Origin of the sequence: Pararhodobacter marinus (assembly GCF_003122215.1) — a bacterium.
Taxonomy (GTDB): Bacteria; Pseudomonadota; Alphaproteobacteria; order Rhodobacterales; family Rhodobacteraceae; genus Pararhodobacter; species Pararhodobacter marinus.
Window position 1 is genome coordinate 112,260 of record NZ_QEYD01000007.1, and the last position, 111,061, is coordinate 223,320.

Here is a 111,061-nt window from a genome sequence, read left to right on the forward strand (position 1 = left end):
GCGCAGGCTGGCAAAAGCGCGGGCCACCCGGCGCCGTGTCGAGCGCGGCTGGATCACCTCGTCGATGAAGCCCTTTTCCGCGGCGACGAACGGATTCGCGAAGCGGTCCTCGTAATCCTTTGTGCGCGCGGCGATCTTGTCCTTGTCGGCCAGCTCGCTGCGATAGAGGATCTCGACCGCGCCCTTGGCGCCCATCACCGCGATCTCGGCGGTGGGCCAGGCATAGTTGAAATCGCCGCGCAGATGCTTCGACGCCATCACGTCATAAGCGCCACCATAGGCCTTGCGGGTGATGACCGTGACCTTGGGCACCGTCGCCTCGCCATAGGCAAAGAGCAGCTTCGCGCCGTGCTTGATGACGCCGCCATATTCCTGCCCCGTCCCCGGCAGGAAGCCCGGCACGTCGACGAAGGTCAGGATCGGGATTTCGAACGCATCGCAGAAGCGCACGAAGCGCGCGGCCTTGCGCGAGCTGTCGATATCCAGGCAGCCCGCCAGCACCATCGGCTGGTTCGCGACCACGCCTACGGTCTGGCCTTCGATCCGGACGAAGCCGGTGATGATGTTCTTCGCGAAATCCTGCTGGATCTCGTAGAAATCGCCCTCGTCCGCGACCTTGTGGATCAGTTCCTTCATGTCGTAGGGCGTGTTGGGATTGTCGGGGATCAGCGTATCGAGACTGTCCTCGACCCGGCCCGGCTCGTCGAAAAAGGGACGCACCGGGGGTTTCTCGCGGTTGTTGAGCGGCAGGAAATCGACCAGCCGGCGGACCTCGATCAGGGCTTCGACATCGTTCTCGAAGGCCCCGTCCGCGACCGAGGATTTCTTCGTATGGGTCGAGGCGCCGCCCAGTTCCTCGGCGGTGACGATCTCGTTGGTGACGGTCTTCACCACGTCGGGGCCGGTCACGAACATATAGGACGAATCGCGCACCATGAAGATGAAGTCGGTCATCGCCGGCGAATAGACCGCCCCGCCCGCGCAGGGCCCCATGATGACGGAAATCTGCGGCACCACGCCCGAGGCCATGATGTTGCGCTGGAACACGTCGGCATAGCCCGCGAGCGAGGCCACGCCTTCCTGGATGCGGGCACCGCCCGAATCGTTCAACCCGATCACCGGCGCGCCGTTCTGGATCGCCATGTCCATGATCTTGCAGATCTTCTGCGCATGGGTTTCCGACAGCGACCCGCCGAAGACGGTGAAGTCCTGGCTGAACACATAGACCATGCGGCCGTTGATCGTGCCCCAGCCGGTCACCACGCCGTCGCCATAGGGGCGATCCTGCTCCATCCCGAAATCGGTGCAGCGATGGGCGACGAAGGTGTCGAATTCCTCGAATGAGCCTTCGTCGAGCAGCAATTCCAGACGCTCGCGGGCGGTCAGCTTGCCTTTGGCATGCTGTGCATCGATGCGCCGCTGCCCGCCTCCCAGTCGTGCTTGCGCGCGGCGGGTTTCGAGTTCTTGCAGGATATCTTTCATCGGCGCCTCCTCGGATCTGGCGGCAATCTACGGCTGCAGGCGCAGCAAAGAAAGCAAAAACGAGAAAATTTGCAAAGCTATTGCCAAGGTCACGCTGCGAATTGCGAATTCGCAAATTCACGCTTCCTGCCGGGGGTTTCCGCCCGTTGGCGGGGGCAGAGGCACGAAAGCGCACCGGGCTATCTGGACACTCTCTGCGCGCAACTCTACACTTGTAAAATGAATGGTATGACACCCCGGTTTCTGGACCGTAAAACCCCCCCGCATCTGGCCACGCTGATCCTGATTTCCGGGGTCTCGGCGCTGTCGATGAACGTGTTCCTGCCCTCGCTGCCGAACATGTCCGAGTATTTCAACGCCGATTATCGCGTGATGCAATTGTCGGTCTCGGTCTATCTGGGTTTCAGCGCGCTGCTGCAGATCCTGATCGGCCCGCTGTCGGACCGCTTCGGCCGTCGCAATATCCTCTTGGGATCGCTGGCGATTTTCGTCATTGCCTCGATCGGAACGCTGGTTGCGCCCAATGCCACGACGTTCCTGATCTTCCGCATGTTGCAGGCCTCGGTCGCGACCGGCATGGCGCTGAGCCGGGCGATCGTGCGCGACATGGTGGACGAGGAACGTGCGGCCTCGATGATCGCCTATGTCACGCTGGGCATGTCGATCGTGCCGATGATCGGCCCGGTGATCGGCGGCGCCCTGGACGAGGTCTTCGGCTGGAAGGCCAGTTTCGCGCTGCTGACGATCCTGGGCATCGCCGTTCTGTGGCTGGTCTATACCGATCTGGGCGAAACAATGGAGCGCAAGCCCACGAGCTTCCGCGCGCAGATCGCCGATTATCCCGAATTGCTGACCTCGCCGCGGTTCTGGGGCTATGTCCTGTCCACCGCCTTCGCGTCGGGCGTGTTCTTCGCGTATCTGGGCGGCGCGCCCTTCGTGGGAACGGTGTTGTACGGGCTGGAGCCCAGCGAACTGGGCCTGTTCTTCAGCGCGGCGGGGCTGGGCTACGGGCTGGGCAATTACCTGTCGGGCCGGTTCTCGATGCGGGCCGGCGTGAACCGGATGATCATCTACGGCAACGTCATGATGGGCTTCGGGATGGTGCTGCAAATCCTGGCCGTCGCAACCGGCATCGGCGGGGCGGTCGGGTTCTTCTCGCCCTTCCTGGTGATCGGCATCGGCAACGGGCTGATCCTGCCCAATTCCAATGCCGGGATGCTGTCGGTGCGGCCCGCGCTGGCAGGGACGGCGGCGGGCCTGGGCGGGGCCTTCATGATCGGCGGCGGGGCGCTTCTGTCGGCGCTGGCCGGCGCCTGGCTGACCGAGGAAACGGGCGCCTGGCCGCTCATTGCGATCATGACCGCCTCGACGCTGGGATCCTTCCTGTCGATCCTGCTGGTGATCCGGCGGGCGAAGCAGCTGGGCCTGTAGGCCCCAGGGCGGGGCGATCCAAGGAACCCTTGGCAGCGAGAGTTTGCAAAGCTAGTCTTCGGACTTGCAAACCCTTCCTGCGAGGCGGAATCATGGCGGTCCAGAAACTCTATGCCGGGGCGAAGCTGCGGGAGATCCGCGTGCGGATGGAGCTGACGCAGAAGGAATTCGCGGCCCGGCTCGGCGTGTCGCTGCCCTATCTCAACCAGATGGAGAACAACAACCGCCCGGTTTCGACCGCCGTGGTGCTGGCGCTGGCGCGGGAATTCGGCACCGATGTCACCGAATTGTCGACTGGCGACAGCGAGCGCATGGTCACCGATCTGCGCGAGGCTCTGGCCGATCCGGTCTTTCCCGCCCCCGCCCCCAGCGCGGCGGACCTGCGGTTGGTCGCATCGAACGCGCCGGGCGTGGCGCGCGCGCTTCTGGCGCTGCACCGTGCTTACCGGCAGACGCATGAGCGGCTCGCCTCGCTGGACGAGGCTCTGGGGCGCGAGGACCGCGTTCTCCGGGCCTCGCCCTGGGAGGAGGTGCGCGACTTCTTCCATTATTGCGACAATTACCTCGACGCGGTGGATCGCGCGGCCGAGCATTTCGCCAGCGGTCCCGACACGCTGGACACGAAGATCGCCCGCCTGCTCGAGCGGCGCGGCGTGGTGATGCAGGCGACCGACGCGCCGGTCTTGCGCAGCTATGATCCGCAGCGCCGGATCCTGAAACTGTCGGACAAGGCCAGCAGCGCCACGCGGCGCTTCCAGATGCTGCACCAGCTGGCGCTGCTGACGCAGAACGACCTGCTGGAGGCGACGCTGGATCTGGCCCGGTTCCAGTCCGACGAGGCGCGCAGCATCGCCAAGATCGGGCTGGCCAATTACTTTGCCGGTGCCGCGCTGTTGCCCTATCGCGCCTTTCTCTCTGCGGCGCAGGAAAGCCGTCACGACCTGGAAATCCTCGCCGACCGTTTCGGCGCCTCGATCGAACAGGTGGCGCACCGGCTTTCGACCCTGCAGCGTCCGGGCGCCAAAGGCGTGCCCTTCTGGTTCGTGCGGGTGGACCAGGCGGGCACGATCACCAAGCGGCACTCGGCCACGCGGCTGCAATTCGCGCGCTATGGCGGCGCTTGCCCGTTGTGGAACGTGCACCGCGCCTTCGAGACGCCGGGCCGGTTCCTGCGCCAGCTGGCCGAGACGCCCGACGGCGTGCGGTATTTTTCGCTGGCGCGCGATGTGTCGAAACCCGGCGGCTCGTTCCGGGCGCCGGTGCGTCGCTATGCGATCGGGCTGGGCTGCGAGATCCGCCATGCCGAGGCGCTGACCTATGCCGACGACATGGACCTGACCAATCCGCAGGCTTTCGAGCCGATCGGCATTTCCTGCCGGATCTGCGCGCGGCCAGATTGTCACCAGCGCTCGGTTCCGCCGCTGGAACAGGAGCTGCGTGTCGATCACGACACGCGCGGCATCCTGCCTTACGGAATCGCCGGCCCTTCGCTGAGCTGAGACCCGGAACGAAACAGGCCGCCCCGGACAGAGGCGGCCTTGGGTGTCTCAACCCTTGTAGACTTGTCAGACGGCTGCGCGCAGCATCGCGGCGATTTCGTCCTTCAGGGCGAGCCGCTTCTTGCGAAGCTCGGTTTCGTGGTCGTCCGACATCGGTTCGACCTGGGTCTCGGCGCGGTGAATCTGGTCGTTCACCCGCTGATACTCTTCGGCGATCTTCGCGAAATGCGCGTCGCTGCCCTTGAGCGCCTGAATCTTGTCGGCATCGGCGGGAAACTCCTCGGCCAGTCCGTGGGGCGTGTTCGACATCGTGCTCTCCGTCTTGCTGTCCCCAACAGATTAGCGCGCACGATTCCTGCCGCCTTTGATCTGGATCACAAGCTGAGTGCGTGATGCAGGATTACCGGCACGACGATCTCTTCCTCGTCTTCCAGATGCCGGTCGAGAAAGGTCTCGAACGGTGTCAGCGCCTCGTCCAGTCGCGCCGCCGTCTCGCGCGGGGGTTCGTTCCTGCTGATCGCCTGCAGCACGGCATTGGTGCTGTCGGCCAGCCCGCGGATATGCGCGTCCAGCAGGTGGTGATCGGCGTCAAGCAGGTCGAATCCACGCTCCAGCCGCGGCTCTGCGCGGGCCAGCATCGGAAAATAATGATGATCCTCGATCTGGTGATGGCCGTGGAGATCGTTGAGCAGGCCACCGGCAATCTGGATCAGCGCGCGGGGATCGGGTTCGGCGTCACGCTCGACAATCGCACGCGCCCGGGACTGCAGCATCGGCAGCATCTGCCGGAAGGCCAGATGCCGCTCCAGCCAGAACCGTGTGAGCCCGTCGAAATTGGGGTGCCCCTGCCAGCTTTCGCGCGGGTAATCGGCCACCAGAACGCGCAGCGCATCGGGCAGCGCCGCGCGGTGTTCGAGGTCTTCGAAATCGCTCACTTCGTTCCTTTCCGGACGCTTTCAGCGCCGCGCCGGGCGCCAGCCGGCAGCCCGGGCCTGTTCCTCGGTGCAAAACCAGCGCTCGCCGCGCGTGGTGTCGATTCTTGTGCGCGCGTAATCGCGCTGCCCGGGCAGATGATAGATCTGCCCGCTGGACGAGATATTCCCCTTGATCGCGCAATCCACCCGGGGCGGCGTTTCCGGCGCCCCGTCCGCCTGCCCGCCCGTGCGCCGTGTGGCGCGATAATCGGCAGGACGGGTGACATAGCGGCCGCCATGCTGCCAGACCCCGCGCCCGGCACTATGCGCCGCGCGTTCATCGCGGATATAGGCGCGGGAATAGCGGCGATAGGCCAGCGCGGCCCCGTCGCGGACCATTTCCGCTCCCAGATCGCCCTGCCCTGCCCGGCATCGCGCGACGAGCCGGTCATATCGGTCCTGAACATCGCCGGCGCAGATGACCTCGCGCCCGGCGATCAGGGCAACCATGCGGTCCCGCGACCATGCCCCGCAGGCCCAGTCTTCGCCCGGCCCTTCGCAGCGCTGGTCGAGTTCGGGGGCGTCGATGCCTTCGATCCGCACGGTCGTGCCGGCGACATCCAGCGTGTCGCCGTCGATGACCCGCGCAGCGCCCCGCACATCCGCCTGCGCAGTGCCGGCGAGAATGAGGACGAAAAGTGAACAAATCCTTAACATGCCCCGGATGTAGCCGCAGCCGGAAGGCGGGGCAAGGAAAGGATTTGTTAACGCTTAACGCTGGGCGGTGGCCCAGTCCGGATTGATCCAGGGCTCAAGATTTGACGCCGGAAGCGGGTCTTTGCCCAAGATATGGTCGGCCATCTTCTCGCCCGTCATGATCGACGGGCCGTTCAGGTTCCCGTTCGTGATGCGCGGAAAGACCGAGCTGTCGGCCACGCGCAGCCCTTCGACGCCGATCACCCGGCCCTGTCCGTCGACCACGGCGTCAGGGTCGTCGCGCCGTCCCATCCGGGCGGTGCCGCAGGGGTGATAGGCCGATTCGGCATGTTCCCGGATGAAGGCGTCGAGCTCGTCATCCGACTGCACCGCGGCACCCGGCTGGATCTCGTGCTTGACGAATTTTGCCATCGCGGGCTGGGCGATGATCTCGCGCGTCAGACGGATCGCGGTGCGGAACTCGGTCCAGTCGTCGGGATGGCTCATGTAGTTGAAGCGGATCACCGGGTTGTCGGCGGGATCGGTCGAGCGCAGCCGCACCGTGCCGCGCGATTTCGAGCGCATCGGCCCGACATGGGTCTGGAAACCATGCCCCTCGGCCACTGCCTGCCCGTCATAGCGCACCGCGATGGGCAGGAAATGGTACTGGATATCGGGATAGTCGATCCCCGCCGCCGAACGGATGAAGCCGCAGCTTTCGAACTGGTTCGACGCGCCCGGCCCGGTCTTGGACAACAGCCATTTGGCGCCGACATAGGCCTTGCCCCAGAGGTTCCAGTAGCGAAACAGGCTGATCGGGTCGATCGTGGCGAATTGGAGGTACAGCTCCAGATGGTCCTGCAGGTTCGATCCGACGCCGGGGCGGTCGGCGATGACCTTGATCCCGTGTTCGCGCAGGTGCTGCGCGGGGCCGATGCCCGACAGCATCAGGATCTTCGGCGTGTTGAGCGACGACGCCGCCAGCACCACCTCACGCCCCGCGGTCAGGATGCGCCCGTCGCTCATCACCACGCCGGTGGCGCGACCGTCCTCGATATGCACCCGCGCGGCCAGACCACGCTCGATGCGCACGCGCCCGGTGCGGATCGCGGGTTTCAGATAGGCCTTGGCAGCAGACCAGCGCTGGCCGTTCCAGATCGTCGCCTCCATGGCGCCGAAGCCTTCCTGCTGCTGGCCATTGTAGTCGCGCGTGACGGGGTAGCCCGCCTGCTGGCCTGCCTCGATGAAGGCATTGAAAAGCGGGTTCTCGCGTGCGCCCCGGCTGACATGCAGCGGGCCGTCATGCCCGCGCCAATCCTCGCCGCCGCCGGCATCGGACCCGCCATGCCAGCTTTCCATGCGCTTGAAATAGGGCAGGACGTCAGAGAATCCCCAGCCCTCGGCGCCCTGCTCTTCCCAATGGTCGTAATCCTTGGCGTGGCCACGCACATAGACCATGCCGTTGATCGAGGACGAGCCGCCGATCACCTTGCCGCGCGGGGTGACGAGGCGCCGCCCGCCCAGCCCCGGCTCGGGTTCCGAGGACATGCCCCAGTCGTAGCGCTTCATGTTCATCGGATAGGACAGCGCGCCGGGCATGTTGATGAACGGCCCCGCATCCGACCCGCCATATTCGATCACCACGACCGAATGCCCGGCCTCGGCCAGCCGGTAGGCCACGGCCGACCCGCCCGAGCCTGCCCCCACGATGATGTAATCGGCATTCATGGCGGGCCTCAATACGGGGCGTCGACGGGGTTCACCCCGACATAGACGGATTTAATCTCGGTATAATGCTCGAGCGCGGCGTGCCCGTTCTCGCGCCCCACGCCCGACAGTTTCGAGCCGCCGAACGGCGCCTCGACGGGCGTGAGGTTATAGGCGTTGATCCAGCAGGTACCCGCCTGCAGCTTGGCCGCCACGCGGTGCGCGCGGGCCAGATCGGCGGTGAAGACGCCCGCCGCCAGCCCGAACTCGGTCGCGTTGGCGCGGGCGATGACCTCGTCCTCGGTTTCGAAATCCAGAACCGCCATGACGGGGCCGAAGATTTCTTCCCGCGCGATGACCATGGCATCGGTCACATCCGCGAAGACCGTCGGCTGCACGAAATTGCCCGGCCCCTCGATCCGCGAACCGCCGGTAATCAGCCGCGCGCCCTCGGCCTTGCCCTGCGCGATATAGCCCATCACCTTGCCCAGCTGATCGGCGGTGATCATCGGGCCCATCTGCGTGGCCTCAATCATGGGTTCGCCGATGACGATGGCATCGGTGCGCTCCTTCAGGCGGGACAGGAAACGCTCTTTCAGGCCCTTCTGCACAAAGACCCGCGTCCCGTTCGAGCAGATCTGCCCGGTGGAATAGAAATTCCCCAGCATCGCCGCACCGATCGCATCTTCCAGACTGGCATCGTCGAAGATGACCAGGGGCGACTTGCCGCCCAGTTCCATCGTGACGTGGCGGATGCCCTCGGCGGCGGCGGCATAGACCTTGCGGCCTGTAGGCACCGAGCCGGTGAGCGAGACCTTGGCGACACGGCTGTCGGTGACCAGCGATGCGCCGACCCCGCCGCGACCCTGCACGACGTTGAACAGGCCTTTGGGCGCGCCCGCTTCGATCAGGATCTCGGCCAGTTTCAGCGCGCAAAGCGGCGTCACATCCGAGGGTTTGAAGACCATCGCGTTGCCGAAAGCCAGCGCCGGAGCGGCCTTCCAACAGGCGATCTGGGTGGGATAGTTCCACGCGCCGATGCCGACGCAGACGCCCAGCGGCTCGCGCGTGGTATAGACGAAGTCGCCGCCGCCGACGGGGATTGTCTGGCCCGTCACGGTGGCCACGAATCCGGCGAAATACTCCAGCGCATCGGCGCCCGACGTCGCATCCGCGACCAGCGTTTCCTGCAGCGGCTTGCCGGTATCCAGCGTTTCCAGTTCGCTGAGTTCGCGGTTGCGGGCCCGGATAATATCGGCGGCCTTGTGCAGCACGCGCCCGCGCTCGACCGGACGCAAGGCGGCCCATTCGACCTGCGCGCGCTGCGCGGCGTCAAGCGCACGGTCGATCAGCGCGGGCGTCGCTTCGTGCAGGGTCGCGATCACCTCGCCCGTCGCGGCATAGCGGCATTCGATGGGCGCGCCGGACGTATCCTCGACATAAGCGCCGTCGATGAAATGGCTGGCTTCGGGCTGCGCGCGCATCAGCGCCCCCCCTTCAGCGCAAGGGCAAGATAGTCTTCGACCCGTGCCACGGCGGCGGGGCCGTCGGGCGTGTCGGGACCCAGCGCGGCATGCAGATACGCGCCGTCGATCATCTCGGCCAGCGAGCGCGCGACCTGCGGCGCGTCCTGTGCCAGAAGCGGGCGCAGGGCATGGGTCAGGTTCGACACGATTCGCCGCTGATAGACGTTGAGCAGGCGCCGCACCTCGGGCTGGGTCTGCGCCAGAACGTAGAAATTCAGCCAGGCCGCAACGACCTCGCGGCGGAAATTGCTGCCGGTGAAGGACACGCGAATGATCGCCTTGACCCGGGCCTCGGGGCTTTCGGCGGCGATCAGCGCGCCGCGGATCTCGGCCCCGTAAGTGGTCAGCACATGGCGCATCGCGGCCAGGAACATCGCCTCTTTCGAGCCGAAATAGTGATGCGCCAGCGCCGAGGACATCCCCGCGCGCTTGGCGATCCGGCTGACCGTCACCTCCAGTGAGCCGACATTCCCGATCTCGGCGATTGTGGCCTTGATCAGCGAGGCGCGTCGTATAGGCTCCATCCCAATCTTGGGCATCGTTCATCCCTTCCACCCGGTCCGGACCTTGCCCGAAACCGCAAACTTTGTTGATTCCGTGCTAGACCATGGTTTATTGATCAGTCAATCAACAAAAAGACCTGACAGGAGAGACCCATGTCCATGTCCCGACTGAGCCTGACCACTGCTGCGCTGACCCTTGCCGCCGCGCCGGCCTTTGCCGATTGCGGCACCGTGCGTTTTTCGGATGTCGGCTGGACCGACATCACCGCGACCACGGCCGTCACCACGACGATCCTGGACGCGCTGGGATACGAGACCGAAACGCTGGTCCTGTCGGTGCCGGTGACCTACACCTCGATGGCCAATGGCGATATCGACGTGTTCCTCGGCAACTGGATGCCGACGATGGAGGCGGACATCGCGCCCTATCGTGATGCCGGCACCGTCGACACCGTGCGCATGAACCTGGCGGGCGCCAAGTACACGCTGGCCACCAATGCCGCCGGCGCGGCGCTGGGGATCACCAGCTTCGGCGACATCGCCGAGCATGCCGACGCGCTCGGCAGCCGCATCTACGGCATCGAGCCGGGCAATGACGGCAACCGCCTGATCCTCGACATGATCGAGGCGGACGCGTTCGACCTGCAGGGCTTCGAGGTCGTCGAAAGCTCGGAACAGGGGATGCTGTCGCAGGTGCAGCGCTCGGACCGCCGCGACGAGCCGGTCGTGTTCCTGGGCTGGGAACCGCACCCGATGAACGCCAATTTCGACCTGACCTATCTGGAAGGCGGCGACGATTATTTCGGCCCCAATTTCGGCGGCGCCGAGGTCTATACCAACACCCGCGCGGGCTATGTCGAGGAATGCGCCAATGTCGGCGCGCTGCTCAACAATCTCGAGTTCACGCTGGCGATGGAAAACGAGATCATGGGCGCGATCCTCAATGACGGCACGGCGCCGGAAGAGGCCGCGCGCGCCTGGCTTGCCGCCAATCCCGAGGTGCTCGAGCCGTGGCTGAACGGCGTGATGACCGTCGATGGCGGCGATGCGATGAGTGCCGTCACCGAAGCGCTCGAAGGTTAACCCGTCTCCCCGGCCCGCCCCCCAGCGGGCCGGGGTTTCCTTTTCAACGGGACCAAGATGTCAGATCCGATTTCCGACGCCGTCACCGGGGCGAAAATTCCCGTGGGGCGCGTCGTCGCCGATGCCTTCACCTGGGTTCAGGACAATTTCTGGCCCTTCTTCGACGCCGTCGAACTGGGCCTGCGCAGCGTCATCGACACGCTGGCAAGCGGCCTGATGACGCCGCATCCGCTGATCATCGTGGCGATCTTCGCCGCCATCGCCTTTCTTCTGCAACGCAACTGGATTGCCGTCGCGCTGGTCGCGGGCTGCGCGCTGTTCGCGTGGAACCAGGGCTATTGGGAAGAAACGATGGAGACGCTGACGCTGGTGCTGGGGTCGTGCGCGGTCTGCATGGCGATCGGCGTGCCGCTGGGTATCTTCAGCGCGCATCACCCGCGCTTCTATCGGGGCCTGACGCCGGTTCTGGACCTGATGCAGACGCTGCCCACCTTCGTCTACCTGATCCCGGTTCTGGTGCTGTTCGGGCTGGGCATGGTGCCGGGCCTTGTGGCGACGGTGATCTTTGCCATGCCCGCCGCGATCCGCCTGACCGAGCTGGGCATCCGCTCGACCCCGACCGCGCTGTCCGAGGCCGCGACATCCTTTGGCGCGACGACGATGCAGCGGATCTTCAAGGTCGAACTGCCCTATGCCTTCCCGCAGATCATGGCGGGGCTCAACCAGACGATCATGCTGTCGCTGTCGATGGTGGTCATCGCGGGCCTTGTCGGCGCGCCGGGGCTGGGCGTGCCCGTCGTGCGCGCGCTGAACACGGTGAACGCGGCTTTGGGCTTTGAATCGGGGGCGGTGATCGTCGCCGTCGCCATCATGCTGGACCGGATGCTGCGCGTAGAGGTGAAATCGTGACCGAGACCGATCAGACCCAGACCGCTTCGCCCCATGCGACACAGGCCGGGACCGAGGCTCAGAGCCCGCGGACGGCCGTCAGCTTTCAGCATGTCTCGATCGTGTTCGGCGACAATCCGTGGCGCGCGATCCCGCTGATGGAGACCGGCCAGTCCCGCGCCGATATCCAGAAGGAAACCGGACAGGTGCTGGGCGTGCACGATTGCACGCTCGACGTGGCCGAGGGTGAGATCCTCGTGCTGATGGGCCTGTCGGGCTCGGGCAAGTCGACGCTTCTGCGCGCGGTGAACGGGCTCAATCCCATCGTGCAGGGCGATGTGCTGATACGCTCGGGCGATGAGATGGTGTCGGTGCCGAAAGCCTCGAAAGGAGCGCTGCGCAAGCTGAGGACCAACATCGTCGCGATGGTATTCCAGCAATTCGGCCTGCTGCCCTGGCGCAGCGTGCGCGAGAATGTCGGGCTGGGCCTGGAACTGGCGGGCATGGGCCGGACCAAGCGGGCCAAGCGCGTGGACGAACAGCTGGAGCTGGTGGGCCTGTCGCAATGGGCGACGCGCAAGGTGGGCGAATTGTCGGGCGGGATGCAGCAGCGCGTGGGGCTGGCCCGCGCCTTTGCCACCGATGCGCCGATCCTGCTGATGGACGAGCCCTTCTCGGCGCTCGACCCGCTCATTCGCACGCGGCTGCAGGACGAGCTTCTGGACCTGCAACAGCGACTGAAGCGTACCATCGTCTTCGTCAGCCACGACCTGGACGAGGCCTTCAAGCTGGGCAACCGCATCGCCATCATGGAGGGCGGGCGCATCATCCAATGCGGCACCCCGTCCGAGATCTACACAAACCCGGCCAACGAATATGTGGCGGATTTCGTCGCGCACATGAACCCGTTGGGCGTGCTGACCGCGCGTGATGCGATGGTCGACGCGCCCCGCCCTGCACCTGCCGGCGTGGCGTTGCAGGCCGACACCCCGCTTCGAGAGGCCATGCTGCGGCTGGCCGACGCGCGCGGCCGCATCCTGCTGACGGACAACGGGCATGTCATCGGCATGTTGACCGATGCCAGCGCGGTGGCGGCACTGGTCGCACAGCGCGGCAAGGAAGGGATGGCGAAAGAGGACGCCTGAGATGCGCCCTGAGGCCTACTCGGCCGCGCGGGGCGCGGCCGCCACCATCGACCAGTACATCCGCCCGTCCGCGCCGACGGCCGCCCCATAGCCCGCGTCGCGGGCATCGCGCGACAGCATGTTCACGCGGTGCTCGGGGCTGTCCATCCAGCCCCGGATGATGCCCCCGGTATCGCGGTAGCCCACCCCGGTGTTTTCGACCGCCATGGCATAGGGATAATCCTCGCGCCGCAGGCGGCGGCCCAGCCCGGCCCACCAGCTTCCGCGATGCGACAGACGCTCGCGCTCGGCCATGCGGCAGGCCTGGATCTGTGCGGCATCGCCCAGCCTTGTGTCCATGGCCAGCGCGGGCAGGCCCTGGGTCCCGCGCTCGGCATTGGTGCGCACCAGAAGCTCGCCCCTGAGAGCGCCCAGATCGGCGGGCATCGCGCAGGCCAAAGCGGCGCCCGCAAGGAACGCCATGCAAAGGGAAGCGGTCAACGCCAGAAGGCTTTTCGTCGTCATGGAACGACGCTCTCACTTTTCTCGCGCAGGCGCAATTGATGCTCGCGCAGCGCGATGAAGATCACCGCCGCGACGACCATCACGCCGCCCGCCACCACATAGGGATCGACCGGCTCGCCGAAGAAAATCGCCCCCAGTGCCACCGCCCAGACCAGTTGCAGCGCCGTGACCGGCTGCGTGACCGTGATCGGCGCCGCAACGAAGGCCATCGTCATCAGGAAATGCGCCCCTGTCGCCACGCTGGCGATCAGGAAAAGCAGGCCAAGCTGCTCCCAGCTGACCGGCACCCAGACCGCAAGGGCAAAGGGCGCCAGCCCGATTGTCACCGTCAGCGACAGCATCCCCACCACGATCGACGGCGGCGCGAGCGCGCTCAGCGGCTTGGCCATCAGGTACGAGATCCCGAAACCCAGCGAGGTCGCCAGCATTGCGAAATGGCCCAGATCCAGCGCGCGCATGCCCGGCCGCAGGATCACCATGGCCCCGGCAATGGCGACGATGATGGCCATGATCCGGCGCAGCTTCAGCCCTTCGCCCAGAAACAGCGCGGCGCCGATGGTGATCCAGATCGGGTTCAGATAGCCCATGGCCGAGACCTCGGCCAAGGGAATGCGCGTCATCGCGAAGAACCACAACAGGACCGCAAGGCTGTGTACCACCCCGCGCCAGCCAAAGGCCCACCAGACCCGCGACGGCAGCGAAATCCGCCGCAGCGTTCCGATTGCCGGCAAGACGAAGATCAGCCCCAGCGCATAGCGCAGGAAGGCCGATTGCGCGGCAGGGATCGTTCCGCCCAGCACCTTCACGCCCGCCGTCAGCGCGACGAAGCACAGGCCCGCGCCCAGCATGTAGAGAACGCCGGCAACGGGTCTCTGGTCGCGCGGCTCGGGCAAGCCATTCGCTGCGGGCGCGGGATCGGGGCGGGTATTTAACGCGTTCATGAATACAACCCTTGCCCCCGTTGGTGCCGCGGCGCAAGAGGCACGGCGATCACAACGGCCAGATCAGCGGCACCAGCAGGCACACCGTGGCCGCCATCAGCACGTTGAGCGGCACGCCCACCTTCAGGAAGTCGCTGAAGCGGTAGCCGCCCGGCCCGTAGACCAGCGTGTTGGTCTGGTAGCCGATGGGAGTCGCGAAGGCCGCCGAGGCCGCGAACATCACCGCCACGACCAGCGGGCGCGGATCGACCCCCATCGACTGTGCCAGCCCGATGGCCACCGGCGTGACGATCACCGCCACCGCATTGTTCGACACCAGCTCGGTCAGGATACCGGCGATGGCATAGACGGCCAGCAACAGCGCCCAATGCGGCAGCCCCTGAAGAAAGGGCGCCACGGCATCGACCAGAAGCTGCACCGCGCCCGAAGCTTCAAGCCCGGCGCCCACGATCAGCATCCCGAAGATCAGCGCCAGCAGCCGCCCCTCGATGAAGGCAAAGGCTTCGTCGGCATCGATGCAGCGCGTCAGCAACACGATCACCACGCCGAACAGGGCCAGCATCTGGATCGAGGCCACGCCCAGCGCCGACAGCCCCACCACGCCCGCCAGCACGCCGATCACGATGGGCGCGTGGCTGCGGCGGAAGGCGCGCTCGGACGGCTGGCTCACATCGACCATGTCCATGTCGGCGGCAAGGCGGCGGATATCCTCCATCGCGCCTTCCAGAAGCAGCGTATCGCCCACCTGCACGACCAGATCGTCGAGCTGACGGCCGATATTCTGACTCCGGCGATGCACGGCCAGCGGATAGACGCCATAGCGGCGGCGCAGGCGCATCTGGCCCAGCGACCGGCCGATCATGCGGCAGCCCGGGGTGATCAGCACTTCCACCGTCGAGGTCCGCACCGAACTGAGCTGGTCCACCACCCGCAGCTCGGGATTGTGCTGCAGGCCCAGCACTTCGGACATCTGCGTGCGCAAGACCACGCGGTCGCCCGCTTCCAGCACCACGTCCCCCAGCGCCCGGCGCAACGAGGCATCGCCGCGCAGCACGTCGATCACCCGCGCGCCGCCGCGGCGGAACACGTCCGCATCTTCCAGCCGGGTTCCGATCAGCGACGACCCCTCGGGCAGCGCCACCTCGGTGAAGAATTTCATCGGCGCCCGGTCGCCCAGGATCGCCGCCATCGAATCGCGCTCGGGCAACAGCCAGCGTCCCACCAGCGCCAGATAGCTGACCCCGACCACCGCCACGGCCAGCCCGACCAGCGACATCTCGAAAATCCCGAACGGGGCGAGCCCCGCGCTTTGCGCGACGCCGTCGACCAGAAGGTTGGTCGAGGTCCCGACCAGCGTGATCGTGCCGCCGAAGATCGAGAAATAGCTCAGCGGCATCAGCAGTTTCGACGGCGCGACCTTCATCGCCTTGGCCAGCTGCATGAAGATCGGGATCATCACCACGACGATGGGCGTGTTGTTGACGAAGGCCGACATTGCCAGGACCGTCAGCGTCAGGATCAGCAGCGTCGCGCGCGGGCGCTCGGCGGCATGGCTGACCGCGATCTGCGACAGGAAATCCAGCGCCCCCGTGCGTACCAGCCCGCCGACGATCAGGAACATCGCGGCGATGGTCCAGGGCGCGGGGTTGGAAAAGACGGCCAGCGCGCTCGCCTCGGGCACGATGCCCAGCGCCAGCATCAGCGCGGCGCCCGACAGCGCCACCACCTCGACAGGGTAGCGTTCGCGCACGAACATCACCAGCATGCCGGCGACGATGAGGATGGCCATCACGGGCGCGGCCGAGGCCGGCACTTCAAGTCCGAACATGCATTCCCTCTGCCCGCTTCGCGGTGCCGCCCGGCAAAACCCGCGCGCCCTGTTCTGTCACGATGGCGCCTTCTCTCTGCCCGCGGGAACCGCCGGCCCCGACGGGGCCAGCCGCCCGCCCTGCCGCACCATGCTCACGCTCAGCGCCTTGCCGGTGCGGTCGTCGGTCTCGACGAACACCCCCGACACGGTGGCCTCGCCCAAAGCCGGCTCGAACCGCCCGCGCGCCATGCCGGTGATGAAACGGCGCAACGGCTCGTCCTTCTGCATGCCGATGACGCTGTCGTAATCGCCCGACATGCCGGCATCGGTCAGATAGGCGGTGCCGCCGTTGAGGATCTGCGCGTCGCCCGTGGGCACATGCGTATGCGTCCCCACCACAAGGCTCGCCCGCCCGTCGCACCAATGGCCCAGCGCCATCTTCTCGGACGTGGCCTCGGCATGGACATCGACCACGATGGCCTGCACGCGCCCGCCCAGCGGATGCGCCCTGAGCACCGGCTCGATGGCGCTGAACGGATCGTCGAAGGGGCGCTTCATGAAGACCTGCCCCATCACCTGCGCCACCAGCACCGCGCGCCCGTCGCGCAGGGTGAAGACCCGCGCGCCGCCGCCCGGCGCCACTTTCGAGAAATTGACCGCCCGGATCAGCCGCGGTTCGCTGTCGATATGGCTCAGCATCGCCTTCTGATCGAAGGCATGGTCGCCCAGAGTCACCACATCGGCGCCGGCCTCGAACAGGCCCACGGCGTGATCGGGCGACAGCCCCATCCCCGAGGTCGCGTTCTCGCCGTTGACCACCACGAAATCGAGGTTCCAGTCCCGCCGCAGCGCCGGCAGCCGCTCGGCCACCGCCTTGCGTCCGGACCGCCCCATCACATCGCCCAGAAAGAGTATTCGCATGCCCGTTTCCTACGCCGCGCCGCGCCGCGAGGAAAGAGGATTCGCCAGCCATCGGTGCCGCGCGCCCGCGGCGTGACCGCCGCGTCACGGCGCCGCCCCGCCCCTGCCTCAGGCATGAGCATCTTTGTTCCGGAAATATCCTCGGGGGTGAATTGGCCGCAGGCCAAGAGGGGGCAGACAGCCCCCTGCTCCGCGCCGGTCTTCAGCACCGACTCGGGGCAGCAGGCTCAGCCCAGCAGACTCATCCAGCCCCAGGCCGTCAGCATGCACAGCCCGGTGGCGATCAGCACCGACGAGGCCGCGACCCGCTTCGCGCGGCCATACATGTTGGCGAAGAGGTAGGCATTGACCCCCGGCGCCATCGCCGCCGTCAGCACGGCCGAGCGGAACGGCCCCTCGCCCAGATCCAGCCCGCGACCCAGCGCCCATGTGACGACCGGATGCAGCACCAGCGATACCGCCACGACATAGGCGATGAGCCGCAGATCGCCCTCGGGGCGGTAGCGGTAGAGCACGCCGCCCAGCCCGAACAACGCGGCGGGAAGGCCCGCGCGCGAGATCATCTCGACCGCTTCGGTCACCACGCCCGGCAGCGACAGCCCGCTGAGGTTCAGCGCAGCCCCCAGCGCGATGCCGATCACCAGCGGGTTGTGCCACAGCCCGTTCAGGGCCTTGAGCGCGGTGCGCCCCACCCCGGCGCCGCGCGCCCGCACCCCCTCCATCGCGGTGATGCCGATCAGGTAGCAGGTCGGCGCATGCAGCGCGATGATGGCGTAATTGGGCGCCAGCGCGTCGGCGCCGTAGGCGCGCTCGGTGATCGGCACGCCCAGCAGCATCGAATTCGAGAACAGCCCGACGAAGCCCACGGCGACCGCGTCCTCCCAGTCGCGCCCGAACAGGAAACGCGCACCCAGAAGCCCGGCCAGAAATCCCGTGACCGCGCCGCCATAGAAGCTGACCAGCAACCGCCAGTCGAAGGCCGCGCCCAGATCCAGCCGCGTCAGCGCCAAGAACAGCAGCATCGGAATGGCGAAGCTCTGGGCGAATTTCATGATGCCTTCGACGGCATCCTCGCCGATCCAGCGCCGCCATGTCGCCAGATAGCCCGCGCCCACGACCAGAAAGACGGGCAGGATGACCTGGACCAGCGCCTGCATCTCAGGCCCGGCCGTGCGGGATGTCAGGCATCACAGCGCCAGTTCCAGCACCATGCCGTCAAAGGCCGCCTGCACATGGTCGGGCGTTTCCGATTCGATGGTCGCGTGGTCGATATCGACATGCATGTTGGTCAGCACCGCCCGCCGGGGCGCCGCGCGGGCGATCCAGTCAAGCGTCATCTCGACATGGGCATGGGTCGGGTGCGGCTTGTAGCGCAGCGCATCGACGATCCAGCAATCAAGCCCCCGAAGCTGCGCCCAGGCGGGTTCGGGGATGCGCACCACGTCGGGCAGATAGGCCAGCCCGCCGATGCGGAAGCCCAGCGCGTCGATGCTGCCGTGATCGACCTCGAACGGGGTCAGCGTGAGCGCGCCGCCGGCGCCGTCGATCGTGACATCGCCATGGATCGTGTTGAGGTCCAGGATCGGCGGATAGGGCGAGCCTGCGGGCTGCACGAAGGCATAGCCGAAACGCGACAGAAGCGCGTCCTGCGTGGAGGGGTCAGCCCAGACCTGCAACCGTTTGCGGGTATTGAAGACGATCATCCGCAGATCGTCGATCCCGTGCACATGATCGGCATGGGCATGGGTATAGACGACCGCGTCCAGCTCACCCACGCCCGCGTCCAGAAGCTGCGAGCGCATGTCGGGCGACGTGTCGATCAGCACCCGCGTGGTGCCGCCCTTCCCCACCCGCTCGACCAGCAGCGAGCAGCGGCGGCGGCGGTTCTTGGGATTCGCGGGATCGCAGGCGCCCCATTCGCCGCCCAGCCGGGGCACGCCGCCCGACGAGCCGCAGCCAAGGATCGTCGCGCGCAGGATGTCGGTCATGACAGATGGGCCTTGGTAAAGAGCCGGTCGAAATTCTCGACCGTCTGGCGGGCGAAATCGGCGTAATCCATCCCCCAGACCGAGGCGATGGCCTGCGCGGTGAGCGCGGTATAGCCCGGCTCATTGCGCTTGCCGCGATGGGGCGGCGGCGCCAGATAGGGCGCGTCGGTCTCGACAAGGATCCGATCCACCGGCGCGCTGGCGAAGATCTCGCGCAGCGCCTCGGATTTCTTGAACGCGGCGATGCCCGAGGCAGACAGGTAAAAACCCAGATCCAGCGCGGCGGCGGCCAGTTCCGGCCCCGACGAAAAGCAATGCATGACGCAGGAATAGGCGCCCGCGCGGTGCTCCTCGGCCAGGATGCGCGCCATATCCTCGTCCGCGTCGCGGGCATGGATGATCAGCGGCAGCTCGGTCTGGCGCGCGGCCTCGATATGCACGCGCAGGCTTTCCTGCTGGATCGGCGCGCTTTCGGGCGTGTAATGGTAATCGAGCCCGGTTTCGCCGATGCCCACGAATTTCGGGTTCTCGGCCAGCTTCAGCAGGTGCTCGAGCGTCGCCAGCGGCTCCTTGTCGGCCGACATCGGATGCGTGCCGGCAGCGTAGAAGACCCCCGGATAGGTTTCGGCCAGCGCGCGCACGCGCGGCTCATTGGCGAGCCTGGTGCAGATTGTCACCATGCGCGTAACCCCCGCTTCGGCGGCGCGGGCGACGATATCGTCGCGCTCCCCGTCGAAATCGGCGAAGTCCAGATGGGTGTGGCTGTCGACAAGCGTCGGGGGCAGGGTCGCGGTCATGAGGCCTTTGGCAGTTCATCCAGGCGCTGTCTGCGCGGCGGATTCCAGTCGCAGGAACATATCGAGCACCAGCGCGCCGGGGTCAAGGTTGACCGCCCGTCCGCCCCGCGCCCGGGCGCCCAGCTCGCCCGCCAGCTCCGCCCAGTGGCGGGCGGCGCGGGGGTCGGGCGACAGGCGCTCGGCCAGCCGCGCCTCGCCGGGGGCGGCTTCGGTCAGCGGCTGCCGCGTGGCGCCCGCCCGCGCCAGCCGGGCCAGCGCAAGGTCGATCAGCCGGACGGTCAGGTCGAAGCGCGGCTCGGCTTCGCGCCCTCCCAGCGAATTGCACAATTTCAACACGTCGGGCCGGGAAAGGCGCGGTAGTCCGGACAGAATTTCCACAATCTCGGCATAGAGCGCCAGACCGCCGCCATTCGCGACGCGCAGGGCCTCGCCCACCGACCCGCCCGACAATTCGGCCAGAGCGGCGGCGGCGGCGCTGTCGCCCGGCTCGCCGGTCGCCTGTTCCAGTGCGCGCGCCATGTCGTCCGCGCCCAGCGGCACCAGCCGCAATTCGCGGCAGCGCGAGCGGATCGTCGGCAACAGCCGCGAAGGCTGGTGCGAGATCAGGATCAGCACCGCGCCGGCGGGCGGCTCTTCCAGAAGCTTCAACAGCGCGTTCGCGGCGTTGGGGTTCATCTCGTCGGCGCTGTCGACGATCACCACGCGCCGCCCGCCCTCGGTCGAGGACAGGCCGAAGAAGTCGCGCAGCTTGCGCACTTCGTCCACGGTGATCTGCGTTTTCAGCTTGCCCGACTTCTCGTCCGCGACCCGCCGGATCGGCAACAACCCGGGCTCGGAGCCCGCGGCGACGCGATGCGCGACCGGGTGGTCGGGATCCACTGCCAGCGTCTCGGGCGCGCCGAACAGGCCGCCGCCCGCCTCGGTCGCCAGAAGGAACTTCGCCATCCGCCAGGCGAGCGTCGCCTTGCCGACGCCGCGCGGCCCGGTCAGCAGCCAGCCATGGTGCAGCCGGTCCTGCGCGAAGGCGTCGAGAAACAGGCGCTCGGCCCGCTCCTGCCCGAACAGCCGCGCGGTTTCCCGCGGGTGGGGGGCACCGGCGATGCGGTCGGCTTCGGGCGCGTCGCTCATGCCAGCGCCCGGTCCACCGTCGCGCGGATCTCGGCCGCGACCGCGTCCATCGCGCGCGCGCCGTCGATCACCCGAAAGCGCGGCGCGAATTCGTCGGCCAGCGACAGGAAGCCCGCGCGCATCTTCTGCTGAAGCTCCAGCCCGAAATCCTCGAACCGCTCTTCGGTCCCGCGCCGCCCCTTGGCGCGCGACAGGCCGATTTCCGGATCCATGTCGATCAGGATCGTCAGATCCGGCTCGCGACCGATCATCAGCGCGTGCAACTGGTCGACGACCGGCCGAAGATCGCCGCGCGACAGGCCCTGATACATCCGCGTACTGTCGGCGAAACGGTCGCAGATCACCACCTTGCCTGCTTTCAGCGCGGGGTCGATCGTGCGTTCCAGATGGTCGCGACGCGCGGCGGTGAACAGCAGGATCTCGGTTTCCGCTGACCAGCGGTCGGGATCGCCTTCCAGCACCAGACGGCGGATTTCCTCGGCCCCCGGCGAGCCGCCGGGTTCGCGCGTCAGGACCACGTCGCGCCCGGCTTCGCGCAGCCCTTCGGCCAGAAGCCGGGCCTGCGTCGACTTGCCCGAACCGTCGATTCCCTCGAAGGTGATGAACAGACCGCGCCCCGGCACCGCCGCCGTCGTCCCGCTCACGGGGTGACCAGACCCAGCTGTCCGCCCAGGACCATCGCCGCCGTGCGCATGCGCGGCACGATCCCGCCCTCGGGCACCGAGGCCCCGGCCACCAGCGGCAGGGTGAAGGGTTCGGGCAGGCCCGGCACCTCGACGATCAGGCGGCCGATTTCGGCGCCCTGTTCGACCGGCGCCGCGAGCGGGCCTTCATATTCGACGCGCGCCTGCGGCTCGCCCTGGCTGATCGCGGGCATGAGCACCGACAGGTCCCGCGCCGCGACCATCGGCACGCTGTCCTGAGCGCCCAGCCAGACCTCGGCCAGGGCGACCTCCTGCCCCTGTTCCAGCACGTCGCGTTCGACGAATTGCCGGAAGGCCCAGGTGATGATGCGCTCGGATTCCTCCACGCGCTCGACCGTGGAGTTGAGCCCCGAGAAGACAAAGATCACCCGGCGGTCGCCCTGATGCGCGGAACCGACCAGCGAATAGCCCGCTTCCTCGGTATGGCCGGTCTTGAAGCCGTCCATCCCCACCCCCGCCGACAGAAGCGGCACGCGGTTGGGCTGGGTGATGTCGTTCCAGGTGAACTCGGCCTCGCCCAGATAGTGGTACAGATCGGGATGTTCGGTGATGATGTAATTGGCCAGAACGGCCAGATCGTGCAGGCTCATGCGGTGGCGCGGATCGGGCCAGCCCGAGGCATTGGCGACCGTGGTCTGCGTCATGCCGATCGATTCGGCCCAGTCCTGCGCCATCTGCGCGAACGCGTCTTCCGAGCCGCCCAGCCCTTCGGCGATGACCACCGCCGCGTCGTTGCCCGACACCACGGCCAGCCCCCGGATCAGGTCTTCGGTCGTCGGACGGTCGCGGGTTTCCAGAAACATCGACGAGCCGCCCATGTTGTGCGCGCGCTCGGACACGTTCCAGGTCGTGTCCATGGCCACCCGGCCCTCGGCGATGGCGTCATAGAGCATGGCCAGCGTCACCAGCTTCGACATCGAGGCGGGCGGCAGCGGAATATCGGCGTTCTGCTGCGCCAGCACCTGCCCCGAGCCGACATCGAGAATGTAGTAATTCGGCGCCCGGCCCCCATAGGGCGACTGGGCAAGACTGGCCGTGGCGCTGACCACGACAAGAGCGCAGGCAATGAGCAGGCGCTTCAAGGGCATGGAGGTCTCCTTCTGGCGGGTTCCGGCGGGCAGGACGCACGGGAACCGCAGGCGGCCCCGTTCGCGCGCTACATTAGCGCCATTTGATGACGGGTTTCAAATCCGCTCAGCGCACAACTGCGTAAGCATCGGCAAAGCCCATCTCGCGCACCCGCGACAGGAACGCGGCCCGTTCGGAGGTGGTCGCGGCGGGACCGACGACGACGCGCCAGAACTGGTTGTCCCCGGCAGCGCCCCGGCGGATCTCGGAATTGAGCCCGGCGGCCTGCATCGAAGCGCGCGCGTTGATCGCGTTCTGCTCGACGCTGAAGATGCCGATCTGCACATAGGGCCGGTCGATGCGCGGCGCGGGCTGCGTCACCTGCTCGGGCAGGGGCGCGGTTCCGGTGGCATGAAGCGGAGCGGTCGCGGCGGCGGCCTGCGCGTCGCCCAGTTCCGGCAATGCGGTCGTTTCGGGTTCGGGGTCGCTGCGGCGGAACCGGTCCAGGAAGGATCGGCGCCGCGGTTCGGGCTCTGCGGCGGGCGCGGGCACCGGGGTCGGTGCTGCGGCGGGTGCTGCGGCGGGTGCGTCAAGCGCGGACTGCGCGATCGGCGCTTCCGCCGGCGCGCCGGACTCGTCGCGGCCGAAAAGACGGCTGAGGAACCCGCGCCGCTCGGGCTCGGGCGCTTCAACGCTGGTGATCTGCACCTGCCCCTGCGGCGCGCCCACAGGCATGGCGGGCCCGGTTTCCGCATCCGCCGTGGCGACCGGCGCGATGGCCAGCGTTTCGGTGGCGGCGGTCACGGGTTCGTCCTGCGGCGCCGGGTCGATCTCCATCTCGACACGCTGCAGGCGCAGGGCCGTCACCTCGATCTCAGTGGGCGCGCCGGCCAGAATGCCCAGCGCCCCCGCCGCCTCGGACGAGACCTGAAAGCGCGGCCCGGGATTGTCGCGTTCGCGCCGGAACAGCGCCCCGATCACCGACTCGCCGGTCCGGGTGTTGCGGATCACCACGCGTTCGGGGTCCTGCGCGGCCGGATGCGCGACCCAGACACCGCCCAGCGAGGGGCGACCGTCCCACAGCCCGCTTTCCTGCATCCGGAAGACTTCCGGCGCCTCGACATCGCGTTCGATCACGCGCTCGCCCGGCCCCTGCGTGGATTGCGGCGCGCTCATCAGGGTGGGCGTGCCCTCGGCCCCCTGCGAGGTCTGGCAGCCGCCCAGCGCCAGCATCGCCGCAATCGGCAGCGCTGTCAGGGCGGATCCTGCACTCCGTCGCGGAAAAGCGATGGAAACCTTGTTCATCAAACTGCCCTCGTGCCCCGGCATGTCGCGCGCCCATCGGCGCCGCTGTCGGCCAGATGCACGCCCGCACACGTCATTTGCCCGTCCGTTTCGCAAGTCAGGCGGGCTTGTTTTTTCGCAAGAATAGCGACAACCCGCCGTCAAGGAAAGCATTTTGCCGCGCGCGCGAACAGGCGCGGCATCAACATGCCGACACCGCCCGCGCAGGCCCCTTCAGGACGGATCGCGCCAGCGGTTCACCATCGGATAGCGGCGGTCCAGGTAAAAGCTGCGCGTGGTCAGTCGCGCGCCGGGCGCCGACTGGTAGCGTTTCCACTCGCTGATATAGAGCAACCGCTCGATCTTGCGCACCGTGTCGCGGTCATGGCCCTCGGCCACCAGCGTCTCGATCGAGGCCTCGCGATCCACCAGCCCTTCGAGGATCGAATCCAACACCGGATAGGGCGGGAGGCTGTCTTCATCCTTCTGGTCCTCGCGCAGTTCGGCCGAGGGCGGCTTGTCGATGACGCGCGGCGGGATCACCTCGCCCGCGGGCGCCAGCATCCAGTCGCGGTGATTGAGATTGCGCCAGCGACAGGTCTCGAAGACGCGGGTCTTGTAGAGATCCTTGATGGGGTTGTAGCCGCCGTTCATGTCGCCGTAGATCGTGGCATAGCCCACCGCGACCTCGGATTTGTTGCCGGTGGTCAGCAGCATGGCGCCTGTCTTGTTGGAAATCGCCATCAACAGCACGCCGCGCAGGCGCGACTGGATGTTTTCCTCGGTCACGTCGGGCGCGTAGCCCTCGAAAACCGGCGCCAGCGCCTCGGTCACCGCCGCGCGCGGTCCGCCAATAGACACCGTGTCCAGCCTGGTGCCCAGCCGCCGCGCGACATCCGCCGCGTCCTCCAGAGAATGGGCCGAGGTATATTCCGAAGGCAACATCACGCAATGCACGTTCTCGGGGCCCAGCGCATCCGAGGCGATGGTCGCCACCAGCGCCGAATCGATCCCGCCCGACAGGCCCAGCAAGACCTTGGAAAAACCCGATTTGAGCAGGTAATCGCGCGTGCCCGTCACCATCGCGTGGTAATCGCGCTCCCAGTCATCGGGCAGCGGCGTCTTCTCGCCCGGCTCGGCGCGCCAGCCGTCCTCGGTCTCGGTGAAATCGACATGCACGATCCGGTCGACGAAGCCCGGCACCAGATGCGTCAGATGCCCGCCGGGATTGAGCACGAAGGACGTGCCGTCGAAGACCTGATCGTCCTGCCCGCCCACCATGTTCAGATAGACCAGCGGCAGCCCTGTCTCGACCACGCGCTGGACCATCAGCCCCATGCGCGTGTCGTGGCGCGCGCGCGAATAGGGCGAGCCGTTGGGCACCAGCAGGATCTCGGCGCCGCTTTCGGCCTGCGCCTCGGCCACGTCCTCGTGCCAGGCGTCCTCGCAGATGGGCGTGCCGATGCGCAAGGGGCCGACGCGGTAGGGGCCGGAAATATCGGCGGGGGTGAACAGCCGCTTCTCGTCGAAGACCAGGTCGTTGGGCAGGTGATGCTTCTTCACCACCGCCGCGATGCGCCCGCCCTCCAGCACGAAATACACGTTGTAAAGCTTGCCGCCCTCGATCAGCGGCCCGCCGATGCCGATCGCCGGCCCCTCGGCGCAATCGGCAGCGAGCCGCGCGATCTCGGCTTCGGCGGCGCGCGCGAAGGCCGGTTTCATCACCAGATCCTGCGTCTGGTAGCCGGTGATGAACATCTCGGGGAAGGCCACCATGTCGGCGCCCGCATCGCGTGCCTGCGCCCAGGCCTCGCGCGCCTGCGCGGCATTGTCGGCCAGCGCGCCCACGACCGGGTTCAGCTGGGCAAGGGTCAGGCGGAAGCTCTGGGTCATGACAAATCCGTCTTTCTGCACGCGCGATACATAGCAGGCCCAGCCGCAAGGGAAAGGGCGCGCCGCCTCGTGCGTCCCGCTCTTTCATTCTGCCCCAAATACTCATCCGCCCGCGCCACGGGCGCGGCGCTTCAGGTCCGGATCACGTAATCCTTCAGCATCGTCTCGGTCACTTCCCAGATGCCTGACAGGCCCGGCCGGATCACCACGCTGTCGCCCGCGCGCATCTCGATCACCGTGCCGTCGTCGCAGGTCAGGACCGAGCGGCCGGAATGAACGCGGATATATTCCCATTCCTCGTAGGCAAAGCGCCAGGCGCCCGGCGTCGATTGCCACATGCCGCAATACAGCCCGTCGCGATCCTCGAAATCCCAGCTCGTATGGACCGGATCGCCCGACACCACCTTGTCGGGATCGGGGCGGCTGACGACGGGTTCGACATCGTCGGTGCTCAGGTAGAAGGCAAGATCTTGGGCGGACATGACAGGTCTCCGAAGGCGCCGGGACCGTCCGGGCGCCGCTTCTGCGCGCCGAGAATGCCGTCACGTCGCAGCCCGCGCAAGACGCCGCGTCGCGGCTGGCGCCCGCCTGCGGGCGCGCCTAACGTGGCGGCAATTACGGAGGAAAATCATGCGCTCACTCGACGATCTGGACCTGACCTTCACCACGCTCACGGTGGATGACGACGGCATCGCCACGCTGACCCTGAACCGCCCCGAGAAGCGCAACGCGCTCAACGCGGCGACGGTGGACGAGTTGATCGACATCTTCAGCGTCGTGCCGCGCGCGGGCGTGCGTGCGGTGGTCCTGAAAGCCGCGGGGACGCATTTCTGCGCCGGCCTCGATCTGGTCGAGCATCACACCGAGGACCGCCGCCCCGAGGATTTCATGCATGTCTGCCTGCGGTGGCACGAAGCCTTCAACAAGATGGAATATGGCGGCGTGCCGGTGATCGCCGCGCTCAAGGGCGCGGTGGTCGGCGGCGGGCTGGAACTGGCCTCGTCGGCGCATATCCGGGTGGCCGATGCCAGCACCTATTTCGCCCTGCCCGAGGGCCAACGCGGCCTGTTCACCGGCGGCGGCGCGACGATCCGGGTGGCCGATCTGGTCGGCAAGGCGCGGATGATCGACATGATGCTGACGGGCCGCGTCTATCAGGGCGAGGAAGCGATCCGTTTGGGCCTTGCGCAATATCTCGTCGAGGACAGCGAGGCCAAGGCCTATGAACTCGCGCGCGCCGCGGCCTCGAACCCGCCGCTGTCGAATTTCGCCATCTGCTCGGCCATCAGCCATATGCAGAACATGTCGGGCCTCGATGCCGCCTATGCCGAGGCCGTCGTGGCGGGGATCGTCAACACCCAGCCCGCCAGCCGTGGCCGTCTGGCCGCTTTCGCCGACAAATCGGCCGCGCGGGTGCGCCCCAACGAGTGACGCGCCGCTAGGCCCGTCCCTGCGCAGGCGGGCAAAGCGCGCGGGTGGGCGGGTGGGAGCGCGCTTTGCCCGCCTGCCCCCGCCACCGATGCGCGCCCCCGCTTCGGGGCTTTGGCCTCTCCCCGGCGCGTGGTAAGACGCGGACATGAGCGACGCGCCCTTTCACAGCCTGCAAACCGAGCGATTGCGCCCGCGCGTGCAACGTCCCGCGCGCCGCGCGATGTGGGGGACGCTGGGCCTCGTGGCGCTGCTCCTGGCGCTGGGGCTGGGCAGTTTCGCCTATCAGCGCCTGCATCGCGCCGCGCTCGAAGAGCTCACCGATCAGGGCCGCAGCACGCTGCGCCTTGCCGTGGCTGCGCTCAATGGCGAGCTGCGCCGCTACGACCGGCTGCCGGGTCTTCTGGCCCAGCAAGAGGTGATCCGCGAGCTTCTGGGCCGTCCGCGCGAGGCCGAGCGGGTTCACGCCGCGAACACCTATCTCGCCACCACCGCGCGGATGATGGAAACCTCGGACATCTATGTCATGGACCTGAGCGGCACGACGCTCGCCGCCTCGAACCATGCCCAGCCGCTCAGCTTCGTGGGCGGCAATTTCGCTTTCCGGCCCTATTTCCTCGATGCGCTGGCGAACGGTCAGGGCCGCTTCTACGGGCTTGGCACCACGTCCCAGGTGCGCGGCTATTATTTCGGGGCGCCGGTCCTCATGGATGACGAACCGGCGGGCGTGCTGGCGATCAAGATCGACCTGCACCCGATCGAGGAAAGCTGGCGCGGCTCGGGCACCGAGGTGATCGTCACCGATCCCGAAGGCATCGTCTTCATGTCGACGACGCCCGACTGGACCTTCGGCGCGACCCTGCCGCTGACCGCCGAACGCCTCGCGCGGACGCGCGCGACAAGGCGTTATGCCGACCGCCCGCTGGCGGAACTGCCGATCCGGGCCGCGACCGGCCCCGACGGCCAGCCGCTCTGGCGCATCAGCCGCGCGGGCGGCGCGACCGAGTACCGCGTGATCCGTGAAGACATGCCCGATGCGGGCTGGAGCGTGCAGGTCCTGGTCGATACCTCGCCCGCGCGCCAGCAGGCGCTGACGCGTCTGGCGCTGGGCGCGCTTCTGGCGGGGTTCGCGATGCTGGCGCTGGTGATCGTCTGGCAGCGCCGCGCCGCCCTGCGCGAACGCATGGCCCTGCAGGACGCGGCGCAGGCGCAACTGGAACGCCGGGTGGTCGAGCGCACCGCCGAACTGGCCGCCGTCAACAGCCAGCTGGCCGAGGAAGTGGCCGAGCGGACCGCGACCGAGGAGCGGCTGCGCGCCACGCAGGCCGATCTGGTGCAGGCGGGCAAGCTGGCCGCGCTGGGCCAGATGTCGGCGGCGCTGAGCCATGAATTCAACCAGCCCCTGGGCGCCGCGCAGAACTATGCCGAGAACGCGCAGGCCTATATCGCGCGCGGGCGCATCGACGAGGCCGCGTCGAATATCGACCGGATCCTCGGGCTTGTCGGCCGAATGAGCGAATTGTCCAAGCATCTGCGCAATTTCGCCCGCAAGCCCAATGCGCAGCTTTCTGACGTGCCGCTGGCCGAGGCACTGGACGCGGTGCGTGAGATCCTTGGCTGGCGGCTGCGCGGCCAGGGGATCGACCTGCGGATGGACATCCCGCCCCTCGTCGTGCGCGCGGGGCCGGTGCGATTGCAGCAGGTGCTGGTCAATATCCTGTCGAATGCCATCGACGCGCTCGAAGGCCGCGAGGCGCGCGCGATTTCCCTGAGCGCGCGGGCGGCGGGCGACCAGGCCGTGCTGACCATCGCCGATAACGGCCCGGGCATCGCGCCCCAGCTGGTCGAGCGGATCTTCGATCCGTTCTTCTCGACCAAGGGCGTGGGCAAGGGGCTGGGGCTGGGGCTGTCGATCAGCTACAACATCGTGCACGATTTTGGCGGCACGCTGTCGGTCCACAACGCGCCGGGGGGCGGCGCGGTCTTTACCCTGACCCTGCCGCTGGCCGCCGTTTCGGTGCCCGCCTAGAAGATGATACGATGAGTAAGGGACGCATCCTTCTGGTCGACGACGACCCCGACCTGCGGCTTTCGACCGCGCAGGCGCTGGATCTTGCGGGCTTCGACGTCACCGATACCGACCAGCCCGAGGACGTGCCCGCGCTGATTTCCTTCGGTTTCAACGGCATCGTCGTGACCGATATCCGGATGCCCCGACTCGACGGGATCAGCCTGATGAACCAGATCCACACGCTCGACCGCGAGGTTCCCGTGATCCTGATCACCGGGCATTCCGACGTCCAGCTGGCGGTGCGGGCGATGCGCGAGGGCGCGCATGATTTCATCGAGAAGCCGTTTTCGGGCACGCAACTGGCCGAGACCTGCGCGCGGGCGCTCGATTACCGGCGGCTGGTTCTGGAAAACCGCGTGCTGCGCGCCGCGGCCGGGCAGAAGGACGACCTGGAACAGCGGCTGGTCGGGCGCTCGACCGTGATGATCGACCTGCGCCGCCGCTTGCGCACCATCGGTCCGGCGGAAACCGACGTGCTGATCACCGGCGATACCGGCACCGGCAAGGAAGTGGTCGCGCGCGCTCTGCACGACCTGTCGCAGCGCGCGGCGCGGCCCTTCATCGCCATCGACTGCGCCGCCCTGCCCGAGGCGCAGATCGAATCCGAATTGTTCGGCCACGAGCCCGGCGCCTTTCCCGGCGCGATGCGCACCCGCTATGGCCGGTTCGAGCATGCGCGGGGCGGGACGGTGCTGTTGGACGATATCGGCTCGATGCCGCTTTCGGTGCAGGGACGGCTGCTGCGGGTCATTCAGGAGCGCACGATCCAGCCTCTGGGCTCGAACGAGACGCGGCCCGTCGATATCCGTTTCATCGCCACATCCCGCACGCCGCTCGACGAAGAGGTCGCCGAGGGCCGGTTCCGCGCCGATCTGTTCTATCGGCTGGCCGTGGTCAGCCTGACGGTGCCGCCGCTCGCCGCGCGGCGCGAGGATATCCCGCTGCTCTTCGCCCGCCTTCTGGCCGAGGCCGCCGGGCGCCACCGGATCGAGCCGGTCACGCCACCGCCCGCGACGGTCGAGGCCATCGTCGCGCGCGACTGGCCCGGCAATGTGCGCGAATTGCGCAACGCCGCCGAACGCATCGCGCTGGGACTGGGCATCGAGGCCCCCGGCGAACCGGGCGAGACACCCCAGGGATCGCCGCAAGCGGGCAAGCTGTCGGACCGGGTCGCGGCTTTCGAGAAAGCCGAGATCGAGCGCGCGCTCATCGCATCGGGCGGGGCGCTGAAGCCGGTCTACGAATCCCTCGGCCTGTCGCGCAAGACGCTCTACGAGAAGATGCAGAAACTCGGCATCGACAAGGCGCAGTATACCGAGACCTGAGCCTCCTTTGGGCGCGTTTCCACCCACGACGCCCCCGGATGGGTGGATTTCCACCCAACCACGCACAGGGCAGCCGCGTTTTTTCGCGCCGGCCGGGCCCGCATCCTTGAATCACAACCCCGCGAGCGGCCTGATGCCCTCCGCATCCCACGCCGCGCGAGGACACGGTCGGGAATTGCCAAAACACGCACTTGTCCATGGGAGGACCCCTATGCGTCTGTTCAATCTCGCTGCGCTGGCTTCCGCCGCGCTGATCGCCGCCGCACCTGCCGTCGCGCAGGATCGTGACGGCTGGCCCGCCTCGATGACCATCGGCACCGCCAGCCAGGGTGGCACCTATTTCGTCTATGGCAACGGTCTGGCCAGCTTCATCGGCGAAGAACTCGGCATCAACGCCTCGGGCGAAGTCACCGGCGGCCCGGTGCAGAACGCCACGCTGGTGCAGATGGGCGACCATGCGGTCGGCCTTGTGACCATGGGCCCGGCCTATGAAGCCTGGACCGGCGTGTCGGAACTGGCCCCGGGGCTCGAGCATTCGGACCTGCGCGCGCTGTTCCCGATGTACATGACCCCGTTCCAGGTCATCGCGCTGGCCGATTCGGGCATCACCTCGGTGTCGGATCTCGAAGGCCGCCGCGTCTCGTTCGGTCCTGCGGGCGGGACCTCGGGCACCTACTGGCCGCGCTTCTTCGAAACGCTGGGCATCTCGGCCACGGTGTCGAATGCCGGCGCCTCGGACGCCGTGGGCCAGCTGAAAGACGGCCTGATCGACGCTTTCGCCTTCGCCGCGGGCGTGCCGATCTCGGCCTTCTCGCAACTGTCGGCCGAAGCCGACGTCGTGATGTTCGGCTTCACCCAGGATGAACTGGCGACGATCCTCGAAGCGCACCCGGCGGTGTCCGAGCTGACCATCCCGGCGGGCACCTATACCGGCCATGATTACGATCAGCTGACCGGCGCGATGTGGAACTTCGCCATCGCCAATGCCTCGATGCCCGAAAGCCTTGCCTATGAAATCACCAAGCTGGTGATGGAAAACAACGACCGGATGATGGAAATCCACCGCGCCGCCTCCGAGACCATCCTGGAGAACGTGGGCAACAACACCTTCCTGCCGTTCCATCCCGGTGCCGTGCGCTACTACGAAGAACAGGGGATCGAGATCCCCGAGAACCTGCGCGGCTGACCAACCGGCACTGCGATAACGGGCCGGGGCGCGCAGTCGATGCGCCCCGGCCTTTTCAGAAGGGGCGGAGGGATCCCATGTCTGCAAACAATCTCGCGGCGACGGCCGCCGGAGCCGAGACCATCGCCGACGGCGTCGACGAAGAGGTCGTGGCCTCGAACCAGCGGGTGTTCACCGGCACGCTCGGCCTGACCATGGCCGCGCTCTGCGTGTTCTACACCGCGTTCCATATCGGCGTGATGAACGGCATCCACGACCGCATCAGCGATCTGTTCGGCCTGCCGTCCATCGACCTGACCGAACCGTGGCGCTACCGGCTTCTGCATGTCGGCGGCGGACTGTTCCTGGGTTTCATCCTGTATGCCGCCCGGCCTCTGCCTGACGATGCCGCCGCACGCCGGCTCAGCCCGGCCGAACTGCTGCTCGACATCGTCGCCGCGGTGCTGGTGATCGGCGCGGGCGCGCAGCTTGTGGCGATGTGGGTGACCGGCGGCCTGGTGGCGACCGGCGCCCCGGCGGACACCTATCTCTATACCTTCGCCTATCCGCTGGCGGCGGGCACCGCGCTGGCGCTCGTCTCGGCCTGGATCGCCCCCCGTCGCAACCGGGACGTGTTGTCCTGGGCCGACATGCTGCTGGCCCTCAGCGCCGCCATCGTCGCCGCTTATATCATCAGCCATGCCGATTTCCTGCGCATGCGCGCGCAGGTCTTCCCCCATGCCAACGACATGTGGGCCTCGATCACCGGCATCGCGCTGATCCTCGAACTGACGCGCCGGCTTGCCGGCATGGCGCTGGTGATGATCGTCGCGGTGTTCATCGCCTACGGCTTCCTCGGCCCCTGGCTGCCGGGCGTCCTGTTCCACAACGGCTATGCGCCGGCGCGGTTCTTCGCCTTCATCTATACCGATAACGGGATCCTCGGCCCGACCACGGCGATCTCGTCGACCTACATCATCCTGTTCATCGCCTTTGCCGCCTTCCTGCAGGCCTCGCGGGTGGGCGAGTACTTCGTCAACTTCGCCTTCGCCGCCGCCGGCTCGCAGCGCGGCGGCCCGGCCAAGGTGGCGGTCTTTGCCTCGGGCCTGATGGGGATGATCAACGGCACCTCGGCGGGCAACGTGGTGGCGACCGGCTCGCTCACCATCCCGCTGATGAAGAAGGTGGGCTACCAGCCCCGCACCGCCGCCTCGGTCGAGGCCGCGGCCTCGACCGGCGGGCAGATCATGCCGCCGATCATGGGCGCAGGCGCCTTCATCATGGCCGAGGTGACAGGGATCCCCTATCAGGACATCGCCATCGCGGCGCTGATCCCGGCGATCCTGTATTTCGTGTCGATCCTGTTCATGGTCGACAAGGAAGCGCTGAAACTGGGCATGAAGGGCCTGCCGCGCAACGAACTGCCCTCGCTGCCGCTGATGATGCGCCGGATCTTCCTGTTCATCCCGATCCTGATCCTGATCGGCGCGCTGTTCATGGGCTATTCGGTGATCCGCGCGGGCACGCTCGCGATGGGCGCCGCCGCCGTGGTGAGCTGGTTCACCCCGCAGAAGATGCTGCTGAAAGAGATCCTCTGGGGGCTCGAGATCGCCGCGCGCATGGCGCTGCAGATGGTCGCCGTCTGCGCCGCCGCGGGCATCATCGTCGGCGTCATCGCCCTCACGGGCGTCGGCACGCGGTTCTCGTCGCTGCTCCTGGATCTGGCCGGGCAATCGCAACTGATCGCGATGGTCTTCGCCATGCTGGTGGCGATCATCCTCGGCATGGGGATGCCCACGACCGCGGCCTATGCCGTCGCCGCGGCGGTGATCGCACCGGGCCTCATCCGCATGGGCGTCGACCCGCTGACCGCGCATTTCTTCATCTTCTACTACGCGGTGATCTCGGCCATCACGCCGCCGGTGGCCCTGGCCGCCTATGCGGGCGCGGCGATCGCGCAATCGGATCCGATGCGCACCTCGGTCGAAAGCTTCAAGTTCGGCCTTGCGGCCTTCGTCGTGCCCTTCATGTTCTTCTATTCGTCCGAGATGCTGATGCAGGGCGCATGGCTGGACATCCTGCACGTCTTCGTCTCGGCGCTGTTCGGCATCTACATGATGGCCTCGGCGGTGCAGGGCTGGATGTGGGGCCGGCTGAACCCGGTGCTGCGGGTGGTGACGCTGGTCGGCGCGCTCGGCATGATCGCCGGCGGCTGGATGTCCGATCTGGTGGGCCTCGTCATCGCGGTGATCGTGATCGGGATCCAGCGGGGATTGCTCAACGCGCGCAATGTGACACGCGGCGCCGATTGAGGCGCCACGCCCCGGTTCTCCACGCACCGGTCATCTCCTGAAACCGCAACGGGCGCCCCTGACAAGGCGCCCGTTTTCCGCTCCGACGGATCCCGGCCCATCTTTGTTCCGGAAGTATCCTCGGGGGTGAGGCGCGCAGCGCCGAGGGGGCAGACAGCCCCCTTCCGCGCCGCCGCAGGCGGCGCGCCGGTCGCCCGAGGAGCGGATGCCGCAGGCAGCCGGGACGAGGGCGAAACCCCTCCCCCCTATCCTGCGTGAGACGTCAGCGCCGCAGCCGCTGCCACACCCAGATCAGCGCCATCGAGGCCAGCACCGCCAGCACGAAGGTCACGGCCCAGCCGCCCACCGTCACCAGAAGCCGCAACCCCACACCGCCCAGGATCGCCCCGATCACGCCCAGAACCAGCGCCGTCGGCATGTCCACCCGCGCGCCCATCAGCCTTGTGGCCAGCACGCCCGCCGCCGCGCCGATGACGATCAGGATCAGCAGCCCGGGCATGTCACTGCCCGGCTTCGGCGGCGATCTCGGCGCGGCTCTTGCGGCCCCGCTCGGTCGCGGATTTCAGCTGCCCGCAGGCGGCCATGATATCCTCGCCGCGCGGCGTGCGGATGGGCGAGGCATAGCCCGCCTTGAAGATGATGTCGGCGAAGGCCTCGATCCGCTCCCAGTCCGAACGCTGATAGGGCGCACCGGGCCATTCGTTGAACGGGATCAGGTTGATCTTCGCCGGGATGCCCCGGATCAGCTTCACCAGCCGCCGCGCATCCTCGTCGCTGTCATTGACGTCCTTGAGCATCACGTATTCGAACGTGATCCGCTCGCTGTTGGACAGCCGCGGATAGTCGCGCAGCGCGCCCAGCAGCGTCTCGATATTCCACTTCTTGTTCACCGGTACCAGCCTGTCGCGGACCGCGTCGGTGGTCGCGTGGAAGCTGACCGCCAGCAGGCAGCCGATTTCCTCGGCGGTGCGGGCGATTTCCGGCACGATGCCGCTCGTCGACAGCGTGATGCGCCGGCGCGACAGCGAGATCCCCTCGCCATCCATGACGATCTTCATCGCGTCGCGGACATTGTCGAAATTATAGAGCGGCTCGCCCATGCCCATCAGCACGACATTGGAAATCAGCCGTTCCTCGGGCTTGGGCTGGCCGGGTTCGGGCCATTCGCCCAGATCGTCGCGCGCCACCATGACCTGGCCCACGATCTCGGCCGGGGTCAGGTTGCGCACCAATTTCTGCGTGCCGGTATGACAGAAGGAACAGGTCAGCGTGCAGCCCACCTGGCTCGAGATGCAGAGCGTCCCGCGTCCCTCTTCGGGGATATAGACCGCCTCGACCTCGTGCCCGCCATCGATCCGCAGCAGGTATTTGCGCGTCCCGTCGGCCGAGACCTGCCGCGTCACCACCTCGGGCAGCTTGATCTGGAAGGTCCGGTCCAGAAAGGCGCGGTAATCCTTCGACAGGTTGGTCATCTGCGTGAATTCGCGCGCGCCCCAGTAATAGAGCCATTGCCAGACCTGCCCCTCCCGCATCTTCGCCTGTTTCTCGGGCGTGCCATGCGCGATCAGCGCCGCGCGCAACTGCTCGCGGGTCATGCCGATAAGGTTGGGCGTCTCGCCCTCCGCGGTCTTCCGGGGGATGGTCAGGACGTCTTGCGTGATGGGGGCAGTCATGCGCGTCTCCGTCTGGGTGCGCGAAAGGCAAGCGCAGCATATAGGAAAAAGCCGCCGGGCTGAACAGCCCGGCGGCCCGATTTTCTCGCCCCGAAGCGGAAGCGTGACGCGGATTATTCCGCGCAGCGGCTCTGGGCTTCCTCGGTCGCGGCGGTCAGGCCGAACAGCGAGAAGTGATCCTCGGTCCGGGTGCCGCGGGTCGAGCGCGCGACCAGCACCGCTTCCTGCCCCGCGCGGAACGAGTTGAGGATGCGCGCATCCTCTTCGGGCGACGCGGCCCAGGCCCATTCGCCGTCGGTGATCAGCTGGTAGGTATCGGTGCCCACCGTGACCTCGACGGTCGAATCGGGGGCAAAGGGATAGCCGCCCGTGAACGACACTTCGGGCGCGCCGCTCTGGCCCTGCCGGAAGGTCGCGAACAACAGGATATCGCCGCGCCGCACGGTCACCGCGCGACCGTCGCGCGTGTTGACCGTCTCCTGCGGGGCCGACACGGCCCAGCATTCGCGCGGCGTCCCGTCGACGAACACGCTCCACGCGGTTTCCACCGCGACCCGGTTGGTCGAATCCTGCGCCTGCGCGGGGATTGCCGCCATAAGCGCCATGACCGCGCCAACCGCGCCGAATTTCATAGATGCTGCCATCTGCCTTTCGTGCCTCCAGCGTGTCTCTGTTCCCCTCGCGTCCGGGCCTTGTCGCACAAGGCTTTCGTATGGCGCAACAGGGGTTTGCCCGGTACTATGCGTCATACCGTGAATTTCGGGGGCTGAGAAACCCCTGTTGGCGGAATATTGCGCAACTGTGAAGGAGTCCGGCGTGGGCGACGTGGGTTCGGGGGCCGTCCCGATGATCGAGGTCTGGCGAGGCGACATTCTGGAAGGGCTGCATCGCGGCCATGCGGTGATCTGCGATGCCTCGGGCGTGGTCGAGGCCTGGGGCGATCCGTCCGCCGTGATCTTCCCGCGCTCCTCGTGCAAGATGCTGCAGGCCCTGCCGCTTCTGGAGTCGGGCGCGGGCCGGGATCTGCCGCAAAAGCGCCTCGCGCTGGCCTGCGCCTCGCATCAGGGCGCGGCGATCCACACGACCGAGGTCGCGGCCTGGCTCGCCGATCTGGGCCTGTCGGAAAGCGACCTGCGCTGCGGCGTGCAGATCCCCGACGACATCCCCGAGCGTGACCGGCTGATCTGCACCGGCGATTCCGCCTGCCAGCTGCACAATAACTGCTCGGGCAAACATGCGGGCTTCCTGATGCTGAACCGGCATCTGGGCGCCGGGCCGGATTATGTCGAACCCGATCACCCGGTGCAGACAGCGGTGAAGGAGGCGTTCGAGGACGTCACCGGCGAAGACAGCCCCGGCTACGGCATCGACGGCTGCTCGGCGCCGAATTTCGCCACCACCGTCGCCGGGCTGGGACGCGCCATGGCGCGCTTCGCCACCGCGAGCGAAAGCGATGCGCGCGGCCGCGCCATAGTCGCCCTGCGCGAGGCGATGGTCGCCCATCCCGAGATGGTCGCGGGCGAAACCCGCGCCTGTACCGAACTCATGCGGGCGATGGACGGCGTGGCGATCAAGACCGGTGCCGAGGCGGTCTTCGTGGCGATCGTGCCCTCGAAGGGCCTGGGCGTCGCGCTCAAGATCGTCGATGGCGGCACCCGCGCGTCGGAAGCGGCGATCACCGCGATCCTGTCGCGGCTGGGCGTGCTGGACCCCGCCCATCCGATGGCGATGAAACGTCTCGGCGCGCCGATGCTCAACCGCCGCGACATCCCGGTGGGCGCGCTGCGCCTGGCCCCCGGCTTCTGCTGAACACCGGCAGAGGGGAAGCGCGCCTGCGCCCTCACTCTGCCCCAAATACTCCCGCGACGCCGGATGCGCGCCCGCCGATTGCCGCGCGGGGCGGCCCGGCCAAGCGGGGTGGGTGGGCGGGAGCGTGGCCGGGCCGCCCTACCCTTCCAGGATGCGCAACGCCTCCTTGCGCGCGAAAGGCTTCAGCCGGTCGCCATGTTCGGCCATCCAGGCCACGACCCGCTCGCCGTCATGTTTCGACAGATCGCGCAGCCACCACGCCACCGCCTTCTGGATGAACCAGTCGCGGTCGTCGGCATAGCCCGCCGCCCAGCCCAGCACGCGCTCGCGCGCCTCGGTATCAGCGGGTTTGAGATTGTTGAGCCGCGCCCAGGGCAGCGTCATCACCAGCGCGGCGCGCCGGGTCCACATGTTGTCATGAGTGGTCCAAGCCTCGAGCTGATCGAGCCGCGACGGCTCGGCCACCAGCCGCCGCGCGCCCGCCGACGCGGCATGATCGGCCACCGCCCAGCCCTCGAACCCTTCGGCCCAGCGCGCGATCAACGCCCAGGCATCGGCATCCGGTTTCATTCGCGCCTGCGTCAGCAGCTTCGCCGCCGCGACCATCGCCTCGTGGATATCCGTGGCCCACAGATCCGCTGCCAGCGCCACGCGATCCTCGACGCTGGCGCCGTCGCGCCATGTCTTGACCAGGTCATCCACCTGCGGGTTCGACAGGCCCAGATAGCCCCGCTCGATCTTGTGATAGGCGCGCATCTCTTCAGCACGCGCAGGATCGGCCTGCGCGTTCAGCGCGGCCAGGGCATCATCAATTGTGGTCTGTGTCATTCCCGGGTCATCTCGAAGCGGACGCGGCCGACGGGAAGACCCCAGCGCCGCACGATCGCCTCGTTGATAACCTTTCCGTCCGGCGCGCGATAGATCACGTCCGAGAATGCCAGCCGCGTCACCCCGTCGCCGGTCTCGAAATCGGCGGTGTAATCCATGCGGATCGTGTCCCCCTCTTCGACCACCTCGGCCAGTCCCACCGTATCCTCGCGCTGCCCGGTCCAGCGGTTCGGCCCGGCGCGCTCGAACACCCAGGTCAGCCGCCCTTCCTGCCCGTCATCATAGACGAAATCCTCGGCCACGATCAGCCGCCCGCCTTCCATCCGCCCGTGCAGACGGGCCGAGAACCGCCGTTCGGCGCCGGTCAGGTCGACCACGAACAGACCGCGCCCCCGGATCTCGCCCACGAAGACCTCGTCCAGCGTGATGGCGCCGCTTGGCGGCTCGGTGGCTTCGGGACTCCGGGCGCAGGCGGTCACGGCAAGCGCGGGCAGCGCCAAGAGCATCAGGCGACGGGAAAGGGACATGGGAACGGGCCTCCGGTGGCTGCGGGATTCGGGCATAGGCACCGGATACGTGCGGCAAAGCCCCCCGGATCAAGCCGGCCAGCTGCGATTGTCCCGTCTCAGCCCAGGATACCCGTCGGGTAACCGTCCAGCGTCTCGCGGTTCTTTTCGTCCCAATAGGCCGCGACGCCCTCGTCGCCCTTCTGCTCGGCCCAGCGGCGCAAGGTGTCGCGCGGGCCGACATGGTCGTAGAACGGCACCGCGTAGCCGCACGAGGTCTGCACCATGTCCACCGCCATGACATAGATCTGGCGGGCGCCGGGAATCGGCGGGAACAGCGCGTATAGCCCGGCCCAGCGGGCATCGCGGGGATGGAGGGTCTGCGCGGTGCCATAGGCCCGCAGGATCATCGGCCGCTTCTCGAACGAACACCACATCAGCGTCATGCGCGGATCGCGCTGCAGATGGCCGGCGGTCTCGTTGCCCGAGCCGGTGACATTGAGCCACACCACCTCGTTCGGGCCGGTCACGCGCAGGCTGTCCATCCCCTTGGGCGAGATGTTCACCCGCCCCTCGGGCGCGGCGGTGCCCACGAAGAACATGTGCTGCGCGGCGATGGTCGTCAGATGGTCGTCCTCGAACGACGCGAATTGCTTGGCCATGATCCCCTCCCCGGCTGACGCCGGGCGAGGTTATTCCACCGTCACCGATTTCGCCAGATTGCGCGGCTGGTCGACATCCGTGCCGCGGGCGAGCGCGGTGTGATAGGCCAGCATCTGCGCCGGAACCGCGTAGACGATGGGCGCGATCAGGTCCGAGACGCCGGGCATCGCCAGCGTCGCCCAGACTGCGCCCGCCTCGTCCAGACCCGCGCGGTCCGAGATCAGCACCACCTTGCCCTGCCGCGCCATCACTTCCTGCATGTTCGACACGGTCTTCTCGTAAAGCGCGTCGCGCGGGGCCAGCACGATCACCGGCAGCGTCTCGTCGATGAGCGCGATGGGGCCGTGCTTCAATTCGCCCGAGGCGTAACCCTCGGCATGGATATAGCTCAGTTCCTTGAGCTTGAGCGCGCCTTCCAGCGCCAGCGGGTACATCACGCCGCGGCCCAGAAACAGCACGTCCTGCGCGGCCGAGATCTTGTGCGCCAGCGCCTCGATCTCGGGCTCGCGGTCGAGCGCCTGCGCCAGCGTGCCGGGCAGCATCTTGATCTCGGCCAGTTTCGCGGCCAACCCGGCATCGTCGAGCCGCCCGCGATCATGCGCCGCCTTCAGCGCCAGAAGCAGCAGCACCAGCAATTGCGCGGTGAAGCCCTTGGTCGAGGCCACGCTGATTTCGGGCCCCGCAAGGATCGGCAGCGCCACATCGGTCTCTCGCGCGATGGACGAGGTCGCCACGTTGACCACGCCCAGCGTGAAGGCCAGCTTGCCGTCGACATGGCGCAACGCGGCCAGCGTGTCGGCGGTCTCGCCCGACTGGCTGACGAAGATCCCCACCCCCTTGTCGCTGAGCACCGGCTCGCGGTAGCGGAATTCGCTGGCGATATCGATGTCGCAGGGCAGGCCCGCGATCTGTTCGAACCAGTATTTCGCCACCTGCGTCGCGTAATGCCCGGTGCCGCAGGCGACCATCGTCACCCGGTCGCAGCGGCTGAAATCCACCTCGGGCGGGAAGGCCAGAGCATGGCCGTCGGCGCTCAGGTGATGGGTCAGCCCGGCACCCAGGACCGAGGGCTGCTCGGCGATTTCCTTGGCCATGAAATGCTTGTGCCCGGCCTTGTCGACGCGCGTCTGTTCAAGCTGGATCTTGGCCACCGAACGGTTCACCCGCTGCCCGGCCCGATCGTAGAAGGTCGCGCCCTCGCGGGTGACGACGACCCAGTCGCCTTCCTCGAGATAGGTGATGCGGTCGGTCATCGGCGCCAGCGCGATCGCGTCCGAGCCGAGGAACATCTCGCCCTCGCCCCAGCCCACCGCCAAGGGCGAGCCCTTGCGCGCGCCGATCATCAGGTTGTCCTGTCCGTCGAACAGGAAGGCCAGCGCGAAAGCCCCTTCCAGCCGGGTCAGCGTCGCGCCCACCGCCTGTTGCGGGTCCATGCCCTGATCCATGTGATGGCGGGTCAGCTGCGCGATCACCTCGGTATCGGTGTCGCTTTCGCGGGCTATCCCGGCGGCGGCGAGCTCTTCGCGCAGCGGGCGGAAATTCTCGATGATGCCGTTATGGACCACGGCGACCGGCCCCGAGCGATGGGGATGCGCATTCGCCACGTTCGGCTCGCCATGCGTGGCCCAGCGGGTATGGCCGATCCCGGCCTTGCCCGGCAGCGCCTCGTGCACCATGAGGTCCGACAGGTTGACGAGCTTGCCCACCGCCCGGCGGCGATCCAGCTTGCCCGCATTCACCGTGGCAATGCCCGCACTGTCATAGCCGCGGTATTCCAGCCGTTTCAGGCTTTCCAGGATGAGGGGCGCGACCTCGTGCGATCCCAGCACACCGACAATTCCGCACATCGCTCAGCCCTCGCTTTTCTTCGTCTCGGCCTTCCTGGCCTTCAGCCGCGCCATCAGGCTGCGCGCAAGGCCCGGCTTGACCACCTGCCGCGCGCGTCCCAGCGCCAGCGCCCCGGCTTCGACATCCGCCGTGATGACCGACCCCGAGCCGGTCATCGCCTCGTCCCCCACACGGACCGGCGCCACCAGCATCGTGTTCGACCCCACGAAGACGTCCTTCCCGATCACCGTCCGGTGCTTGAAGACGCCGTCGTAATTGCAGGTGATCGTGCCCGCGCCGACATTCGTGCGCTCGCCCACATCGGCATCGCCGATATAGGTCAGGTGATTGATCTTCGCGCCCTCGTCGATATTGGCGTTCTTGATCTCGACGAAATTGCCGACATGCGTGTGTTCGGCCAGATAGGCATCAGGGCGCAGCCGCGCGAAGGGCCCGACCGAGGCGCCCCGGCTGACATGACATCCCTCAAGATGGCAGAAGGCGCGGATCACCGCGTCGCTTTCCACCGTGACCCCGGGGCCGAAGACGACGTTCGGGCCGACCACCGCATCACGCCCGATAAACGTGTCGAGCGAGAAGAAGATCGTTTCGGGCGCGATCAGCGTCACGCCGTCTTCCAGCGCCTCGGCCCGCTTGCGGGCCTGAAAGGCGCTCTCGGCGGCGGCCAGCTCGGCACGGGTGTTGATCCCCAGCGTCTCCGCCTCGTCGCAGCGGACCACGCCGACCGACAGGCCCTTTTGTCTGGCAATGGCGACAATGTCGGTTAAGTAGAATTCCCCGGCAGCATTCTCGTCGCCGACGCCGTCGATCAGTTCGAAAAGGACCGATGTATCGGCGCAGATCACGCCCGAGTTGCAGAGCGTGATCGCGCGCTCGTCCTCGCTCGCGTCCTTGAACTCGACGATCCGCTCCAGGCTGTCGCCCGCCATCACCAGCCGCCCGTAGCGGCCCGGATCGGCGGCCTCGAATCCCAGCACCACGACGGCGTGACGTGCCCGCGCCTCGCGCATGGCGGTCAGCGTCTCGCCGCTGACGAAGGGTGTGTCGCCGTACAGGACCACCGCGTCGCCCCCGAAGCCCTCCAGCGCCGCGCGCGCCTGCGCGACCGCATGGGCGGTGCCGCGCTGCTCGGCCTGATGAGCGATCAGGACCTCCGGGTTCTCGGCCCGCGCGGCCTTGGCGACGGCCTCGGCGCCGTGGCCCGTGACCACCACGACGCGCTCAGGCTCCAGCGTATCGCCCGCGCGCATCGCATGGGCCAGAAGCGGTGCCCCGCCGACCGGGTGCAAGACCTTCGGGCGGTCCGAATTCATCCGGCTGCCAAGACCGGCGGCAAGGATCACGAGGGATACCGACATGTTGTTCCTGCTCTCGATTTTTGCTGGTTCTAGCCTAAGGGGGCACCAATGCAAGCAGGCCGCTTATCACACTGCGTGACAGGCTGAAACACGGGCAGAACCCTGCCTTGCTGCCTGTTCGGTTGTCTCCTGTGCTCCTGTCGCGCGGTCCTGGTCAGGGGCACGGCCGGCAAGGGCGTGACAAGCGGGCGTGACAAGCGGGGGGCATCGGGTGTTAACTCGGGCGAGACCCGGCAGCCCGCGCGCCGCCGCGATCCCACGCCCGAGGCCCCGATGCTGCGCCCTCTCAAGTTCATCCTGATCGTGCTCGCGGCGCTGGTGGCGCTGTTTCTCGTCTTCGCCGTCTATGTCCGGCTCGCACCGTCGGATCCGCAGGACTGGCATGTCGATCCGGCCACCGCGCCCGATCCCGAGCGGCCCAATTTCGCCCGCATCGACCGCGTGGTCGCCTTGTCCCCCGACGACGCGGCGGCGCAGATCGCCGCCCAGGCCCGGCGCGAGGGCGCCACGCTCCTGGCCGGGGACGAGATGTTCGGCACATGGATCGCCCGGACCGCGCTGATGCGGTATCCCGATTACGTGTCGATCCGCCTGACACCCGAAGGCGAGGGCACCCGCGTCACGGCGCTGTCGCGCGCGCGGTTCGGCTATTCGGACCGGGGCGTGAACGCCGCGCGGCTGGGGCGCTGGATCCCGGACTAGGCGCGCGGCTGTAGGGTGCGTGATTCACGCACCATCTGCCCAACGCCGCCCAGCCTGACCCGGCCCGCCTTAAACCGCCCTGCCCATCCGACCGGCCAGATCGCAGAAGAACTGCCACGCCACCCGGCCCGACCGTCCACCGCGCGTGGCCTGCCATTCGATCGCTTCGGCGCGCAGCGTGTCGGGATCGACACTCAGCCCGTATTCGGCCACATAGCCGTCGATCATCGCCAGGTATTCGTCCTGCGAACAGGGGTGGAAGCCCAGCCACAGCCCGAAGCGGTCCGACAACGAGACCTTTTCCTCGACCGCCTCTGAGGGCGAAATGGCCGAAGACCGCTCGTTCTCGATCATGTCCCGGGGCATCAGGTGGCGCCGGTTCGAGGTGGCATACAGGATCACATTGGCCGGCCGGCCCTCGATCCCGCCATCGAGCAGCGCCTTGAGCGATTTGTAATGCTGGTCATCATGCGAAAAAGACAGGTCATCGCAGAACAACACGAAGCGCTGTTCCGGCGCCGCGCGCAGATGGTCCAGCAGGCGCCCCACGCTGGGCAGGTCCTCGCGCTGGATCTCGACCAGCGTGCAGGGCAGGCCCTGGGCCAGCACCTCGGCATGGACCGCCTTCACCAGCGACGACTTGCCCATCCCGCGCGCGCCCCACAACAGCGCGTTGTTCGCGCCATAGCCGCGCGCGAATTGCAGCGTGTTCTGCAGCAGGATGTCGCGCGCCCGGCCGATGGCCTTCAAAAGCGCCAGCGGCACGCGGTTGACCTGCGCCACAGGCACCAGCCGCTCGGGGCCTGTATGCCAGACGAAAGCGTCGGCGCGGGTGAAATCCGGCGCGGCGGCGGGCGGCGGGCTGAGACGTTCAAGCGCCTCGGCGATCCGTTTCAGCGAATTGTCGTCCATCAATCTTCGAGATCTTCGGGGTCCAGCAGGCCCTCGGCCATCAGGTCGGCATTGCGCTTCTTCTCGACGCGCGCGACCAGCAGGACCGAGATTTCGTAAAGCGCATAGACGACCGAGAACAGGATCACCTGGGTGATCACGTCGGGCGGCGTCACCAGAGCGGCCAGCGTCAGGATGCCCACGACCGCCCATTTGCGCCCGTTGCGCAGGGCCGCCGCCGAAATCAGCCCGGCCTTGCCCATCAGCGTCAAGAGGACCGGCAACTGGAAGCACAGGCCGAAGGCGATGATCATCTTCAGCGTGATGTCGAGCGTTTCGTTGACCTTGCCGTTGAAGACGATCTCGATCCCTTCACGGGTCGCCACCTCGCTCGGCGTCACGCTCAGATCGCCTTGCGAGAAATAGGCCGCGACCAGCGACGGCAGGTCGGCGAAGCCCAGGAAAAAGCTCATCGCCATCGGCACGACGACGTAATGCGCGAAGGCGGCGCCGGCGAGGAAAAGCACGGGCGACGAGATCAGGAAGGGCAGGAAGGCGCTTTGCTCGGACTTGTAGAGGCCGGGCGCGACGAAACGCCAGAGCTGGTAACCGATCACCGGGAAGGACAGCACGAAACCGCCCACGACCGAGATCTGCACCAGCGTGAAGAAATATTCCTGCGGCGCGGTATATTGCATCACCGGATTGGGGTTGCCCAGCGACCGCATCGTCGACTCGATCGGACGCAGCAGGAAATCGAGAAGCTGGTCGCCGACGGTGAAGCACAGCACCATCGCGACGACGAAGGCCACCACCGACCAAATCAGGCGGCTGCGCAATTCGGCCAGATGCTCGATCAGCGGGGCCGAGGTATCGTCGATCGAATCCGGGTTCTTGGTATTCGCGGCCATGTCGGTCAGGACTCGCTGTCAGTCGGGCTTGCGGCGCTGCCGCTTCCCGAGGCGCTATCGGTGGTCGTCCCCGCGGCCGGAGCCTTGGCCCGCGATTTCCGGGGGGCCGTTTTCCTGGCCGTCTTTGTCGCGCCTTCGGTCGCGGGCGCGGCTTTGGACGCGGTTTTCTTGGCCGCCGTTTTCGTCGCGGGCGCGGATTTCGTCGCGGGCGCCTTGCGGGCCGTCGACGTCTTCGGGGCAGCCTGGGGCGTGGGTGACTCGTTTGTCCCGGCCTCGGCCGGCGAGGCGGTCGGCGCGGGCGCATCCGGTGCATCGGCCTCGCGCCGGGCGCGGATATCGGCGGCCTTGCGGCGCGCGGCTTCGGATTTCTCGACCTTCTTCAGGCGCTCGGCCTCGGTCGCCGACATCTCGGCATTCCGCCGCGCCAGATCCTGCGCCAGGATCTCGTCATCCTCGGGCTCGAAATCGTCGGCCATGGCCTCGGCCGATTGCACCGGGTTCCCGGCGGGCGGGCGCGGCGCGTCGGGATCGGGAGGAAGCGTCGCGCCGTTCTTGGAATAGCTCTTGCCGGTCTGCGTGCTGGGCGTGCGCAGATCCGGTTTCAGCCGCCCCATGTCGCGGAAATCCTTTTCCAGATCGTCCAGACCGGCGGCTTCCTTCAGGCTTTTGCCCGATGCGGTGCGCTTGAAATCGCGGGCGATGTCGCCGACGCCGGATTCCTTGGCCGCAGCATCCATCGCGCGCTGGAATTCGCGCGCCATGCCCCGGGCCTTGCCCGTGAACTCGCCCAGCGTGTGGAACATCTTTGGCAGGTCCTTGGGACCCACCACGATCAGCGCCACCACGCCGACGACCATCATTTCCGACCAACCGATGTCGAACATGCGCCGCTCCTTGCTGCGACCGGAGAATGCGCGGCCAAGCCGCGCCGTGCAGCGCTCAGGTGCGGTCGCGGTCGGCTTCGGCGGGGGTCACGTCGCGCGCGCCGTCGGCCGAGGTCTCGCGCTGATTTTCCAGCTCTTCGCTACCGTCCTTGACGCCGCGCTTGAAGGCCGTGATGCCCTTGCCGACTTCGCCCATCAGGCTTGCGACCTTGCCGCGGCCGAAAAGCACGAGGACGATCACGGCGATCAGAAGAAGGCCGGGAATACCGATATTGTTGAGCATGGCTCAGTCCCTTTCTGCGGGGCCCGTCCGATGCGGATCGTCCGGCCGGGCGCTGATTTCATCCCTGAAATAGGGCAGTGCGCGCGGGTATCCTAGACTGAATCCGGTGCCGGAGGGGGTGGCGGCGCGGTTCTCCTGACAGTATTTTGTCAGTTGGAGGCAGATTGATGAACCGCGACCAAAGGCTTTACGACCTCGTCCAGATCCTGCGCGACGGCAAGCTGCACACGGCGGCCGAGCTGGCCGAGGCCATGGATGTCTCGACCCGCACGATCTGGCGCGACATGGCGATGATGGCGGCCACCGGCATCCCCGTCGAGGGCGAGCGCGGGCTTGGCTACATCCTGCGCGCGCCGCTTGTTTTGCCGGCTACCGCCCTGACCCCCGACGAAGCCGCCGTTCTGGGCGAGGCCCTGCGCGCCATTGCCGGGGACGAAGACCATCCCCGCCACCGCGCCGCGAAATCCCTTCTCTACAAGGTCGCGACGCTGTTGCCCCAGGCGGGGCTGGGCGAGGTCTGAGGCCCCGAAACACCAGGCTTGCTTTTATTGGACCGATCTGTCTAATAATTCTGATGAGCCCGTTATCCGCCCCTGACAGCCGACACAGCCGACCGCGCCCGCGAGGCCGGCCCCGTACCGCGCCCGACCTGTCGGAAACGCGGCAGCGGCTGATCCGCACGGGATTGATCCACCTGACGGAGAAAGGCTACGGCGCCACCGGGATCGACGAGATCCTGAAAGCCTCGGGCGTGCCGAAGGGCAGTTTCTACCACCACTTCCCGTCGAAAGCGGCCTTCGGCGCGGCGCTGATCGAGGCGTATCATGCCTATTTCGTGGCCCGGCTGGACCGTGCCCTGTCCGATGACAGCCTGCCGCCGGTCGAGCGCCTGCGCGCCTTCACCCGCGATGCCGAGGCCGGGATGGCCCGCCACGGGTTCCGGCGCGGCTGTCTGATCGGCAATCTGGGACAGGAAACCGCCGCCCTGCCCGAGGATTTCCGCGCGGCGTTGATCGACGTTCTGACGGACTGGCAGGCCCGCACCGCGCGCTGCCTGAGCGCGGCACCGCTGCCCGCGGGCACCGACCCCGACGCGCTTGCCGCGCTGTTCTGGACCGGCTGGGAAGGCGCGGTGCTGCGCGCCAAGCTCGAAGGCGGACCTGCTCCGCTGCGCCTGTTCGCCGGGACGTTTTTCACCCTGATTTCCCCAAGCCCCAAGGAGGAGCCCGCATGTTCGACGCGATCCTGATCGACAAGACCGACGACGCGCAGAGCGTTTCGCAGACGCAGATCGACACCGACCATTTGCCCGAGGGCGACGTGCTGGTCGAAATCGCCTATTCGACCCTCAACTACAAGGACGCGCTGGCGATCACCGGCGCCTCTCCCGTGGTGCGCAAATTCCCGATGGTGCCCGGCATCGACTTTGCCGGCATCGTGCGCGAGAGCAGCCACCCGGATTACAAGGCTGGCGACAAGGTCGTGCTGAACGGCTGGGGCGTGGGTGAGGTCCATTGGGGCGGGTTGGCCAAGTTCGCCCGCGTCAAGGGCGACTGGCTGGTGCCGCTGCCCGAGGCGATCTCGATGAAGCGGGCGATGGCGATCGGTACGGCGGGCTATACGGCGATGCTGTGCGTGCAGGCGCTGGAAGAACACGGCGTGGCACCCGATGCGGGCCCCGTGGCCGTGACCGGTGCGGCGGGCGGCGTGGGCAGCGTCGCGGTGACTCTGCTGGCGGGCCGGGGCTACGAGGTTGCGGCCGTCACCGGGCGGGAGGAAGAGGCCGATTTCCTGACCTCGCTGGGTGCGTCGAGCATCGTCGCGCGCGATGAGCTGTCGGGCAAGCCGCGCGCGCTGAACAAGGAGCGTTTCGCGGGCGGCGTGGATGTCGCGGGCTCGACCGTTCTGGCGAACCTGCTGTCGATGACGCGCTATGGCGGCACGGTCGCGGCCTGCGGGCTGGCGGCGGGAATGGACCTGCCCGCCAGCGTCGCCCCCTTCATCCTGCGCGGGGTGACGCTGGCGGGGGTGGACAGCGTGATGTGCCCTGCCCCGCGTCGCCGCGCGGCATGGGATGCGCTGGCCGCCGAGCTGGATATGGAAAAGCTCGATGCGCTGTCGGTCGAGCTGCCCTTCTCAGAGGTGATCGACGCCGCGCCCAAATTCCTGAAGGGGCAGATCCGCGGCCGGGTGATCGTCCCCGTGGCGCCGGAACTGGGGTAAGCGATGGAGCCAGCCACTTCGCCGGATCTCGGGCCCGAGGCCCAGCGCCTTCACGACATCCCCGCCTGGCTGTACCTGCTGCGGGAATTCGACGCGCTTTACCGGCACGGATCGGCGGGCGGCAGCCGGCTGATCCGGGCGCATCGCAAGCGGGTGCGCGATGCGCTGTCGCTACTCATCGATGCCAACCCGGCGCTGGCCCCGCGCCCGGCCGCCGAGAAGCCCGTCACCGCCCATCTGCCCCGCGCGCTGGATCTGGGCGAGCGCGGGGCGATGGCGGGCATGGCGCGCGCCCTGTCGCGCGTCGCGCCCCGGCTGACATGGGAATACGGCTACGAGAAAGTGCCGAAAACGCTGGCGAAGAAATACGCCTATTGCGAAGTGCTGGGTCCGCGCGGCCCGGTCCTGTCGGAGCGGCTGATCCTGGGCTTCGTGCTGTTCGCGCCGAAAACGGTCTATCCGCAGCACAGCCACAAGGATATCGAGGAAAGCTATATCTCGATCGCGGGCGCTTGGTCGGAGAACGACGCCGCCGTCCATGCGCCCGGCTCGCTGATCCTCAACCGCGCCGAGCACGAGCACCGGATCACCACCGCCGATCTGGACCCCTGCCTGTTGGCCTATGCCTGGATCGGCCCCGAGGAACGGCTGAACGCGCCGGGCATGGTGCTGACGGGACGGCGCAAAAGCCGGATGGCCGACTGGATCTGACCCCGGACTCCGCCGGGCTTACCGGTAGCCCATCACGACATGGACGGCGTCGGTGTAAACCAGCCGCCCGTCCTGCAGGTAGGGGGCAAGGTGCGATTCGACCTCGGCGACGAGGGCGTCGCGCAGGCAGGGATCGGCCGCGCCGAACAGCCCCGTTTGCGGCGTCGCGGCCAGATGCTGGGGCAGGAAATCGCGCAGATCAGGGATGTCGATGGTCCGTTCCTGCCGCGTCATCCGCACATCCCGCAGCCCGGCGGCCAGGAAATCCTGCGCCAACTGCTCGGGTCCCTGGGCTTCGCGCGGCGCGGCAAGCTGGGCGGCCAGGTCGGGCGAGACGATGCGCGCCACGGCCTTGCACAATGCGCTGGTGTAAACGCTGTGCCCGTCCCAGATAGAGCAGGCCAGCCGCCCGCGCGGCGCAAGCTGCGCCGTCAGCGAGGCGAGCGCGACGGGCTTGTCGGCAAACGCGTGATAGCCGAATTGCGACAGGATCGCGTCATAGCCTTCGTCCGGATCGGCGCGCTGGGTGACATCGGACCGGATCCAGGCGATCGGTCGTCCCTCGGACAGTTTCTGGGCCTGTGCCAGCATTTTCGGATTCGCGTCCATCCCGTCGACGCGTCCGGCCGGTGCGACCCGGTCATAGATCAGCCGCGTGGCGACGCCGGTCGCGCAGCCGACATCGAGCACCTGCTCGCCCGGCTTGGGATCGACCAGATCGACAAGCGCCGCGGCCCAGCGCCCGAACCAGAGCGGGACCAGCACGCGGTCATAGATCGCCGGAGCGTCGTCGGTGAATTGAAACGTCATCGGGTTTGCGCATCCAGGAAGGGTCCCGCCTGCACGCAACAGACTCAGGCTTGCGCGAGGCGGACAAAGATCAACTGTATCGAGGTTTTCTGCCAATGCACGGCTTTCCTCTACCTGAGATGTGTTTTTTTCGCCTGTTAAATAGCCTTCCTTCGCGGCAGGATGGAACGACAGGCGCCCTTGACACGTTTTCTTGCAAACAGGAGGCGCCCATGTTGTTCAGCAAGTCGCGTTCCGCGCTGCCGGATTCCGACGAGATCCTCGATACGATTGACCACGCGATGCCCGCCACGCGACGCGACCGCTGGGCACCCGTCGCCTATGCGGGCGGCATGCTGGCCATCGGCGCGGGCCTTCTGGTGGCCCAGCCGCGAATCGGCCGTGTGCCCGAACCCGCGCAGGCGGGCGATCTTCCGCGCCACAAACGGCTGCGCCGGGCGGCCCAGGTCAGTCGCGACGGCGCCCGCGCCTTTGCCCCGTCCAACGTGACCGATTCCATCGGCCGCTCGCTGTTGGTTGGCGGCGTGGCGCTGATCATGACGCGGGTGCTGGACGAATTCGCCGGCCATGACGGCGAGTAAGGATCACCCACCCGCCGGGCGCCGCATCAGGGAATAGCGGCTGTCTGTCTCGGGCTCGGTGAAGGCCCCGGCCTCGCGGTAGCCCAGCCGCCGGTAGAAGGCGTGATTGCGGGGCACGAAGGTTTCCAGATAGGTCGCCGCGCCCTCGGCATCGGCGCGCGCGATCATGGGTTCGATCAGCGCCCGGCCAAGGCCCTGCCCCTGATCGTCGGGATGCAGGCCAAGGATCGACAAGTACCAGTCGCCTTGTGCCGTCAGGTCCGCGCTGGCATCGGACATGAACGCGCAGATCCGGTTATAGAGCGCCCGCCCGCGCGAGCCGATCGCTGCCTGCAGCGCCGCCTGTTGCGCGACGGCCTTTTCGTCCCGGATCGCCGGAGGCTGTGGCAGCCACCAGATCGCCGCGCCCCGTGCCTTGCCGGGCGCGAGCGAGAGCAGGCCGAAGCGCTCGGCCTCGGCCATCGAGGCCAGATAGTAGCGCAGCATTGCCTCGCGCGGGCCATCAGGACGGTCGGCCACGGCTTCGAGCGCGGCGTAGAACGGATCGTCCTTAAGCGCGAGATACAGCGCCTCGGCGGCGGGCCGCAGGGAGTCGTCGGTCATGCCTGCATCGCCTCCAGCAGCGCGCCGGCATCGAGCGCCCCGACAGCCCCTGCAACCCGGCCCCGCGCGCCCAGTCGCACCGAGAACCACTCGCCCGCGAAGGGGCTTTCGGCGATCATCACCGCGCCCGTCAGCAGCGTCGCCAGTGACTCGGCGAACCACCGCGCCTCGGCTTCGGGCGGCAGGGCGGGCCAACGCTCGCGATGCGCGACCAGCGCCGCATCATAGCGCGGGTCGTTCTCCCGCGCCGCATCGAGCCGCGCGTTCAGCATCGCGCCCGCTTCGGGCTCGCGCAGGAGCGTGCGCAGAATGTCCAGGCAGATCACGTTCCCCGACCCTTCCCAGATCGAGTTGAGCGGCGCCTCGCGATAGAGCATCGGCAGCGGCGTGTCCTCGACATAACCCATGCCGCCAAGGCACTCCATGCATTCATAGATCATGCCGGGCGCCACCTTGTTCGAGATGAACTTGGCCAGAGCCACCGAGATCCGCGCATAGGGCCGCCGCGCCGGATCGTCGAAGGCCCGCGCCACGTCGAGCGCGAGCAGCAACGCCGCCTCGGCATCGAGCGACAGGTCGGCCAGCACCGCGCGCATCAGCGGCTGGTCGATCAGGCCCTTCTGGAACACCCGCCGCCCCCGCGCCCATTGCAGCGCCTCGGCCAGAGCGGCGCGCATCAGGCCCGCGGGCGCCATCGCGGTGTCGAGCCGCGTGTGATGCACCATCTCGATGATGGTCTGGACGCCCCGCCCCGGCTCGCCCAGCCGATGCGCCCAGGTGCCGTCATATTCGATCTCGGACGAGGCATTGGCAGTGTTGCCCAGCTTGTCCTTGAGCCGCAGGATGGTGAACGGGTTGCGGGTGCCGTCGGGCAGCCAGCGCGGCACGAGGAAACAGGTGATCGCCCCGTCCAGCTGCGCGAGCGTCAGGAAGCCGTCGCACATCGGCGCCGAGCAGAACCATTTATGGCCATGCAGGCGATACCCCTCGCCATCCGGCACCGCCCGCGTGGCATTGGCGCGCACATCCGAGCCGCCCTGCTTTTCCGTCATCGCCATGCCCATGGTCACCGCCGCCTTGCGCCCGACGGCTATGGGCGCAGGATCATAGGCCGGTTCGGTCAGGCGCGGCTGCCACAGAGCGGCCAGCGCGGGATCGGCCTGCAAAGCGGGCACGGCGGCGTAGGTCATGGTCATCGGACAACACACGCCCGGCTCGACCTGGCTGAGCATGTAGTTGATCGCGGCGTGGCGCAGATGGGTCCCGGTGCCGTCCCAGGCGGTGGCGGCATAGCCCGCCTCGAGCCCCAGTTTCATCAGCGCGTGATAGCCCGGATGAAAATGCACCTCGTCAAGCCGGCGGCCCGACCGGTCGAAGCTGCGCAACACGGGCTTCACGACCTGCGCGTCGCGGGCGGCCTCGCGGATGCCGGGCGTGGCAAGGCGCGCGCCCAGAGCGGCCAGCCCGGGATCGTCAACCAGCGCCCGGCGCAGGGTGCGGTCCCCGGCCCAGGGATCGCGGTAGGAAAAATCCGGCTGGTTCAGGACCTCATGCGTGCCCAGATCGCTGCGCGGGGCGCTGATGCGGATGGTGTCGGTCATGGCAGTACTCCCTTGTTTCAGCGTGGAGATCCCCGGTGCCTGTGTCCAGCATAACCCGGCGTCGGTCCCTTCCCGCGGCGCCAGCGCAACGGCGCTTCCCCTGAGGCCGCCGCTATGGCATGCTGACCCGAAGGCCCGGCAGAGGCCGCACCAGAGCAGTCGCACGGCACCATGAACAAAAAACGTCCCGCCTTCGGGCCCGTCATCTTTTACGCGATCACCTGCACCTTCGGCGCCTACCTGACCTTTGCCGCCGTGCAGGGCGAATACGGATTGTTCCGCCGCATCCAGATCGAAGCGGATGCCGAGCAATTGCGCGAAGAGCGCGACCGGCTGGCCGCGGAACTGGCCGAGATCGAGAACCGCACGCACAGGTTGTCGGACAACTTCCTCGACCTCGATCTTCTGGACGAACAGGCGCGCGAAGTGCTGGGCTATGTGCGTCGCGACGAGATCGTCCTTCGCTAATCGAATTTCCGTGCTACCGTGCTACGTTGTTAGCGGCACCGCGCAGCCATGCGCGGCACGAAGACCGGCTGTGCGCATGATTGCGCAACCGGGCGGGAAATCAGCCTCGCAATTTTGCGGGGGATCGTATAGAAGATGGTTTAGTGTTAAACTATTCCTGACGCGACCAGGGGGAGGCACCGATGGCTGCGAGAAAAACGACCGGGAAATCAAACGTCTCGGCGGATGAACTTCTGAAATACTACAAGGACATGCTGCTGATCCGTCGATTCGAGGAAAAGGCGGGGCAATTGTACGGCATGGGCCTGATCGGCGGGTTCTGCCACCTGTATATCGGGCAGGAAGCCGTCGTCGTGGGCCTGGAAGCCGCGGCCAAGGACGGCGACAAGCGCATCACCAGCTACCGCGACCACGGCCACATGCTGGCCTGCGGCATGGACCCGAAAGGCGTCATGGCCGAGCTCACGGGCCGCGAAGGCGGCTATTCGAAGGGCAAGGGCGGCTCGATGCACATGTTCTCGAAAGAGAAGCATTTCTACGGCGGCCACGGCATCGTCGGCGCGCAGGTGCCGCTGGGCACCGGGCTGGGCTTTGCCGACAAGTACAAGGGCAACGACAACGTCACCTTCGTCTATTTCGGCGACGGCGCGGCGAACCAGGGCCAAGTCTACGAGAGCTACAACATGGCCGAGCTGTGGAACCTGCCGGTCGTCTACGTGATCGAGAACAACCAGTATGCCATGGGCACCTCGACCAAGCGCTCGACGAAGTCCCCCAACCTTTGGGAACGCGGCGCAGCCTACGGGATCAAGGGCGAAGCGGTCGACGGCATGGACGTGATGGCGGTCAAGGCCGCGGGCGAAAAGGCAATTGCCGCCTGCCGCGCCGGCGACGGTCCCTATATCCTTGAAGTCATGACCTATCGCTATCGCGGTCACTCGATGTCGGATCCGGCCAAGTACCGGACCCGCGAGGAAGTGCAGAAGATGCGCGAAGAGCGCGACCCGATCGAGCGCGTGCGCGAGATGCTCACTACCGGCGGGCTGGCCACCGACGAGGACCTCAAGGCGATCGACAAGGAAATCAAGGCGGTCGTCAACGACAGCGCCGAATTCGCCAAGGACAGCCCCGAGCCCTCGCTCGACGAGCTGTGGACCGACATCTACGCCGCCCCCGAGGAGGCGGAAGCATGAGATCAGTCGTTTCGGCCCTTCTGACGGCAGCCGCCGCGCTGGCGTCGCTGCCGGCCTCTGCGCAATCCACCGGCGCGAGGATGGCGATGTACCTGAACGGCAGCGCGCTGGACGGCATGATCGAGTTCAGCTTCGAGCGGGACGGCTGCACCGGCCATCTTGCGATGACCCAGCGCTATCAGGCGGGCGACGTGCGCAGCACCCGGACCGAGTTTCAGGTCACCGACCTGGTGCTGGACGATTACCAGATCGCCGAAGCCGAGGGCGGCGTGCTGGCACAGATCATGCTGGACCACCGCGCCGGCTCGGAGGGCTTTCCGTTCTCCAGCACGCTGGTGACCGACAATGCCGAAACCCGCGCCGGCTGGGAATCCCAGGGTGCGGTCTGCGAAGACAACAGCTGCTCGATCAGCCTTGAGATGGAGAACGCGACTCTGGTCGTCGCCGGTCCGAATGCCGGATCGCGCGCGGATTTCGTTCTGGCTGACCTGCGGGCGCTGCAATCCGAATGCGCCTCGAGCGAAGAGGGGGAGTAACTGACATGGCTACCGAAATCCTGATGCCGGCCCTTTCGCCCACGATGGAAGAGGGCACGCTGGCCAAATGGCTGGTGAAAGAGGGCGATGAAATCACCTCGGGCATGATCATTGCCGAGATCGAAACCGACAAGGCCACGATGGAATTCGAGGCGGTCGACGAAGGCACGATGGGCAAGATCCTGATCGACGAAGGCACCGAGGGCGTGAAGGTCAACACCCCCATCGCCGTGCTGCTGGAAGAGGGCGAAAGCGCCGACGACATCAAGGACAGCGCGCCGAAAGCCGGTGCGAAATCCGAAGACACGGACGGCGACACGAACGGCGACACGGACGAAAAGCCCGCCGCCAACTCCGACAGTGACGTCGCCGCCGACAAGCCGGTCGCCGCCCAGCCCGCCGCCGAGCTTCCCCCGGTGCCCGAGCCCGACTGGCCCGAAGGCACCAAGATGAAGTCGATGACCGTGCGCGAGGCCCTGCGCGAGGCCATGGCCGAAGAAATGCGCCGCAACGACACCGTGTTCCTGATGGGCGAGGAAGTCGGCGAATACCAGGGCGCCTACAAGATCAGCCAGGGCCTGCTGGACGAATTCGGCGCCAAGCGCGTGATCGACACGCCGATCACCGAAGCCGGCTTCACCGGCCTTGCCGTCGGCGCCGCCTGGGGCGGTCTGAACCCGATCGTCGAGTTCATGACCTTCAACTTCGCGATGCAGGCGATCGACCACCTGATCAACTCGGCCGCGAAGACGAACTACATGTCGGGCGGCCAGCTGCCCTGCCCTATCGTGTTCCGTGGTCCGAACGGCGCCGCCGCCCGCGTGGCGGCCCAGCACAGCCAGGATTACGCGGCGTGGTACGGCCATATTCCGGGCCTGAAAGTCGTCATGCCCTATTCGGCCGCCGACGCGAAAGGCCTGCTGAAATCGGCCATCCGCGACGGCAACCCGGTCGTGTTCCTTGAAAACGAGATCCTCTATGGCCGCAGCTTCGACGTGCCGGACATGGACGATTTCACCGTACCGATCGGCAAGGCCCGGATCGCGCGCGAGGGCAAGGACGTCACCATCGTCAGCTTCGGCATCGGCATGACCTATGCGCTGGAAGCGGCCGAGAAGCTCGCCGCCGACGGGATCGACGCCGAGGTCATCGACCTGCGCACGATCCGACCGATGGACACCGCGACGATCATCAGCTCGGTAAAAAAGACCAACCGTCTGGTCACCGTCGAGGAAGGCTTCCCGCAATCCTCGGTCGGCAACTTCATCTCGGCCACGGTGATGATGGAAGCGTTCGATTACCTTGACGCGCCGGTCATCAACCTCTGCGGCAAGGATGTGCCGATGCCCTATGCGGCCAATCTGGAAAAGCTGGCGCTCGTGACCACCGACGAGGTGATCGAGGCCGTGCACAAAGTCACCTATCGCTGAGGAGGACGTCATGCCCACGGAAATCCTGATGCCCGCCCTCTCGCCCACGATGGAAGAGGGCACGCTGGCCAAATGGCTGGTCAAGGAAGGCGACACGGTCAGCTCGGGCGACATCATCGCCGAGATCGAGACCGACAAGGCGACGATGGAATTCGAAGCCGTCGACGAAGGCGTGATCGGCAAGATCCTGATCGAGGAGGGCAGCGAAGGGGTGAAGGTCAACACCCCCATCGCGGTCCTGCTGGAAGAAGGGGAAAGCGCCGACGATATCGGCAAGACCTCGGCGCCCAAGGAACCGGCCAAGCCGGAAGCCCCGGCCAAGGCCGATGGCGGAGACGCCAAGGCATCGGAACCGGCGAAATCGGACTCGGTGACCGCCGCGCCCGCCGCCCCGGTCGCCGATGGCAAGCGTATCTTCGCTTCGCCGCTCGCGCGTCGGATCGCCGCCGACAAGGGGCTGGACCTGAGCCAGATCAAGGGCTCGGGCCCGCATGGCCGGATCGTCAAGGCCGATGTCGAGGGCGCCAGTGCACAGCCCAAAGCCGCCAAGGCCGAGGCCGCTCCCGCCAAGTCCGACGCAGCCCCCGCCAAGGCCGCCGCGATGCCCACGGGCGCCGATGCGAATACCGTCATGAAGATGTTCGAGGGCCGCGACTTCGAAGAGGTCAAGCTCGACGGGATGCGCAAGACGGTGGCAGCGCGCCTGACCGAGGCCAAGCAGACCATCCCGCATTTCTACCTGCGCCGCTCGGTGCAGCTGGATGCGCTGATGGCCTTCCGCGCGCAGCTTAACGGCCAGCTTGCGGATCGGGGCGTCAAGCTCAGCGTCAACGACTTCATCATCAAGGCCTGCGCCATGGCGCTGCAGAAGGTGCCGGATGCCAATGCCGTCTGGGCGGGCGACCGGATTTTGAAGCTGAAGCCTTCGGACGTGGCGGTCGCCGTCGCGGTCGATGGCGGGCTGTTCACGCCGGTGCTGAAGGATTCGCACCAAAAGTCGCTGAGCGCCCTGTCGGCCGAGATGAAGGATCTGGCGACCCGTGCGCGCAACCGCAAGCTTGCGCCGCATGAATATGTCGGCGGCAGCTTCGCGATTTCCAATCTCGGCATGTTCGGGATCGAGAATTTCGACGCGGTCATCAACCCGCCGCATGGCTCGATCCTGGCCGTGGGCGCAGGCATCAAGCAGCCGGTGGTGAAAGAGGATGGCGAAATCGGCGTGGCGACAGTGATGTCGATGACGCTGTCGGTCGATCACCGGGTGATCGACGGCGCGCTGGGGGCTGAGTTCCTGGCGGCGATCATCGAGAACCTGGAAAACCCGCTGGCGATGCTGGCCTGACCCGGCTCCATGCGACGAGATCGGCCCGGACGGTTCCGCCGTCCGGGCTTTTTCCTGCGCAAAAGCTCAGCCCATCCTCCGCAAGACGCGTCCGGCCCGCAACGCCGCCGTCAGCGCGGTGCCGCCCGCGATGATCCATAGCGCCACTGCCAGAGCCGGCCAGCCCGGCGCGAAAGCCGCGACAACGCAGCCCAGCGTCAGGGCCGCCATCCGCTGTTGCTTGGCGAAGGGCCCGCCGAAATCGGGGGCAAAGCCCTCGGCCCGGCCGAACTCGCGCAGATAGGCCGTGCTCAGCGCCAGCACCGCGCAGCCCAGACCCAGCGCCGGCATCCCCGCCGCCAGCCCCGCGCCCCACAGGAACAGCGTATCGGCGGCGCGGTCCGGAGCCTCGTTCCAGAAGGGGCCTGTCGCGCTGCCCTTCCCGCCTTCGACCGCCACCAGACCGTCGATCAGGTTGCACAGAAGCCGAAGCTGGATGCACGAAGCGGCCAGCAAGAGCGCCGCAATCCGGCCCCCGCCCGCGCCCGGCATCAGCCAGAACGCCCCGAAGCCCAGCGCCGCGAAAACCACCGAGGCGATCGAGATCGCGTTCGGACTGACGCCCCGCGCGGCCAGAAAGCGGGCGATGCCCTGCATCACGCCCAGACGGCGCGCGGCGATGGGGCGGCGGTTTTCGTCCATGCGTCAGGTCCAGTAATAGCGGGTCAGGTGAAAGAAGACCGGCGCCGAGAAGATCACGCTGTCGAGCCGGTCGAGAAACCCGCCATGCCCCTTTATGACCGCCCCCCAGTCCTTGGCCCCCTTGTCGCGCTTGATGGCCGACATGACCAGCCCGCCCAGCGTACCCATCGCGGCCACGACGAAGGCCATCAGCGCCGCCTCGGGCAGGGTGAAGGGCGTCAGTGCGAACAGCCCGGCGCCCAGGGCAACGGCCGTGGCGATGCCGCCAACCAGTCCTTCCCATGTCTTGGAGGGTGACAGCTCGGGCGCCAGTTTGTGGCGGCCCAGCAGCTTGCCCCAGATATACTGCGCCACGTCCGAGGCCTGCACGACGAACAGGAACCACGCGATCAGCAGCACGCGCCGGGCATCCCCGCCCTCGATCCCCAAGGACAGGATCGCGGGAACGTGGCTGACGCAATAGACGCAGACCATGAGGCCCCATTGCGTTTCCGCCGCGCGCGCCATGAAGCCCTGCGCACCGCCTGACACGGCGGCCAGCGCGGGCATGAGCAGGAAGGCATAGACGGGGATGAAGATGGCGTAGAAACCGTACCAGTCGGTATAGACCGCCCAGAACTGCACCGGGAGCACGATGGCATAGACGCCGGCGATGACCCAGAAATCCGCGCGGTCGCGCGCCGTGACGGTCAGGAATTCACGCAGGGCAAGCGCGCTCAGCGCCCCGAACAACACCACCACGCCCGCGCGCCCGGTGGCAAAGGCCAGCGCCAGAAGCGCGACCATCACCCACCACGCCCAGATCCGGGCGTTGAGGTTGTCGATAACGGGATGCGGCTGGCCTGCGGGCAGGCGGCGCCTGAGCCCCTGCCCGATGGCGGTCGCGACGATCAGGATCGCCGCCGTGACGCCCAGAAGCCACAGCAGATCGGCGGAGATACCCATGACGCGGCCCGTCGCAGGCGGCGCTTATTCGGGCGACAGCCGGTGATCCATCGACAGCGCAGGCTGGTTGCACCCCGCCTCGCCGACGATCTTCGCGGGCACGCCCGCCACCGTCTTGCAGCGCGGCACGTCGTTCAGAACGACCGACCCGGCGGCGATGCGGCTGTTGGCGCCGACATGGATATTGCCCAGCACCTTGGCCCCCGCGCCGATAAGGACGCCGTCGCCGATTTTCGGATGGCGGTCGCCGTCTTCCTTGCCGGTCCCGCCCAGCGTCACCGAATGCAGCATCGAGACGTTGTCGCCCACCACCGCCGTTTCACCGATCACGATGGAATGCGCGTGGTCGATCATGATGCCCTTGCCAAGCTTCGCCGCCGGATGGATATCGACGCCGAACATCTCGGACACGCGCATCTGCACGAACAGCGCCATGTCACGGCGCCCGGTCGTCCACAGCCAGTGCCCGACGCGGTAGGCCTGCACGGCCTGATAGCCCTTGAAATACATGACCGGCTGCAGGAAGCGGTTGCAGGCCGGGTCACGCTCTTCCACCGCGACCAGATCGGCACGCGCGGCTTCGCCCAGCGAGGCGGCCGAGGCATAGGCTTCGTCGGCGATCTCGCGCAGGATCTGTTCGCTGATCTCGGCCGAGGACAGCTTCAGCGCGAATCGGTACGCGAGCGCCCGCTCCATCGTCGCATGGTGCAGAAGGTTGTTGTGCATCACCCCGCCCAGAAGCGGTTCGTCCTGCACCACCTGCTGGGCTTCGGTGCAGATGCGCTGCCACACGGGATCGAACGGGGCGAGTCTGGCTTTGATCTCGGGCATGGCGCATCTCCGCAAAAACGTCCCCGAAAACATAGCCGATTGCGCCCGGATTTCCAGTGGGCGGGACAGCACGATCCGTGATCCCGCCTATCGCCGGGTGTGATGGATGCAAAGCATCTCGGTCACCAGCGCGAGACAGGCGAGGTAATCGGGCGCGCCGGGCCGCGCCGGATCGCGCCCGGGATGCACCAGCGCCGCAGACAGAAGCGTGCCATTGCCGTAAAGCGGATGGCAGCGCCCGGTCGCGGCACGGTGGCGCGCGGCCAGCTCGGCCCGCGCGATCAGCGCCGCCATTCCCGCCCGGCGCCGCGCTTCGGGCAACGCCAGAAGCACGCGCGCGGCGGCGGCGATATCGGTCAGCGTGACGGGCGCCATGCCGGACGCCATGCCGGGCCCCGGAGCCGTCACGCTGCGACCGACAGCACCGCCCACAACCCGTTTCCGTAAAGCGCCGAGACCTGCGCCACCTCGACGGTGAAGACGCCGCTCACCCCGTCCGCCGTCCGGTCGGCGGCGGTGTAGGTGAAGGCGGGCGCACTCAGCGGCTCTTCGCGCACCACTTCGCCGGCTGCGCGGATGCGCAGCGTGTAGCGCTCGGTTTCCTCGTTGAGGGGCACGTCGGGCCCGATCCAGGAATCGCCGTCCAGCCGCGTGCGCCGGATCCATGTCAGATGCACATCGCCGCCCGAGTGCCGGGCCTGCAGATGCGCGGGCGCATAGGGGCGCAGACCGTTGCCGGCGAAGGCCCTCACGCTTTCCACATAGGCGGGATCGTCATAGGGCAGCGCCGCCGGACCGATCCGCCAGCGCCGGTCGATCCCGCGCAGGGCGGCGGGAAGGTCGACCTGCGCGGGCGCGCCGTCCATCAGCACCACCACCGCGCCCGGCGCCCAGGCCTGCGGCTGCAACGGCTCGGTCCCGAACTGGCCGCGCAGCAGATCCTGCAGGCGCCAAAGCCCCGGTTCGATCAGCGTGGCACGGCGGAACTGGAACAGCTCCCATTCCCCGCCCGCGCCGATCGCGGCCAGATTGGCGCCCTGCCACAATTCCTCGTCGCTGACCGAGGCCAGGGCGATGCCCTCGGGAAACGCCACCTCGACCCCCGCGCCGCGCTGGATGAGCGACGGCGTGCCATGGTCGAGCGTGCCGCGCGTTTCGCCGATGCTGGCGCGTCGCGCGATCCGGGTGTTGAGCGTGAAAGACCCGCTCTCTGCTGGCGCATCGTGGACCGCGACCACGCCGGGCCAGGGGCGCCCGGTCACCGCCAGATGCGGCGCGTGGGCTACCTCGTCGCCGCGCATCAGCGGCAGGTCCAGCCAGAGCGGCAGGACCGGCACCGGCCCCTGAAACCCCGCCGCATAGGGCAGATCGTCGGACGCCTCGCGATGGCGGTAGAGCGCCGGCTCGATGCGCACCGCCTCGACCAGACGTGCGCCGGCCAGCTCGATCCGGTCGACGCGGTAATGCCGCTCGCTCCCGGCATGAGTCAGCGCCACGATATCGCCCGCCGACAGGTCCGAGGACATCGGCACCCCGAACCGGGCCACATCCGCCGCGATCCGCGATTCGGTCAGCCAGCGCTTGACCGCCGCGCGCGCTTCGCCGCGCGTCAGCGCCATCGGCAGCTCGCTTTCGGCCACGTCACCCGCCGGATCCCCGGGATGCACGGCTTCGGCGCTGCGGGTCTCGAAACTGCCTTCGGCCTCGATATAGGTCAGCCTGAGCCGCCCGGCGATTTCCGGCCCCGGGGCGCGCACCAGTTCCAGATCGCCCTCCTCGCGCGCGATGATCGCGTCCGGGGTCAGCGCCACCGGATCGCGCCCGGTGCGCATCCGGAACACCAGGACGCCCTCGCGCTCGACCGCCTCGAATCCATGCGCCAGCATCAGGGGTTGTAGCGCCGAGCGCGCGCTGGCGGTCGAGGCGACGCCATAGCCGCGCACCACGCCGTAAAGCCCGCTTACGTCGAAATCCGTGAGCCCCGCGCGCTGGCAGATCTCGGCCACGACGGCATCGAGCGGCTGCGCCGCCGCGCGCCCGGTGATCCAGTGCCCGCGCAGCCAGTTGCCGCCATCCGACCATTCGTCCGTCAGCGCCGGGAACCAAGGCCAGGGCCGCGCATCCCACGCCCAGGCATGGCTGCGCGACCAGTCGACCATGCGCCCGCCATAGACATCCGATAGCGGGTTGTTGGCCGGTTCGGTCCAGAAGCCATGCATCGCGCGCAGATATTGCATCTGCATCAGGTCGTCGCGCGCGCCGGTGGAATGATAGGGCGCGAAGCTTTCCGAGGATTTCGGATCGAGGAAAACGTTGGGCTGGTTCGTCCCCTTGTCGATCGCCGCGCAGCCGTATTCGGTGAACCAGACGGGTTTCGAGCGCGGCTCCCATACCGTCGACTCGGATTGCTTCACCCCGCCCAGACGTTCGGTATGCGCGTTCTCCCACCACGCGCGCAGGTCCTTGTAGCGCCAGATCCACGGCTCGGATTCGCCCGGATCGGTGATCGGCGTGCGAAGCTGGGCATCGCGATGCTGCGACGTGCGGTAATACCAGTCATAGACCTCGCCCCCCGCGACATTGGCCTCCAGATAACCGGTGTCGTAGATATCGCTCCAGCCCGCCTGCCAGTCGAGATGGGTCTCGCCCTCGCGCCAGTCGGACAGCGGCATGTAATTGTCGATCCCGATCACGTCGAGTTCGTCATCGGCCCAGAGCGGATCGAGATGGAAATAGCGGTTCCCCTCGCCCGCGTCATAGCCGAAATATTCCGACCAGTCCGCCGCATAGACCAGCTTGACCGACGGGCCGAGGATCGCGCGCACCTCGTGCAGCAGGTCGATCATCGCGGCCACCGCCGGGAAGCTGTCGCCCGCACCCCGGATCTGCGTCAGCGACCGCATTTCCGAACCGATGCAGAACGCCTCGACGCCGTCCGACGCGGCGCAGAGCGCGGCATAATGCAGGATGAAGCGGCGATAGGACCATTCGGCGGGGCCGGAATAGCTGACCGACCCGGGCGCGACGCTGAAATCCGACGCCTGCGCGGTGCCGAAGAAATCGGCGACCTCGGCCTCGGCCGCTGCCGTGCGGTCGCTGGTGCCGGGCTGGCCCGGCGCCCTGGCCAGCGTGATGCGCCCGCGCCAAGGCAGGACAGGCTGATCGGCGGCATCGGACCATGGATCGGGCAGGCCATTGCCCGCCAGTTGCTCCATCAGCAGGAACGGGTAGAATACCACCGCCTGCCCCGCCGCGTTCATCGCCGCGATCGCCTGCAGGACCGACGCATCGGACGGCGTGCCGCCATAGACCGGCTTGTCGCCGTCGCGCGCGACCGTTTCGGCCGCCTCGCGCGCCAATCCGGCCACGGTCCAGGGCTGCGGATCGCCGTCGCGTTCAAGATATTCGACTTTGGGCTTCACCCGGCATTCGCCGCAGCGCAGGTCGTCGCCGAACCACGACACGACCAGAAGCCCCGATTGCACCCGGGGCAATTCGGTCTGAAGCGCGGCGAGCGAGGTTTCCAGATCCGTGAACCCCGACGGCGTGTGCCGGTTGGCCAGCCGCGTCTCCTGCGCCTCGACCACCGAATAACCGGGATCGAAGGGCCCGCCGGTATTCGGCGTCAGCACGACCGGCTCGGTCGCCAGCGCGTATTCCCCCGCGCCGGGAAGCCATGCCACGCCCTGAACGGCGTCCTGCAACGTGGTGACGCCCGGCGCCTGAGCGCCGCGCACCACCTCGAACACGAAATTCGGCAGGCGGTTGCCGAACGGCCCCAGGTCGAGATCCTCGATCACGACATAAGCCGTGCCGCGATAGGCGGGCGCGTTGCCAAGACCCTCGACCGCTTCGATCTTCGGATCGGGAAGCTGGTCATCGGTGCCGGTATAGACACGGATATTCATTTCCGAGCGGGCGATTTCCTCGCCGTAGGCCCAGATCCGGCCGATGCCGCCGATCTCGCCCTCGCACAGGGCGATGGCAACGCTGACGACATAGCGCGATTCCTCGGTGACGCGCGGGCCGAACCCGTGCTTGGTGCGCTGCGAACGGCCGGGGATTTCCTGAAACCGTGATGCCCAGATGACGTGCCCCGCCGTGCGCATACGCCCCCAGAGCCGGGGGATCGGCACGCCCTCGCCCGCGCCGGTGATCTGCAGCCGCTCGATGCGGCCGGTCTCGACCCGCCCCGAGCCGAGGCCCAGAAGCCGCTGATCGATCAGCCGGCCCACGGTCGCCCCCACCGCGCGCCCGATGACAAGGCCCGAAAGCCCCAGCACCGCGCCGCCGAAATTCGCGCCGATCGCCGCACCGGCGGCGGACAGAAGCAGAGTGGCCATCGGATGGCTCCTTTGTGGTCAGGTCATCTCGAAGCGCGCCACGATCCGGCGCGCCCAGGGGCGGCTCAGCGGGCTCTCGACGACCCCGTGGCCGCAATAGGCATGGATGAAACGCGGCGCAGGGCCCGCGCGGCTGAGGATCCCCAGATGCTTCGCCACGCCCCGCGACCGCATCCGGAACAGCAGGATGTCGCCGGGCGCGGGCGGGGCGCCGATCTGGCGCAGATGCCGCGAGAGGGCCTGCCACAACATCTCGTCCCCGCCGCTTTCGCCCCAGTCGGCGCTATAGGCGGGCAGGTCCCCCGGCTCGCTCCCGTGCAGGGCACGCCACAGGCCCCGGATCAGCCCCAGGCAATCGCAACCCGCCCCCCGGGCCGAGGCCTGATGGCAATAGGGCGTGCCCAGCCAGAGCCGCGCCTCGGCCAGAAGCGCCGCGCGGGGATCAGCGGCCACGGGGACCGCCCGTATTGTCGCCATCCGCGCGCGGCGTCACCTGCAGCCAGTCGTCGTCGGGGACATGCGGGAAGCCGCGAAAATTCTCGGTATTGGCGAACTTGAAACGGCAGGTGGCGAAGCGTTTGTCGCAACCCGCCTGCAGACGCACGCTGTCGCCCACGTCGGGCGCGAATCCCGGGGCCTGCCACAGATGCAGCCGCCGCTTGTCGCCCAGCGCCTCCTCGCGACGGACCGGGACCGTCGCGCCCTCGGCCGCTCCGGTCAGGAAGACCACGTTGCCGTCGACGAACCAGTCGGCGGCGAAATCCCCAAGCGGCGGGACCTCCAGCACCGCGCCGCCCTCGTCCACCGCCAGAAGCGCGACCTCGGCGCGAAACACCGGCTGGTCCAGATCGACGCCGCATTGCGCGTCGCCCAGAACCGCAGGGCAGGCCGCGCCGAAAACCCGACCGCCGGTTTTCGACAGGGGCTCGGTCAGCCCGCGGAGCTCGGCGCGAAAGGCGCCGCCCGCGCGCGTGATCTCGCCCAGCGAGCCACGAAACAGCACGCGCCGCCATGCCGGGTCCTGCCAGTCGACCTCCCAGATCGTCAGCGCCGCGTTGTCGTAGCGCCCGGCAAGGATGTCGCGCTCGCTCAGCGCGGCATCGCTCAGGGCGCCCGAGGCTTCGGTATTGTCGACAGAAAGGCCGGTTCCCTGCACGATGGCGCCGGCGCTCATGCCGGTGCCCGCGCGAAAGCTGATCCCGTCGAAGCTCAGATCCCGGTCATGGTCTGTGAAGCCCAGCACGGTGCCATCCGACCGCGTCAGCGCCCAGGCCCGCGCACGGGTGGTGGTCAGCCCGCTCATTCGCGCACCTCGATCACCGGCACCTGCGGCACGTCGCCCGCCTGGAAATTCGCCACCGAGACCTGCACCAGGTCGGTATCGAACCGCACCGGCACGTCGAACTCGCCGCCGAAGGTGACTTCGGCCCCTACGGGCGGCGGGGCTTCGAAGGTGACGATCCCGGTAACGGTGTCCAGCGCCCAGCCGACGCTTTCGTCCAGCTCGGCGCCCCCCACCGCGACGCGCACGCTTCCCGCCACGGGCTTGGTGATCATCCGCACCGCGTCCCAGTCGCCCGAGCGATAGGTCTTCGCCAGCGCGAAGGCACGCGTGACGCCGTCGCCGGTGCCGATGTGCTGATCGAGCGGGCTGACCTGCTTCGACGCCGGGCAAGTCTTGTAATCCGCCCAGTCCTTCCAGCGGAACGCATGAAGCCGGCCCTGCCGCGCTTCAAAAAACGCGATCAGCACCTCGACATCATCGAGCGAGCGCAGGCCAAGCCCCGCATCGTAGCGCCGCCGCGCCTGTGCCCAGGGCGTGTTGCGCTCTTCGTGGCCATTGGCCAGCGTAACGATCTCGGTGCGCCGTTCGGGCCCGCCCAGCGAGCCGAAGCTCAGCGAGGCGGGAAAGCGGATATCGTGGAAAGCCATGTCGGTCCCTCGCCCGTCAGTAATTGCGCTGGCCCTGCGCCAGCAGCCGTTGCATCTGCGCGGCGATCTGGCTCTGGCTGCGCCGGAACCCGGCGACGTCGGGGGTCGAGACGTTGATCGTGACGGTGACCGCCCGTCCGCCGCCCGCGCCGCGGACGCCCAGCTTGCCGTCCGCGCCCCGCGCCAGAGGCAGGATCGCCTCGGGGCCGGCTTCGCCCATCAGCCCGGTGCCGCCCCGCATCGGAAATGTCACGGGCTGCGAGACGATGCCGCCCTGCGCGAAGGGCATCACCCGCCCCTGGCTGAAGGACGCGCCGTTGGCGAAGGGCAGAAGCCCCCCCATCAGCCCGCCCAGCACAGACGAGACGGCGCCGCCGACCGCGTTCTGCACCGGACGCATCGCTGCGCTGTAGATCGCGTTCGAAATCGACTGCCCCAGGCCGCGCATCGCGTCCGACAGCCGCTGTCCGTCAAAGATCACCCCGTCGAAGGCCCGCCTGAGCCCGCCCCCCAGAGCGCGCGACAGCCCGGCCATCTCGCGGCTTGTCTCACCCAGATTGCGCCCCATCGCGGCCAGACTTGAATCGAAGCCCGCCACGCTGTCCGCCGTCGTCGTGATCCGCGCATCCAGCTCGGCCAGCTGGGTGTTCAGCTCGTCCAGCGTTGCCATCCGTCCCGTCCTTCCTGCCTGCGCGCGGCCCATCGGGATAGCGTTGCAGCAACGCTTCCAGCCGCGCGCGCGTGAAGCCGGGTCGCGATGCCTCGTCGCGGCCCAGCATGATCATCAGTTCCACCGGCGTGAGTGCCCAGAACTCGGCCGGGCGCAGCCCCAGCCCCTGCAGCCCCGCGCGCATGAGCCCGGGCCAGTCCAGACCCGTCATCCCGCCGCCGCCGGCATCGCGAAGGCGCGCGCCAGAAGCAGCCCCGCCACGCGCGCGGCCTCGAGCGGGCCGCCCTCGATCTCGGCCGAAAGCAGCGCCTCGGCGCGGACCGGATGCCCGCCGCCATGGAGCCCTGCCAGAAGCAGCGCCATCACGTCGCGGGTCCGAAAGCGCCCGGTCTCGAACCGTTCGACCAGATCGACGAGGCTCTCGGCCCCCAGCGCCTCTTCCAGCTCGGCCAGCGCGCCCAGGGTCAGCTTCAGCGCATAGGCGTCGCCGTCCATGACCAACGCCACCTCGCCCGCCATCGGGTTCACCATCAGACCGGCTCGCCGCTTTCGGGCTGCGTCTCCGGCTGATCGCCGCCATCGCCTTGATAATCCAGCGGATCGGCGGCCAGGGCGGTCGCTGCCACGAAGTCCAGCGCCCCGGCCGAGGCCATCGCCATCTCGAAGGTCGCCTCGCCGTTATGGCTGCCGCCATATTCCAGGCTGGTGATCTGGAACGGGCCTTCGACCGTGCCGAAATCGGGGATCACCACCTGAAAGGCCGGGATCTCGCCGTTGAAGAATACCGCGCGCGCGCGCTCATCCGTGGCCGCGTCGCGGAACACGCCCGACCCCGACAATGCCGCCGCCTTCACCCCGGCGCCGGCCAGCAATTCGCGCCACCCCCCCGCGCTGTCCAGACTGGTCACATCGACCGTCTCGGCGTTGAAGCTGATCCGCGTGGCGCGCAGGCCCGCGATGGTCTCGAACAGACCCGTTCCGGTCATGTCCATCTTGATCAGAAGATCCTTGCCGCTTTGCACAGCCATGCCGACCCCTCCTTTGAATGCGTCAGTTTTCGACGCGCACCCGGAACCGCAGGTCGATCCGCCTGAGCGACGCCCCCTCGGCCCGGCGCGCGCGCGCCTCGTGAAACCAGATCGCCACCACGCGCCCGGCGCCCAGCGCCGGCTGCGCGCCGGGCAGGATCTCGGCGATGCGCGCGGCGGCGCTCTTTGCGGTCAGGAAACCCGCCGCGTCGCTCACGACCTGCACCAGCACCCGGTGCTCGGCGCCGGATCCGCTGACATCCGAGCGGTCGATCACGTCCTCTTCGCCCAGCACCACGTAGGTGCCCTGCGGCGTGGCGGGGGGCGGCGCGTCGAAGATCCCGCCCGGCACCAGCGCAGCCAGCGGACCGTCCCCCGACAGCAGGGCATAAAGCGCCTCCTGCAGCGCATCGGCGGATTGATAGCTCATGCCGGCACCTCTTCGCGCGCGTGGCAGACCAGATAGGCACCCGAGGCATCGGCCTCGGACACGGCGAGGATGGTGAACACCCGCGCCCCCTCGCGGAGCCGCTGATCGGGGCGCGGGCGCTGCGGGCTGCCCTGCGGCGCGGCGCGCAGATAGATGCGGAACAGCATCCGTCCCTCGGGCGCGATCAGGCCCCGCCGTTCGCTGGCCGAACCCGCGCGCAGCTCGCACCACAGCGTCCCCAGCCCGGACCAGCTTTGCGAATATCCCCCCGCTCCGTCGGGCGTGGTGACCGCTTCCTCCAGCACCATCGGCCGGTTCAGCGCATAGCCCATCAGCGATGCCCTCCGGCCGTCACGCGCAAAGGCGCCCAGCGCCGCAACAGCGCATCGACCGGGCCGGTCACCGGATCAGCGCCGGTGCGGCCGTCGTAGAACTGCGCGGCCAGCAGCATCACCGCCTGTCGCAGATCGTCGGGCACCGCGTCCCATGTCGCACCGAACCCCGCCGTGAAGGCGATCTCGACCCGCCCACCCGTGGGCACCCCCGGCAGCACGGCGCCAGTGGCGATGATCTGCGGGCGGTGACGGTCCACCACCAGCCGCCAGCGCGCCGCATCGACCGGCGTTTCCGCGCCCTGCGCATCCACCAGCGTGACCGAAGCCACGGCGCTGACCGGCGCGACCGGCAGGGCCTGCGCGTCGGCCCAGCGCCAGCAGGGCAGGATCAGCATGAAATCCCTCGTCATCAACGCCTTGCCGATCCGCGTCTCGATGGCCGAGATCGCGCCACGCAGATACTGGATCAGCAGCGCGTCGCCCGTTGCCTCGTCGGCAAAGCCGGTGCCCAGCCGCAGATGCGCGCGAAATGCGGCAACCGGCAGATCGGCATCCGCCACGACGCTGGTCTCAATCAGCTCCATCCTCGCCTTCCCTTCATCCCGAATACCGGTCAGACCGGCGCAGACGCGCTCCCGCACCGCTCGCACGGAAGGGAGCAGCCGGACACGATGCGGGTGTCCCGGCCCTGCGGCCCCGACCCGCGCGCCTGCGCCGCCACCGGGCCGGGGCCAAAGACCCGGCCCGATCCCGTGAACCGCTCAGCTGGCGGCGAATTTCAGCAGCTTGATTGCCTGGAAATCGGTCACGTCGCCGCCGACGCGCTTGGTGGCGTAGAACAGCACATGCGGCTTCGCGCTGAACGGATCACGCAGCACGCGCAGGTCCGGGCGCTCGGCGATGGTATAGCCCGCCTGGAAATCGCCGAAAGCGATGGCATGGGCATCGGCGGCGATGTCGGGCATGTCCTCGGCGATCAGCACGGGATAGCCCATCAGCCGCGCCGGCTCGCCCGAGGCCAGACCGTCCGACCACAGGAACCGCCCGTCGCCGTCCTTCATCTTGCGCACAGCGCCCGCGGTCTTCGAATTCATCACGAAGGCCGCATTCGCGCGGTAGCCGGCATCCAGCGCATAGACCAGATCGACGATCGCGTCGGCCGGGTTCGACGCCGCGAAATCGCCCGCCGCGCCGGTCGCGACATAGCCCAGCTCTTCCCAGTCCTCGGTGCCATTGGCGACGATGGTATGGGTCAGGAAGCCGCGCGGCTGGTCGGTGCCTGTGCCCGAGATGAAGGCCGCCGCCTCGGCCCGCGCGAATTTCTTCGCGATCCGTTCGGCCAGCCAGCCTTCAACATCGAAGGCGCTGTCTTCCAGCAGCCGCTGCGAGGCCTTGGGCATCGCCGACAGCTCGTGCAGCTTGATCGAGATACGGTCGATGGCCGCCGTGCCGGTCTCGGTCAGGGTCGAGGATTCGTTTTCCCAACCCGACCCGACGTCGCCGTGATCGACCAGCACGTCGAACGAGCCCGCCTCGACCTGCACGACGCTGGCGATGGCGCGGATCGAGGCCGAAGCGTCGAGCACCGCGTGAATGCGCTCGGAAGTCTGCGGATCGACCAGGTAGCCGCCCTCGGTATTGACCGAGGCCGTCAGCCCCTTGCCCTCCAGCACCAGCCCGCGCAGCGCGTCATCGTCGCCCTGGCGCAGATAGGCGTCGAACGCCTTCAGATGCAGCCCCTCGCCGGCATCGGCCTGCGCCAGCAAGGGGCGCGCGGTCTTGGTGGAAATCTTGCGGTCCAGCATGGTCAGTCGCTTGTCCTGTTCTTTCAGATTGCCCGTCACATCGGCGCGGAAGCTCTTGATCTCGGTCACGAAATCCTCCAGCGCCGTCTTCAGCCGCGCCGCCTCGTCGCCGGGCGCCGCGCTCTTCTCCTCGCCGGCCTGCGCCGGGCCGGGAAATTCGCTGCTCATCGCATCCTTCCTTTCGTTGATGCCCCGCTGCCATTCGCGGGAAAGCGGGCCGCGAACGGCAATCCGCCACCGTCCGCGCGGGGACATCCCGCGCGCCGTTCATCCTGATTTTTCCGGCGCCTCAGCCCCGGAGCGCGTCGCGCGCCGCCTCGATCCCGCGCGCGAAATCCAGCAGCAAACCGCCCTGCGACTTGGCCGAGGCCCGCGCCACAGGCAGCATCGGAAAGGTCACCAGCGACACTTCCCACAGCTCCAGCTCGAGCAGCCGGCGTCCGCCTTCGGGCAGCTTCTCGGCCCGGATCGTGCGATAGCCGATCGAAAGCCCGTCGACCGCGCCCGCCGCGATCAGCGCCGCCGCCTCGCGCGCCTTGCTCACTTCGGTCAGAAGCCTCCCTTTCACGCGCAACCCATGTGCATCCTCGGCCACCTCGTCCCAGACGCCGATCGGCTGGGCCTGATCGTGCTGCCAGAGCATCCGCACGCGCCCGCCCCGCGCCGCCAGCCGGTTCAGCGAGGCCGAATAGGCCCCCGGCATGACCACGTCGCCGCCCTGGTCACGCAGCCCGAAGACCGAGGCATAGCCAGAGATCACCGCACCGGCTCCCAGCGCCACCGGCTGCACCCGCGCCTGGAATTTCGTCTCAAGACCCGTCATCGGTCCCCCTTCAAACCTGCGTTGCCAAGAAGGCCAGCGCGCCATGCACCACCACGCCCGAGGCCACGCCGTAAACCGCCAGCCACAGCCGTTTTTCCAGCCGCTTCAACTCGTCCTCGATCCGGCTCAGCCGGTATTCCAGCCCGGCGCGGCGCTCGGTTTCGACCTTTTCCTGCGCGTCGATCCGCGCCTGGGCGAGATCGAAACTGTCATAGAGAAACCGCGACCCGCCGACGGTCTTTCGCTGCGCGCTCATCCCTGCCCTTTCGGCGGCAGGCCCAGCAGCGCGCGCTTTTCGTCCTCGGTCAGGAACGACGCGCCCGCCACGCGGCGCCATTGCGCCTCTCGCTCGATGGACAGCGCCGGCACCTGATCCAGGTCGGGGCGCAAGTGCAGGTCGACCCCGCCATGGCCCGACAGCCAGTGCGACAGCGCATCCGTGACCTTGGACGCCAAGGGCAGCACCGTCAGCCGGTAGAAGGCGCGGTTGGCCTCCTGGTAATTCGCATAGGTCGCGTCGCCCGGAATCCCCAGCAACATCGGCGGCACCCCGAAGGCCAGCGCGATCTCGCGCGCGGCGGCATCCTTCGTCTTGTGAAATTCCATGTCCGAGGGGCTGAACCCCATCGGTTTCCAGTCGAGCCCGCCTTCCAGCAGCATCGGCCGCCCGGCATTGCGCGCGCCCTGGTGATGGGTTTCCATCTCGGCCTGCAGGCGCTCGAATTGTTCGTTGGTCAGGTTGCCCTGCCCGTCCGCCCCCTTGAACACGATGGCGCCCGAGGGCCGCGCGGCGTTGTCCAGAAGCGCCTTCGACCAGCGCGAGGCGCTGTTATGCACATCCACCGCCGTCGCCGCTGCCTCGATTGGGGACAGGCCGTAATGGTCGTCAAGCGGATGGAAGGCGCGGATATGGCAGATCGGCGCCACGCCCTCGACCATCGCGAAGCGGTGCTTGCGCCCGCCCACCGCGTAATCATAGGCGGCGGGCCAGCCATCCGGCCCCGGCACCACCGACATCCGGTCCGCGCGCAGAACATGCAGTTCGGCGGGCACACCGCCCTCGGGCATGGCCACGGCCTCGATATAGGCGTTGCCCGACAACAGAAGCTGCGCGAAGACCGCCTCCAGGAACTCGGCGCGCCCCTGCGCCGGATTGGGGCGACGCAGCAGGCTCAGAAGCGGGTGCGCCTCATAGCGCCGCTCGGCATCCTGCAACACGAGGGGCAGCGCGGCGGCGGCTTCCGAGATCAGCCGCACCACGCGAAAGCCCACCGGGTTGCCCTGGAATCCCGCGCGGGTCAGCGACACCGTGTCCCGAGCCGTCCAGCGCGCCTGCGCCAGTCCCTGCATCGCCTTCACGCGGCCTGAGCCGATTCCCGTGCCAAATCCCGCATTCAGCGGCCCGACCGCCGAGGCCTTGGCCTCGGGCGGCTCTGCCGGGGCCTTGCGAAGAAAATCGAACATGCCTGTGCCTCCTTGCCGCGTCGGTGGCTCGGGGCGGAGCGGGACGCCCCGTCGCCTCGGCCTTGGCGCAAAGATGCGGCGAAAGTCCTGACATTGCCGGAAGCCACCGTGCGCCGGCCCCGACCGCGCGCAACGGGGCCGTGGACAGCCGCGAAAAAAGGGGCCGAAGCCCCTTTTCCCCGTTGCGTCAGAGAACCCGTGTGCGCGGGGCGCGGTGATGTTCGGCCGGGGCGAGGATCAGCTCGTGCAGCGCCCAGACCAGCGCATCCACCCGGTCCGGGCTGCCGCGCCCGCGAAAGCCCTGCGCGGTCATCTGCGCCATCTGTTCCTCCAGAGCGCCCAGCCCCCGCAGATGGCTGACCCGCCCCTGTTCGTAAAGCGCCGCCACCGGCTCGGCCCGCGCGGCCTTGCCGCGCGCGGCATGAACGGCGCGCACCGGGACCAGCGGATCGACCTGTCGCAAAACCTGCGCCACCAGATCGCCGCCCTGATTGACCTCGGCCACCAGCCGCTCGGCCCCGTGACGGTCCCGCGCCGCTATGGCTGCGCGGGCCCAGTCCGTGGGACTTGTGGCCTTCACGCTTGCATCTTCCAGCACGACGGCGCGCCATGTCCCGACCGGCCCCTCGGTCATCGCGCCGACCACGACGATACCGCACAGGTCCGATCCCGCATTGCCGCTGACCGCCGGATCGACCGCCACCACGACCCGCGACAAGGCGGGCGCAGCCTCGATCCGGCAACCGTCGATCAGCGCCTGCGGGAACAGCGTGCCCTCGACATCCTCCAAGAGCGCGCCGTCCAGCTCCTGCCGGCCCAGCCTGGTGCCGCCATAGCGCGCTTCGACCTCGCGCAGGAAGGACGGCGCCAGAAAGGCCCGGTTCTCGCTGGTCGGCGCCCGGCTCACCACGGTCGTGTCCAGCCCCAGCACGCGCCGCAACACGCCCTCGGCGCGCGGCGTCGTCGTCACCACGCAGCGCGGATCCTCGCCCAGCCGCAGCGCGAATTGCAGCTGGTCCCAGGCCTCTTCGGATTTCTTCCACTTGCCCAGTTCGTCGGCCCAGGCGGCGTCGAATTGCGGACCCCGCATCGCCTCGGGCGCATGGGCCGAAAAGGCCTGCGCCACCGCCCCGTTGGGCCAGACAAGCCGCTTGCGCGTGGCTTCCCAGACCGGGCGGCGGTCGGGCGGCGAACAGGCAAGGATCCCGCTGTCGCCCATCACCATCACTTCCCGCACCTGGTCGAGCGTCTCGCCCACCAGCGCCACACGCCGCGCCCGGCCCGGATCGCGCGGCCCGGCGCCTTCGACCTGCGCGCGCACCCATTCGGCGCCCGCGCGCGTCTTCCCCGCGCCGCGCCCGCCCATGCAGACCCATGTCTTCCACGCCCCTTTGGGCGCCACCTGATGCGGCAGCGCCCAGAAATCGAACAGGAAGGGCAGCGCCAGAAGCGCCCCCTCACTCAGCCCCTTCAGGAAATCCTCGCGGATCCTGTGCGGCGCGCAGGCGAGCCATTCGGCGTCGCACCTCGGCGCCTGCGGCATCGAGATCCAGCTCTCCGCGTCGTGGTCCCGTCGACTCGGCGATCTTTTCAAGTTTAGCCCGTTCACTGAAAACTGCCTCCAAAGCCTTGCGCAGGGATGCCACCAGCGTCGCGAGTTCCCGCGACGCCGTGACATCCCCGCTTCCGATGGTTTCGATCAGCGCATCCAGCTCTGCGCCATAGGCGGCCAGTTGCCGTTCCGCCTGCGCCACAAGATGGTGCGGCGGCTCTTGCCCCGTCGAAAGGTCCCGTTTCTTCATGAGTGCTGCCCGTGTCTCGCTGCCCCGCGCGACGAAAACGACAAAGGCCCGGGGAAAACCCCGGGCCCTGAGCCGAACTCTGCCAGCATGCCGATAGCGTTAGCGCAAACCGTGCGAAAAGTCAATCTCGCGCGCCCCGGCACGCAACGCCGGGATGGCTAAAACCTTAACGATTGCGCCTACTGCCCCGCCTCGATCTGCCGCCAGCGCGCGACATTCTCGTTATGCTCGGCCAGCGTGGTGGCAAAGGCATGTCCACCCGTCCCGTCGGCCACGAAGTACAGATACTCCGTCTCCTCGGGATCCAGCACCGCCTCGATCGCGGCGCGTCCGGGATTGGCAATCGGCGTCGGCGGCAGGCCGTCGATGCGGTAGGTGTTATACGGCGTATCCGCGTTCAGCTCCGAGCGCCGCAGACCGCGCCCCAGAACCCCTTCGCCACGAGTGATGCCATAAATCACCGTCGGGTCGGTCTGCAGCCGCATCGGCACGCCCAGCCGGTTGATGAACACGCTCGCCACCACGCGGCGCTCTTCGGCCACGCCGGTTTCCTTCTCGACGATCGAGGCCAGGATCAGCGCTTCCTGCGCCGTCTCGAAGGGCAGGCCCTCGACCCGGTTCTCCCAGGCCTGCGCCAGGAAAGCCTCCTGCCGCTCCTGCATCAGCGCCAGCAATTCGCCGCGATCCGCGCCGCGCCGCACTTCGTAGCCATCGGGCATGAGGTGCCCTTCAGGCGGGACCTCGCCCACGCTGCCCGACAGGAATTCGGCATTCTCCAGCGCGTTCCAGATCTGCCAGCTGGTGGTGCCCTCGGCGACGACGATGCGGAACCGGGTATCGGCCTGCTCGGCCACCTGCGTGTATTCCGCCGGGAACTCGGCCGTCTCCAGCGGCAGCTCGACGGTTTCCACGAAGCGGCTGGTCGCCGGATCGAGCTCGCGCACTTCGTAATTCACCGCCGTCACGCCGATGCGGAACACCACCTCGGTGCCGCAGGTCGAGGCCCCGCCGCGCGTGACGATATCGAGGATCTGCTCCATCGACGCCCGCTCGGGCACCAGGTACGAACCGAAACGCAGCCGCTCGTGGCGCCCGTCATATTGCGCGCCCACCCGGAACAGCATCGGGCTCGACACCGCGCCCTGCTCGCCCAGATCCTCGGCCACCGCGCGCAGCGTCGCGCCCTGCTCGACGCGCAGGCAGATCGCCTGTTCCAGAGGGCCTTCGCCGTGAAAGCTGCGCTGGCCCAGCGCCACCACACCGGCCAGCATGATGAAGCCGACGATGAGCAACGTCAGCGCATTGGCCACGACGTGTTTCCACATCAGTCGCGGACCTTGCCCAGAACGAGGCTGGCATTCGTGCCGCCGAAGCCGAACGAATTCGACAGCGCCACGTCGATCTTGCGCTCACGCCTGGCATTGGGCGCAAGATCCAGCTTCGGCTCGATGGCCGGGTTGTCCAGGTTGATCGTCGGCGGCGCGACCTGATCGCGAATCGCCAGCACGCAGAAGATCGCCTCGACCGAGCCCGCCGCCCCCAGAAGATGCCCGATCGCCGATTTCGTCGAGGACATCGTGGCCTTCGACGCCGCCTCGCCCATCAGCCGCTCGACCGCGCCCAGCTCGATCGTGTCGGCCATGGTCGAGGTCCCGTGCGCATTGATGTAATCGACATCCGAGGGCTCGATCCCCGCCCGCGCCAGCGCCGCCTTCATGCTGCGATAGCCGCCGTCGCCGTCTTCCGAGGGCGCGGTGATGTGATAGGCATCGCCAGACAGGCCGTAGCCCAGCACTTCGCAATAGATCTTCGCCCCGCGCGCCTTGGCGTGCTCGTATTCCTCCAGCACGACGATCCCTGCGCCCTCGCCCATGACGAAGCCGTCCCGGTCCGCGTCATAGGGACGGCTGGCCTTCTGCGGCTCGTCGCCGCGCTTGGTGCTGAGCGCCTTGCAGGCGTTGAACCCGGCGATGCCGATCTCGCTGATCGGCGCCTCGGCCCCGCCCGCGACCATCACGTCCGCATCGCCCAGCATGATCAGCCGCGCCGCGTCGCCGATGGCATGCGCGCCGGTCGAACAGGCGGTGACGACCGCGTGGTTGGGCCCCTTGAAGCCGTATTTGATGCTGACCTGCCCCGAGACGAGGTTGATCAAACTGCCGGGGATGAAAAAGGGCGAGACCCGCTTCGGCCCCTTCTCCTTGATCAGGATCGCGGTCTCGGCAATCGTCGTCAGCCCGCCGATACCCGAACCGATCATCACCCCGGTGCGCTCGCGGTCCTCGTCGGTCCGGGGCTCCCAGCCCGAATCCTCGACCGCCTGGGTCGCCGCGACCATCCCGTACAGGATGAAATCGTCGATCTTCCGGCGGTCCTTGGCGGCCATCCAGTCGTCGGGATTGAAGGTTCCGTCGCTTCCATCGCCGAACGGGATTTCGCAGGCATAGGTGGTGGCCAGGTGACTCGCATCGAAGCGCGTGATCGGCCCCGCCCCCGACTGGCCATCCAGAAGCCGCTTCCAGGTCTCTTCCACCCCGCAGGCAAGCGGCGTCAGCATCCCCAGCCCCGTGACAACGACTCGACGCATCTGCAATCCTCCGTCTCCGGCCCGTGGCCGATCCAATCCTTTGTCCTGCCACATACACATTGTTCCCGCGCGGGAAAAGAGCGGCGGCGCGCTGCGGCGAAACCCTGCCCGCTGGCGTCAGCCCCCGCCGGCTGCTAGAACCGGCGCCAATCGCCGGGCCGGACGTCCCGCCCTTTCACTCTGCCGGAAATACTCCGGGGGTGAACTGGCCAGAGGCCAGTGAGGGGGCAGCGCCCCCTGCCCGGTCTCCGTACAGCCTGACGAAAGGATCCTTCGCATGTTCGACCTCAGCGGCAAACGCGCCCTCGTGACCGGCGCTTCGGGCGGCATCGGCGCCGCCATCGCCCGCGCGCTCCATCAGGCGGGCGCCACCGTCGGCCTCTCGGGCACGCGCGAGGCGCCGCTGCAGGAACTCGCCGCCGAGCTGGGCGAACGCGCGCATGTCCTGCCCTGCAACCTGTCCGACAGCGCCGCGGTCGAGGCCCTGCCGAAACAGGCGATCGAGGCGATGGGCGGGCTCGACATCCTCGTCAACAATGCCGGTATCACCCGCGACCAGATCTTCATGCGCATGTCCGACGATGACTGGGCGCAGGTGATCGACGTCAACCTCACCGCCTCGATGCGGCTCTGCCGCGCGGTGATGCGCCCGATGATGAAGGCGCGCTGGGGCCGGATCGTGAACATCTCCTCCATCGTCGGCGCCACCGGCAATGCGGGCCAGGTGAACTACGCGGCTTCGAAAGCGGGCCTCATCGGCCTGACCAAGTCCATCGCCGCCGAGGTCGCCTCGCGCGGGATCACCGCCAACGCCGTCGCGCCGGGCTTCATCGCGACGCCAATGACCGACAAGCTGTCGGACGACCAGAAGGCGAAGATCGACGCGCAGATCCCGGCGGGCCGGATGGGCACGCCCGAGGAAATCGCCGCCGCGGTGCTCTACCTCGCCTCGCCCGAAGCGGGCTACGTCACCGGCACCACGATCCACGTCAATGGCGGCATGGCGATGCTCTGAGCGCGTCGTGCGGCTGACGGATCACCCGATTCGCCAGCCGTGACCGCCCGCCACCCGGCGCAGGATATGGGCCACAAGGCCCAGGGGGCCAAAGACCAGCGTCAGGATCAGGATCGGCACGCTGGCCGAGTGGCCCATGCCCAGCCTGGCCGCATCGCGCGCGATCCACGCTCCGACGAACAGGTCGAAGACGATGAAATGCGCCCATCCCGTCAGCACGCCCACGGGATGCGAGAACAGCGCCGTCACGCCCTCGAGCGACCCCATCCCCGCGCCCTCGGCGGAAAACCCCAGCACCGCTCCGCAAAACAGAAACACCGCGTAGACGGGCCCCAGCATCACCGGCACCACGCCCGAATGCACATAGGCCCGGGTCGCGCGCGCGCCGGGCGCCAGGATGAGCAACAGCCAGGCCGGGATCACCGGCAGGTGCAGGACATAATAGAGCAGCGCCATGTTTCCGGGATCCTCATCGGGGTCTTTCTTGCGGGTCCGATGCGCGACCCTGGGTCGGTTCCGACGCACAAGCCCCGGCTGGATAGGGCGCAAATCGAGGTTGCGAAAGCGTTTGCCTATGCCCAAGCTTGTGCTATAGGCGGCGCTGATTGAGCCGGGGCCTGCCCGCGCTGGTCGGGCCCGAAGACATCGGGTCGGGGCGCCGAAGCGGCGCCTTTGCTTCATCGCCAAAACGGCGTAGTCAACACTTGGGCGGGTTCCGCCGAAAGGTAAACGAGGACAAAATCATGAGCGACATCGCGGATCGCGTGAAGAAGATTGTGGTCGAGCACCTGGGCGTCGAAGAGGACAAGATCACCGAGAACGCCTCGTTCATCGACGATCTGGGCGCTGACTCGCTCGACACCGTCGAACTGGTCATGGCCTTCGAAGAAGAATTCGGCATCGAGATCCCGGACGATGCGGCCGAGAACATCCAGACCTTCGGCGACGCGGTGAAGTTCATCAGCGAAGCGGTCTGATCCCGCTGCGGTCCCCGACGGGCCCGGGCGCGACACAGCCGCCCGCAGGCCCGCAAGGACACCGAGACGCCCGCGACCGCTCCGGCCCCCGGAGCGGTCGCTTTCATTCCAGGACCCGGTTTTCCGCATGACGGCCGATACCCCGCCGCCTCCGCTCGCCGACGATCCCGAGACCGCGCCCGCCCGGCCCGAAACGCTGCGCGACCGGCTCACCATGCTTGTCGTGCTGGCGCTTCTGCGCCTGCCCTTCCGCCCGCGCGTGGCGCTCGCCGGCGCGGTGGGGACGCTGATCGGGCGGGTGACCGCTTTGGGCAGCCGGGTGGCGAAAGGCGTGCGCCATTTCCGCCCCGATCTCCCCGAGGCGGAAATCCGCCGTATCGCCCGCGCCGTGCCCGGCAACCTCGCCCGGCTCATCGTCGAGGTGCTCTCGCCGCGCGACCTGACGCGACTCGGTGCCTCGGTGCCGCAGGGCGGCCCGGGTCTCGCCGCGCTCGACGAGGCCCATGCCGCCGGGCGCCCGGTGATCATGGTCTCGGCCCATTTCGGCAATTACGAACTCGCCCGCTACGCGCTGATCCATCGCGGCTACCAGATGGGCGGCTATTTCAAGGAACTGGGCAGCCCCGCGCTCAATCGCCACTATGTCGAGGCGATGGCCGTTTCGGGTCACCCGATGTTCCCCGATACCGGCGAAGGCCTGCGCGCGCTGGTGCGGTTCCTGCGCAAGGGCGGGATGCTGGGCATCCTGATCGATCTCGACCGCCCCAACGGCACGATGCTCGATTTCCTCGGCCAGCCCACGCGCACCGTCACCTCGATCGCCGAAATGGCCCTGCGCTACGACGCGCTGCTGATTCCCGTCTGGGGCATCCGCACGTCCGAAGCCCCCTTCTTCCGGGTCGAGGCCGATCTGCCGATCCCGCATTCCGACCCGGAAACCATGACGCAGGCGCTCAACGACGCCTTCGGCGCGCAGGTTCGGAAGTATCCCGAGCAATGGGTCTGGTGGCACAACCGGCGCAAGAAGTCGCATCCCTGAGCCACTGCCCGCCACGGCATCGACCGTCCCGCACCCGGCCAGTGGACAGCCCCCGGCGCCGGGACTAGAACCCTGCCCATGGCACGCGCGACCACAGAATCCCGGACCCGCCTTTCGTTCCGCCACCGGATCGAGGACCGCGCCAGCGCGGCCGTGGTCGGGGCCGCGAAGCTTCTGCCCTATGAACGCCGGGTGCCCGCGATGGGGTGGTTTGCCCGCACGATCCTGGGTCCCCTGGCGCTCAACCGCCGGACCCGCGCCAATCTCAAGCACGTCTATCCCGACATGCCGCCGGCGGAAATCCGGCGGATCTGCCGCGATGTGGCCGACAATTTCGGCCGCTCGCTCATCGAGATCAATTCAGGCCGCGAATTTGCCGAGCGGGTGACGCACCTCACCCCGACCGGCCCCGGCCTGATGGCGCTGGAACGGGCCCATGCCGAGGGACGCCCGGTGATCCTCGTCTCGGCGCATTTCGGCAATTACGATGCCTGGCGCGCCAATCTCAGCCAGCGCGGCTTCCGGGTGGGCGGGCTCTACATGCCGATGACCAACCCGGCCACCAATCGCCGCTACGTCGCCACGATCGAAAGCATCGCCAGCCCGCTTTTCCCGCGCGGGGCCGAGGGCATGGCCGACATGATCCGCTTCCTGAAATCGGGCGGAATGCTGGGGCTTCTGGGCGATCACTACATGGCCAATGGCGAGCTGATCGATTTCCTTGGCAAACCCGCCCGGACCGCGACCTCGGCGGCGAAAATGGCGATGAAGTACAAGGCGCTTCTGGTGCCGCTCTATGCCACGCGCAGTCCCGACGGGCTGAGCTTCACCATCGAGATCGAGGCGCCGATCCCGCATACCGACCCGCTGACGATGACCAGGGCGCTCAACGACAGCGCCTCGGCCCGCGTGCGCGCGCATCCCGGGCAGTGGTTCTGGCTGCACCGGCGGTGGAAGCGCGCCGAACCCGATCTGCGCGGCGATCAACGCGGCGACAAGTCCCCGTCGAATTCGCCGACGGAAACCGCCTAAGTCAGCGCAGCCGCGCTGCGGCGACGATCTCGCCCTGCCCGGCTTCCTGGATGATCACCACCGCAGGCTCGTCGCCCGGAAGATCGACGGTAAAACGCAGCGGCGTCATCATGTCCCAGCTGCCCAGAGGCTCCCAGCTGGTGACGATGTTGGCATAGCGCATCGTCCGACCGGCATTCTCTCCGGCATGGATATCGACCGTCTCGACCGGCCGGTAACGGATCAGCTGCAACAGGAACGGCCCGGTCCCGGCGCGGGTGATGCCGGTGCTGGCGCGGGGCGTCTCGGACTGCGGCGCCGCTGCAGCCGCGCTCGCCGCGCTTTCCGGCGCGGCGCCGGCGGCATCCGCCGCGACCTCGCCCGCGGTGTCATCCGCGCTTTCGGCGCGGTCAGCCTGCGCCCGGCGCGACATCGACAGCGTGCCCACCACCGAGTTCGTGGCCATTCCGCTGATGGCCGAACGGCGCGAGGCCATGGCGATCTGCGGTGCGGCGTTCTCGGTCGGCTCGGCGCGGATCTCCAGCGCCCCGTCGTTCCGGACCAATTCCAGCTCGACCTCGGCCATGCGCTCGCGCTGGGTGGCGATGGTATCCATCACCTCCATCACCCGGAACCCTTCGAGGATCTGCAACCCGTTGATCACCACCTGTGGCGTATAGATCGTCGAATGCCCGTAACGGCGCGCATAGCGCTGCTGGCGTTCGGTATTGTCACGGCTGGCGAAGGTATCGGTCCAGCCGATGTAATCCCAGTAATCGACATGCAGCGCCAGCGCGATCACGTCCTCGCGCGAGGCGAGGTCGAGCATCATCTCGTCGGCGGGCGGGCACGAGGCACAGCCCTGCGCGGTGTAAAGCTCCAGCAGAACGGGATGATCCACCGCGCCCGCAGGTTCTTCACGGCCAGGCTGAGCGCCAGACTGATCCCCGGCCTGACCGGGTGCCTGGGCCTGCATTTGCGCCTGCGCGCCCGCCGGCACCACCGAAGCGATCGTCAGGCCAAGCACGACAGCGGCGGACAATCCCGCAAGCCGAATCCCCTCGCCGAGGGCACTCGAAAACTTTCGCGCCGCGATGCGATCGTGCATCCGAGCGTTCAGCGACATGCGCTTCTCCTGAAAACCTTGCCGTTACTGAACCGGCAAATGTCCTTTCGTGCAAGCGGGGGCAAGCCGTCTTGCGCCCTCAAACACCACCTTGTGACAGCTCGGCAACGGCGCGTGAGGCGGCGGAAAGTTCCGAAGGCCAGATCGACACAAAGCGCGCGGTCAGCCTCTCCCTGCCCGGTTTCCGGGCGGATCGGCGCGAAGCGGCCCATCCCTGCCCGATGCCCAAGAGTTTTTGTGCACAATGGTATACAAAATCGCCGCCTCCCCCTTGATCGGTGAGGCCATATGAGGCATGAGCATCCCAGCCAAACCCCTCTTATTCCGAAGGGAGCCCCCTCCATGACAGTGAATGTCGGTAAAGATACCGCCAAGACGCGCAAGACGCTGACCGTCGACGGCCAGCAGGTTGCCTATTACTCGATCCCCGCCGCGCAGGATGCGGGTCTCGGTGACTTCTCGAAACTGCCCGCCTCGCTGAAGGTCGTGCTCGAGAACATGCTGCGCTTCGAAGATGGCGGCTTCACCGTCTCGGTCGACGACATCAAGGCGTTCGGCGAATGGGCGGAAAAGGGCGGCAAGAACCCGCGCGAGATCGCCTATCGTCCGGCCCGCGTGCTGATGCAGGACTTCACCGGCGTTCCCGCCGTGGTCGACCTTGCGGCGATGCGCGACGGCATCAAGGGGCTGGGCGGCGACGCGCAGAAGATCAACCCGCTGGTGCCCGTCGACCTGGTGATCGACCACTCGGTGATGATCGACGAATTCGGCAACCCGCGCGCCTTCCAGCGCAATGTCGAGCTGGAATACCAGCGCAACATGGAGCGCTACCAGTTCCTGAAATGGGGCCAGACCGCGTTTGAAAACTTCCGCGTCGTGCCCCCGGGCACCGGCATCTGCCACCAAGTGAACCTCGAATACCTCGCGCAGACGGTCTGGACCGACAACGATCAGAACGGCACCGAAATCGCCTATCCCGACACGCTCGTCGGCACCGACAGCCACACCACCATGGTGAACGGCGCCGCCGTTCTGGGCTGGGGCGTGGGCGGCATCGAGGCCGAGGCCGCGATGCTGGGTCAGCCGATCTCGATGCTGATCCCCGAAGTCGTGGGCTTCAAACTGACCGGCAAGATGGTCGAAGGCACCACCGGCACCGACCTCGTGCTGAAGGTCGTGCAGATGCTGCGCAAGCACGGCGTCGTCGGCAAATTCGTCGAATTCTACGGCGACGGCCTCGACAACCTGCCGCTGGCTCAGCGCGCGACGATCGCCAACATGGCGCCCGAATACGGCGCGACCTGCGGCTTCTTCCCGATCGACGACGAAACCCTGCGCTACCTGCGCAACACCGGCCGCGACGAGGCCCGCGTCAAGCTGGTCGAAGCCTATGCCAAGGAAAACGGCTTCTGGCGCGGCGCGGATTATGCGCCGGTCTACACCTCGACGCTGGAACTCGACATGGGCGACATCGTGCCCGCGATCTCGGGCCCCAAACGCCCGCAGGATTACGTCGCGCTGACCGCCTCGGCCGAGTCGTTCGAGAAAGTCGTCGCCGATTACCGCGGCATCGACATGTCGGCGGATGCCAAGGACATGGCGGCCGAAGGTCCGGTCGCGACCAAGCCCGTCACCATCGGCAAGACCGCCAAGGTCGAGGGCGAGGATTACGAGATCCGCGACGGCTCGGTCGTGATCGCCTCGATCACGTCCTGCACCAACACCTCGAACCCCTATGTGCTGATCGGCGCGGGCCTCGTGGCGCGCAAGGCGCGCGAACTGGGCCTCAACCGCAAGCCGTGGGTGAAAACCTCGCTCGCGCCGGGCTCGCAGGTCGTTCAGGAATACCTGGAGGCCGCCGGCCTGCAGGAAGACCTGGACGCCGTGGGCTTCAACATCGTGGGCTTCGGCTGCACCACCTGCATCGGCAATTCGGGCCCGCTGCAGCCGGAAATCTCGAAGGCGATCAACGATAACGATCTGATCGCGACCTCGGTGCTCTCGGGCAACCGCAACTTCGAAGGCCGGATCTCGCCCGATGTGCGCGCCAACTACCTCGCCTCGCCGCCGCTCGTGGTGGCCTATGCGCTGGCCGGCGACATGAATATCGACCTGACCACCGAGCCGCTGGCGCAGACGCCCGACGGCAAGGACGTCTACCTGAAAGACATCTGGCCCTCGGATGCCGAGATCGCCGAACTGGTCGACCGCGTGGTCACCCGCGAAGCCTTCCAGTCGAAATACGCCGATGTCTTCAAGGGCGACGAGCGCTGGCAGGCGGTCGAGGTCTCGGGCGGCGAAACCTATGACTGGCCGCCGCAATCGACCTATATCCAGAACCCGCCCTACTTCCAGGGCATGGGCAAGGAAAAGGGCCATATCGCGCCGATCACCGGCGCCCGCGTGCTTGCGCTGCTGGGCGACATGATCACCACGGACCACATCTCGCCCGCGGGTTCGTTCAAGCCGACGACTCCGGCCGGCCAGTACCTGACCGACCGGCAGGTCGCGCCCAAGGACTTCAACAGCTACGGCTCGCGCCGCGGCAACCACGAAGTCATGATGCGCGGCACCTTCGCCAATATCCGCATCCGCAACGAGATGCTGGAAGGCGTCGAGGGCGGCTATACCAAGGGGCCGGACGGCGCGCAGACCTCGATCTACGACGCGGCCATGGCGTACCAGGAAGCGGGCACGCCGCTGGTGATCTTCGGCGGCATCGAATACGGCGCCGGCTCGTCGCGCGACTGGGCGGCGAAGGGCACCAACCTGCTGGGCGTCAAGGCGGTCATCGCCGAAAGCTTCGAGCGCATCCACCGCTCGAACCTCGTCGGCATGGGCGTGATCCCGTTCGAGTTCACGAATGGCGACACGCGCAAGACGCTGGGCCTGACCGGCGACGAGACGGTGTCGATCGACGGGCTGTCGGACGACATCAAGCCACTCTCGACCGTGCCCTGCACGATCACCTTCAAGGACGGCTCGACCAAGACCATCGATCTGAAATGCCGGATCGATACCGAGATCGAAGTCGATTACGTCAAGCATGGCGGCGTGCTGCACTACGTGCTGCGCGACCTTGCCGCGCGCTGACAGCGCGGACAGCGTTTGGAAAGGCCCCGCCCCCGCGGGGCCTTTTCGCATTCCCGGGCGCCCGGCAACGAAACGGGTGAGCAGTTTCGCCCTCGCCCGGCACGCCTCCGGCGCGCAGGTCTCGCGCGACCGGGCGCGGCGCTGCGCGCCGCGCGTTCAGGGGGCTGTCTGCCCCCTCGCCGCTGCGCGGCTCACCCCCGAGGATATTTTTCGAACAAAGATGCGGGGAAGGCCAAACGGGACGGCATCTTTGTTCCGGAACTATCCACCGTGGGGGTCCGGGGGAGGGGCGTGCCCCTTCCCTGGGCGGGCGCGGGCGGCAGCCCGCCGGGATGGCGGGGGCTCGATGCCCCCGCCATCCCGCCCCGCTTTTCCCGCGGGTTCTTCGGCCCCGCTACACAGCCGCGTCATGCGCTCTCTCGTCCCACCCCTCTCGCTTGAACTCGCACCGGCCCGCATATAGGGTGCGCGCGACTTCTGCCGGGGGTGTCCCGGCCCCCTGTCCATCCCGAGGAGCCCAATGTTCATCACCCCCGCTTACGCCCAGGCCGCAGATGCCGCCGGCGGCGCAGCCCTTCTGCAGAATCTCGTCCCCTTTGTCCTGATTTTCGGGATCATGTGGCTGCTGCTGATCCGTCCCCAGCAGAAGAAGATGAAGGAACACCGCAACATGGTCGCCGCGCTGCGTCGCGGGGACCAGGTGGTGACCGCGGGCGGCCTGATCGGCAAGGTGTCGAAGGTCAAGGAAGACGGCGAAGTCGAGGTCGAGATCGCCGAGGGCGTGAAGGTCCGCGTCGTGCGTTCGACGATCACCAGCGTCCTGTCGAAGACCGAACCCGCGACCACCGAGTAACCCGTCATGGCCGATGCCGCGCCCTGGGGTGCGGCATCGGTCGTTTCCGGCCCTGCCCGCGCGCGCGCCGCATGTTTCAGGCCAGCCGCCCGGGTCCTGCCCGTCTTTAGCCCCAAGGCCCGACCATGCTGCAACTCTCCCTGTGGAAGCGCGCGCTCATCGTGCTGATCTGTCTCGGCGCCGTCGTCTTCGCGGCGCCCAACCTGTTCTATGACAGGGTCGAGCGTCACAACGACGCCCTTGCCAGCATCGAGGCGGGCCAGTCCACGCCCGAGATCGAGGCCGACCGCGCGCTCTGGCCCGACTGGCTGCCCTCGGACCTGATCAATCTGGGCCTCGACCTGCGCGGCGGCGCGCATCTTCTGGCAGAGGTGCATGTCACCGATGTCTATGCCGACCGGATCGATGCGCTCTGGCCCGAGGTCCGCGACCTTCTGCGGCAGGAACGCGCGACCCTGGGCGGCGTGCGGCGGATGCCCTCGGACGATCCGGGCGTGCTGCGCGTGACCATTGCCAATACCGACCAGCTGCCACAGGCGCTGACGCTGGTGCGCCAGCTGTCGCAGCCGATGCAGACGCTGACCGGCATCGGCCAGCAGGATCTCGACATCCATACGGAGGGCAACGAGATCGTCGTCTCGCTGTCCGAGGCCGAGCGCCTTGCCACCGATGACCGGACGATGCGCCAGTCGCTGGAAATCATCCGCCGCCGCGTCGACGAAGTCGGCACGCGCGAGCCCACCATCCTGCGCCAGGGCGCCGACCGGATCCTGATCCAGGTGCCCGGAATCGGGTCGGCCGACGAGCTGAAAGCGCTGATCGGCACCACCGCGCGGCTGACCTTCCACCCCGTCGTGGGCACCGCCGGCTCCGCCGATGCCGCCAGCGATCCGCGCCAGCTGGTTTATCCGGACATGGAAAATCCGGACCTCTATTACATCCTCGAACCCACGCCCGTGGTGAATGGCGAGCAGCTGACCGACGCGCAGCCGACCTTCGACCAGAACGGACGTCCGGCGGTGAGCTTCCGCTTCAACCCTGCGGGCGCGCGGGCCTTCGGGCTCTACACCGCCGAGAATATCGGCAGCCCCTTCGCCATCGTGCTCGACGGCGAGGTTGTCTCGGCCCCGGTCATCCAGAGCGCCATTCCCGGCGGCTCGGGCATCATCACCGGCCGCTTCACGGTCGAGGAATCGACTCAGCTTGCCGTGCTTTTGCGCGCGGGCGCCCTGCCCGCCGAGATGACCTTCCTCGAAGAGCGCACGATCGGCCCGGAACTGGGTCAGGACAGCGTCGATGCGGGCAAGATCGCGGCCGTGGTCGCGATGGTGCTGGTGCTGCTCTACATGGGTCTCAGCTACGGGCTGTTCGGCTGGATCGCCAATATCGCGCTGATCCTCAACGTGGCGCTGATCTTCGCCCTTCTGTCGCTCATCGGCGCCACGCTGACCCTGCCCGGGATCGGCGGCATCGTGCTGACGATCGGCATGGCGGTCGACGCCAACGTGCTGATCTTCGAGCGGATCCGCGAGGAGATGCGCACCGCGCGCGGCCCGGCCCGCGCCATCGAGCTGGGCTACGAGAAAGCCATGTCCGCCATTCTCGACGCCAACATCACCACCCTCATCACCGCCGCGATCCTGTTCGCGCTGGGCTCGGGCCCGGTGCGGGGCTTCTCGATCACGCTGGGGCTGGGGATCATCACCTCGGTCTTCTCGGCGCTGTTCGTCACGCGCCTGATCGTCGTGTGGTGGTTCGAACGCCGCCGTCCGAAGACGCTGGCCCTGTAAGGAGCGACTATCATGTACCGCCTGAAACTCGTTCCCGACGATACCGACATCAACTTCATGGGGCCGTGGAAATACACCTTCGGCCTGTCGATGATCCTGATCGTCGCCTCGATCACCGTCTTCTTCACCATCGGTCTGAATTTCGGCATCGACTTCCGGGGCGGCACCTCGATCCGGACCGAGGCAACGCAGCCGGTCGATATCGGCGCCTACCGCGACGCCATCGCTCCGCTCGAACTGGGCGACGTGGCGATCACCGAGGTCTTCGACCCGACCTATGGCCCGGACGAGAACGTCGCCACGGTGCGCATCCAGGCGCAGGGCGACGAGGAATCGGTCTCGCCCGAAATCCTGTCGCAGGTCGAAGAGGCTCTGCAGGGCTATGACGAGACGCTGCAATTCACCTCGGTGGAATCGGTCGGCCCCAAGGTCTCGGGCGAGCTGGTCCGCGATGCGATGATCGCCGTTCTGGCCGCTCTGGGCGCGGTGCTGGTCTATATCTGGCTGCGCTTCGAATGGCAGTTCGCGCTGGGTGCGGTCGCCGCACTGGTGCACGACATCATCCTGACCATCGGGGTTTTCGTCGTGCTGCAGCTCAAGTTCGACCTGGCCATCATCGCGGCGCTGCTGACCATCGTGGGCTATTCGCTGAACGATACCGTGGTCGTGTTCGACCGGATGCGCGAGAACCTCATCAAGTTCAAACAGCGCGAGATCATCGACGTGATGAACCTGTCGCTGAACGAAACGCTCACCCGGACCCTGATGACCTCGTTCACGACGCTGATCGCGCTGATTTCGCTGTTCATGCTGGGCGGCGACGTGATCCGGGGCTTCGTCTTCGCGATGATCTGGGGCGTCTTCGTCGGTACCTGGTCGTCGGTCTACGTCGCTGCGGTCGTCGTGAAGCGGCTGGGGGTCAAGCGCGACTGGGGCAAGGGCGGCGACAAGGCCGGCACCCAGTTCGGCACCTCGGCCTGATCGGCCCAAGGCAAACGGGAGGAGCGACATGCGTCTGAACGAAATGGATTTCGGCAATGCCCGCCCCGTGGAGGGATACGGCGCCGATTTCTTCCGTCTGGACGGTGTCGCCCATCCCGCGCCCGTGGCCTTCGCGCCCGGCCATGTCATCGCTTGGGGCGGCTTCGACGATACCGCCGCGCTTCTGCCCCTTGCGGGCGAGATCGACGTCCTGTTCGTGGGAACCGGCGGCGATATCGCCCACCTGCCCTCTGACTTCCGGAAAACGCTGGAAGAGGCGGGCCTCGCGGTCGAGCCGATGGCCTCGCCCGCGGCCTGCCGCACCTATAACGTGTTGCTCTCCGAGGGGCGGCGCGTTGCCGTGGCGCTCCTGCCGGTGGGCTGAGGCGCCTTTCAGCCCTCCGGGCTGTCCAGCACCCGGACCGCGACACCCTGCGCGCTGAGCGGGCCGTCGATCCGGTCCAGCCGCATCAGCGCCAGCCCCTCGCCCCCTGCCTGCGTCCAGACCGTCCCGGCCTCGCGTCCGTCCTCCATCACCACAGCCGTGCCCGGCGCCACCGGCGTCTCCAGCGCCACGCGCACCAGCCCGCGCCGCAGGCTGGTCTTGTGGTGCATCCGCGCGGTGACTTCCTGACCGACATAGCAGCCCTTGCGGAAATCCACCCCGCCCAGCCGCTCGAAGCCCAGCTCAAGGATGAAACTGTCGCCCGGCACCAGTTCGAACCCGGTTTCCGGGATCCGGTGCGCGATGCGGATCGCATCCCAGTCGGGCGCCTCGCCCTGGCTCAGCGCGGCGCCATACAGCCGCCAGCCCAGCGCCGGATCGCGCGGTTCCGGCAGCGCGCCCTCGGGCATCGGACCAAGTCCCCGCGTCACCGGCAGATCGCTCCGTTCTATCGTCACTTTCGAGCGCAGCTTGAACATCGTCAGACGCTTGGCCAGCTCGTCGGCCAGATCCTCGGCCACGTCCAGCAACACGTCCTCGTCGCGCGGGACGACAAGGAAATCCGCGATCAGCTTGCCCTGCGGCGTCAGCAGCGCGGCATAGCCGATCCCCGCGCGGGTGATCCGGCCCATATCCTGCGTGATCATGCCCTGCAGGAACTTGACGCGGTCCACGCCGTCGACGCGCAGGATCGCGCGCCCCTCGGCCGGGGCGCAACGGGTATCGGGGGGAAGGTTGGGGTCTGTCTGGCTCATGGGGCGGATATAGGCGCGCAGGGCCGGCTTGACAGCCCCGCGCGCCGATTGCGTGCAAGCGGAGTCATCGCGCCCCGGCCAGCCAGTGCTGGAAATCGCGCGTCACGGCATCGGGCGAATAGCGGTTGGCCACCCAACTGCGAAAGCTCAGCCCCTCGGCGGCGCCGTCGCGCGCGTAGCTGCGCAGGATCTGCCCCTGAACACCGCGGCGGCAGCGCGGGAAATGGCCGTAGCGCGGCGAAAGCTGACGCATTGCCGCCTCGACACTGTCCCCTTCGCGCAAGAGCCGCCACAAGGCCGCGACGAAACCCGTCCGGTCGGCGCCCGATTTGCAATGCAGCAAAAGCGGCGGTTGCAGCCGCTGGATCAGGTCCACCAGGTCAAGCAGGGTTTCCCGGCTTGGCGCCCGCTTCGCGGTCAGCCGGATATGCACCAGGTCCAGCCCGAGCCCGCGACAGCATTCATCCTCAAGCAGACGATACCCCCGGTTGCTGGCACCGCGCAGATTGACGATGGTGGTGATTCCCGCAGCGCGCATCCTGGCAAGATCCGCCTCTGCCGGCTGGTTCGAGCGCCAGATGCCCGGCGCGATCTCGAAACGGTTTTTCCACACCAAACGCGCCAGACCGTGATCGAAGATCAACAGGTACAATCTGGCGAGGGTTCGCGCCGTTTGCGGGCTTACATCGCCGTCGCAAACGTCCAGCGCCCAATCCCCCATCACCGGGCGCCCTGCCTTGCTGTTTTCCATCGCCCCCCCGACTTCCGGCCCGCTACACACATCCGGGCCGGTTCACTCCAGTCTTGCGGCGTTGACCGTGTGAGCCGCCGCCACTAACGATACAGGCTCAAGGAGACACTCACATGAACCTTTCCAACGGCCGTCAGTACCTTGCCATTCCCGGTCCCTCGGTGATGCCCGATCGCGTTCTCGCCGCGATGCACCGGGCCGCACCCAATATCTACGAAGGCGATCTCGTCGACATGGTCGCGGGTCTGCGCAAGGATCTGAAGGCCGTGGCCTGCACGTCGCAAAACCTTGCCATCTACATTGGCAACGGCCACGCGACCTGGGAAGCGACAAATACGAATGTGTTCAACCGTGGTGACACGGCTGTCATTCTGGCCACAGGTCGCTTCGGTCATGGCTGGGCCGAGAATGCGCGCCAGCTGGGAATCAACACCGTCGTCACCGATTTCGGCAAGGCCTCGCCCATCGACCTGGAGCGGGCCGAGGCGGCGCTGCGCGCGAATCCTGACGCCAAGGCGGTGATGGTCACGCATGTCGACACCGCCACCAGCGCCCGCAACGACGTGGCGGCGGTGCGCAGGCTGATGGACGATCTGGGCCACCCGGGTCTGCTGATGGTCGATTGCATCGCCAGCCTCGCCTGCGACGAATTCCGCATGGACGCCTGGGGCGCCGACGTGATGATCGCCGCCAGCCAGAAGGGCCTGATGACGCCGCCGGGGCTGGGTTTCGTGTTTTTCTCGGAACGCGCGCGCGAACGCTCGAAAGCCTCGGACATGCGCACGCCCTACTGGGACTGGACACCCCGCAACGAGGCGACGTGGTTCTATGAGAACTGGTACGGCACCGCGCCCACCCATCACCTGTTCGGCCTGCGCGAAGCGGTGACGATGATCCACGAGGAAGGGCTGGAAAATGTCTGGGCGCGCCACGATGCACTGGCCCACGCCGTCTGGGCCGCCGCCGAGGCCTGGGGCAAGGACGGCGCGTTCCGGCTCAACATCACCAACCCCGACCAGCGCGGACGCTCGGTCACGGCGGCGCGGCTGTCGGGCAACGACGGCACCCGCCTGCGCCGCTGGACCGAGTTCGAGGCCGGCGTCACGCTGGGGATCGGGCTGGGCATGGCCGAGCCGGGCGATCCGGCGGGCGACGCCTATTTCCGCATCGCGCATATGGGCCATGTCAACGCGCCGATGACGCTGGGGGCACTGGCGACGATGGATGCCGGCATGAAGGCGCTCGGCATCCCGCATGGCTCGGGCGCGCTCGACGCCGCGGCGCAGGCGCTGGCGAGCGCACAGAGCGCCGGACAAAGCGCGCCGCGCCCGGTGGCGGTGTAACCGCCCGTCACACCAAACGACCGGCAAACCCGCTGGCCCGGAGCCTTGCATGAGTGACCCGAACCCCGCCACGCAGCCCCGCCCCGACATGTCCCGCCGCACCTATACGCGGCATGACAGCTTCGTCGCGGTGGTGCTGTTCGGCATTCTGGGCATTGCCGGGCTGTTATGGTCGGGCTGGTACACGCTCGAAGACCAGCTGATCGCCGGCGACGGGGTCTTGACCACGGCCACCGTCACCGACCGCCAGATCGAGCGGCTGCGCAGCTATAACGGCACGACCAGCCGCCGCTACCTGGTGACCGTGTCCTATACCGACAGCGACGGAACGCCGCATGAACAGGTCTTTTCGGTCACCTCGGATTACTACCTGGGCGAGGGCAACGCCGACAGCGTGGCCCTGCGATATTCCCGTACCGCGCCCGATATCGCGCAGATCGAGCCCGCGCAGGACCGCCGCCGCGCCTTTATCGCCGGGGCGGGCGGGCTGATCTGCGCGCTTGTGGCGCTGATCTGCCTGCTGCTCATCCGGCGTGAGCTGGCTTCGCAGCGCCGCGCGGTCCGGGACGGCCCGCGCCAGCTGGCCCGCGTCACCCAGCGGCTGAGCCATGGCCGCAAGGCGCTGGACCAGTGGCGCATCCGCTGGGAAACCGAAGACGGGCTGACCGGCCTCAGCCGTGGCCATCCCGGCGCCGAAGCCCCCGAGCCCGGCACGATCGTGGCCATCTACCGCGACCCCGTGACCGGCAAGGGCTGGTGGCACGGCGATTACTGAGCGCGCGCTGCGCCTCGTCTTCTTGCCCCTTGCGGCCTGCTGCCTTGCTCCCCGGCCCCTTGCCCTCGCCCCGAAGGTTTGTATCCTCGCGCCGCGAACGACGGGGGACACCATGCGCGCATTCGGACAATCACAGGGCGTGAGCCGCCGCGAGGACCTGCGCTTCCTGACCGGCAACGGGCGCTATCTCGACGACATCCTGCCCGAGGGCTGCCTGCATGTGGCTTTCCTGCGCGCGCCCGTGGCGCATGCGGTGATCACCGGGCTCGACACGTCGGACGCGGCCGCGATGCCCGGCGTCCATGCCGTCCTGACGGCCGAAGACCTGAAAGCGGCGGGAGTCACTGCCGGCCTCTGGGCGGTTCTGACCAACGACCGGCTGGGCCGCAAGGGCAAGGCCACGCACCGTCCGGTGTTGGCCGATGGCGTCATCCGCCATGTGGGCGAACCCATCGCCATCGTCGTGGCCGACACCCGCGCCCTGGCGCAGGACGCGGTCGAGGCGATCATGCTCGATTTCGACGAACGGCCCGCGCATCTCGACCTCGCCCCCGGCGGCGCGACGGTGCATGACAGCGTGCCCGACAACCTGCCAGTGGAATTCCACCTGGGCGATACCGAAGCGGTCGAGGCCGCCTTCGCCAAAGCCGCCCATACCACCCGCCTGACCGTGCGCCAGAACCGCGTCACCACCGTCAGCATGGAGCCCCGCGCGGCGCTGGCGGAATGGGACGGCAAGCGGCTGCATTTCGCCTTCAACGGTCAGGGTGTGTGGAACCACAAGCGGGAACTGGCCCGCGTCCTGAATCTCGACCCCGAACAGGTCCGCGCCACGACCCCCGACGTGGGCGGCGGTTTCGGCATGAAGACCATGCAATACCCCGAGCAATACGCGACCGCGCAGGCGGCGATCACGTTGGGCAAGCCGGTCGCGTGGATCTCGGACCGATCCGAGGCGATGCTGGCCGATAACGGCGCGCGCGATCTGGAAAGCACGGCGGAACTGGCCTTCGACGCCGATCACCGGATCCTCGCCTACCGGGTCGAGACCCGCTCGAATATCGGCGCCTACAATTCGCAGTTCGGTCAGATGATTCAGGCCGAGCTGTTCTCTAAGGTGTTCACCGGCGTCTACGACATCCCCTGCGCCACGCTCGACGTGCAGGGGATCTACACCAACACCACGCCCGTCGACGCCTATCGCGGCGCGGGCCGCCCCGAGGCGATCACGCTGCTTGAGCGCACAATGGACATGGCCGCGCGCGAGCTGGGCCTCTCGCCCTTCGAGCTGCGCGCGAAGAACTTCATTGCCCCCGACGCCTTCCCCTATACCACGCCCGGCGAGATGACCTATGACGTGGGCTCGTTCGCCCGCGTCCAGGCCCGCGCGCAGGAGCTGGGCGATGTCGCGGGCTTTCCCGCCCGGCGCGCCGAGAGCGAGGGCAAGGGCCTGCTGCGCGGGATGGGCTTTGCCTATTACATCGAATCCATTCTGGGCGAGGACAGCGAAGGCGCGGCCATCGAATTCACCGACACGGGCGGCGTGAAGCTCTATGTCGGCACCCAGTCGAACGGACAGGGCCACGAAACCGTCTATGCCCAATATCTTGCCGATATTTCCGGCCTGCCCTTCGACGCGATCGAGGTCGTGCAGGGCGACAGCGACCTGATCGGACGCGGCGGCGGGACGGGCGGCTCACGCTCGGTCACCGTGCAGACCACCGCCACCCACGGCACCGCCGAGGCGATGGTCGAGGCCTTCGCCGCCTTTCTGGAGGACGAGATCGAGGCCGCTCCCTTCACCTTCGAGGACGGCATCTTCTCGGCCCCCGGCTCGAACCGCAGGCTCACGCTGATGGAAGCGGCCGAGCTGGCGCGCGCCAAGGGCCGCAGCGACCTTCTGCGGCATGAAAAACGCACAAAACTGCCCGGCCGGTCGTTCCCCAACGGCGCGCATCTGTGCGAGGTCGAGATCGACCCCGAAACCGGCGCGATGCGGCTCGACCGCTATCTTGCGGTGGACGATCTGGGCGTGCTGATGCATCCCCAGCTGGCCGAGGGTCAGGTCCATGGCGGCGTGGTGCAGGGCTTCGGTCAGGCCGCGTCCGAGGACATCCGCTTCGATGCCGACGGCCAGCTTCTGACCGGCTCGCTCATGGATTACGCGGTGCCGCGCGCGACGGATGTGCCCAATATCCGCTTCGTCAGCGACCCCACGCCGTCGAAAAACAACCCCATCGGCATGAAAGGCTGCGGCGAGGCGGGCACCGTGGGGGCGCTTGCGGCCGTCTCGAACGCCGCGCTCGACGCGCTGTGGTCGCGCGGCGTACGCCATGTCGACATGCCGCTCACGCCGCTCCGCATCTGGAGCTGGCTCAACGACGCCAAGGACAAACCCGCATGAGCCCGCGCTACACCGCCCTCGTCGCCAGCCTGCCCGCCACCGTGCCCTTCGTCGGCCCCGAAACCGCCGAACGCGAGCGCGGCGCGCCCTTCATCGCCCGGCTTGGCGCGAATGAGAACGGCTTCGGCCCCTCGCCCCGCGTCATCGAGGCGATGCGGCAGGCGGCGGGCGAACAGTGGAAATACGGCGACGCGCAAAGCCACGACCTGAAGCAGGCCCTTGCGCAGAAGCACGGCGTCAGCCCTGACAACATTATCATCGGCGAAGGCATCGACGGGTTGCTCGGGTATCTCGTGCGGCTTGTGGTCGAACCCGGCGACGCGGTCGTGACCTCCGAAGGCGCCTATCCCACCTTCAACTACCATGTCGCGGGTTTCGGCGGCGTGTTGCACAAGGTGCCCTACCGGGATGACCACGAAGACCCCGCAGCGCTGATGGACAAGGCGCGTGAGATGCAGGCGAAACTTGTCTACCTCGCCAATCCAGACAACCCGATGGGCACATGGCACGACGCGGCGACGCTGGAAGCCGCGCTCGAGCGGGTGCCCGAGGGCACGCTTTTCGTGCTCGACGAAGCCTATGTCGACTTCGCGCCCGACGGCACCGCGCCCAGGATCGACGCGCGGGACGAGCGCGTGATCCGCTTCCGGACCTTTTCCAAAGCCTATGGGCTGGCGGGCGCGCGGGTTGGATACGCGATCGCCGCGAAGGGGCTGGTCGCGGCCTTCGACAAGGTGCGCAACCATTTCGGCATGAACCGCGCGGCGCAGATCGGCGCGCTGGCCGCGCTGGAGGACGCGGCCTACCTGCAGGACATCACGAACAAGGTGGCGGCGGCACGCGACCGCATCGCACGGATCGCTGCCGATAACGGGCTGAGCGCCCTGCCCTCGGCCACCAATTTCGTCACCATCGATTGCGGCGCCGACGGCGATTTCGCGCGGCGGGTGCTGGCCGAGACCGTGAAACGCGGGGTCTTCATCCGCATGCCCTTCGTCGCACCGCAAGACCGCTGCATCCGCGTCAGCACCGGCCCCGAGGCCGAGCTCGACGCCTTCGCCCGCGTGTTGCCCGAAGCGCTGGCCGCCGCGCGGGCGCCTGGGCAGGTCGGAACCGGCGGTTGAGGGAACCCGCGCGCCCGGTGCGCCGTTCTGTCCCCAAGCCGCCCGATATGCCGGAGATCCCATGCGTCGCTGCCTGATCGCCCTGTTGCTGACCCTGTGCCCGACGCTTTTGCCGGCACAGAGCCTGCCCGATACGCCCTCGGCCCGGGCCTTTGCCGAACTCGACATCCAGACGCGGATGCTGGATGTGCCGCTGACCGGGGATGCCGATATCGATTTCGTGCGCCATATGATTCCCCAGCACCAGCGCGCCATCGAGATGGCTGAACTGGTGCTGGAGCACGGCCACAACCCCGAGGTCCGCGCCATGGCCGAAGCGGTGATCGAGACACGGCGTCCGCAGCTCGACGCGATGCTGGTCTGGCTTGCCCGGTTCGAATGAGCGGGCGCGGGCGGTGACGTTGCGTCTCCTGCGCCCAAGCGCACTGGTCGCCGGACGCAGCGCTGCCTAGCCTTTCCCGGACCGCAGAAGGAACGCAGGATGCCAGATCCCTTTTTCGCCACCCGCCCCGAGGAGATGCCCAGCCGCGACGCGGTCGCGCAGCTGACCGGGCTTGAATACATGCAGGCGATCTTCGACGGCCGCATGGCTGGCGCGCCGATCGCGGGCGTCATGCACTTCTGGCCGCACGAGGTCAGCGAGGGCGAGGTCGCCTTTCGCGGCGAGCCGAAATTCGAACATCTGAACCCGATGGGCGGGCTGCATGGCGGCTGGTACGGCACGCTTCTGGACAGCGCGCTGGGCTGTGCGGTAGCCACCACCCTGCCGCGCGGCGCGGGCTACACGACGCTCGAATACAAGGTGAACCTGACGCGCGCGCTGAAACCCGGCACGCTGGTCGAATGCCGCGCGCGGGTGCAGCATGCCGGGCGCTCGACCGCGGTGGCCGAGGGCACGATCCGGGGCGTCGAGGACGGCAAGCTGTACGCCACCGGCTCGACCACCTGCATCATCCTGCGCGGATAACGGGCAGGCGGGGGGCCAGCCCCCCGCACCCCCCGCCGGGGCGGGGGCACGCCCCCTCCCCGGACCCCTCCGGTGAGTATTTGTGGCAAAGTGAAGGGGCGGGTTTCGCGTCAGGCTTTTTTGCGTCAGGCCTTGGTGGCGACGAAGTCAAGAAGCGCCGAGCGCCCGGAATGGCCGCGTCCCTCCTGCACGTCGCGCTCATAGGCGGCGAGGCGGTCGATGCGGAAACCGGGGAAAGCCGCGCGCAGCATGTCGGGCGTCCACATCTGCGCCGGATCCGATGGCCCGCCGGTGCCGAGTGCCACCTGTTCGGGCAGGTAGCCGTGCAGCACCAGCCGTCCGCCCGGCGCCACTGCGCGCGCGAGATCGGCAAAGCGCGCGGGGCGTTCATCCGGGGTGATGAACTGGATGAAGATCCCCATCACCAGATCGTATTGCGCCGACCAGTCCCAGCCCGCCCAGTCCGAGACCCGCGTATCGAGCGCGACGCCCGCTTTCGAGGCCAGCGCACGGGCACGTTCCACCGCCGTGGGCGACAGGTCGAAGGCCGTGACCTGCATTCCCCGGCGCGCCAGTTCCACCGAATTGCGCCCCTCGCCATCGGCCACGCTGAGCGCGCGCTGGCCCGGCCGGGTCAGCCACGGGTTCTCGGTCAGGAACCGCGCGGGTTCGGTGCCGAAGAGGTAATCCCCTTCTTTGCGATAGCGGTCTTCCCACATGGTCGTCTCCGTTCTGCCATGCCCTGACATAAGCCCCCGGGCGCGCGCTCACCAGAAATTCTGCGGATCGATATCGACGGCGAGCCGTGTATCGCCCGGTGGTTTGATCCCTGCAAGCCATTGCCGGATCGCCGCTTGCAGCGGCGCGCCCTTGGCCGCCTTGATCAGAAGCCGCACGCGGTGGCGCCCGCGCACGCGCGCGATCGGCGCGGGCGCGGGGCCGAAGATCTGCGCGCCGATGGCCAGCAGCGGGTCGGCGTTCATCGCCAGGTGGTTGCCCAGATCGAAGGCCTGTTCCAGCGACGAAGACGAGAGGATGATCCCCGCGAGCCGTCCATAGGGCGGCATGCCCAGCGCCTCACGCTCGGCCGCCTCGGCGCGCCAGAAGCCTTCGTCATCGCCGCTGAGAATGGCCTGGATCACCGGGTGATCGGGCTGGTGGGTCTGCAACAGCGCCAGCCCCGGCTTGTCATGCCGCCCGGCGCGCCCGGCGACCTGACGGATCAGCTGAAACGTACGTTCCGCCGCGCGCAGATCGCCGCCATGCAGGCCCAGATCGGCGTCGATCACGCCCACGAGCGTCAGCAGCGGAAAGTTATGCCCCTTGGCCACCAGCTGGGTGCCGATGACGATATCCGCCTCGCCCCCGGCGATGGCCGCGATCTGCTCCTTCAGCGCCCGGGCCGAGCCGAACAGGTCCGAGGACAGAACCGCCACGCGGGCCTCGGGCCATGTCGCGCGCGTCTCTTCTTCCAGCCGCTCGACGCCCGGGCCGATCGGATGCATCGAGCCTTCGGTCTTGCAGTCCGGGCAGGCCGTCGGGATGGGCGCGGTGGCACCGCATTGGTGGCACATCAGGCGGTTGAGAAACCGGTGCTCGACCATCCTTGCATCGCATTGCGAACAGGCGATCTGGTGGCCGCAGGCGCGGCATGTGGTCACCGGCGCATAGCCCCGGCGGTTGAGGAAAAGCAGCGATTGCTCTTTGTTCGCCAGCCGCTCATCCACCGCGGCTTTCAGGCCCTCGGAGATCCAGCGCCCATGCGGCAGTTTCTGCCCGCGCAGATCCAGCGCGCGCATCTCGGGCAGTTCGGCCACCCCGAACCGCGCGTGCAGATCGAGCCGATGGTATTTGCCGCTTTGCGCATTGGCCCAGCTTTCCAGCGATGGCGTGGCCGAGGCCAGCACCACCTGCGCCTGCGCCAGCGAGGCGCGCAGCACGGCCATGTCGCGGGCGTTGTAAAGCACCCCTTCGTCCTGCTTGTACGAGCCGTCATGTTCCTCGTCGATGACGATGAGGCCAAGGTCGCGATAGGGCAGGAACAGCGCCGAACGCGCCCCCACCACAAGCTGCACGCGCCCCTCGCCCGCCATCCGCCACAGCCGCCGGCGCTCGGTCATCGTGGCGCCCGAATGCCATTCGCCGGGACGCTGGCCGAAGCGGGCCTCGACCCGTTCGAGGAACCCCTCGGTCAGGCCGATCTCGGGCAACAGGACCAGCGCTTGCCGCCCCTTGCGCAGGCATTCGGCCACCGCTTCGAGATAGACCTCGGTCTTGCCCGAGCCGGTGACGCCCTTGAGCAGCGTCACCCCGAAGGCATCGGCGCGGGATTTCAAGACCTCGGCGGCGGCGGCCTGATCGTCGGACAGGGTCTTGCTTGGCAGGGAGGGGTCGAGCAGCGGATAGGGCTGATCCTTGGGCGCCTCGGCTTCGATCAGCGCGCCCTGCGCGGCCATCGTGTGCACGACCGAACCGGTGACATCGGCGGCGCGCGTGATCTCGCCCACCGTGAGCGCGGCGCCGCCATAGCCTTCGAACACGTCGAGCACGCGCTTGCGGGCCTCGGTCAGGCGGGCGGGCGGCTCGCCGGGGCGATAGACGCGGATCATCTGCGGCCCCGAGAACAGTCCCGGCGCGCGGGTCGCCAGAAACAGCATCAGCGACAGCGGCGTCAGCGTGTAATCGGCGGCCCGCACGAGGAACTCGCGCAGTTCGTCGCGCATCGGCGGCACGTCCAGAACGCGGGTGATCGGGCGCAACTTCTCGACCGGAAAATCGCCCTCGGCCTCGCCCCAGACGCAGCCCAGAACCTTGCGCGGACCCAGCGGCACCTCGACGAAATCGCCCAGCCGGGCGCCCCCCTCGGGCGCGCGGTAATCGAGGAACCGGTCCAGCGGTTGCGCGGTCAGCACGGCGACGGGCTGACCAGGCGCGAAGGATGTTACCGCGAACACGGACACGGGCAAAAGACCTTTCAGGCGGGCTTGCGATACGATATGACGCCCCCGAACCCTTACTGCAACCGCCCACCCTTCTGCCAAGGACTGAGAGAGCGATGAAATTCTTTGTCGATACCGCTGACGTCGCGGCCATCCGCGAACTGCACGAACTGGGCATGGTCGACGGCGTGACCACCAATCCGTCGCTGATCCTGAAATCGGGTCGCAACATTCTGGAAGTCACGAAAGAGATCTGCTCGATCGTCGACGGTCCGGTCTCGGCCGAGGTCGTGGCGCTGGAAGCCGAGGCGATGATCGCCGAGGGCCTGAAACTGGCCGAGATCGCGCCCAATATCGCCATCAAGCTGCCGCTGACCTGGGACGGGCTGAAGGCCTGCAAGCACCTCACCGACAAGGGCCACATGGTCAATGTCACGCTGTGCTTCTCGGCCAATCAGGCGCTTCTGGCGGCCAAGGCGGGCGCGACCTTCATCTCGCCCTTCATCGGGCGCTTGGACGATATCAACCTCGACGGGATGGAGCTGATCCGCGACATCCGCGAGATCTACGACAATTACGATTTCAAGACGCAGATCCTGTCGGCCTCGGTCCGCACGGTGAACCATGTGCGCGAAGCCGCGCTGGCCGGTTCGGACGTGATGACCGCCCCGCCCGAGGTGATCCGGAAGCTGGCCCAGCACCCGCTGACCGATGCAGGTCTGGCACAGTTCATGAAGGACTGGGAAAAAACGGGTCAGAAAATCATCTGATCTGGTGTAGCATCGCTGCAAAGATACAAGATCGGGGCAGACATGGCAGCTACGGGACCGGCCGAAGACACCGGCATGCAGGAGGAATGGCGCGCCCGCGTGCTCGCCGATCCCGGCCTGGTGCTCGATGATTCCGAGCTCATGCGCGCACTGGTTCTGACCTCGGAACGCGCCATGGGCGGCAATGTCGTCGATCTGCGCAGCATGGCCATGGAACGGCTCGAGTCGCGTCTTGCGCGGCTCGAGGAAACGCATCGTGCGGTCATCGCCGCCGCGTATGAAAACCTGTCCTCGACCAACCAGATCCACCGCGCGCTGTTGCGGCTGCTCGATGCCGAACGGTTCGAGGATTTCGTCATGGATCTGGGCGGTTCGGTCGCCGAGATCCTGGGCGTCGACGCGATCCGGCTGGTGCTGGAAAGCGCCGAGCCGGGCGGCGGTCTGGGCAAGCTCGACGCGATCCTGCGCGTCCGCAAGCCCGGCTATGCCGAGCATTACATGCGCGCCGGGCGCCCCGCCCCCGCGCGTCCCATCGTGCTGCGCCAGGGTGTCCCGCCCTCGTCCGGCCCCTACGGCGAAGTTGCCGCCGATCTGCGCTCCGAGGCGCTGATGCGGCTGGATCTGGGCCGGGGCCGTCTGCCCGGTATGCTGGCGATGGGCTCGGAAGACCCGCATCGCTTCAAGCCCGGACAGGGCACCGATCTTCTGGCCTTTTTCACCGGCACGTTCGAGCGCGTCCTCAGGCGCTGGCTGTCGTGACGCGCGCGCTGTCGGGGGCGATCTCTCCGGCGCTGCGCGACGCGCTGGAGCAATGGCTCACCCAGCTTGCGGCGCTCGACGATGCGTCCGATCACACGATCGACGCCTACCGCGCCGACGTGGCCGAATTTCTCGATTTCCTCGCCCGGCATCATGGCGGCGCCGCCGGGATGGCTCAGCTCCGCGCGGTCGAAACCCGCGACCTGCGCAGCTGGATGGCCCATGCGCGCGCCCATGACCGGGGCGCGCGTTCGCTTGCGCGCGCCTTGTCGGCGCTCAAGGGCTTCGCGCGCTGGCTGTCCGACCGGCACGAGGATTTCGATGCCACCGCCATCCTGTCCGCGCGCGCGCCGCGCCACCAGCGGCCCCTGCCCCGCCCGCTGGACGAAGACGCCGCCCGCGCCGTGACCCAATCGATCAGCGACGACAAGTCCGAGGCCTGGATCCGCGCCCGCGACACTGCCGTCGCCACCCTGCTCTATGGTTGCGGCCTGCGGATCTCCGAGGCGCTGGGTCTCACCGGGCGCGATGCCGCCATCGCCGAGACGCCGGGCGCCAGCCTGCGCATCTTGGGCAAGGGCGGCAAGGAGCGGCTGGTGCCGGTAATCCCCGCAGCCGCGCAGGCCGTGGCACGCTATACAGGGCTCTGCCCCTACCCGATCGACCCCGACGCACCGCTCTTTCGCGGGATGCGCGGCGGGCCGCTGAACCCGCGCCTCATCACCCGCGCGATGGAGGGCGTGCGCCTGCGGCTGGGGCTGCCCGCCAGCGCGACGCCGCATGCCCTGCGCCATTCCTTCGCCACGCATCTGCTCAGCCGGGGCGGCGATCTGCGCGCGATTCAGGAGCTTCTGGGCCACGCCAACCTGTCCACCACGCAGATCTATACCGGCGTCGATACCGCGCGCCTGATGGAAGCCTATAACGCCGCCCATCCCCGCGCGCGCAAAGGCTGAGTGGCACGCCCCGCGCAAACAGGCTAAGGGAAGCGCGACTCGCCTCCCAGCCACGGATCCTGCCATGACCAAGCGCATCGTTCTTTCCAGCGACCACGCCGCCATCGAGCTGCGGCAGACCATCGCCCGCCACGTCACCGCGCTGGGATACGAGGCGGTCGATATCGGCCCGACCAGCCCGGAAAGCACCCATTACCCGCTGCACGGACAGGCCGCCGCCGAGCGCGTCGCTTCGGGCGATTGCGCGCTGGGGATCATCCTGTGCGGCACCGGGCAAGGCATCATGATGGCTGCCAACAAGGTCCCCGGCATCCGCTGCGGCGTCTGTTCGGACACGTTCTCGGCCAAGATGATCCGCCAGCATAACGACGCCCAGATCCTGTCCATCGGCGCCCGCGTCGTGGGCGAAGGGCTGGCGCTGGAAATCGTCGAGGCCTTCCTCGGCGCCGAGTTCGAAGGCGGTCGCCACGCCACCCGCGTGGCGATGATCGAGAAAACCGACGCCTGAGCCCTCGCTACGCGCCGCTGTCGGAAATCTTCAAGACCGCCCGCCTCGCCGGCTCTAGGGATGCGCTCTCAAGACAACCCAACGAGGCCATCATGATCTTTCGCTACACGATCTTCTACGTCGACAACGTGCGGGAAACGCTGGAATTCTTCGAAGCCGCCTTCGGCTTTGCGCGGGGTTTCCTGCATGAAAGCGGCGATTACGGCGAGCTGGTGACGGGCGAGACGAAACTCGCGTTTTCCTCGACCGCCCTGATGCGGCAGCTTGGCAAGTCCCCGGCCACCCCCCAGCCCGGCAAACCGACCTTCGAGATCGCCTTCGAAACCGATGATGTCGTGGGCGCCCTCGCGCGAGCGCTGAAGGCGGGCGCGACGCTCTTGCAGGACACGCGGGACGAGCCCTGGGGCCAGACGACCGCCTATGTCTCGGATCCGAACGGCTACCTGATCGAGATCTGCACCCCGGTTTCCGGCGCGTGACAGGCCGTTGACCGGCGCGCGACGGGCGGTATCTCAGCCACCCGGGGCGCCGGTCGACCAGTTCCCCAGACCCGGCTGCGACAAATCCGTCAGCGTGGCCGGGTCACGCCGCAGCTGGCCGGGCGTGCGCCCGAACCAGCGCAGCACCTCGCGATTCATATGCGCCTGATCGCTGTATCCGTGGTCGAACGCCACATCCGACAAGGGCTCTTCCCCGCGCAAGGCCAGAACCGCCCGCCGCGCCCGGCCCAACAGCCGCCAGAACCGAGGCGGCGGCAAGGCCAGCCCGGCGAAGTGGCGCTGCAGCGTCCGCGCCGAGACGCCCTGTTGCCGGGCCACCGCGTCGACATCCTCACCGGCTTCGGCCAAAGCCGCGATCAGGTCCGGGCAATCCCCGTCCACCCGCAAGGCGGTGCCGATCTGCTGATCCAGCCGCGCCGCATCCAGCGTGTCGACCGGCGCCCCCACCCCCACGCCGGGCCGCAGCCGGTAGCCCGTCAGCGTCGTCCCCGCCCGGATCGCCACCCGGCGCGGGCCGTCATCCCAATCCGTCAGGGTGACCGAGGACGCCCCGCCCGGCGGCGACACGACCAGAATGTCGCGGCAGCCATCGGGCATGATTGTCGAAACCTCGTCCTTCTGCGCCACATGGTGCCAACGATGATACAGCATTGCCCGCGCTCCCGACCCGGCATGACCCGTGCATTCTGCGCCGCCTGCGCGTCCTGTACCAGCCCGCGGCGCCCGCCCTTCCGGTTGCTGCGCTTGCAAAATCGTTAACCGCGACGCCTTGCCACAGCGGCGCATTCGCGGCAGACAGGGAAAATGATGGAAACCTTCCGCGCCTATTTCGTCCATATGTTCACCGCCACCGGGGCGGTCTTCTCGATGCTGGCGATGCTCGCCGCGGCCGAGGGCAAATGGTCGCTGATGTTCCTGTGGCTGGTCGTCGCCTTCATCGTCGACGGCATCGACGGGCCGATGGCGCGGAAATACGACGTGAAGACCAAGGCACCGATCATCGACGGCGTGCTTCTGGACCTGATCATCGACTACCTGACCTATGTCTTCATCCCCGCCTTCGCGCTGTTCCATTCGGGCCTTCTGCCGGGCTGGACCGGCTGGACCGCGATCATCGTCATCACCTTCGCCTCGGTCCTGTATTTCGCCGATACGCGGATGAAGACGGCGGATGCGTCGTTCTCGGGCTTTCCGGGATGCTGGAACATGCTTGCGGTGGTGATCTTCGCCGTGCGTCCCGAATTCTGGACGATCCTCGGTCTGATCGTCGTCCTGTCGGTGACGATGTTCCTGCGCATCAAGTTCGTGCACCCGGTCCGCACCCAGCGCTGGCGGTTCATCACCCTGCCCGTGGCGCTGATCTGGGTCGCGCTGGCCACCGTCGCCGCGTGGATGGATTTCCAGCAGCCGCAGGCCGTGACCATCGGCCTGATCGCGACCAGCATCTACCTTCTGGGCGCGGGCGCGGTGCAGCAGGTGCTGTTCCGCGAACGGCTCTAAAGCCGCGTCAGCCCGACGCCGGCAACGATGAGCAGCGCCGCCACCGCCTTGCTTCGGTCCATCCGCTCGCCGAAGAACAGCCAGCCCAGCAGCACCGCGAACAGGATCGAGGTCTCGCGCAGCGCGCCGACCAGCGCGATGGGCGCCCGGGTCATCGCCCAGACGACGATCGCATAGGCGCCGAACGACGCAGCCCCCGCTGCCAGCCCCACGGCCCAGCCGCGCGGCGACACGCGCAGCACCGCCCGGCCCCTGAGCGCGACGATGGCGGGCGTGTAGACCAGCGCCGCGCCGACCATCAGCCAGCCGACATAGGCCAGCGGCTCGCCCGTGGCCCGCGCGCCCAGCCCGTCAACTAGCGTGTAGCCCGCCGTCGCCATCGCCGCGCCAAAGGCAAAGGGCAGAAGCCGCCGCGACTCGCCCGAGGTCAGCACACCCCGCGCCATCAGCGCGATGCCGCAGCCCAGGATCACGATCCCCCAAAGCTCGTGGCTTGCCAGCGGGTCGGACAGGAACAGGATCGACACGACCAGCACGATCATCGGCGCCGTGCCGCGCGCGATGGGATAGACCCGGCTCAGATCGCCCTGTTCATAGGCATAGGCAAGGAACAGCTGATACGCCATGTGCACCAGCGCCGAGGCGGCGATCCAGGGCCAGGCCGCAGGCGCCGGAAAGGGCTGCGTCAGCGCCAGCGCCAACCCGAACAGGGCCTGCGTCGTGGACAGGACGAACATCGCGCTCTGCTTCGACAAGCCGGTCTTGATGACCGCGTTCCAGCCGGCATGCAACAGCGCGGCGATCAGGACGGCAATCAGGACGGCAGGGGTCATGGCGGGGGCCTCGGAGCGGATGTTTCACTCGCGCAGACATCACAAAGCGACTAAGAAGACAAAGAACAAATTTTCCCCGTTTCGTGCGTTTTTGGAACATGAGCCGCCGCAACCTCCCCCTGACCGCTTTGCGCGCCTTCGAGGTCTTCGGCACCACCGGCTCGATGTCGGCCGCGGCGGCGACGCTGGGGGTCACGCATTCCGCCGTTTCGCGGCAGATCCGGCAGCTGGAGGAAAGGCTCGGCGTCGCGCTGGTCGAAGGCCCGCGCAATGCCACCCGCCCGACCGAGGCCGGCGCGCAGCTTCTGCCGATGCTCTCGCGCGGTTTCGATACGCTCGAGGAAGCGCTGCGCGCCCTGCCCCGACAGACCGACAGCATCGATGTCTCCAGCCTTGCGACCTTTGCCATGCGCTGGCTGATCCCCCGCCTGCACCGTTTCCAGACGCAGCATCCCGGGCTGCGTGTGCGCCTGACCTCGGATTACGCGCCGGTGGATACCTCGCCCTCGGGACCCGACGTGGCGATCCGCGTCGGCACGGGCGGCTGGCCCGCGGGCTGGGGCATAGACCCGCTCTTTCCCGACACGATCGGCCCGGTCATCGCGCCCCGATGGGAAGCCGATGTCACCCGCGATTTCGCGCGCATTCCCCGTCTCAGCGCGTCCTCGCGCCTTGGCACGTGGGAGACATGGGCGCAGGCGGCGGGCCACGCGCTGTCCCCCGCCAAGCCCACCGAGTTCGAACATTTCCACTACAAGATCGAGGCGGCGCTGTCGGGCCTCGGCGCCGCAGTCCTGCCCGAAGTCCTGATCCGCGCCGAGCTTGCCGCCGGTCGCCTGATCGCCCCCTATGGCTTTCAGTCCAGCGGCATGACCTATGTCGCGCTGACCCGACCCGATCCGTCGCGACCTGCGCGGCTGTTTCGCGACTGGCTGCTTGCGCAGGCGCGCTAGATCAGCAGCCCGCCCGCGCGTTCGTGGCGCAAGAGCCAGACCTTGGTTTCCACCCCGCCGGGGGCCGAGAACCCGCCAAGCCCGCTTGCGCCCAGAACCCGGTGGCACGGCACGATCAGCGGCACCGGATTGCCGCCGCAAAGCTGGCCCATCGCCTGCGCGCTGATCCCCAGCTCGCGCGCCAGTTCGCCATAGCTGCGGGTCTCGCCCACGGGAATCGCCGCCATCGCCGCGCAGGCCCGGATCTGCGCCGGGCTCGCTTTTATCCGCAACGGCAGGTCGAAGGCCACGGGCCCGCCGTCGAAATACGCCCGCACCTGACGCGCGGCCTCGGCCAGAAGCGGCGTGTCGTCATGGCTTTCGTCGCCGCCCCATCGCGCACGGACCAGCGCGCCGTCGTCTTCGATCAGGGTGAAACGCCCGGTCGGCGTGTCCAGCGTCAGACCGGGCATCAGCGCATCAGCTTGCGGCGCCCGTCCTGCGCCAGCGCCAGCCGCAGCTCGACCTTCGAGAGTTCGGCCATGATCTCGCGCTTCTGCTCGGGATCGGTCGCGGCACGGTAAGCGGCGCGGATCTGGACGGCCTGTTTCTTCAGCGTGATCTCATCGGGCAGCCCGCCCGCCTCGGCAACGATCCGCATCGAGGCGCGCTCAGCAGCCGAGACGAAGGCATCCTCGGGGCGTTTGGGCAATGGTTTCCCCTGCCCGGCGATATGGTCCATCTTGCCCTCGGCCTGCGCCAGCGCGATCTGACGCTCGACCATGTGTTCGAATCCGCTCATGGCGCAACGATAGCACCGCCACCGCGGGATTCGAGCCCTACATCCCCGCCAGCCGCTCGGCCCAGCGCCGCGCGATGGGACCGACCAGAACCGCCAGCGGCACCGCGATCAGCCATGCCAGCACCCAGGCGGTGGCCCAGCGGATATGGAAATGGCTGTCGAAGCCGGTATTCACCAGCGTGATGAAGCCCGACATCACGACGGACATCAGCGTGCCCATCATCAGCCCGGTCAGAAGGCGCAGTTTCATGCCCGATCTCTCTGCTCAGCGGCCGAACCCTTGGCGCCGCCCCGGCCAGTGACCGGGGCGGCAACCTGTCATCCGAGCGCGGCATCGCAGCGCGCGCAGGTGCCGGGATGCTTATGCGTGCCGACATCGGGCAGGATCTTCCAGCAGCGCTGGCATTTCTCGCCCTCGGCATGATGGAAGACAACGCCCACGCCCGGCACGTCCTCGGCCGCGAAGGCTCCTTCAGGCGCCTCGCCCTGCGTCAGCGTGATGCCCGAGGTGATGCACAGCGTCGAGAACGTGTCCGGATTGGTCACGATCTGCGCCAGTTCCGGCGACAGGTAGACCGTCGGCGCGGCTTCGAGGCTGGCGCCGATGGTCTTGTTGCGCCGCTCGACTTCCAGCGCGCCGGTGACGACCCGGCGCACCGCGCGCACCTTCTGCGCCCGCGCCGCCAGTTCCGGATCGAGCCAGCTTTCCGGCGTGTCGGGGAAGTCCTGCAGATGCACGCTCTCGTCATCGCCGGGGAAGCGCGACAGCCAGACATCCTCCATCGTGAAGGGCAGGATCGGCGCCAGCCACGTCGTCAGCCGGTGGAACAGCGCATCCATCACCGTCAGCGAGGCCAGCCGAACCGGGCTGTCCGCCGGATCGCAGTAGAGCGCGTCCTTGCGGATGTCGAAATAGAAGGCCGACAGATCCGTCGTGGCGAAGGCGAACAGCGACTGGAACACACCCTGGAAGTCGAAGGCGGCATAGCTCTTGCGCACCTGCGCGTCCAGCTCGGCCAACCGGTGCAGCATCAACTGCTCCAGCTCGGGCATGGCGTCTCGCGCCACCGCCTTGGCCGGATCATAGGCGCCCAGCGCCCCCAGCATGAAGCGCAGCGTGTTGCGCAGGCGGCGGTAGCTGTCGGCGGTGCCCTTCAGGATCTCGGGACCGATGCGCTGATCCTGCGTGTAATCCGACAGCGCCACCCACAGCCGCAGGATATCCGCGCCGTACTGGTCGATGACCTCCTGCGGGACGATGGTGTTGCCGATGGACTTGGACATCTTCATGCCCTTCTCGTCCAGCGTGAAGCCATGCGTCACCACGTTGCGGTAAGGCGCACGCCCCTTGGTGCCGCAGCCCTGCAGCATCGAGGAATGGAACCAGCCGCGATGCTGGTCGGTGCCTTCCATGTAGACATCGGCGATGCCGTCCGGCACGCCGTCTTCGCGGTCGCGCAGCACGAAGGCATGGGTCGAGCCGGAGTCGAACCACACGTCGAGAATGTCAAAAACCTGATCATAGGCTTCGGGATCGTGCAGGTCTTTCAGCACTCGCTCCTTGAAGCCTTTCACATACCAGACATCCGCGCCTTCTTCTTCAAAGGCCAGACGAATCCGCGTATTGACCTGCGCGTCCTTCAGCAGGAAGTCCGGATCGGTCGGCTTGGCGCCCTTCTTGACGAAGCAGGTCAGCGGCACGCCCCAGGCACGCTGGCGCGACAGCACCCAGTCGGGGCGGCTTTCCATCATCGAATGAAGCCGGTTGCGCCCCGAAACGGGCGTGAACTTGACCAGATCCTCGATCGACTTCAGCGCGCGCTGGCGGATCGTGTCGCCATACTGGCCCATCCCGTCATCGAGCACCTTGTCGATCGCGGCGAACCATTGCGGCGTGTTGCGGAAGATCACCGGCGCCTTCGAGCGCCAGCTATGCGGATAGCTGTGCTTGAGCTTGCCCTTGGCCAGAAGCGCCCCGGCCCAGGCGAGGTTCTTGATGACGCTCACATTGGCCGGGCCGTCCTTGCCGTCCTGCACGATGATCGCCTCGCCACCGAAGATCGGCAGATCGGCGCGGTAGGTGCCGTCGGGCTCGACGTTATAGGTCATCGGCAGCTTGAATTTCAGGCCAAGCTGGTAATCGTCATCGCCGTGGCTGGGCGCGGTATGCACGAAGCCGGTCCCGGCATCGTCGGTGACGTGGTCACCGGGCAGCATGGGCACGTCGTAATCCCATTCGCCGTTGCCGTTCTCGACACCGCGGAACGGGTGGGCCAGCACCAGCCCCGACAGCTCGTCGGCCGGAACGTCGCGCAGCTTCTCGAAGCCGGTCACCTTGGCCGCCGCCATCACGCCCTCGGCCAGCGCATC

The 111,061-nt window shown here is 67.7% G+C and carries 113 protein-coding genes and 1 pseudogene (2 of these 114 only partly in view); 44 read left to right on the plus strand and 70 right to left on the minus strand.

Going from position 1 to position 111,061, the window contains the following annotated elements; genetic code table 11:
* A protein-coding gene (locus C4N9_RS12695; protein ID WP_109533707.1) for an acyl-CoA carboxylase subunit beta crosses the window boundary here: on the minus strand, positions 1-1,482 show its 5' portion. 51 nt of this gene lie to the left of the window's left edge; only the first 1,482 of its 1,533 coding nucleotides appear in the window; its start codon is at positions 1,480-1,482; the stop codon falls past the left edge of the window.
* 228 nt (positions 1,483-1,710) lie between these two features.
* On the opposite strand from C4N9_RS12695, the gene C4N9_RS12700 reads away from it, so the two are divergent.
* A complete protein-coding gene (locus C4N9_RS12700) occupies positions 1,711-2,913 on the plus strand; it encodes a multidrug effflux MFS transporter (protein ID WP_245902541.1) in 1,203 nt (400 codons plus the stop codon).
* A 92-nt stretch (positions 2,914-3,005) separates the two neighbouring features.
* Positions 3,006-4,412, plus strand: a complete 1,407-nt coding sequence (locus C4N9_RS12705) for a helix-turn-helix domain-containing protein (RefSeq protein ID WP_109533709.1) — start codon at positions 3,006-3,008, stop codon at positions 4,410-4,412.
* A gap of 66 nt (positions 4,413-4,478) precedes the next feature.
* On the opposite strand, the gene C4N9_RS12710 is transcribed toward C4N9_RS12705, so the two are convergent.
* The 6 genes from C4N9_RS12710 to betI all read right to left on the minus strand — a co-directional run bounded on the left by C4N9_RS12710 (position 4,479) and on the right by betI (position 9,794).
* Positions 4,479-4,721, minus strand: coding sequence for an HP1242/YdcH family protein (locus tag C4N9_RS12710; RefSeq protein ID WP_109533710.1), 243 nt, complete (start codon positions 4,719-4,721; stop codon positions 4,479-4,481).
* A 65-nt stretch (positions 4,722-4,786) separates the two neighbouring features.
* Positions 4,787-5,347, minus strand: a complete 561-nt coding sequence (locus C4N9_RS12715; RefSeq protein ID WP_109533711.1) for a hemerythrin domain-containing protein — start codon at positions 5,345-5,347, stop codon at positions 4,787-4,789.
* A 21-nt stretch (positions 5,348-5,368) separates the two neighbouring features.
* Entirely contained in the window at positions 5,369-5,986 is a 618-nt protein-coding gene (locus C4N9_RS12720) for a thermonuclease family protein (protein WP_342748804.1), read from the minus strand.
* 111 nt (positions 5,987-6,097) lie between these two features.
* Positions 6,098-7,750, minus strand: a complete 1,653-nt coding sequence (gene betA / locus C4N9_RS12725) for a choline dehydrogenase (protein WP_109533713.1) — start codon at positions 7,748-7,750, stop codon at positions 6,098-6,100.
* 8 nt (positions 7,751-7,758) lie between these two features.
* Complete coding sequence (betB, locus tag C4N9_RS12730) at positions 7,759-9,213, minus strand: betaine-aldehyde dehydrogenase (protein WP_109533714.1); 1,455 nt, start codon at positions 9,211-9,213, stop codon at positions 7,759-7,761.
* Entirely contained in the window at positions 9,213-9,794 is a 582-nt protein-coding gene (gene betI / locus C4N9_RS12735) for a transcriptional regulator BetI (protein WP_109533715.1), read from the minus strand. Before betI ends, betB begins: the two co-directional genes overlap by 1 nt.
* A gap of 117 nt (positions 9,795-9,911) precedes the next feature.
* On the opposite strand from betI, the gene choX reads away from it, so the two are divergent.
* The 3 genes from choX to choV are packed head-to-tail and all read left to right on the plus strand — an operon-like array spanning position 9,912 to position 12,874.
* Positions 9,912-10,841 (plus strand): choline ABC transporter substrate-binding protein, encoded by a 930-nt coding sequence (choX, locus tag C4N9_RS12740; protein WP_109533716.1) that lies wholly within the window; start codon positions 9,912-9,914, stop codon positions 10,839-10,841.
* Between the two features lie 57 nt (positions 10,842-10,898).
* The gene (choW, locus tag C4N9_RS12745; protein ID WP_109533717.1) at positions 10,899-11,750 is read left to right on the plus strand and encodes a choline ABC transporter permease subunit; all 852 of its coding nucleotides are present in this window, start codon (positions 10,899-10,901) and stop codon (positions 11,748-11,750) included.
* Positions 11,747-12,874, plus strand: coding sequence for a choline ABC transporter ATP-binding protein (gene choV / locus C4N9_RS12750; RefSeq protein WP_109533718.1), 1,128 nt, complete (start codon positions 11,747-11,749; stop codon positions 12,872-12,874). Before choW ends, choV begins: the two co-directional genes overlap by 4 nt.
* A gap of 15 nt (positions 12,875-12,889) precedes the next feature.
* Here choV and C4N9_RS12755 read toward each other — a convergent pair whose 3' ends face one another.
* The 13 genes from C4N9_RS12755 to C4N9_RS12815 form a co-directional block, all read right to left on the minus strand.
* Positions 12,890-13,378 carry a CAP domain-containing protein gene (locus C4N9_RS12755; protein WP_109533719.1) on the minus strand — a complete coding sequence of 163 codons (489 nt, stop codon included), beginning with the start codon at positions 13,376-13,378 and terminating at the stop codon, positions 12,890-12,892.
* Positions 13,375-14,319: a DMT family transporter gene (locus tag C4N9_RS12760; protein WP_109533720.1), complete on the minus strand. Its 945-nt coding sequence runs from the start codon at positions 14,317-14,319 to the stop codon at positions 13,375-13,377. Before C4N9_RS12760 ends, C4N9_RS12755 begins: the two co-directional genes overlap by 4 nt.
* A gap of 49 nt (positions 14,320-14,368) precedes the next feature.
* The gene (locus tag C4N9_RS12765; RefSeq protein WP_109533721.1) at positions 14,369-16,147 is read right to left on the minus strand and encodes an SLC13 family permease; all 1,779 of its coding nucleotides are present in this window, start codon (positions 16,145-16,147) and stop codon (positions 14,369-14,371) included.
* 57 nt (positions 16,148-16,204) lie between these two features.
* Complete coding sequence (locus C4N9_RS12770; protein ID WP_109533722.1) at positions 16,205-17,050, minus strand: TIGR00282 family metallophosphoesterase; 846 nt, start codon at positions 17,048-17,050, stop codon at positions 16,205-16,207.
* 227 nt (positions 17,051-17,277) lie between these two features.
* A complete protein-coding gene (locus tag C4N9_RS12775; RefSeq protein WP_109533723.1) occupies positions 17,278-18,207 on the minus strand; it encodes an AEC family transporter in 930 nt (309 codons plus the stop codon).
* Between the two features lie 30 nt (positions 18,208-18,237).
* Positions 18,238-19,038, minus strand: coding sequence for an MBL fold metallo-hydrolase (locus C4N9_RS12780; RefSeq protein WP_109533724.1), 801 nt, complete (start codon positions 19,036-19,038; stop codon positions 18,238-18,240).
* On the minus strand, positions 19,035-19,835 hold the full coding sequence (locus C4N9_RS12785) for a TatD family hydrolase (RefSeq protein ID WP_109533725.1): 801 nt from the start codon (positions 19,833-19,835) through the stop codon (positions 19,035-19,037). The genes C4N9_RS12780 and C4N9_RS12785 overlap by 4 nt, the downstream gene beginning before the upstream one ends.
* A gap of 15 nt (positions 19,836-19,850) precedes the next feature.
* Positions 19,851-20,963: a DNA polymerase III subunit delta' gene (locus C4N9_RS12790; protein WP_109533726.1), complete on the minus strand. Its 1,113-nt coding sequence runs from the start codon at positions 20,961-20,963 to the stop codon at positions 19,851-19,853.
* Positions 20,960-21,586, minus strand: coding sequence for a dTMP kinase (tmk, locus tag C4N9_RS12795; protein WP_109533865.1), 627 nt, complete (start codon positions 21,584-21,586; stop codon positions 20,960-20,962). Before tmk ends, C4N9_RS12790 begins: the two co-directional genes overlap by 4 nt.
* 17 nt (positions 21,587-21,603) lie before the next feature.
* Entirely contained in the window at positions 21,604-22,755 is a 1,152-nt protein-coding gene (locus C4N9_RS12800) for a D-alanyl-D-alanine carboxypeptidase family protein (protein WP_109533727.1), read from the minus strand.
* 106 nt (positions 22,756-22,861) lie between these two features.
* A complete protein-coding gene (locus C4N9_RS12805) occupies positions 22,862-24,040 on the minus strand; it encodes an SPOR domain-containing protein (protein WP_109533728.1) in 1,179 nt (392 codons plus the stop codon).
* A 213-nt stretch (positions 24,041-24,253) separates the two neighbouring features.
* Positions 24,254-25,912: an NAD+ synthase gene (locus C4N9_RS12810; RefSeq protein WP_109533729.1), complete on the minus strand. Its 1,659-nt coding sequence runs from the start codon at positions 25,910-25,912 to the stop codon at positions 24,254-24,256.
* A gap of 131 nt (positions 25,913-26,043) precedes the next feature.
* The gene (locus C4N9_RS12815) at positions 26,044-26,394 is read right to left on the minus strand and encodes a cupin domain-containing protein (RefSeq protein WP_109533730.1); all 351 of its coding nucleotides are present in this window, start codon (positions 26,392-26,394) and stop codon (positions 26,044-26,046) included.
* A gap of 148 nt (positions 26,395-26,542) precedes the next feature.
* Between C4N9_RS12815 and C4N9_RS12820 the strand changes: the two genes are divergently transcribed.
* The 5 genes from C4N9_RS12820 to C4N9_RS12840 all read left to right on the plus strand — a co-directional run bounded on the left by C4N9_RS12820 (position 26,543) and on the right by C4N9_RS12840 (position 34,213).
* On the plus strand, positions 26,543-27,343 hold the full coding sequence (locus tag C4N9_RS12820) for a crotonase/enoyl-CoA hydratase family protein (protein WP_109533731.1): 801 nt from the start codon (positions 26,543-26,545) through the stop codon (positions 27,341-27,343).
* Positions 27,344-27,488: 145 nt separating this feature from the next.
* Positions 27,489-29,369 (plus strand): sensor histidine kinase, encoded by a 1,881-nt coding sequence (locus tag C4N9_RS12825; protein ID WP_210404032.1) that lies wholly within the window; start codon positions 27,489-27,491, stop codon positions 29,367-29,369.
* Between the two features lie 11 nt (positions 29,370-29,380).
* The gene (locus C4N9_RS12830) at positions 29,381-30,736 is read left to right on the plus strand and encodes a sigma-54-dependent transcriptional regulator (protein ID WP_109533732.1); all 1,356 of its coding nucleotides are present in this window, start codon (positions 29,381-29,383) and stop codon (positions 30,734-30,736) included.
* A gap of 211 nt (positions 30,737-30,947) precedes the next feature.
* Positions 30,948-31,922: a TAXI family TRAP transporter solute-binding subunit gene (locus tag C4N9_RS12835; RefSeq protein ID WP_109533733.1), complete on the plus strand. Its 975-nt coding sequence runs from the start codon at positions 30,948-30,950 to the stop codon at positions 31,920-31,922.
* 77 nt (positions 31,923-31,999) lie between these two features.
* Entirely contained in the window at positions 32,000-34,213 is a 2,214-nt protein-coding gene (locus C4N9_RS12840) for a TRAP transporter permease (protein ID WP_109533734.1), read from the plus strand.
* Positions 34,214-34,475: 262 nt separating this feature from the next.
* On the opposite strand, the gene C4N9_RS12845 is transcribed toward C4N9_RS12840, so the two are convergent.
* The 3 genes from C4N9_RS12845 to C4N9_RS12855 all read right to left on the minus strand — a co-directional run bounded on the left by C4N9_RS12845 (position 34,476) and on the right by C4N9_RS12855 (position 36,530).
* Positions 34,476-34,712 carry a GlsB/YeaQ/YmgE family stress response membrane protein gene (locus tag C4N9_RS12845; RefSeq protein ID WP_109533735.1) on the minus strand — a complete coding sequence of 79 codons (237 nt, stop codon included), beginning with the start codon at positions 34,710-34,712 and terminating at the stop codon, positions 34,476-34,478.
* 1 nt (position 34,713) lies between these two features.
* Entirely contained in the window at positions 34,714-35,886 is a 1,173-nt protein-coding gene (gene rlmN, locus C4N9_RS12850; RefSeq protein WP_109533736.1) for a dual-specificity RNA methyltransferase RlmN, read from the minus strand.
* A gap of 113 nt (positions 35,887-35,999) precedes the next feature.
* Positions 36,000-36,530, minus strand: coding sequence for an invasion associated locus B family protein (locus C4N9_RS12855; protein ID WP_245902542.1), 531 nt, complete (start codon positions 36,528-36,530; stop codon positions 36,000-36,002).
* Positions 36,531-36,732: 202 nt separating this feature from the next.
* Between C4N9_RS12855 and C4N9_RS12860 the strand changes: the two genes are divergently transcribed.
* Positions 36,733-37,695: an asparaginase gene (locus C4N9_RS12860; RefSeq protein WP_109533868.1), complete on the plus strand. Its 963-nt coding sequence runs from the start codon at positions 36,733-36,735 to the stop codon at positions 37,693-37,695.
* Between the two features lie 138 nt (positions 37,696-37,833).
* Here C4N9_RS12860 and C4N9_RS12865 read toward each other — a convergent pair whose 3' ends face one another.
* From C4N9_RS12865 to glmU, 5 genes are all read right to left on the minus strand, one after another.
* Positions 37,834-38,523 carry a DNA alkylation repair protein gene (locus C4N9_RS12865; RefSeq protein WP_109533737.1) on the minus strand — a complete coding sequence of 230 codons (690 nt, stop codon included), beginning with the start codon at positions 38,521-38,523 and terminating at the stop codon, positions 37,834-37,836.
* Entirely contained in the window at positions 38,520-39,050 is a 531-nt protein-coding gene (locus C4N9_RS12870; protein ID WP_168192226.1) for a DUF3833 family protein, read from the minus strand. Before C4N9_RS12870 ends, C4N9_RS12865 begins: the two co-directional genes overlap by 4 nt.
* 98 nt (positions 39,051-39,148) lie before the next feature.
* Positions 39,149-39,691, minus strand: a complete 543-nt coding sequence (locus C4N9_RS12875) for a pyridoxamine 5'-phosphate oxidase family protein (protein ID WP_109533739.1) — start codon at positions 39,689-39,691, stop codon at positions 39,149-39,151.
* Between the two features lie 30 nt (positions 39,692-39,721).
* The gene (gene glmS, locus C4N9_RS12880) at positions 39,722-41,539 is read right to left on the minus strand and encodes a glutamine--fructose-6-phosphate transaminase (isomerizing) (RefSeq protein WP_109533740.1); all 1,818 of its coding nucleotides are present in this window, start codon (positions 41,537-41,539) and stop codon (positions 39,722-39,724) included.
* A 3-nt stretch (positions 41,540-41,542) separates the two neighbouring features.
* Positions 41,543-42,898, minus strand: a complete 1,356-nt coding sequence (glmU, locus tag C4N9_RS12885) for a bifunctional UDP-N-acetylglucosamine diphosphorylase/glucosamine-1-phosphate N-acetyltransferase GlmU (protein WP_109533741.1) — start codon at positions 42,896-42,898, stop codon at positions 41,543-41,545.
* 273 nt (positions 42,899-43,171) lie between these two features.
* Here glmU and C4N9_RS12890 point away from each other — a divergent pair, with 273 nt between their 5' ends.
* Entirely contained in the window at positions 43,172-43,600 is a 429-nt protein-coding gene (locus C4N9_RS12890) for a DUF1499 domain-containing protein (RefSeq protein WP_109533742.1), read from the plus strand.
* 69 nt (positions 43,601-43,669) lie between these two features.
* On the opposite strand, the gene C4N9_RS12895 is transcribed toward C4N9_RS12890, so the two are convergent.
* From C4N9_RS12895 to C4N9_RS12910, 4 genes are read right to left on the minus strand one after another with little or no spacing between them, the layout of a single operon-like run.
* Positions 43,670-44,512 (minus strand): ATP-binding protein, encoded by an 843-nt coding sequence (locus tag C4N9_RS12895; protein WP_109533743.1) that lies wholly within the window; start codon positions 44,510-44,512, stop codon positions 43,670-43,672.
* Positions 44,512-45,402, minus strand: coding sequence for a twin-arginine translocase subunit TatC (tatC, locus tag C4N9_RS12900; protein ID WP_109533744.1), 891 nt, complete (start codon positions 45,400-45,402; stop codon positions 44,512-44,514). Before tatC ends, C4N9_RS12895 begins: the two co-directional genes overlap by 1 nt.
* 5 nt (positions 45,403-45,407) lie before the next feature.
* On the minus strand, positions 45,408-46,286 hold the full coding sequence (gene tatB, locus C4N9_RS22120) for a Sec-independent protein translocase protein TatB (RefSeq protein ID WP_210404033.1): 879 nt from the start codon (positions 46,284-46,286) through the stop codon (positions 45,408-45,410).
* Between the two features lie 55 nt (positions 46,287-46,341).
* Complete coding sequence (locus C4N9_RS12910; protein WP_109533745.1) at positions 46,342-46,569, minus strand: twin-arginine translocase TatA/TatE family subunit; 228 nt, start codon at positions 46,567-46,569, stop codon at positions 46,342-46,344.
* Positions 46,570-46,736: 167 nt separating this feature from the next.
* On the opposite strand from C4N9_RS12910, the gene C4N9_RS12915 reads away from it, so the two are divergent.
* From C4N9_RS12915 to C4N9_RS12930, 4 genes are read left to right on the plus strand one after another with little or no spacing between them, the layout of a single operon-like run.
* Positions 46,737-47,090 (plus strand): helix-turn-helix transcriptional regulator, encoded by a 354-nt coding sequence (locus C4N9_RS12915; RefSeq protein WP_109533746.1) that lies wholly within the window; start codon positions 46,737-46,739, stop codon positions 47,088-47,090.
* A gap of 53 nt (positions 47,091-47,143) precedes the next feature.
* Positions 47,144-47,818 carry an acrylate utilization transcriptional regulator AcuR gene (acuR, locus tag C4N9_RS12920; RefSeq protein WP_109533747.1) on the plus strand — a complete coding sequence of 225 codons (675 nt, stop codon included), beginning with the start codon at positions 47,144-47,146 and terminating at the stop codon, positions 47,816-47,818.
* Positions 47,800-48,792 carry an acrylyl-CoA reductase (NADPH) gene (gene acuI / locus C4N9_RS12925; protein ID WP_109533748.1) on the plus strand — a complete coding sequence of 331 codons (993 nt, stop codon included), beginning with the start codon at positions 47,800-47,802 and terminating at the stop codon, positions 48,790-48,792. Before acuR ends, acuI begins: the two co-directional genes overlap by 19 nt.
* Positions 48,793-48,795: 3 nt before the next feature.
* The gene (locus C4N9_RS12930; RefSeq protein WP_109533749.1) at positions 48,796-49,503 is read left to right on the plus strand and encodes a dimethylsulfonioproprionate lyase family protein; all 708 of its coding nucleotides are present in this window, start codon (positions 48,796-48,798) and stop codon (positions 49,501-49,503) included.
* An 18-nt stretch (positions 49,504-49,521) separates the two neighbouring features.
* Here C4N9_RS12930 and C4N9_RS12935 read toward each other — a convergent pair whose 3' ends face one another.
* Complete coding sequence (locus tag C4N9_RS12935; protein ID WP_109533750.1) at positions 49,522-50,313, minus strand: class I SAM-dependent methyltransferase; 792 nt, start codon at positions 50,311-50,313, stop codon at positions 49,522-49,524.
* Between the two features lie 212 nt (positions 50,314-50,525).
* Here C4N9_RS12935 and C4N9_RS12940 point away from each other — a divergent pair, with 212 nt between their 5' ends.
* A complete protein-coding gene (locus C4N9_RS12940; RefSeq protein ID WP_245902543.1) occupies positions 50,526-50,894 on the plus strand; it encodes a hypothetical protein in 369 nt (122 codons plus the stop codon).
* Positions 50,895-50,897: 3 nt separating this feature from the next.
* Here the strand turns inward: C4N9_RS12940 and C4N9_RS12945 are convergent, their stop codons facing one another.
* Positions 50,898-51,497 carry a GNAT family N-acetyltransferase gene (locus tag C4N9_RS12945; protein ID WP_109533751.1) on the minus strand — a complete coding sequence of 200 codons (600 nt, stop codon included), beginning with the start codon at positions 51,495-51,497 and terminating at the stop codon, positions 50,898-50,900.
* Complete coding sequence (locus C4N9_RS12950) at positions 51,494-53,098, minus strand: acyl-CoA dehydrogenase family protein (protein ID WP_109533752.1); 1,605 nt, start codon at positions 53,096-53,098, stop codon at positions 51,494-51,496. Before C4N9_RS12950 ends, C4N9_RS12945 begins: the two co-directional genes overlap by 4 nt.
* A 171-nt stretch (positions 53,099-53,269) precedes the next feature.
* Between C4N9_RS12950 and C4N9_RS12955 the strand changes: the two genes are divergently transcribed.
* The 5 genes from C4N9_RS12955 (at position 53,270) to C4N9_RS12975 (ending at position 58,067) form a co-directional block, all read left to right on the plus strand.
* Positions 53,270-53,566: an FtsB family cell division protein gene (locus C4N9_RS12955; protein ID WP_109533753.1), complete on the plus strand. Its 297-nt coding sequence runs from the start codon at positions 53,270-53,272 to the stop codon at positions 53,564-53,566.
* Positions 53,567-53,748: 182 nt separating this feature from the next.
* Positions 53,749-54,759 (plus strand): pyruvate dehydrogenase (acetyl-transferring) E1 component subunit alpha, encoded by a 1,011-nt coding sequence (gene pdhA / locus C4N9_RS12960; protein ID WP_109533754.1) that lies wholly within the window; start codon positions 53,749-53,751, stop codon positions 54,757-54,759.
* Complete coding sequence (locus C4N9_RS12965; protein WP_109533755.1) at positions 54,756-55,295, plus strand: hypothetical protein; 540 nt, start codon at positions 54,756-54,758, stop codon at positions 55,293-55,295. Before pdhA ends, C4N9_RS12965 begins: the two co-directional genes overlap by 4 nt.
* Before the next feature lie 5 nt (positions 55,296-55,300).
* Complete coding sequence (locus tag C4N9_RS12970; protein WP_109533756.1) at positions 55,301-56,725, plus strand: pyruvate dehydrogenase complex E1 component subunit beta; 1,425 nt, start codon at positions 55,301-55,303, stop codon at positions 56,723-56,725.
* A 10-nt stretch (positions 56,726-56,735) separates the two neighbouring features.
* The gene (locus C4N9_RS12975; protein ID WP_109533757.1) at positions 56,736-58,067 is read left to right on the plus strand and encodes a pyruvate dehydrogenase complex dihydrolipoamide acetyltransferase; all 1,332 of its coding nucleotides are present in this window, start codon (positions 56,736-56,738) and stop codon (positions 58,065-58,067) included.
* A gap of 66 nt (positions 58,068-58,133) precedes the next feature.
* Here the strand turns inward: C4N9_RS12975 and C4N9_RS12980 are convergent, their stop codons facing one another.
* The 23 genes and pseudogenes from C4N9_RS12980 to fabF form a co-directional block, all read right to left on the minus strand.
* Positions 58,134-58,748: a CDP-alcohol phosphatidyltransferase family protein gene (locus tag C4N9_RS12980; RefSeq protein ID WP_109533758.1), complete on the minus strand. Its 615-nt coding sequence runs from the start codon at positions 58,746-58,748 to the stop codon at positions 58,134-58,136.
* 3 nt (positions 58,749-58,751) lie between these two features.
* Complete coding sequence (locus tag C4N9_RS12985) at positions 58,752-59,693, minus strand: phosphatidate cytidylyltransferase (RefSeq protein WP_109533759.1); 942 nt, start codon at positions 59,691-59,693, stop codon at positions 58,752-58,754.
* 24 nt (positions 59,694-59,717) lie between these two features.
* Positions 59,718-60,524: a serine O-acetyltransferase gene (gene cysE / locus C4N9_RS12990; RefSeq protein ID WP_109533760.1), complete on the minus strand. Its 807-nt coding sequence runs from the start codon at positions 60,522-60,524 to the stop codon at positions 59,718-59,720.
* A gap of 87 nt (positions 60,525-60,611) precedes the next feature.
* Positions 60,612-60,911, minus strand: a complete 300-nt coding sequence (locus C4N9_RS12995; RefSeq protein ID WP_146195166.1) for a DUF7742 family protein — start codon at positions 60,909-60,911, stop codon at positions 60,612-60,614.
* 17 nt (positions 60,912-60,928) lie between these two features.
* Entirely contained in the window at positions 60,929-64,867 is a 3,939-nt protein-coding gene (locus tag C4N9_RS13000; RefSeq protein ID WP_109533762.1) for a baseplate multidomain protein megatron, read from the minus strand.
* Between the two features lie 18 nt (positions 64,868-64,885).
* Positions 64,886-65,320, minus strand: coding sequence for an NlpC/P60 family protein (locus C4N9_RS13005; protein ID WP_245902544.1), 435 nt, complete (start codon positions 65,318-65,320; stop codon positions 64,886-64,888).
* Complete coding sequence (locus C4N9_RS13010; RefSeq protein WP_109533764.1) at positions 65,310-66,170, minus strand: DUF2163 domain-containing protein; 861 nt, start codon at positions 66,168-66,170, stop codon at positions 65,310-65,312. The genes C4N9_RS13005 and C4N9_RS13010 overlap by 11 nt, the downstream gene beginning before the upstream one ends.
* The gene (locus tag C4N9_RS13015; RefSeq protein ID WP_109533765.1) at positions 66,167-66,799 is read right to left on the minus strand and encodes a DUF2460 domain-containing protein; all 633 of its coding nucleotides are present in this window, start codon (positions 66,797-66,799) and stop codon (positions 66,167-66,169) included. Before C4N9_RS13015 ends, C4N9_RS13010 begins: the two co-directional genes overlap by 4 nt.
* A 16-nt stretch (positions 66,800-66,815) precedes the next feature.
* Entirely contained in the window at positions 66,816-67,460 is a 645-nt protein-coding gene (locus C4N9_RS13020; protein WP_342748806.1) for a phage tail tape measure protein, read from the minus strand.
* Positions 67,348-67,680 (minus strand): rcc01693 family protein, encoded by a 333-nt coding sequence (locus C4N9_RS22450; protein WP_109533766.1) that lies wholly within the window; start codon positions 67,678-67,680, stop codon positions 67,348-67,350. The genes C4N9_RS13020 and C4N9_RS22450 overlap by 113 nt, the downstream gene beginning before the upstream one ends.
* The gene (locus C4N9_RS13030) at positions 67,677-68,000 is read right to left on the minus strand and encodes a gene transfer agent family protein (protein WP_109533767.1); all 324 of its coding nucleotides are present in this window, start codon (positions 67,998-68,000) and stop codon (positions 67,677-67,679) included. Before C4N9_RS13030 ends, C4N9_RS22450 begins: the two co-directional genes overlap by 4 nt.
* Before the next feature lie 89 nt (positions 68,001-68,089).
* Positions 68,090-68,497, minus strand: a pseudogene (locus C4N9_RS13035) (phage major tail protein, TP901-1 family); the annotation flags it as partial.
* A gap of 22 nt (positions 68,498-68,519) precedes the next feature.
* Positions 68,520-68,927, minus strand: a complete 408-nt coding sequence (locus tag C4N9_RS13040) for a DUF3168 domain-containing protein (protein ID WP_109533769.1) — start codon at positions 68,925-68,927, stop codon at positions 68,520-68,522.
* Positions 68,924-69,259 (minus strand): head-tail adaptor protein, encoded by a 336-nt coding sequence (locus C4N9_RS13045; RefSeq protein WP_109533770.1) that lies wholly within the window; start codon positions 69,257-69,259, stop codon positions 68,924-68,926. The genes C4N9_RS13040 and C4N9_RS13045 overlap by 4 nt, the downstream gene beginning before the upstream one ends.
* Positions 69,259-69,846 carry a head-tail connector protein gene (locus tag C4N9_RS13050; RefSeq protein WP_109533771.1) on the minus strand — a complete coding sequence of 196 codons (588 nt, stop codon included), beginning with the start codon at positions 69,844-69,846 and terminating at the stop codon, positions 69,259-69,261. Before C4N9_RS13050 ends, C4N9_RS13045 begins: the two co-directional genes overlap by 1 nt.
* A 177-nt stretch (positions 69,847-70,023) precedes the next feature.
* A complete protein-coding gene (locus tag C4N9_RS13055; RefSeq protein WP_109533772.1) occupies positions 70,024-71,322 on the minus strand; it encodes a phage major capsid protein in 1,299 nt (432 codons plus the stop codon).
* Between the two features lie 34 nt (positions 71,323-71,356).
* The gene (locus tag C4N9_RS13060; protein ID WP_109533773.1) at positions 71,357-71,890 is read right to left on the minus strand and encodes an HK97 family phage prohead protease; all 534 of its coding nucleotides are present in this window, start codon (positions 71,888-71,890) and stop codon (positions 71,357-71,359) included.
* 10 nt (positions 71,891-71,900) lie between these two features.
* Positions 71,901-72,146 (minus strand): GTA head formation protein, RCAP_rcc01685 family, encoded by a 246-nt coding sequence (locus C4N9_RS13065; protein ID WP_109533774.1) that lies wholly within the window; start codon positions 72,144-72,146, stop codon positions 71,901-71,903.
* On the minus strand, positions 72,143-73,354 hold the full coding sequence (locus C4N9_RS13070) for a phage portal protein (protein WP_109533775.1): 1,212 nt from the start codon (positions 73,352-73,354) through the stop codon (positions 72,143-72,145). Before C4N9_RS13070 ends, C4N9_RS13065 begins: the two co-directional genes overlap by 4 nt.
* Before the next feature lie 187 nt (positions 73,355-73,541).
* Entirely contained in the window at positions 73,542-74,897 is a 1,356-nt protein-coding gene (locus C4N9_RS13075; RefSeq protein ID WP_109533776.1) for a DNA-packaging protein, read from the minus strand.
* Entirely contained in the window at positions 74,812-75,156 is a 345-nt protein-coding gene (locus C4N9_RS21695; protein WP_146195167.1) for a hypothetical protein, read from the minus strand. Before C4N9_RS21695 ends, C4N9_RS13075 begins: the two co-directional genes overlap by 86 nt.
* A 179-nt stretch (positions 75,157-75,335) precedes the next feature.
* On the minus strand, positions 75,336-76,481 hold the full coding sequence (gene mltG / locus C4N9_RS13080; RefSeq protein WP_109533777.1) for an endolytic transglycosylase MltG: 1,146 nt from the start codon (positions 76,479-76,481) through the stop codon (positions 75,336-75,338).
* On the minus strand, positions 76,481-77,743 hold the full coding sequence (gene fabF / locus C4N9_RS13085; protein ID WP_109533778.1) for a beta-ketoacyl-ACP synthase II: 1,263 nt from the start codon (positions 77,741-77,743) through the stop codon (positions 76,481-76,483). The genes mltG and fabF overlap by 1 nt, the downstream gene beginning before the upstream one ends.
* A 277-nt stretch (positions 77,744-78,020) precedes the next feature.
* On the opposite strand from fabF, the gene fabG reads away from it, so the two are divergent.
* The gene (fabG, locus tag C4N9_RS13090; RefSeq protein WP_109533779.1) at positions 78,021-78,758 is read left to right on the plus strand and encodes a 3-oxoacyl-[acyl-carrier-protein] reductase; all 738 of its coding nucleotides are present in this window, start codon (positions 78,021-78,023) and stop codon (positions 78,756-78,758) included.
* 21 nt (positions 78,759-78,779) lie between these two features.
* On the opposite strand, the gene C4N9_RS13095 is transcribed toward fabG, so the two are convergent.
* The gene (locus C4N9_RS13095) at positions 78,780-79,214 is read right to left on the minus strand and encodes an ABA4-like family protein (protein ID WP_109533780.1); all 435 of its coding nucleotides are present in this window, start codon (positions 79,212-79,214) and stop codon (positions 78,780-78,782) included.
* 287 nt (positions 79,215-79,501) lie between these two features.
* Here C4N9_RS13095 and C4N9_RS13100 point away from each other — a divergent pair, with 287 nt between their 5' ends.
* From C4N9_RS13100 to C4N9_RS13110, 3 genes are all read left to right on the plus strand, one after another.
* Positions 79,502-79,735, plus strand: coding sequence for an acyl carrier protein (locus C4N9_RS13100; protein WP_068304285.1), 234 nt, complete (start codon positions 79,502-79,504; stop codon positions 79,733-79,735).
* A 127-nt stretch (positions 79,736-79,862) separates the two neighbouring features.
* Positions 79,863-80,774 (plus strand): lysophospholipid acyltransferase family protein, encoded by a 912-nt coding sequence (locus C4N9_RS13105; protein ID WP_109533781.1) that lies wholly within the window; start codon positions 79,863-79,865, stop codon positions 80,772-80,774.
* A 78-nt stretch (positions 80,775-80,852) separates the two neighbouring features.
* A complete protein-coding gene (locus C4N9_RS13110) occupies positions 80,853-81,806 on the plus strand; it encodes a lysophospholipid acyltransferase family protein (RefSeq protein WP_109533782.1) in 954 nt (317 codons plus the stop codon).
* Position 81,807: 1 nt separating this feature from the next.
* On the opposite strand, the gene C4N9_RS22265 is transcribed toward C4N9_RS13110, so the two are convergent.
* Positions 81,808-82,911: a DUF1223 domain-containing protein gene (locus tag C4N9_RS22265; protein WP_245902547.1), complete on the minus strand. Its 1,104-nt coding sequence runs from the start codon at positions 82,909-82,911 to the stop codon at positions 81,808-81,810.
* Between the two features lie 342 nt (positions 82,912-83,253).
* Between C4N9_RS22265 and acnA the strand changes: the two genes are divergently transcribed.
* From acnA to C4N9_RS13140, 5 genes are all read left to right on the plus strand, one after another.
* Complete coding sequence (gene acnA / locus C4N9_RS13120) at positions 83,254-86,004, plus strand: aconitate hydratase AcnA (protein ID WP_109533783.1); 2,751 nt, start codon at positions 83,254-83,256, stop codon at positions 86,002-86,004.
* 520 nt (positions 86,005-86,524) lie between these two features.
* On the plus strand, positions 86,525-86,857 hold the full coding sequence (yajC, locus tag C4N9_RS13125; protein WP_109533784.1) for a preprotein translocase subunit YajC: 333 nt from the start codon (positions 86,525-86,527) through the stop codon (positions 86,855-86,857).
* Positions 86,858-86,982: 125 nt separating this feature from the next.
* Positions 86,983-88,647, plus strand: a complete 1,665-nt coding sequence (secD, locus tag C4N9_RS13130; protein ID WP_109533785.1) for a protein translocase subunit SecD — start codon at positions 86,983-86,985, stop codon at positions 88,645-88,647.
* Positions 88,648-88,659: 12 nt separating this feature from the next.
* Complete coding sequence (gene secF / locus C4N9_RS13135) at positions 88,660-89,628, plus strand: protein translocase subunit SecF (RefSeq protein ID WP_109533786.1); 969 nt, start codon at positions 88,660-88,662, stop codon at positions 89,626-89,628.
* A gap of 28 nt (positions 89,629-89,656) precedes the next feature.
* Entirely contained in the window at positions 89,657-90,013 is a 357-nt protein-coding gene (locus tag C4N9_RS13140; protein ID WP_109533787.1) for an Mth938-like domain-containing protein, read from the plus strand.
* Positions 90,014-90,021: 8 nt separating this feature from the next.
* On the opposite strand, the gene ygfZ is transcribed toward C4N9_RS13140, so the two are convergent.
* Both ygfZ and C4N9_RS13150 read right to left on the minus strand, forming a co-directional pair.
* Positions 90,022-90,828, minus strand: a complete 807-nt coding sequence (gene ygfZ / locus C4N9_RS13145) for a CAF17-like 4Fe-4S cluster assembly/insertion protein YgfZ (RefSeq protein ID WP_109533788.1) — start codon at positions 90,826-90,828, stop codon at positions 90,022-90,024.
* 64 nt (positions 90,829-90,892) lie between these two features.
* Entirely contained in the window at positions 90,893-91,579 is a 687-nt protein-coding gene (locus C4N9_RS13150) for a fused DSP-PTPase phosphatase/NAD kinase-like protein (protein WP_109533789.1), read from the minus strand.
* A gap of 113 nt (positions 91,580-91,692) precedes the next feature.
* Between C4N9_RS13150 and C4N9_RS13155 the strand changes: the two genes are divergently transcribed.
* The 6 genes from C4N9_RS13155 (at position 91,693) to C4N9_RS13180 (ending at position 98,192) form a co-directional block, all read left to right on the plus strand.
* On the plus strand, positions 91,693-92,922 hold the full coding sequence (locus C4N9_RS13155; RefSeq protein WP_109533790.1) for a pyridoxal-phosphate-dependent aminotransferase family protein: 1,230 nt from the start codon (positions 91,693-91,695) through the stop codon (positions 92,920-92,922).
* A 49-nt stretch (positions 92,923-92,971) separates the two neighbouring features.
* On the plus strand, positions 92,972-93,697 hold the full coding sequence (locus tag C4N9_RS13160) for a DUF3592 domain-containing protein (protein WP_109533791.1): 726 nt from the start codon (positions 92,972-92,974) through the stop codon (positions 93,695-93,697).
* Positions 93,698-93,809: 112 nt separating this feature from the next.
* On the plus strand, positions 93,810-96,101 hold the full coding sequence (locus C4N9_RS13165) for a xanthine dehydrogenase family protein molybdopterin-binding subunit (RefSeq protein WP_109533792.1): 2,292 nt from the start codon (positions 93,810-93,812) through the stop codon (positions 96,099-96,101).
* Positions 96,098-97,225 (plus strand): pyridoxal phosphate-dependent aminotransferase, encoded by a 1,128-nt coding sequence (locus C4N9_RS13170; RefSeq protein WP_109533793.1) that lies wholly within the window; start codon positions 96,098-96,100, stop codon positions 97,223-97,225. The genes C4N9_RS13165 and C4N9_RS13170 overlap by 4 nt, the downstream gene beginning before the upstream one ends.
* A gap of 61 nt (positions 97,226-97,286) precedes the next feature.
* Complete coding sequence (locus C4N9_RS13175; protein WP_109533794.1) at positions 97,287-97,607, plus strand: DUF305 domain-containing protein; 321 nt, start codon at positions 97,287-97,289, stop codon at positions 97,605-97,607.
* Positions 97,608-97,706: 99 nt separating this feature from the next.
* The gene (locus tag C4N9_RS13180; protein ID WP_109533795.1) at positions 97,707-98,192 is read left to right on the plus strand and encodes a PaaI family thioesterase; all 486 of its coding nucleotides are present in this window, start codon (positions 97,707-97,709) and stop codon (positions 98,190-98,192) included.
* Positions 98,193-98,317: 125 nt separating this feature from the next.
* On the opposite strand, the gene C4N9_RS13185 is transcribed toward C4N9_RS13180, so the two are convergent.
* Both C4N9_RS13185 and C4N9_RS13190 read right to left on the minus strand, forming a co-directional pair.
* Entirely contained in the window at positions 98,318-98,911 is a 594-nt protein-coding gene (locus C4N9_RS13185; RefSeq protein ID WP_109533796.1) for an SAM-dependent methyltransferase, read from the minus strand.
* 48 nt (positions 98,912-98,959) lie between these two features.
* Complete coding sequence (locus tag C4N9_RS13190) at positions 98,960-101,146, minus strand: primosomal protein N' (RefSeq protein ID WP_109533872.1); 2,187 nt, start codon at positions 101,144-101,146, stop codon at positions 98,960-98,962.
* A 101-nt stretch (positions 101,147-101,247) separates the two neighbouring features.
* On the opposite strand from C4N9_RS13190, the gene fsa reads away from it, so the two are divergent.
* The 5 genes from fsa (at position 101,248) to C4N9_RS13215 (ending at position 104,603) form a co-directional block, all read left to right on the plus strand.
* Positions 101,248-101,901, plus strand: coding sequence for a fructose-6-phosphate aldolase (fsa, locus tag C4N9_RS13195; RefSeq protein ID WP_109533797.1), 654 nt, complete (start codon positions 101,248-101,250; stop codon positions 101,899-101,901).
* A 42-nt stretch (positions 101,902-101,943) separates the two neighbouring features.
* A complete protein-coding gene (locus C4N9_RS13200; protein ID WP_245902549.1) occupies positions 101,944-102,660 on the plus strand; it encodes a DUF484 family protein in 717 nt (238 codons plus the stop codon).
* On the plus strand, positions 102,657-103,616 hold the full coding sequence (locus C4N9_RS13205; protein WP_245902550.1) for a tyrosine recombinase XerC: 960 nt from the start codon (positions 102,657-102,659) through the stop codon (positions 103,614-103,616). The genes C4N9_RS13200 and C4N9_RS13205 overlap by 4 nt, the downstream gene beginning before the upstream one ends.
* A gap of 64 nt (positions 103,617-103,680) precedes the next feature.
* Complete coding sequence (gene rpiB, locus C4N9_RS13210; RefSeq protein WP_109533798.1) at positions 103,681-104,124, plus strand: ribose 5-phosphate isomerase B; 444 nt, start codon at positions 103,681-103,683, stop codon at positions 104,122-104,124.
* Between the two features lie 92 nt (positions 104,125-104,216).
* A complete protein-coding gene (locus C4N9_RS13215; protein WP_109533799.1) occupies positions 104,217-104,603 on the plus strand; it encodes a VOC family protein in 387 nt (128 codons plus the stop codon).
* A gap of 33 nt (positions 104,604-104,636) precedes the next feature.
* Here the strand turns inward: C4N9_RS13215 and C4N9_RS13220 are convergent, their stop codons facing one another.
* Positions 104,637-105,275: a helix-turn-helix domain-containing protein gene (locus tag C4N9_RS13220; protein ID WP_210404034.1), complete on the minus strand. Its 639-nt coding sequence runs from the start codon at positions 105,273-105,275 to the stop codon at positions 104,637-104,639.
* 153 nt (positions 105,276-105,428) lie between these two features.
* Between C4N9_RS13220 and C4N9_RS13225 the strand changes: the two genes are divergently transcribed.
* Positions 105,429-106,124, plus strand: coding sequence for a CDP-alcohol phosphatidyltransferase family protein (locus tag C4N9_RS13225; RefSeq protein WP_109533801.1), 696 nt, complete (start codon positions 105,429-105,431; stop codon positions 106,122-106,124).
* Here C4N9_RS13225 and C4N9_RS13230 read toward each other — a convergent pair.
* A complete protein-coding gene (locus C4N9_RS13230; protein ID WP_109533802.1) occupies positions 106,121-106,957 on the minus strand; it encodes an EamA family transporter in 837 nt (278 codons plus the stop codon). The two genes, C4N9_RS13225 and C4N9_RS13230, sit on opposite strands and share 4 nt — an antisense overlap.
* Positions 106,958-107,055: 98 nt before the next feature.
* Between C4N9_RS13230 and C4N9_RS13235 the strand changes: the two genes are divergently transcribed.
* A complete protein-coding gene (locus tag C4N9_RS13235; RefSeq protein ID WP_109533803.1) occupies positions 107,056-107,910 on the plus strand; it encodes a LysR substrate-binding domain-containing protein in 855 nt (284 codons plus the stop codon).
* Here C4N9_RS13235 and C4N9_RS13240 read toward each other — a convergent pair.
* The 4 genes from C4N9_RS13240 to ileS all read right to left on the minus strand — a co-directional run.
* A complete protein-coding gene (locus C4N9_RS13240) occupies positions 107,907-108,362 on the minus strand; it encodes a methylated-DNA--[protein]-cysteine S-methyltransferase (RefSeq protein ID WP_109533804.1) in 456 nt (151 codons plus the stop codon). The two genes, C4N9_RS13235 and C4N9_RS13240, sit on opposite strands and share 4 nt — an antisense overlap.
* Complete coding sequence (locus C4N9_RS13245) at positions 108,362-108,691, minus strand: DnaJ family domain-containing protein (protein ID WP_109533805.1); 330 nt, start codon at positions 108,689-108,691, stop codon at positions 108,362-108,364. The genes C4N9_RS13240 and C4N9_RS13245 overlap by 1 nt, the downstream gene beginning before the upstream one ends.
* Before the next feature lie 37 nt (positions 108,692-108,728).
* A complete protein-coding gene (locus tag C4N9_RS13250) occupies positions 108,729-108,941 on the minus strand; it encodes a DUF2798 domain-containing protein (protein WP_109533806.1) in 213 nt (70 codons plus the stop codon).
* Between the two features lie 68 nt (positions 108,942-109,009).
* A protein-coding gene (gene ileS / locus C4N9_RS13255; RefSeq protein ID WP_109533807.1) for an isoleucine--tRNA ligase crosses the window boundary here: on the minus strand, positions 109,010-111,061 show its 3' portion. Its footprint extends 849 nt past the window's final position; the window shows 2,052 of its 2,901 coding nt (coding positions 850-2,901); the start codon falls outside the window, past its right edge — the gene reads right to left on this strand; the stop codon is at positions 109,010-109,012.

Bases quoted from the DNA above. Each gene is read 5' to 3' on its own strand.
- C4N9_RS12855 (WP_245902542.1), bottom strand. From the start codon at position 36,530: ATGGCAGCATCTATGAAATTCGGCGCGGTTGGCGCGGTCATGGCGCTT.
- C4N9_RS12825 (WP_210404032.1), top strand. From the start codon at position 27,489: ATGAGCGACGCGCCCTTTCACAGCCTGCAAACCGAGCGATTGCGCCCG.
- C4N9_RS12710 (WP_109533710.1), bottom strand. From the start codon at position 4,721: ATGTCGAACACGCCCCACGGACTGGCCGAGGAGTTTCCCGCCGATGCC.
- choX (WP_109533716.1), top strand. From the start codon at position 9,912: ATGTCCATGTCCCGACTGAGCCTGACCACTGCTGCGCTGACCCTTGCC.
- C4N9_RS13045 (WP_109533770.1), bottom strand. From the start codon at position 69,259: ATGGGCTATGCGCTGAACCGGCCGATGGTGCTGGAGGAAGCGGTCACC.
- acuI (WP_109533748.1), top strand. From the start codon at position 47,800: ATGTTCGACGCGATCCTGATCGACAAGACCGACGACGCGCAGAGCGTT.
- C4N9_RS21695 (WP_146195167.1), bottom strand. From the start codon at position 75,156: ATGAAGAAACGGGACCTTTCGACGGGGCAAGAGCCGCCGCACCATCTT.
- C4N9_RS13040 (WP_109533769.1), bottom strand. From the start codon at position 68,927: ATGAGCTATCAATCCGCCGATGCGCTGCAGGAGGCGCTTTATGCCCTG.
- C4N9_RS13070 (WP_109533775.1), bottom strand. From the start codon at position 73,354: ATGTTCGATTTTCTTCGCAAGGCCCCGGCAGAGCCGCCCGAGGCCAAG.
- C4N9_RS13215 (WP_109533799.1), top strand. From the start codon at position 104,217: ATGATCTTTCGCTACACGATCTTCTACGTCGACAACGTGCGGGAAACG.
- C4N9_RS12830 (WP_109533732.1), top strand. From the start codon at position 29,381: ATGAGTAAGGGACGCATCCTTCTGGTCGACGACGACCCCGACCTGCGG.
- C4N9_RS12985 (WP_109533759.1), bottom strand. From the start codon at position 59,693: ATGGGTATCTCCGCCGATCTGCTGTGGCTTCTGGGCGTCACGGCGGCG.
- C4N9_RS22265 (WP_245902547.1), bottom strand. From the start codon at position 82,911: ATGTCGCTGAACGCTCGGATGCACGATCGCATCGCGGCGCGAAAGTTT.
- C4N9_RS12965 (WP_109533755.1), top strand. From the start codon at position 54,756: ATGAGATCAGTCGTTTCGGCCCTTCTGACGGCAGCCGCCGCGCTGGCG.
- C4N9_RS12860 (WP_109533868.1), top strand. From the start codon at position 36,733: ATGATCGAGGTCTGGCGAGGCGACATTCTGGAAGGGCTGCATCGCGGC.
- fsa (WP_109533797.1), top strand. From the start codon at position 101,248: ATGAAATTCTTTGTCGATACCGCTGACGTCGCGGCCATCCGCGAACTG.
- C4N9_RS12835 (WP_109533733.1), top strand. From the start codon at position 30,948: ATGCGTCTGTTCAATCTCGCTGCGCTGGCTTCCGCCGCGCTGATCGCC.
- betA (WP_109533713.1), bottom strand. From the start codon at position 7,750: ATGAATGCCGATTACATCATCGTGGGGGCAGGCTCGGGCGGGTCGGCC.
- C4N9_RS13065 (WP_109533774.1), bottom strand. From the start codon at position 72,146: ATGAGCGCGCAGCGAAAGACCGTCGGCGGGTCGCGGTTTCTCTATGAC.
- C4N9_RS12770 (WP_109533722.1), bottom strand. From the start codon at position 17,050: ATGCGAATACTCTTTCTGGGCGATGTGATGGGGCGGTCCGGACGCAAG.
- fabG (WP_109533779.1), top strand. From the start codon at position 78,021: ATGTTCGACCTCAGCGGCAAACGCGCCCTCGTGACCGGCGCTTCGGGC.
- secD (WP_109533785.1), top strand. From the start codon at position 86,983: ATGCTGCAACTCTCCCTGTGGAAGCGCGCGCTCATCGTGCTGATCTGT.
- yajC (WP_109533784.1), top strand. From the start codon at position 86,525: ATGTTCATCACCCCCGCTTACGCCCAGGCCGCAGATGCCGCCGGCGGC.
- C4N9_RS12840 (WP_109533734.1), top strand. From the start codon at position 32,000: ATGTCTGCAAACAATCTCGCGGCGACGGCCGCCGGAGCCGAGACCATC.
- C4N9_RS13150 (WP_109533789.1), bottom strand. From the start codon at position 91,579: ATGGAAAACAGCAAGGCAGGGCGCCCGGTGATGGGGGATTGGGCGCTG.
- C4N9_RS12845 (WP_109533735.1), bottom strand. From the start codon at position 34,712: ATGCCCGGGCTGCTGATCCTGATCGTCATCGGCGCGGCGGCGGGCGTG.
- acuR (WP_109533747.1), top strand. From the start codon at position 47,144: ATGAGCCCGTTATCCGCCCCTGACAGCCGACACAGCCGACCGCGCCCG.
- C4N9_RS12915 (WP_109533746.1), top strand. From the start codon at position 46,737: ATGAACCGCGACCAAAGGCTTTACGACCTCGTCCAGATCCTGCGCGAC.
- C4N9_RS13165 (WP_109533792.1), top strand. From the start codon at position 93,810: ATGCGCGCATTCGGACAATCACAGGGCGTGAGCCGCCGCGAGGACCTG.
- C4N9_RS12865 (WP_109533737.1), bottom strand. From the start codon at position 38,523: ATGACACAGACCACAATTGATGATGCCCTGGCCGCGCTGAACGCGCAG.
- C4N9_RS12955 (WP_109533753.1), top strand. From the start codon at position 53,270: ATGAACAAAAAACGTCCCGCCTTCGGGCCCGTCATCTTTTACGCGATC.
- C4N9_RS13055 (WP_109533772.1), bottom strand. From the start codon at position 71,322: ATGTCCCCGCGCGGACGGTGGCGGATTGCCGTTCGCGGCCCGCTTTCC.
- C4N9_RS12810 (WP_109533729.1), bottom strand. From the start codon at position 25,912: ATGACCCAGAGCTTCCGCCTGACCCTTGCCCAGCTGAACCCGGTCGTG.
- choW (WP_109533717.1), top strand. From the start codon at position 10,899: ATGTCAGATCCGATTTCCGACGCCGTCACCGGGGCGAAAATTCCCGTG.
- C4N9_RS12950 (WP_109533752.1), bottom strand. From the start codon at position 53,098: ATGACCGACACCATCCGCATCAGCGCCCCGCGCAGCGATCTGGGCACG.
- C4N9_RS13175 (WP_109533794.1), top strand. From the start codon at position 97,287: ATGCGTCGCTGCCTGATCGCCCTGTTGCTGACCCTGTGCCCGACGCTT.
- C4N9_RS13200 (WP_245902549.1), top strand. From the start codon at position 101,944: ATGGCAGCTACGGGACCGGCCGAAGACACCGGCATGCAGGAGGAATGG.
- glmS (WP_109533740.1), bottom strand. From the start codon at position 41,539: ATGTGCGGAATTGTCGGTGTGCTGGGATCGCACGAGGTCGCGCCCCTC.
- C4N9_RS13000 (WP_109533762.1), bottom strand. From the start codon at position 64,867: ATGGCCACTCTGCTTCTGTCCGCCGCCGGTGCGGCGATCGGCGCGAAT.
- C4N9_RS12940 (WP_245902543.1), top strand. From the start codon at position 50,526: ATGTTGTTCAGCAAGTCGCGTTCCGCGCTGCCGGATTCCGACGAGATC.
- C4N9_RS12935 (WP_109533750.1), bottom strand. From the start codon at position 50,313: ATGACGTTTCAATTCACCGACGACGCTCCGGCGATCTATGACCGCGTG.
- C4N9_RS13105 (WP_109533781.1), top strand. From the start codon at position 79,863: ATGACGGCCGATACCCCGCCGCCTCCGCTCGCCGACGATCCCGAGACC.
- C4N9_RS12785 (WP_109533725.1), bottom strand. From the start codon at position 19,835: ATGACCGCGACCCTGCCCCCGACGCTTGTCGACAGCCACACCCATCTG.
- C4N9_RS13225 (WP_109533801.1), top strand. From the start codon at position 105,429: ATGATGGAAACCTTCCGCGCCTATTTCGTCCATATGTTCACCGCCACC.
- tatB (WP_210404033.1), bottom strand. From the start codon at position 46,286: ATGTTCGACATCGGTTGGTCGGAAATGATGGTCGTCGGCGTGGTGGCG.
- C4N9_RS12765 (WP_109533721.1), bottom strand. From the start codon at position 16,147: ATGTTCGGACTTGAAGTGCCGGCCTCGGCCGCGCCCGTGATGGCCATC.
- ygfZ (WP_109533788.1), bottom strand. From the start codon at position 90,828: ATGAGCCAGACAGACCCCAACCTTCCCCCCGATACCCGTTGCGCCCCG.
- C4N9_RS12970 (WP_109533756.1), top strand. From the start codon at position 55,301: ATGGCTACCGAAATCCTGATGCCGGCCCTTTCGCCCACGATGGAAGAG.
- C4N9_RS12895 (WP_109533743.1), bottom strand. From the start codon at position 44,512: ATGGACGACAATTCGCTGAAACGGATCGCCGAGGCGCTTGAACGTCTC.
- pdhA (WP_109533754.1), top strand. From the start codon at position 53,749: ATGGCTGCGAGAAAAACGACCGGGAAATCAAACGTCTCGGCGGATGAA.
- C4N9_RS13030 (WP_109533767.1), bottom strand. From the start codon at position 68,000: ATGGTGAACCCGATGGCGGGCGAGGTGGCGTTGGTCATGGACGGCGAC.
- acnA (WP_109533783.1), top strand. From the start codon at position 83,254: ATGACAGTGAATGTCGGTAAAGATACCGCCAAGACGCGCAAGACGCTG.
- C4N9_RS13110 (WP_109533782.1), top strand. From the start codon at position 80,853: ATGGCACGCGCGACCACAGAATCCCGGACCCGCCTTTCGTTCCGCCAC.
- C4N9_RS13235 (WP_109533803.1), top strand. From the start codon at position 107,056: ATGAGCCGCCGCAACCTCCCCCTGACCGCTTTGCGCGCCTTCGAGGTC.
- C4N9_RS12775 (WP_109533723.1), bottom strand. From the start codon at position 18,207: ATGCAGGCGCTGGTCCAGGTCATCCTGCCCGTCTTTCTGGTCGTGGGC.
- C4N9_RS22450 (WP_109533766.1), bottom strand. From the start codon at position 67,680: ATGACGGGTCTGGACTGGCCCGGGCTCATGCGCGCGGGGCTGCAGGGG.
- betB (WP_109533714.1), bottom strand. From the start codon at position 9,213: ATGCGCGCGCAGCCCGAAGCCAGCCATTTCATCGACGGCGCTTATGTC.
- rpiB (WP_109533798.1), top strand. From the start codon at position 103,681: ATGACCAAGCGCATCGTTCTTTCCAGCGACCACGCCGCCATCGAGCTG.
- C4N9_RS13100 (WP_068304285.1), top strand. From the start codon at position 79,502: ATGAGCGACATCGCGGATCGCGTGAAGAAGATTGTGGTCGAGCACCTG.
- C4N9_RS12875 (WP_109533739.1), bottom strand. From the start codon at position 39,691: ATGGCCAAGCAATTCGCGTCGTTCGAGGACGACCATCTGACGACCATC.
- mltG (WP_109533777.1), bottom strand. From the start codon at position 76,481: ATGTGGAAACACGTCGTGGCCAATGCGCTGACGTTGCTCATCGTCGGC.
- C4N9_RS13245 (WP_109533805.1), bottom strand. From the start codon at position 108,691: ATGAGCGGATTCGAACACATGGTCGAGCGTCAGATCGCGCTGGCGCAG.
- C4N9_RS13220 (WP_210404034.1), bottom strand. From the start codon at position 105,275: ATGCTGTATCATCGTTGGCACCATGTGGCGCAGAAGGACGAGGTTTCG.
- C4N9_RS12910 (WP_109533745.1), bottom strand. From the start codon at position 46,569: ATGCTCAACAATATCGGTATTCCCGGCCTTCTTCTGATCGCCGTGATC.
- cysE (WP_109533760.1), bottom strand. From the start codon at position 60,524: ATGCCCGAGATCAAAGCCAGACTCGCCCCGTTCGATCCCGTGTGGCAG.
- C4N9_RS13010 (WP_109533764.1), bottom strand. From the start codon at position 66,170: ATGAGCGGGCTGACCACCACCCGTGCGCGGGCCTGGGCGCTGACGCGG.
- C4N9_RS13140 (WP_109533787.1), top strand. From the start codon at position 89,657: ATGCGTCTGAACGAAATGGATTTCGGCAATGCCCGCCCCGTGGAGGGA.
- C4N9_RS12945 (WP_109533751.1), bottom strand. From the start codon at position 51,497: ATGACCGACGACTCCCTGCGGCCCGCCGCCGAGGCGCTGTATCTCGCG.
- C4N9_RS13015 (WP_109533765.1), bottom strand. From the start codon at position 66,799: ATGGCTTTCCACGATATCCGCTTTCCCGCCTCGCTGAGCTTCGGCTCG.
- C4N9_RS13180 (WP_109533795.1), top strand. From the start codon at position 97,707: ATGCCAGATCCCTTTTTCGCCACCCGCCCCGAGGAGATGCCCAGCCGC.
- C4N9_RS12975 (WP_109533757.1), top strand. From the start codon at position 56,736: ATGCCCACGGAAATCCTGATGCCCGCCCTCTCGCCCACGATGGAAGAG.
- C4N9_RS13240 (WP_109533804.1), bottom strand. From the start codon at position 108,362: ATGCCCGGTCTGACGCTGGACACGCCGACCGGGCGTTTCACCCTGATC.
- C4N9_RS12760 (WP_109533720.1), bottom strand. From the start codon at position 14,319: ATGAACGCGTTAAATACCCGCCCCGATCCCGCGCCCGCAGCGAATGGC.
- C4N9_RS13160 (WP_109533791.1), top strand. From the start codon at position 92,972: ATGAGTGACCCGAACCCCGCCACGCAGCCCCGCCCCGACATGTCCCGC.
- C4N9_RS13230 (WP_109533802.1), bottom strand. From the start codon at position 106,957: ATGACCCCTGCCGTCCTGATTGCCGTCCTGATCGCCGCGCTGTTGCAT.
- C4N9_RS13095 (WP_109533780.1), bottom strand. From the start codon at position 79,214: ATGGCGCTGCTCTATTATGTCCTGCACCTGCCGGTGATCCCGGCCTGG.
- C4N9_RS13050 (WP_109533771.1), bottom strand. From the start codon at position 69,846: ATGGAGCTGATTGAGACCAGCGTCGTGGCGGATGCCGATCTGCCGGTT.
- C4N9_RS12755 (WP_109533719.1), bottom strand. From the start codon at position 13,378: ATGACGACGAAAAGCCTTCTGGCGTTGACCGCTTCCCTTTGCATGGCG.
- C4N9_RS12805 (WP_109533728.1), bottom strand. From the start codon at position 24,040: ATGAACAAGGTTTCCATCGCTTTTCCGCGACGGAGTGCAGGATCCGCC.
- C4N9_RS12790 (WP_109533726.1), bottom strand. From the start codon at position 20,963: ATGAGCGACGCGCCCGAAGCCGACCGCATCGCCGGTGCCCCCCACCCG.
- C4N9_RS12930 (WP_109533749.1), top strand. From the start codon at position 48,796: ATGGAGCCAGCCACTTCGCCGGATCTCGGGCCCGAGGCCCAGCGCCTT.
- C4N9_RS12995 (WP_146195166.1), bottom strand. From the start codon at position 60,911: ATGGCGTCCGGCATGGCGCCCGTCACGCTGACCGATATCGCCGCCGCC.
- C4N9_RS12890 (WP_109533742.1), top strand. From the start codon at position 43,172: ATGCTGCGCCCTCTCAAGTTCATCCTGATCGTGCTCGCGGCGCTGGTG.
- C4N9_RS12980 (WP_109533758.1), bottom strand. From the start codon at position 58,748: ATGGACGAAAACCGCCGCCCCATCGCCGCGCGCCGTCTGGGCGTGATG.
- C4N9_RS13155 (WP_109533790.1), top strand. From the start codon at position 91,693: ATGAACCTTTCCAACGGCCGTCAGTACCTTGCCATTCCCGGTCCCTCG.
- C4N9_RS13060 (WP_109533773.1), bottom strand. From the start codon at position 71,890: ATGACGGGTCTTGAGACGAAATTCCAGGCGCGGGTGCAGCCGGTGGCG.
- C4N9_RS12780 (WP_109533724.1), bottom strand. From the start codon at position 19,038: ATGACCGACATCCTGCGCGCGACGATCCTTGGCTGCGGCTCGTCGGGC.
- C4N9_RS12815 (WP_109533730.1), bottom strand. From the start codon at position 26,394: ATGTCCGCCCAAGATCTTGCCTTCTACCTGAGCACCGACGATGTCGAA.
- secF (WP_109533786.1), top strand. From the start codon at position 88,660: ATGTACCGCCTGAAACTCGTTCCCGACGATACCGACATCAACTTCATG.
- C4N9_RS12820 (WP_109533731.1), top strand. From the start codon at position 26,543: ATGCGCTCACTCGACGATCTGGACCTGACCTTCACCACGCTCACGGTG.
- C4N9_RS12870 (WP_168192226.1), bottom strand. From the start codon at position 39,050: ATGTCCCTTTCCCGTCGCCTGATGCTCTTGGCGCTGCCCGCGCTTGCC.
- C4N9_RS13185 (WP_109533796.1), bottom strand. From the start codon at position 98,911: ATGTGGGAAGACCGCTATCGCAAAGAAGGGGATTACCTCTTCGGCACC.
- betI (WP_109533715.1), bottom strand. From the start codon at position 9,794: ATGCCCAAGATTGGGATGGAGCCTATACGACGCGCCTCGCTGATCAAG.
- glmU (WP_109533741.1), bottom strand. From the start codon at position 42,898: ATGTCGGTATCCCTCGTGATCCTTGCCGCCGGTCTTGGCAGCCGGATG.
- tatC (WP_109533744.1), bottom strand. From the start codon at position 45,402: ATGGCCGCGAATACCAAGAACCCGGATTCGATCGACGATACCTCGGCC.
- C4N9_RS13250 (WP_109533806.1), bottom strand. From the start codon at position 108,941: ATGAAACTGCGCCTTCTGACCGGGCTGATGATGGGCACGCTGATGTCC.
- C4N9_RS12705 (WP_109533709.1), top strand. From the start codon at position 3,006: ATGGCGGTCCAGAAACTCTATGCCGGGGCGAAGCTGCGGGAGATCCGC.
- C4N9_RS13170 (WP_109533793.1), top strand. From the start codon at position 96,098: ATGAGCCCGCGCTACACCGCCCTCGTCGCCAGCCTGCCCGCCACCGTG.
- fabF (WP_109533778.1), bottom strand. From the start codon at position 77,743: ATGCGTCGAGTCGTTGTCACGGGGCTGGGGATGCTGACGCCGCTTGCC.
- C4N9_RS12700 (WP_245902541.1), top strand. From the start codon at position 1,711: ATGACACCCCGGTTTCTGGACCGTAAAACCCCCCCGCATCTGGCCACG.
- C4N9_RS13075 (WP_109533776.1), bottom strand. From the start codon at position 74,897: ATGCCGCAGGCGCCGAGGTGCGACGCCGAATGGCTCGCCTGCGCGCCG.
- C4N9_RS12800 (WP_109533727.1), bottom strand. From the start codon at position 22,755: ATGCCCTTGAAGCGCCTGCTCATTGCCTGCGCTCTTGTCGTGGTCAGC.
- rlmN (WP_109533736.1), bottom strand. From the start codon at position 35,886: ATGACTGCCCCCATCACGCAAGACGTCCTGACCATCCCCCGGAAGACC.